General features: G+C 62.3%; 104 protein-coding genes and 1 pseudogene (2 of these 105 only partly in view). 44 read left to right on the top strand and 61 right to left on the bottom strand.

All coding sequences use genetic code 11. The features are described 5' to 3' along the window. The 4 genes from R3175_RS05420 to gpmM all read right to left on the bottom strand — a co-directional run. Positions 1–80: the start of a divergent polysaccharide deacetylase family protein gene (locus R3175_RS05420; protein WP_413231732.1), read on the bottom strand. 751 nt of this gene lie to the left of the window's left edge; 80 of the gene's 831 nt are visible here — the first part of the coding sequence; it begins with the start codon at positions 78–80; its stop codon lies off the left edge, out of view. A gap of 4 nt (positions 81–84) precedes the next feature. Beyond that, positions 85–1470: a S41 family peptidase gene (locus R3175_RS05415; protein WP_318942852.1), complete on the bottom strand. Its 1386-nt coding sequence runs from the start codon at positions 1468–1470 to the stop codon at positions 85–87. 127 nt (positions 1471–1597) lie between these two features. Next, positions 1598–2761, bottom strand: coding sequence for a murein hydrolase activator EnvC family protein (locus R3175_RS05410; protein ID WP_318942867.1), 1164 nt, complete (start codon positions 2759–2761; stop codon positions 1598–1600). 33 nt (positions 2762–2794) lie between these two features. After that, a complete protein-coding gene (gpmM, locus tag R3175_RS05405) occupies positions 2795–4342 on the bottom strand; it encodes a 2,3-bisphosphoglycerate-independent phosphoglycerate mutase (protein ID WP_318942851.1) in 1548 nt (515 codons plus the stop codon). A 190-nt stretch (positions 4343–4532) separates the two neighbouring features. Between gpmM and R3175_RS05400 the strand changes: the two genes are divergently transcribed. After that, entirely contained in the window at positions 4533–4949 is a 417-nt protein-coding gene (locus R3175_RS05400; protein ID WP_318942866.1) for a rhodanese-like domain-containing protein, read from the top strand. Positions 4950–5108: 159 nt separating this feature from the next. After that, entirely contained in the window at positions 5109–5612 is a 504-nt protein-coding gene (secB, locus tag R3175_RS05395) for a protein-export chaperone SecB (protein WP_318942850.1), read from the top strand. Between the two features lie 125 nt (positions 5613–5737). On the opposite strand, the gene R3175_RS05390 is transcribed toward secB, so the two are convergent. The 6 genes from R3175_RS05390 to traF all read right to left on the bottom strand — a co-directional run bounded on the left by R3175_RS05390 (position 5738) and on the right by traF (position 11597). Next, positions 5738–6430 (bottom strand): hypothetical protein, encoded by a 693-nt coding sequence (locus tag R3175_RS05390; protein ID WP_318942849.1) that lies wholly within the window; start codon positions 6428–6430, stop codon positions 5738–5740. A gap of 76 nt (positions 6431–6506) precedes the next feature. Further along, positions 6507–6971: a tRNA (uridine(34)/cytosine(34)/5-carboxymethylaminomethyluridine(34)-2'-O)-methyltransferase TrmL gene (gene trmL / locus R3175_RS05385; RefSeq protein WP_318942865.1), complete on the bottom strand. Its 465-nt coding sequence runs from the start codon at positions 6969–6971 to the stop codon at positions 6507–6509. Positions 6972–6991: 20 nt separating this feature from the next. Then, positions 6992–8170: an acetyl-CoA C-acetyltransferase gene (locus R3175_RS05380; RefSeq protein WP_318942848.1), complete on the bottom strand. Its 1179-nt coding sequence runs from the start codon at positions 8168–8170 to the stop codon at positions 6992–6994. A 170-nt stretch (positions 8171–8340) separates the two neighbouring features. Beyond that, entirely contained in the window at positions 8341–9084 is a 744-nt protein-coding gene (locus tag R3175_RS05375; protein ID WP_318942847.1) for a pteridine reductase, read from the bottom strand. Positions 9085–9094: 10 nt separating this feature from the next. After that, positions 9095–10210, bottom strand: coding sequence for a multifunctional CCA tRNA nucleotidyl transferase/2'3'-cyclic phosphodiesterase/2'nucleotidase/phosphatase (locus tag R3175_RS05370; RefSeq protein ID WP_318942846.1), 1116 nt, complete (start codon positions 10208–10210; stop codon positions 9095–9097). 139 nt (positions 10211–10349) lie between these two features. Next, positions 10350–11597: a conjugal transfer protein TraF gene (traF, locus tag R3175_RS05365; RefSeq protein WP_318942845.1), complete on the bottom strand. Its 1248-nt coding sequence runs from the start codon at positions 11595–11597 to the stop codon at positions 10350–10352. 338 nt (positions 11598–11935) lie between these two features. Here traF and R3175_RS05360 point away from each other — a divergent pair, with 338 nt between their 5' ends. Further along, positions 11936–12487, top strand: coding sequence for an LPP20 family lipoprotein (locus R3175_RS05360; protein WP_318942844.1), 552 nt, complete (start codon positions 11936–11938; stop codon positions 12485–12487). 7 nt (positions 12488–12494) lie between these two features. Beyond that, the gene (locus R3175_RS05355; RefSeq protein ID WP_318942843.1) at positions 12495–13733 is read left to right on the top strand and encodes a flagellar assembly protein T N-terminal domain-containing protein; all 1239 of its coding nucleotides are present in this window, start codon (positions 12495–12497) and stop codon (positions 13731–13733) included. A 51-nt stretch (positions 13734–13784) separates the two neighbouring features. On the opposite strand, the gene R3175_RS05350 is transcribed toward R3175_RS05355, so the two are convergent. From R3175_RS05350 to yegQ, 9 genes are all read right to left on the bottom strand, one after another. Then, the gene (locus tag R3175_RS05350; protein ID WP_318942842.1) at positions 13785–14243 is read right to left on the bottom strand and encodes a SufE family protein; all 459 of its coding nucleotides are present in this window, start codon (positions 14241–14243) and stop codon (positions 13785–13787) included. Further along, positions 14244–14786, bottom strand: coding sequence for a putative Fe-S cluster assembly protein SufT (gene sufT / locus R3175_RS05345; protein WP_318942841.1), 543 nt, complete (start codon positions 14784–14786; stop codon positions 14244–14246). 47 nt (positions 14787–14833) lie between these two features. Beyond that, on the bottom strand, positions 14834–15187 hold the full coding sequence (locus R3175_RS05340; protein WP_318942840.1) for a HesB/IscA family protein: 354 nt from the start codon (positions 15185–15187) through the stop codon (positions 14834–14836). Positions 15188–15200: 13 nt separating this feature from the next. Next, a complete protein-coding gene (locus R3175_RS05335; RefSeq protein ID WP_318942839.1) occupies positions 15201–16451 on the bottom strand; it encodes a cysteine desulfurase in 1251 nt (416 codons plus the stop codon). A 5-nt stretch (positions 16452–16456) separates the two neighbouring features. Continuing rightward, entirely contained in the window at positions 16457–17743 is a 1287-nt protein-coding gene (sufD, locus tag R3175_RS05330; RefSeq protein WP_318942838.1) for a Fe-S cluster assembly protein SufD, read from the bottom strand. A gap of 13 nt (positions 17744–17756) precedes the next feature. Beyond that, the gene (gene sufC / locus R3175_RS05325; protein ID WP_318942837.1) at positions 17757–18527 is read right to left on the bottom strand and encodes a Fe-S cluster assembly ATPase SufC; all 771 of its coding nucleotides are present in this window, start codon (positions 18525–18527) and stop codon (positions 17757–17759) included. Between the two features lie 73 nt (positions 18528–18600). Continuing rightward, complete coding sequence (sufB, locus tag R3175_RS05320) at positions 18601–20049, bottom strand: Fe-S cluster assembly protein SufB (RefSeq protein WP_318942836.1); 1449 nt, start codon at positions 20047–20049, stop codon at positions 18601–18603. A gap of 375 nt (positions 20050–20424) precedes the next feature. Further along, a complete protein-coding gene (locus tag R3175_RS05315; RefSeq protein ID WP_318942835.1) occupies positions 20425–20862 on the bottom strand; it encodes a hypothetical protein in 438 nt (145 codons plus the stop codon). Positions 20863–20865: 3 nt separating this feature from the next. Continuing rightward, positions 20866–22179, bottom strand: a complete 1314-nt coding sequence (gene yegQ, locus R3175_RS05310; protein ID WP_318942834.1) for a tRNA 5-hydroxyuridine modification protein YegQ — start codon at positions 22177–22179, stop codon at positions 20866–20868. Positions 22180–22331: 152 nt separating this feature from the next. Here yegQ and R3175_RS05305 point away from each other — a divergent pair, with 152 nt between their 5' ends. Continuing rightward, positions 22332–22853 carry a helix-turn-helix transcriptional regulator gene (locus R3175_RS05305; RefSeq protein WP_318942833.1) on the top strand — a complete coding sequence of 174 codons (522 nt, stop codon included), beginning with the start codon at positions 22332–22334 and terminating at the stop codon, positions 22851–22853. Positions 22854–22857: 4 nt separating this feature from the next. Here R3175_RS05305 and acpP read toward each other — a convergent pair whose 3' ends face one another. From acpP to fabA, 3 genes are read right to left on the bottom strand one after another with little or no spacing between them, the layout of a single operon-like run. Further along, on the bottom strand, positions 22858–23094 hold the full coding sequence (gene acpP / locus R3175_RS05300) for an acyl carrier protein (RefSeq protein WP_318942832.1): 237 nt from the start codon (positions 23092–23094) through the stop codon (positions 22858–22860). After that, entirely contained in the window at positions 23091–24314 is a 1224-nt protein-coding gene (gene fabB / locus R3175_RS05295; protein WP_318942831.1) for a beta-ketoacyl-ACP synthase I, read from the bottom strand. The genes acpP and fabB overlap by 4 nt, the downstream gene beginning before the upstream one ends. A 13-nt stretch (positions 24315–24327) precedes the next feature. Then, the gene (gene fabA / locus R3175_RS05290; protein ID WP_318942830.1) at positions 24328–24840 is read right to left on the bottom strand and encodes a bifunctional 3-hydroxydecanoyl-ACP dehydratase/trans-2-decenoyl-ACP isomerase; all 513 of its coding nucleotides are present in this window, start codon (positions 24838–24840) and stop codon (positions 24328–24330) included. Positions 24841–25028: 188 nt separating this feature from the next. Between fabA and R3175_RS05285 the strand changes: the two genes are divergently transcribed. Beyond that, positions 25029–25550 (top strand): SRPBCC domain-containing protein, encoded by a 522-nt coding sequence (locus R3175_RS05285; protein WP_318942829.1) that lies wholly within the window; start codon positions 25029–25031, stop codon positions 25548–25550. A gap of 42 nt (positions 25551–25592) precedes the next feature. On the opposite strand, the gene R3175_RS05280 is transcribed toward R3175_RS05285, so the two are convergent. Next, the gene (locus R3175_RS05280; protein ID WP_318942828.1) at positions 25593–26777 is read right to left on the bottom strand and encodes an NnrS family protein; all 1185 of its coding nucleotides are present in this window, start codon (positions 26775–26777) and stop codon (positions 25593–25595) included. 144 nt (positions 26778–26921) lie between these two features. Between R3175_RS05280 and R3175_RS05275 the strand changes: the two genes are divergently transcribed. Further along, on the top strand, positions 26922–27305 hold the full coding sequence (locus R3175_RS05275) for a SirB2 family protein (protein ID WP_318942827.1): 384 nt from the start codon (positions 26922–26924) through the stop codon (positions 27303–27305). 66 nt (positions 27306–27371) lie between these two features. On the opposite strand, the gene R3175_RS05270 is transcribed toward R3175_RS05275, so the two are convergent. From R3175_RS05270 to R3175_RS05255, 4 genes are all read right to left on the bottom strand, one after another. Next, positions 27372–29084 (bottom strand): protein kinase domain-containing protein, encoded by a 1713-nt coding sequence (locus R3175_RS05270; protein WP_318942826.1) that lies wholly within the window; start codon positions 29082–29084, stop codon positions 27372–27374. Further along, positions 29081–30550: a NarK family nitrate/nitrite MFS transporter gene (locus tag R3175_RS05265; RefSeq protein ID WP_318942825.1), complete on the bottom strand. Its 1470-nt coding sequence runs from the start codon at positions 30548–30550 to the stop codon at positions 29081–29083. Before R3175_RS05265 ends, R3175_RS05270 begins: the two co-directional genes overlap by 4 nt. A 403-nt stretch (positions 30551–30953) precedes the next feature. Next, positions 30954–31778 (bottom strand): ion transporter, encoded by an 825-nt coding sequence (locus R3175_RS05260; RefSeq protein ID WP_318942824.1) that lies wholly within the window; start codon positions 31776–31778, stop codon positions 30954–30956. A gap of 70 nt (positions 31779–31848) precedes the next feature. Next, positions 31849–32322, bottom strand: coding sequence for an EVE domain-containing protein (locus R3175_RS05255; protein ID WP_318942823.1), 474 nt, complete (start codon positions 32320–32322; stop codon positions 31849–31851). Positions 32323–32565: 243 nt separating this feature from the next. Here R3175_RS05255 and R3175_RS05250 point away from each other — a divergent pair, with 243 nt between their 5' ends. Beyond that, positions 32566–33204: a bacteriohemerythrin gene (locus tag R3175_RS05250; RefSeq protein WP_318942822.1), complete on the top strand. Its 639-nt coding sequence runs from the start codon at positions 32566–32568 to the stop codon at positions 33202–33204. A gap of 1 nt (position 33205) precedes the next feature. Here the strand turns inward: R3175_RS05250 and R3175_RS05245 are convergent, their stop codons facing one another. From R3175_RS05245 to R3175_RS05220, 6 genes are all read right to left on the bottom strand, one after another. Then, positions 33206–33652: a hypothetical protein gene (locus R3175_RS05245; RefSeq protein ID WP_318942821.1), complete on the bottom strand. Its 447-nt coding sequence runs from the start codon at positions 33650–33652 to the stop codon at positions 33206–33208. Between the two features lie 359 nt (positions 33653–34011). Then, on the bottom strand, positions 34012–34800 hold the full coding sequence (locus R3175_RS05240; protein WP_318942820.1) for a 4'-phosphopantetheinyl transferase family protein: 789 nt from the start codon (positions 34798–34800) through the stop codon (positions 34012–34014). Positions 34801–34916: 116 nt separating this feature from the next. Then, positions 34917–35576, bottom strand: coding sequence for an isoprenoid biosynthesis glyoxalase ElbB (gene elbB, locus R3175_RS05235; RefSeq protein ID WP_318942819.1), 660 nt, complete (start codon positions 35574–35576; stop codon positions 34917–34919). Between the two features lie 101 nt (positions 35577–35677). After that, positions 35678–36580: an AraC family transcriptional regulator gene (locus tag R3175_RS05230; protein ID WP_318942818.1), complete on the bottom strand. Its 903-nt coding sequence runs from the start codon at positions 36578–36580 to the stop codon at positions 35678–35680. Positions 36581–36729: 149 nt separating this feature from the next. Then, the gene (locus tag R3175_RS05225; RefSeq protein WP_318942817.1) at positions 36730–41100 is read right to left on the bottom strand and encodes an AMP-binding protein; all 4371 of its coding nucleotides are present in this window, start codon (positions 41098–41100) and stop codon (positions 36730–36732) included. Positions 41101–41438: 338 nt separating this feature from the next. Beyond that, positions 41439–41885: a YbhB/YbcL family Raf kinase inhibitor-like protein gene (locus R3175_RS05220; RefSeq protein WP_413231731.1), complete on the bottom strand. Its 447-nt coding sequence runs from the start codon at positions 41883–41885 to the stop codon at positions 41439–41441. A 457-nt stretch (positions 41886–42342) separates the two neighbouring features. Between R3175_RS05220 and R3175_RS05215 the strand changes: the two genes are divergently transcribed. Both R3175_RS05215 and R3175_RS05210 read left to right on the top strand, forming a co-directional pair. Next, entirely contained in the window at positions 42343–42735 is a 393-nt protein-coding gene (locus R3175_RS05215; RefSeq protein WP_318942815.1) for a hypothetical protein, read from the top strand. Positions 42736–43004: 269 nt separating this feature from the next. After that, on the top strand, positions 43005–43394 hold the full coding sequence (locus R3175_RS05210) for a hypothetical protein (RefSeq protein ID WP_318942814.1): 390 nt from the start codon (positions 43005–43007) through the stop codon (positions 43392–43394). 280 nt (positions 43395–43674) lie between these two features. Here the strand turns inward: R3175_RS05210 and R3175_RS05205 are convergent, their stop codons facing one another. Then, on the bottom strand, positions 43675–44757 hold the full coding sequence (locus R3175_RS05205) for an AraC family transcriptional regulator (protein WP_318942813.1): 1083 nt from the start codon (positions 44755–44757) through the stop codon (positions 43675–43677). Between the two features lie 169 nt (positions 44758–44926). On the opposite strand from R3175_RS05205, the gene R3175_RS05200 reads away from it, so the two are divergent. Beyond that, positions 44927–45247 carry a 2Fe-2S iron-sulfur cluster-binding protein gene (locus R3175_RS05200; protein WP_318942812.1) on the top strand — a complete coding sequence of 107 codons (321 nt, stop codon included), beginning with the start codon at positions 44927–44929 and terminating at the stop codon, positions 45245–45247. 12 nt (positions 45248–45259) lie between these two features. After that, positions 45260–46642, top strand: coding sequence for a cytochrome P450 (locus R3175_RS05195; RefSeq protein WP_318942811.1), 1383 nt, complete (start codon positions 45260–45262; stop codon positions 46640–46642). Between the two features lie 77 nt (positions 46643–46719). Here the strand turns inward: R3175_RS05195 and R3175_RS05190 are convergent, their stop codons facing one another. From R3175_RS05190 to R3175_RS05155, 8 genes are all read right to left on the bottom strand, one after another. Further along, complete coding sequence (locus R3175_RS05190) at positions 46720–47613, bottom strand: hydroxymethylglutaryl-CoA lyase (protein WP_318942810.1); 894 nt, start codon at positions 47611–47613, stop codon at positions 46720–46722. Continuing rightward, positions 47610–49625 (bottom strand): biotin carboxylase N-terminal domain-containing protein, encoded by a 2016-nt coding sequence (locus tag R3175_RS05185; RefSeq protein WP_318942809.1) that lies wholly within the window; start codon positions 49623–49625, stop codon positions 47610–47612. Before R3175_RS05185 ends, R3175_RS05190 begins: the two co-directional genes overlap by 4 nt. A gap of 4 nt (positions 49626–49629) precedes the next feature. After that, a complete protein-coding gene (locus R3175_RS05180) occupies positions 49630–50421 on the bottom strand; it encodes an enoyl-CoA hydratase/isomerase family protein (RefSeq protein ID WP_318942808.1) in 792 nt (263 codons plus the stop codon). A gap of 11 nt (positions 50422–50432) precedes the next feature. Beyond that, complete coding sequence (locus R3175_RS05175) at positions 50433–52040, bottom strand: carboxyl transferase domain-containing protein (protein ID WP_318942807.1); 1608 nt, start codon at positions 52038–52040, stop codon at positions 50433–50435. An 18-nt stretch (positions 52041–52058) separates the two neighbouring features. Continuing rightward, positions 52059–53228 (bottom strand): isovaleryl-CoA dehydrogenase, encoded by a 1170-nt coding sequence (locus R3175_RS05170; RefSeq protein ID WP_318942806.1) that lies wholly within the window; start codon positions 53226–53228, stop codon positions 52059–52061. Between the two features lie 47 nt (positions 53229–53275). Further along, complete coding sequence (locus tag R3175_RS05165) at positions 53276–54955, bottom strand: AMP-binding protein (protein WP_318942805.1); 1680 nt, start codon at positions 54953–54955, stop codon at positions 53276–53278. 91 nt (positions 54956–55046) lie between these two features. Next, positions 55047–55442, bottom strand: a complete 396-nt coding sequence (locus R3175_RS05160; RefSeq protein ID WP_318942804.1) for a MerR family DNA-binding transcriptional regulator — start codon at positions 55440–55442, stop codon at positions 55047–55049. A gap of 137 nt (positions 55443–55579) precedes the next feature. Next, the gene (locus R3175_RS05155; protein ID WP_318942803.1) at positions 55580–57649 is read right to left on the bottom strand and encodes a TonB-dependent receptor plug domain-containing protein; all 2070 of its coding nucleotides are present in this window, start codon (positions 57647–57649) and stop codon (positions 55580–55582) included. A 406-nt stretch (positions 57650–58055) separates the two neighbouring features. Between R3175_RS05155 and R3175_RS05150 the strand changes: the two genes are divergently transcribed. Beyond that, positions 58056–58973 carry an AEC family transporter gene (locus R3175_RS05150; RefSeq protein WP_318942802.1) on the top strand — a complete coding sequence of 306 codons (918 nt, stop codon included), beginning with the start codon at positions 58056–58058 and terminating at the stop codon, positions 58971–58973. On the opposite strand, the gene R3175_RS05145 is transcribed toward R3175_RS05150, so the two are convergent. The 3 genes from R3175_RS05145 to rrtA all read right to left on the bottom strand — a co-directional run bounded on the left by R3175_RS05145 (position 58970) and on the right by rrtA (position 60815). Then, entirely contained in the window at positions 58970–59602 is a 633-nt protein-coding gene (locus R3175_RS05145; RefSeq protein ID WP_318942801.1) for a cation diffusion facilitator family transporter, read from the bottom strand. The genes R3175_RS05150 and R3175_RS05145 overlap by 4 nt on opposite strands. Positions 59603–59721: 119 nt before the next feature. Continuing rightward, positions 59722–60165: a Cd(II)/Pb(II)-responsive transcriptional regulator gene (gene cadR / locus R3175_RS05140; protein ID WP_318942800.1), complete on the bottom strand. Its 444-nt coding sequence runs from the start codon at positions 60163–60165 to the stop codon at positions 59722–59724. Between the two features lie 50 nt (positions 60166–60215). Then, positions 60216–60815, bottom strand: coding sequence for a rhombosortase (gene rrtA, locus R3175_RS05135; RefSeq protein WP_318942799.1), 600 nt, complete (start codon positions 60813–60815; stop codon positions 60216–60218). Between the two features lie 150 nt (positions 60816–60965). Between rrtA and R3175_RS05130 the strand changes: the two genes are divergently transcribed. From R3175_RS05130 to R3175_RS05090, 9 genes are all read left to right on the top strand, one after another. Beyond that, positions 60966–63083: a M12 family metallo-peptidase gene (locus R3175_RS05130; RefSeq protein WP_318942798.1), complete on the top strand. Its 2118-nt coding sequence runs from the start codon at positions 60966–60968 to the stop codon at positions 63081–63083. Beyond that, a complete protein-coding gene (locus R3175_RS05125) occupies positions 63080–63556 on the top strand; it encodes a DUF6174 domain-containing protein (protein ID WP_318942797.1) in 477 nt (158 codons plus the stop codon). The genes R3175_RS05130 and R3175_RS05125 overlap by 4 nt, the downstream gene beginning before the upstream one ends. A gap of 93 nt (positions 63557–63649) precedes the next feature. Then, entirely contained in the window at positions 63650–64378 is a 729-nt protein-coding gene (locus R3175_RS05120) for a UTRA domain-containing protein (RefSeq protein WP_318942796.1), read from the top strand. Positions 64379–64685: 307 nt separating this feature from the next. Continuing rightward, entirely contained in the window at positions 64686–65837 is a 1152-nt protein-coding gene (locus R3175_RS05115) for a 2-aminoethylphosphonate--pyruvate transaminase (RefSeq protein WP_318942795.1), read from the top strand. Positions 65838–65856: 19 nt separating this feature from the next. Then, the gene (gene phnX / locus R3175_RS05110) at positions 65857–66684 is read left to right on the top strand and encodes a phosphonoacetaldehyde hydrolase (protein ID WP_318942794.1); all 828 of its coding nucleotides are present in this window, start codon (positions 65857–65859) and stop codon (positions 66682–66684) included. Positions 66685–66824: 140 nt separating this feature from the next. Further along, positions 66825–67829, top strand: a complete 1005-nt coding sequence (locus tag R3175_RS05105; protein WP_318942864.1) for a putative 2-aminoethylphosphonate ABC transporter substrate-binding protein — start codon at positions 66825–66827, stop codon at positions 67827–67829. A gap of 264 nt (positions 67830–68093) precedes the next feature. Next, the gene (locus R3175_RS05100; RefSeq protein WP_318942793.1) at positions 68094–69164 is read left to right on the top strand and encodes a putative 2-aminoethylphosphonate ABC transporter ATP-binding protein; all 1071 of its coding nucleotides are present in this window, start codon (positions 68094–68096) and stop codon (positions 69162–69164) included. A 50-nt stretch (positions 69165–69214) separates the two neighbouring features. Next, positions 69215–70945, top strand: a complete 1731-nt coding sequence (locus R3175_RS05095; RefSeq protein WP_318942792.1) for a putative 2-aminoethylphosphonate ABC transporter permease subunit — start codon at positions 69215–69217, stop codon at positions 70943–70945. A gap of 22 nt (positions 70946–70967) precedes the next feature. Then, on the top strand, positions 70968–71873 hold the full coding sequence (locus tag R3175_RS05090; protein WP_318942791.1) for an EamA family transporter: 906 nt from the start codon (positions 70968–70970) through the stop codon (positions 71871–71873). A 134-nt stretch (positions 71874–72007) separates the two neighbouring features. On the opposite strand, the gene R3175_RS05085 is transcribed toward R3175_RS05090, so the two are convergent. Continuing rightward, positions 72008–72670 carry an HAD family hydrolase gene (locus R3175_RS05085; RefSeq protein ID WP_318942790.1) on the bottom strand — a complete coding sequence of 221 codons (663 nt, stop codon included), beginning with the start codon at positions 72668–72670 and terminating at the stop codon, positions 72008–72010. A gap of 143 nt (positions 72671–72813) precedes the next feature. On the opposite strand from R3175_RS05085, the gene R3175_RS05080 reads away from it, so the two are divergent. The 4 genes from R3175_RS05080 to trhA all read left to right on the top strand — a co-directional run bounded on the left by R3175_RS05080 (position 72814) and on the right by trhA (position 76627). Further along, on the top strand, positions 72814–73719 hold the full coding sequence (locus R3175_RS05080) for a DMT family transporter (RefSeq protein ID WP_318942789.1): 906 nt from the start codon (positions 72814–72816) through the stop codon (positions 73717–73719). Positions 73720–73871: 152 nt separating this feature from the next. Then, positions 73872–74738, top strand: a complete 867-nt coding sequence (locus R3175_RS05075; RefSeq protein WP_318942788.1) for an NAD-dependent protein deacetylase — start codon at positions 73872–73874, stop codon at positions 74736–74738. Positions 74739–74825: 87 nt separating this feature from the next. Continuing rightward, complete coding sequence (locus R3175_RS05070) at positions 74826–75761, top strand: hypothetical protein (protein WP_318942787.1); 936 nt, start codon at positions 74826–74828, stop codon at positions 75759–75761. A 206-nt stretch (positions 75762–75967) separates the two neighbouring features. Continuing rightward, entirely contained in the window at positions 75968–76627 is a 660-nt protein-coding gene (gene trhA, locus R3175_RS05065) for a PAQR family membrane homeostasis protein TrhA (protein WP_318942786.1), read from the top strand. Positions 76628–76703: 76 nt separating this feature from the next. On the opposite strand, the gene R3175_RS05060 is transcribed toward trhA, so the two are convergent. From R3175_RS05060 to R3175_RS05040, 5 genes and pseudogenes are all read right to left on the bottom strand, one after another. Next, entirely contained in the window at positions 76704–77306 is a 603-nt protein-coding gene (locus tag R3175_RS05060) for a hypothetical protein (RefSeq protein ID WP_318942785.1), read from the bottom strand. Between the two features lie 103 nt (positions 77307–77409). Then, positions 77410–77661, bottom strand: a complete 252-nt coding sequence (locus R3175_RS05055) for a hypothetical protein (RefSeq protein WP_318942784.1) — start codon at positions 77659–77661, stop codon at positions 77410–77412. A gap of 89 nt (positions 77662–77750) precedes the next feature. Continuing rightward, positions 77751–78941, bottom strand: coding sequence for an RtcB family protein (locus R3175_RS05050; protein ID WP_318942783.1), 1191 nt, complete (start codon positions 78939–78941; stop codon positions 77751–77753). A 377-nt stretch (positions 78942–79318) separates the two neighbouring features. Next, positions 79319–80803 (bottom strand): ATP-binding protein, encoded by a 1485-nt coding sequence (locus R3175_RS05045; RefSeq protein ID WP_318942782.1) that lies wholly within the window; start codon positions 80801–80803, stop codon positions 79319–79321. Between the two features lie 35 nt (positions 80804–80838). After that, positions 80839–81873: pseudogene (locus R3175_RS05040) on the bottom strand (NAD-dependent epimerase/dehydratase family protein). Between the two features lie 257 nt (positions 81874–82130). Here R3175_RS05040 and R3175_RS05035 point away from each other — a divergent pair. From R3175_RS05035 to R3175_RS05020, 4 genes are all read left to right on the top strand, one after another. Continuing rightward, positions 82131–82964: a CPBP family intramembrane glutamic endopeptidase gene (locus R3175_RS05035; protein WP_318942781.1), complete on the top strand. Its 834-nt coding sequence runs from the start codon at positions 82131–82133 to the stop codon at positions 82962–82964. Positions 82965–83016: 52 nt separating this feature from the next. Continuing rightward, positions 83017–83340: an antibiotic biosynthesis monooxygenase family protein gene (locus R3175_RS05030; RefSeq protein WP_318942780.1), complete on the top strand. Its 324-nt coding sequence runs from the start codon at positions 83017–83019 to the stop codon at positions 83338–83340. A gap of 129 nt (positions 83341–83469) precedes the next feature. Next, the gene (locus R3175_RS05025) at positions 83470–83928 is read left to right on the top strand and encodes an ATPase (RefSeq protein WP_318942779.1); all 459 of its coding nucleotides are present in this window, start codon (positions 83470–83472) and stop codon (positions 83926–83928) included. Positions 83929–84107: 179 nt separating this feature from the next. After that, positions 84108–85133 carry a hypothetical protein gene (locus R3175_RS05020; RefSeq protein WP_318942778.1) on the top strand — a complete coding sequence of 342 codons (1026 nt, stop codon included), beginning with the start codon at positions 84108–84110 and terminating at the stop codon, positions 85131–85133. Between the two features lie 83 nt (positions 85134–85216). Here the strand turns inward: R3175_RS05020 and R3175_RS05015 are convergent, their stop codons facing one another. After that, a complete protein-coding gene (locus tag R3175_RS05015) occupies positions 85217–85636 on the bottom strand; it encodes a universal stress protein (RefSeq protein ID WP_318942777.1) in 420 nt (139 codons plus the stop codon). A 332-nt stretch (positions 85637–85968) separates the two neighbouring features. Between R3175_RS05015 and R3175_RS05010 the strand changes: the two genes are divergently transcribed. From R3175_RS05010 to R3175_RS04995, 4 genes are all read left to right on the top strand, one after another. Continuing rightward, complete coding sequence (locus R3175_RS05010) at positions 85969–86244, top strand: hypothetical protein (RefSeq protein ID WP_318942776.1); 276 nt, start codon at positions 85969–85971, stop codon at positions 86242–86244. Between the two features lie 68 nt (positions 86245–86312). Then, positions 86313–86462 carry a hypothetical protein gene (locus R3175_RS05005; RefSeq protein ID WP_318942775.1) on the top strand — a complete coding sequence of 50 codons (150 nt, stop codon included), beginning with the start codon at positions 86313–86315 and terminating at the stop codon, positions 86460–86462. Positions 86463–86591: 129 nt separating this feature from the next. Beyond that, positions 86592–88283, top strand: a complete 1692-nt coding sequence (locus tag R3175_RS05000; protein WP_318942774.1) for an HAD-IA family hydrolase — start codon at positions 86592–86594, stop codon at positions 88281–88283. A gap of 84 nt (positions 88284–88367) precedes the next feature. Next, complete coding sequence (locus R3175_RS04995) at positions 88368–88952, top strand: DUF2845 domain-containing protein (RefSeq protein ID WP_318942773.1); 585 nt, start codon at positions 88368–88370, stop codon at positions 88950–88952. A 43-nt stretch (positions 88953–88995) separates the two neighbouring features. Here R3175_RS04995 and R3175_RS04990 read toward each other — a convergent pair whose 3' ends face one another. Continuing rightward, entirely contained in the window at positions 88996–90261 is a 1266-nt protein-coding gene (locus tag R3175_RS04990) for a DUF2235 domain-containing protein (RefSeq protein WP_318942772.1), read from the bottom strand. A 261-nt stretch (positions 90262–90522) separates the two neighbouring features. On the opposite strand from R3175_RS04990, the gene hemN reads away from it, so the two are divergent. The 3 genes from hemN to R3175_RS04975 all read left to right on the top strand — a co-directional run bounded on the left by hemN (position 90523) and on the right by R3175_RS04975 (position 93938). Beyond that, on the top strand, positions 90523–91941 hold the full coding sequence (gene hemN / locus R3175_RS04985) for an oxygen-independent coproporphyrinogen III oxidase (protein WP_318942771.1): 1419 nt from the start codon (positions 90523–90525) through the stop codon (positions 91939–91941). Between the two features lie 102 nt (positions 91942–92043). Continuing rightward, a complete protein-coding gene (gene ubiU, locus R3175_RS04980) occupies positions 92044–93039 on the top strand; it encodes a ubiquinone anaerobic biosynthesis protein UbiU (protein WP_318942770.1) in 996 nt (331 codons plus the stop codon). A gap of 11 nt (positions 93040–93050) precedes the next feature. Continuing rightward, on the top strand, positions 93051–93938 hold the full coding sequence (locus R3175_RS04975) for a U32 family peptidase (protein WP_318942769.1): 888 nt from the start codon (positions 93051–93053) through the stop codon (positions 93936–93938). Here R3175_RS04975 and ubiT read toward each other — a convergent pair. From ubiT to R3175_RS04960, 3 genes are all read right to left on the bottom strand, one after another. Further along, positions 93935–94441, bottom strand: coding sequence for a ubiquinone anaerobic biosynthesis accessory factor UbiT (gene ubiT / locus R3175_RS04970; protein WP_318942768.1), 507 nt, complete (start codon positions 94439–94441; stop codon positions 93935–93937). The two genes, R3175_RS04975 and ubiT, sit on opposite strands and share 4 nt — an antisense overlap. A 70-nt stretch (positions 94442–94511) precedes the next feature. Continuing rightward, positions 94512–95174: a two-component system response regulator NarL gene (narL, locus tag R3175_RS04965; RefSeq protein WP_318942767.1), complete on the bottom strand. Its 663-nt coding sequence runs from the start codon at positions 95172–95174 to the stop codon at positions 94512–94514. 20 nt (positions 95175–95194) lie between these two features. Continuing rightward, positions 95195–97015 carry a histidine kinase gene (locus R3175_RS04960; protein ID WP_318942766.1) on the bottom strand — a complete coding sequence of 607 codons (1821 nt, stop codon included), beginning with the start codon at positions 97013–97015 and terminating at the stop codon, positions 95195–95197. Between the two features lie 260 nt (positions 97016–97275). On the opposite strand from R3175_RS04960, the gene R3175_RS04955 reads away from it, so the two are divergent. From R3175_RS04955 to R3175_RS04925, 7 genes are all read left to right on the top strand, one after another. Continuing rightward, positions 97276–98535 (top strand): MFS transporter, encoded by a 1260-nt coding sequence (locus tag R3175_RS04955; protein ID WP_318942765.1) that lies wholly within the window; start codon positions 97276–97278, stop codon positions 98533–98535. A gap of 164 nt (positions 98536–98699) precedes the next feature. After that, positions 98700–102449 (top strand): nitrate reductase subunit alpha, encoded by a 3750-nt coding sequence (locus tag R3175_RS04950; protein ID WP_318942764.1) that lies wholly within the window; start codon positions 98700–98702, stop codon positions 102447–102449. Further along, positions 102446–104005 (top strand): nitrate reductase subunit beta, encoded by a 1560-nt coding sequence (gene narH / locus R3175_RS04945; RefSeq protein ID WP_318942763.1) that lies wholly within the window; start codon positions 102446–102448, stop codon positions 104003–104005. Before R3175_RS04950 ends, narH begins: the two co-directional genes overlap by 4 nt. Positions 104006–104016: 11 nt before the next feature. Next, the gene (gene narJ, locus R3175_RS04940; RefSeq protein ID WP_318942762.1) at positions 104017–104757 is read left to right on the top strand and encodes a nitrate reductase molybdenum cofactor assembly chaperone; all 741 of its coding nucleotides are present in this window, start codon (positions 104017–104019) and stop codon (positions 104755–104757) included. Positions 104758–104777: 20 nt separating this feature from the next. Continuing rightward, positions 104778–105455, top strand: a complete 678-nt coding sequence (gene narI / locus R3175_RS04935) for a respiratory nitrate reductase subunit gamma (protein WP_318942761.1) — start codon at positions 104778–104780, stop codon at positions 105453–105455. 188 nt (positions 105456–105643) lie between these two features. Then, on the top strand, positions 105644–106447 hold the full coding sequence (locus tag R3175_RS04930) for a peptidylprolyl isomerase (RefSeq protein ID WP_318942760.1): 804 nt from the start codon (positions 105644–105646) through the stop codon (positions 106445–106447). Between the two features lie 165 nt (positions 106448–106612). After that, a complete protein-coding gene (locus R3175_RS04925) occupies positions 106613–107362 on the top strand; it encodes a Crp/Fnr family transcriptional regulator (RefSeq protein WP_318942759.1) in 750 nt (249 codons plus the stop codon). 133 nt (positions 107363–107495) lie between these two features. On the opposite strand, the gene R3175_RS04920 is transcribed toward R3175_RS04925, so the two are convergent. From R3175_RS04920 to R3175_RS04900, 5 genes are all read right to left on the bottom strand, one after another. Continuing rightward, positions 107496–107786: a putative quinol monooxygenase gene (locus R3175_RS04920; RefSeq protein ID WP_318942758.1), complete on the bottom strand. Its 291-nt coding sequence runs from the start codon at positions 107784–107786 to the stop codon at positions 107496–107498. Between the two features lie 96 nt (positions 107787–107882). Beyond that, complete coding sequence (locus R3175_RS04915) at positions 107883–109997, bottom strand: TonB-dependent receptor (RefSeq protein WP_318942757.1); 2115 nt, start codon at positions 109995–109997, stop codon at positions 107883–107885. A gap of 108 nt (positions 109998–110105) precedes the next feature. Next, complete coding sequence (locus R3175_RS04910) at positions 110106–112220, bottom strand: TonB-dependent receptor (protein ID WP_318942756.1); 2115 nt, start codon at positions 112218–112220, stop codon at positions 110106–110108. A 179-nt stretch (positions 112221–112399) separates the two neighbouring features. Continuing rightward, positions 112400–114004 carry an antiporter gene (locus tag R3175_RS04905; protein ID WP_318942755.1) on the bottom strand — a complete coding sequence of 535 codons (1605 nt, stop codon included), beginning with the start codon at positions 114002–114004 and terminating at the stop codon, positions 112400–112402. Next, positions 114001–114073 carry the 3' end of a nitrate/nitrite transporter gene (locus R3175_RS04900; RefSeq protein ID WP_318942754.1) on the bottom strand. Its footprint extends 1343 nt past the window's final position, so only the last 73 of its 1416 coding nucleotides appear in the window; its start codon lies off the right edge, out of view; its stop codon occupies positions 114001–114003. Before R3175_RS04900 ends, R3175_RS04905 begins: the two co-directional genes overlap by 4 nt.

Below are 114073 nucleotides of genomic sequence, written 5' to 3'. Positions count from 1 at the left end.
CTGGCGCTTGCAGGGTGGGTGCCCGCCATGGCCAGGATTGGCGCCAGCAGGGCGCCAATCAGCAGGGACAGTCGTAACATCCGTTTACTGGGCTCCGTTCTGTTGGCGATCGAGGATCTTCATGCCCTTGAGCAGGTTGAGAGCCGACCGGAGTTGGAAGTCACGGTCGATGGGGGAGCTGTCTTCCTCGTCGGCAGCGCGGGCCCGGGAGTCCAGGTCGTCTTCCTCGCCGTTCTCCAGGTGGCCGCTCAGGTCCGCTTCGGTGAAGAAGGGCCGTCCCTCCAGCTCGGTCAGCTGTGCCGGGCGTACCTCGATATCCGGGGTGATGCCGCGGGCCTGGATGGAGCGGCCGTCCGGGGTGAAGTAGCGGGCGGTGGTCATCTTGATGGCGTGGGTCTCGTCCAGGGGAATGACGGTCTGGACCGAGCCCTTGCCGAACGACTGGGTGCCCATCACGACGGCGCGCCGGTGGTCCTGCAGGGCGCCGGCGAGGATTTCCGAGGCCGAGGCGGAGCCGCCATTGATCAGCACCACGGTGGGGGTGCCGGAGGTGATGTCGCCGGGGGTTGCGCTGAAACGCAGACGGGAGCTCTGGATGCGGCCCTCGGTGTAGACAATCAGGCCCTCGTCGAGCAGGGAGTCGGCGGCCTCCACGGCGGTCTGCAGGATGCCGCCGGGATTGTTGCGCACATCGATGATCAGGCCGTCGAGGGTGCCTTCGTTGTCGGCCATCAGGTCCTCGATGGCGGCCCGGAAGTCGGCCCCGGTTTCAGACTGGAACTGGGTGATGCGGACATAGCCGTAGCCATTCTCCAGCATGCGCGATTTCACGCTGTTCACCCGGATGATGTCGCGCTCGACGTCGATCTCGATGGGCGCACTCTCGCTCTCGCGCATGATGGTGAGCGTCAGGATGGTGCCGGGCTTGCCGCGCATCAGGGTGACCGCCTCCTCCAGTGACAGCCCTTTGACCGGCTGGTCGCCCAGCTTGATGATCAGGTCACCGGCCTGTACGCCGGCCTTCTGCGCGGGGGTGTCATCGATGGGGGCGATCACCTTGACGAAGCCGTCCTCCATGCCCACTTCGATGCCCAGGCCGCCAAACTCGCCGGTGGTGCTTTCCTCCAGCTCTTCGTAGTCCTGCGGGGCCAGGTAGGTGGAGTGGGGGTCGAGGTCGGCCAGCATGCCCTTGATGGCGCTTTCCAGCAGTTGCCGGTCGTCCACTTCCTCAACGTAGGCATCCTTGATCCGGCTGAAGACTTCGGTGAACTTGCGCAGGTCGTCCAGTGGCAGTTGCTCTTCCGGGTCCGGCAGGCGGATCTGTACCGGTTGGCCGCTGTTGATTTCCTCGAGCAGCCGTTCCTGCTCCTCGCGGTTGTCCTCGGCCAGGGTGGGAAGGGCTATCAAACAGGCGGCGCCGATCAGCACGTGAAAACCTGGTAGGTACCGTTTACTTCTTGCCTTTCCCATTCACCTGTCCTGTTCTGTTCCAGTCAAATAATGAAAAGTTTTCTTAGAGTTATAACAGTATGGCGTTCCGGGCTGGCTTTGTCAGCCCACCCCGTGGGTGAGTGCCCCAGCTGTGTGCTGTGCCGGATCAGCGTTGGCTGAGCCAGCGCCGGGGGTTCTGGGGCGTGCCCTGGTGGCGAACCTCAAAATACACGGCTGGCTGCTCCGTGCCCCCGGTCTGACCGGCAATGGCAATGGCCTGGCCGGCGGCCACCCAGTCGCCGGGACTGGTCAGCAGGCTGCTGCTGTGACCATACAGGCTCATGAAGCCGTCGCCATGGTCGACGATGGTCATCAGGCCAAACCCCCGCAGCCAGTTGGCAAACACCACCCGGCCATAATGCACCGCTTTGACCTCGGCGTCACTGTCTGTGGTGATCAGCAGGCCGTTATGACGAAGCCGGCCCTGAGCCAGGCTCTCGCCAAAATTGCGGATCACCTGACCCTGTACCGGCCACGGCAGTTTGGCCCGCAGTGAGCGGAAGGGTTGCGATTCGTTGGGGGCGGGAATGCTGGCGATGGCCGCCTGAACTTCCTTCAGCAGTTTCTCCAGCCGTACCCGGTCGGCTTCCAGGCTTTCCCGGCGATCCTGGCGGTTACCAATCTCCGCTTTCAGGGCCGCCAGAGTCTGCTCCCGTTGGGCCCGGCTGTCCCTTAGTTGCTGCTGGCGCTGGGCCACGTCCTGCTCCAGCTTGGCCAGTCGGGTCTGGGTGGCGTTGGCTTCGTGCTGGGTGCTGCGCAACTGGCGCAGGTTGGTATTGAAGGCCTCCAGCCGGCGCACCGTGTCCTGGCTGAGGTATTCATAGTAAGTCATGGTGCGGGCGAGGTTCTGCGGGTCCACCTCGTTGAGCAGCACCTTGATGGCGGGGGTGTCCCCTTCCATCCAGGCGGCGCGGATCTGCTGCTTGAGCCCTTCCCGCTGGCGGTCCAGCACGTTGATCAGCTCGCGCTCCCGCTGGCGCAGTTCCGCCAGGTGGTCACGCTGCTGTGCCAGCTGCTGGCGCAGTTCCCGGCGTTGCCGGGTCAGCCGGCTGATCTGCTGTTCGGCCCGGACCAGAGCCTGTTCCAGGTCGGACCGTTCGTCCTCGGCGTCTGCCAGCCATTCGTCGATGTCGGCGATCTGCTCCTTGAGCGCCTCGATCTGCTGGGGCGACACATCCTCGTCCGCCAGGGTGGGGGCGCACAGGAGCAGCAGGCCCAGGCACAGGCCCAGGACTGCAGATCCCGTGAATCGAAGGGGCAGGTCGCGCATGGTCAAGCCGACCGGTCCGCCGGACCGGCCCGCTTACAGGGGGTCAACCAGGCTGTGCCCGGTCATTTCCGCCGGCTGCTCCAGGTCCATCAGGCTCAGCAGCGACGGCGCGACGTCGCTCAGGCTGCCGTCGTCCTTCAGCCGCAGCTTGCGTGGGCCGACGTAGACCAGGGGCACCGGGCCGATGGTGTGGGAGGTGTGCACCTGGCCGGAGTTGGGGTCGGTCATCTGCTCACAGTTGCCGTGGTCGGCGGTAATCAGGGCCTGGCCGCCCACTTCCTCCAGCGCCTCGGCAACCCGCTGGACGCACTGGTCGAGGCATTCGGCGGCCTTGACGGCAGCCTCCAGCTTACCGGTGTGGCCAACCATGTCGCCGTTGGCGTAGTTGCACACCACCAGGTCGTACTTGCCGCTCTTGATGGCCTCCACCAGTTTGTCGGTGACTTCCGGCGCGCTCATCTCCGGCTGCAGGTCGTAGGTGGCCACTTTCGGGGATGGCACCAGGATGCGGTCCTCGCCTTCGAACGGGGTTTCCAGGCCACCGTTGAAGAAGAAGGTGACGTGGGCGTATTTCTCGGTTTCGGAGATGCGCAGCTGGGTCTTGCCCAGCTTGGCCATGATTTCGCCCAGACCATTGGTCAGCTGCTCCGGCGGGTAGGCGCAGGCGGTCTTGATGTCGGCCGCGTACTCGGTGAGCATGACGAAATCCGCCAGTTGGGGATGCTTGCGACGCTCGAAGCCATCGAATTCCGGCTCCACGAATGCCCGGGTCATTTCACGGGCGCGGTCGGCGCGGAAGTTCATGAACAGCACCGCGTCGCCTTCGTTGATGGTGCCTTCGCTGTCACCCTGGGTGCGGATGCGGGTCGGTTTGACGAACTCGTCGTTCTCGCCGCGCTCGTAGGCCATAGCCAGCGCTTCCTGGGGATCATTGGCGGTGAATTCGGCTTCGCCCAGGGTCATCAGATCGTAGGCCGCCTCGACCCGGTCCCAGCGGTTGTCCCGGTCCATGGCGTAGTAGCGGCCAACGATGGAGGCCACCCGGCCAACGCCAAGGGATTTCAGCTTGGCGGCGGCTTTCTCCAGGGATGGCTGGGCGCTGCGCGGCGGCATGTCGCGGCCGTCGAGGAAGGCGTGAACGTAGACTTCCTTGGCACCCCGTTGGGCGGCCACTTCCGCAGCGGCGAGGATGTGCTTCTCATGGCTGTGCACGCCACCCGGAGAGAGCAGACCCATCAAGTGAACCGCGCGGCCGTTCTCGACGGCCTTGTCGATGGCCTGGCAGATGACCGGGTTGCTGGCAAAGGCGCCGTCTTCCAGGTCCTTGTCGATGCGGGTCAGGCTCTGGTACACCACCCGGCCGGCGCCAAGGTTCATGTGGCCGACCTCGGAGTTGCCCATCTGGCCCTGGGGCAGTCCGACAAACATTCCGGAAGTGTTGATCAGCGTTTTCGGTTGCTGCTGCCAGAGTTTGTCCCAGAACGGGGTCTGGGCATTGCTGATGGCGTTGTCTTCCGCTGGGTCACGGTGGCCCCAGCCATCCAGAATAATCAGTGCAGTCGGCTTGCGCGTCACAGTCATCACTTCATCCGGTGTGTTTGGCGAAATTGGGAAATGGGAGCGCTGATTCTACCCGTTTTGCCGGTTTCAGGCTATGCGACTTCTGATCTACGCCGGCAAGTTGTTTGTCGAGGCCGGGGCCCGGGCCTGCCTTCTGTCGCCGGGAGAGGGTGTGTATAATCGCGCCAAAATCAATCAACAGGGTTTGTTCATGGACAGGTTGTTCGAGTTTATAGTCAATCACTACATTCTGGTGTCGATTTTCGTTGCGTTGCTGGCGGCCCTGTTTGTGCTGGAATCCCGCCGTGGTGGCCAGAAGATCTCCGCCCAGGCGGCGGTCAACCTGATCAACCGGGACGAGGCCATCGTGCTCGATATCCGCGACCGCAAGGACTACGCCGAGGGGCACATCACCGGCGCCCTGCACATTCCGCTCAACAGCCTGAAGGAGCGGATGGCCGAGTTGAACAAGCACAAGGGCAAGCAGATCGTGGTGGCGGACAAGATGGGGCAGCACGCAGCCATGGCCGTCAAGCAGCTGACCGCGGAAGGCTTTGAGAATGTGGTGCGGCTCAATGGCGGTATCGCCGACTGGAAGGCCAGCAATCTGCCCCTGGTCAAGAAGTAGTGTGGTGACTGCCGGGGCTCGGGGCCGGGCCCTTGAATTGATGGCCAATCTGCCGCACTGTTTCACATCAGCACGCGGAGCCAGTGGGTACACTGTCGCGGTCGCGCTAATAACCGAACAGGGCACCTGGTGCCCCCTCAGAGATCGAAAGGATTGAACATGGCTGATAACCAGCAGGCCGCAGCAGGCAGCGAGAACGCAAATCAACCCCAATTTGCCCTTCAGCGTATTTACGTGAAGGACCTGTCCTTTGAATCACCGAACGCACCGTCGGTGTTCCAGGAACAGTGGAAGCCCCAGGTGAACCTGGACCTCAACACCAGCCACACCAAGATCAGTGACAACCAGTACGAAGTAGTGCTGGCCCTGACGGTGACCGCCAAGGTGGGCGAGAAGGTGGCCTACATCGTGGAAATCCAGCAGGGCGGGGTGTTCCTGGTGCAGAACATCGAGGGTCCGCAGCTGGGGCAGATGCTCGGTGCCTACTGCCCGAGCATCCTGTTCCCCTACGCCCGTGAAGCCATCGACGGTATGGTCAACAAGGGCAGCTTCCCGGCCCTGATGCTGGCCCCGGTGAACTTCGACGCCATCTACGCCCAGGCCCTCAAGCGCAAGCAGGAGGAAGCCCAGGCGGAAGCGGGTCAGGAAGGCCAGACCCACTAACGGCTCAAGCCATAACCGGCCGGCCCCGGCCGGTTATGGCGGCTGTCCTCCCGTCCTCTCCATCCCGCCAGTGCGTCGCCAGTCCGGCCCCGCGCCGTGTCTTCCTGTCGGTACGCGGTGCCCGCTCAGGGCGGGCTCGATAGCTGTTCGGAGACGATTGAGTCCAACACCCTGTCCACATGTCCTTCCTCCTTGAGTCTCTGCAAGCTCTTGGACAGGCAGGGCATATCATCGATCCGGGAACGGTGGATAAAGTGGTACACCGGTTCCTGCAGTACCGGGTTCCCGGCCATCAGACCCTCGTGCTCGAGCAAGGCTTTTTCGGCGTCCAAGCCCAGTGTCAGCCCGACATCGATGCGATCCCGTTCCAGCAAAAGCACCAAGTGCTCGGTATTGTGGGCCAGCAGCGTGGAGACGCCCCGGGGTAGCAGTGGCGGAACCATGCGGTAGCCATTGATGTAGCCGACGCGCTTGACCGACGCCAGGGTATTGCTGGCGGGAATGTCCGGGTTGACGTAGATCGGGACGACTTGCAGGACCGTGATGGGCGGCTCCAGGGCAACCAGCGGGCCATTGGCGTCGATCGAGGTGCGCAGCCGGGCCAGCTCTCCGTCGGCCCGGCCTTCCTCCGCCAGGCTGAGCGAGCGCGCCGGCGGGGCTTCCAGGAAGTTCACCTGCAGACCGCAGTTCTCATACACGGCGGTGATCAGTTGCTGGCCGGCGTGAACGGAGGCTTCGGAGGACTCTTCCAGGGAGGTGATCAGCCGAACCTGACCGGCCTCGCCGCCGGCCGTCGTCGAGGCTGTCCAGCAAAGCATCCCGCTCGCAACGGCAAGCCGCCACAGCCATGCAACACGGTGTCGGGGCAGGACAGGCGGATTCTTGATTGACACCCTAGACGCCTCCGCTGAAATCCAGCTGGCGCCACGCCTCGTAAACCACCAGCGCTGCAGTATTAGACAGGTTCAGGCTGCGGGAATTGGGTTGCATGGGTACCCGTAACAGCTGGTTAGTGGGTATTTTATCCCGGACTTCGCCGGGCAGTCCACGGGTCTCCGGGCCGAACATCAGGTAGTCCCCGGCCTGGAACCGGGCCTGGTGATAGCCCTGCCGGCCCTTGGTGGAGAGGCCAAACAGCCGCTCGGGCTGCTCGGCCTGCAGGAAAGCCGAGTAGCTTGCGTGGACTTTCACAGTGGCGTACTCGCTGTAGTCCAGCCCGGCGCGACGCATCTGTTTGTCCTCCAGGCTGAAGCCCAGGGGTTCGATCAGGTGCAGTTGGCAGCCGGTGTTGGCGCAGAGCCGGATAATGTTCCCGGTGTTGGGGGGGATCTCCGGCTCGTACAGCACCACGTTCAGCAGGGGCGCCGAGGGGGTGGTCATCAGCGCTCGACGGCCAGCGCCACACCCATGCCACCACCGATGCAGAGGGTTGCCAGGCCCTTGTGGGCCTCCCGACGCACCATCTCATGGATCAGGGTCACCAGGATGCGGCAGCCGGAAGCGCCGATGGGGTGGCCGAGGGCAATGGCGCCGCCGTTAACGTTGACCTTGTCGGTATCCCAGCCCAGGTCGCGGTTGACGGAAATGGCCTGGGCGGCGAAGGCCTCGTTGGCTTCCACCAGGTCCAGCTCATCCACGCTCCAGCCGGCCCGCTTCAGGCAGCGCTGGCTGGCGGGAATCGGACCGGTGCCCATGATGGTGGGGTCCACCCCGGCATTGGCGTGGGCGCGGATGGTCACCAGCGGGGTCAACCCGAGTTGCTCGGCCTTCTCGGCGCTGCACACCAGCACCGCCGCGGCGCCGTCGTTCAGGGAGGAGGCGTTGCCGGCGGTCACCGTGCCGTCTTTCTTGAACGCCGGGCGCAGCTTGGCCAGGCCATCGGCGGTGACGCCGTCCCGCGGGTTCTCGTCCTTGTCCACCACTATGGGATCGCCCTTGCGCTGGGGGATGCTCACCGGCACGATCTGGCTGTCAAAATACCCGGCGGCCTGGGCGGCAACCGCTTTCTGCTGGGAGGCGGCGGCAAAGGCGTCCTGCTCCTCGCGGCTGATGCCGTACTTGTCGACGATGTTCTCGGCGGTGATGCCCATGTGGTAGTCGTTGAAGGCGTCCCACAGGCCGTCGTTGATCATGGTGTCGATCATGGTCCAGTTGCCCATGCGCTGGCCATTGCGGCTGTTGGGCACCACATGGGGGGCCTGGCTCATGCTTTCCTGGCCACCGGCGATCATCATCTCGGCGTCGCCCTCGCGGATGGCCTGCACCGCCATGTGTACCGCCTTGAGACCGGAGCCGCATACCTTGTTGATGGTCATGGCCGGTACCGAGGTGGGTAGACCGGCGTTAATGGCGGCCTGGCGGGCCGGGTTCTGGCCGCAACCGGCGGTGAGTACCTGGCCCAGCACCACTTCGTTGATCTGGTCGGCAGCGACGCCGGTCTCTTCCAGCAGCGCCTTGATTACGGCACTGCCCAGCTGGTCGGCACGCAGGCTGGACAGACCGCCCCCGAAGGTGCCAACGGCGGTCCGCTTGGCGGCTACAATTACTACATCACGCATGGTTAGTCTCCAATAGCGGCTAGGGTCCCGTCGGATCAGCTCGATCACCCGCTGAGCCACGGCGGGCCTTGAGGACAGGCCGCGGTGGCGACGGTTTGGTGGTTTCATATCGGTGTGGCCTGCATTGTAGCCCAAAGGCGGTGGCCGACCAACGAGCGTGGCCGGCGCGGCTACATGTTCAGGCTGCGACCGCCGTCGACGGCGAGGATCTGTCCGGTGATGAACGGGGCGTCACACAGCAGGAAGGCCACCGCCCCGGCGATGTCCTCCGGCGTACCGGTACGGCCCAGCGGGGTCTTGTCGAGAATGGCCTGTTGATGTGCCTGGTCTGCTTCAATGCCGCTCTCGGGCCAGAGGATGGCGCCGGGGGAGACACCGTTGACCCGCACCGCCGGCGCCAGGTCCTTGGCCCAGGCCCGGGTCAGGGTGGCGAGGCCGGACTTGCTGGCGCAGTAAAGGGGGTGATCGGCCAGGGGGCGCTGGTGATAGATGTCGATCAGATTGACGATGCCGCCGCTGGCCCGTTGCAGGGCAGGCAGGCAGCCCTGCACCAGCAGGAAGGGCGCCCGCAGGTTGGTGTGCAGCAGGGTGTCCCAATCGTCGCCGGTGGCCGAGGCCGTCGGGGTTGGGTAGAACACCGAGGCGTTATTGACCAGGCCGTCCAGCCGTCCCCAGTGCGCGACCGCCTGCCGGGCCAGGCGGTCCACCTCGGCCGGCTGGCTCAAGTCCGCGGCCAGGGCGATGGCGGACTCCGCTCGCTGCCGGTTGAGGGCCGCCACCAGGTCCTCGGCCTGTTGCTGGCGGCTGCGGTAATGCACGATCACCCGCCAGCCGCGCTGGTGCAGGTGACGGGCGGTGGCTGCGCCGAGACGGTGGGCGGCTCCGGTGATCAGGACAACGGGGGATTCGGTCACGATTACCTTCCTAGTGGGTGGGCAACAACGCCTGTATACGCCGGAGACGTTCCTGCCGGATCGCCTGGCCCAGCGCCTTGCCCTTGTGGCCCTGGGCCATCAGTTCCCGGGCGTTGACCTGGGCGGTGGTGTTTGCGGCCTGTTGAAGTTGTTCCAGAATGGGCGCCTGGCGGCGTTCCACCACGCAACCAAGTACCCCGATCAGTCGGTCGAAGCGCTCGGGTTTGCGCCAGGCGTCCGTCAGTTCCAGCAGTTGCAGCAGGTCTTCGGCGCAGGCCCCGGTATCGGCGGGCAGGGTGCCGAGCTGCTCGCGGCAGCGGGTGGTCAGTCGCACCAGTTGCTGGCATTCGTTGGGGGCCTTCATGGCCTGGGCCCGATGCTCGGCCTGCCGGGCCGGCAGGGGCGATAGCAGTGCCGCCAGCCGGGTGTCGGTGGCGTCAGCCTTGGCGCTGATGCAACGTAGCGCCGCCAGGGCGGTGGCCAGCCGGCTTTCGTCCAGCTCCGGTATCAGCACCGCAAGGGCGTTGCAGGCCTGCAGCACCTCGAAGAAGACTGTCGGCGCCTGCTCCTGTAACGCCCGTTGAACCTCCTGCCAGACCCGTTCGGGCACCAGGTGGTTCACCTCGCCGTCCGCCACCATCTGCCGCATCAGGGCCATGGTCTCGTCGGCGACCCGGAAACCCTTGGGCGCAAAGCGGGCGGCAAAGCGGGCGGTGCGCAGGATGCGCAGGGGGTCTTCGGCAAAGGCGGGCGAGACATGGCGCAGCCAGCGATCCGTCAGGTCCTGATGGCCGTTAAACGGGTCCACCAGCTGGTTGTCGGCGTCCCGGGCCATGGCGTTGATGGTCAGGTCCCGCCGCCTGAGATCTTCCTCCAGAGTGACATCCGGCGCACTGTAGACCACGAACCCGTGGTAGCCATGGCCCTGCTTGCGCTCGGTGCGGGCCAGGGCGTATTCCTCATTGGTCTGCGGGTGCAGGAACACCGGGAAGTCCGCGCCTACCTGGCGGTAGCCCTGGGCCAGCATGTCTTCGGGGGAGGCACCAACCACCACCCAGTCCCGGTCCTTGACCGGAATACCCAGCAGTTCGTCACGGACTGCGCCGCCAACAAGATAGGTGTCCATTCCAGGGCCTCGGTGAATAACTGGGGCCGATTATCCGGGCTAAGGCAGGGGTAGGGCAAATGTGAAACAGTGATAAGTCGCGGGGGGGATGAAAAGGCGCCTCCACCGTGACCGATGGAGGCGCCTGTTACCGGCTGGGTCAGAAGGCGGCGCCGAGTTCGATGGCGGCACCCACCTCCGAGTCGCTGATCAGGCCGCCGATGTCCAGGCGTGCCCCGAACGGGCTCAGGCCGATGCCGGCGGTGAACTGGGTCTCTTCCTCCACGCCGCGATGGTCGTCGTTGCTGGCCAGGTTGTGGCGCAGGCCCACCCGCAGCTGGGCGTAGCGCAGGGCGTCGAACTCGGCCCCCACCGCCAGCCACTGGGTGTCGTCGCTGAAGCCGAAGCCTTTCTGTTCGGTCAGGTCCAGCTCGGCGGTGGTGACATGGTATTCACCGTTGTGGGCGATACCGGCCGTGATGCGGGGGTCGATCTCCAGTTCGGCACCGCTGGTGGACTCCAGGTCCATGGGCAGCAGGTTGCGGACCGACAGGCCGGCGTTCCACTCACCGTCCTCACCGAAACGGTAGGCGGCGCCCAGGTCAACGTTGAACTGGCTGTCGTCTGTCTCGTTCTCGTCGGAATCGAAGTCGTCATCGTCGAAGTCGCCGACCCGCTGGACGTACTCGAAGGTGCGCAGCTGGACATATTTCGGGGACAGGCCCAGGGACAGGCTGTGGCCGTTAGCCAGCTCGAAGCCCCGGGCGAAGCTGACGCCGATCTCCGCGGTGGAGGCGGCGATGACGGTGCCGTCGGAGGTCAGCTCCGATTCAACATCTCGAACGCCAGTGGCTACTTCCGAGGCGGCGATGACGTCCTCCTCTATCTCCCTGAGTATCTCCAGGTCATTGTCGGTGACGTTGCCACGGGTGGTAACCCGCAGGCTGCCGTCGGTGAAGACCCCGACAGAGAGCGTCTCCAGGGGGATCGACAGGCTGAGGCCGGCGCCCACATCGACTCGGGCGGTATCGCGGTCCAGCTCGTCGAGCTGCCGGCGTAAGACTCCGGCATTTTCCTGAGCTTCAACGGGGGTATCGCTGTTCGCGAGCCGGTCGATGGTGTCCTGGATGTCGTCAATCTGGTCGACCACCTCCTCCTCATCGGCGAAGCGGGCGTTGACGGACGGCAGGATCAGGCCAAAGTCGTCGGCCCAGTCGTGGTGGTCATCCGCCAGCATTGCCGGGTTGGCAATATTGGCGGTGGCCGGATGGGCCACGGCAACGCCGGTGCCGCCCATGGCGAAGGAGCGGGCGGTCTGGAAGGTCTGGGGGGCCGCCATCACGGTGGTGGTGGTGGAAGCCGTCAGCCCGATGGCCAGGGCCAGGCGGGAAACTCGGATACCGGTCATAAGGTCAAGTACTCCTATCTATGTGGCCGGTGCATGGTAAATTCTCAGTGGTAAGGACGAAATACGTCCGGCCAGGGTTCCGGATCATGGCTACCGGAATGTCAGGGTAAGGCAGTTATCATGGCGCATCAGCGAGATTGCGGTTACCGAATGTTTACCGTCTGTTAAAACAGGCCTGGGGTGTTCCGGCCCGCTCCGGGGTAACCGGCGAATCTTTGCCGCATCGCAGGCCGGAAATGGCCGTGACGAGCCGGCGTTTCATGGTAAAACAGGGGGTTGGCCGGGTTGGCTCGTTTTTTTCATGGCCCGGCAATAGATGAATGTTTGGGAGAGATTGCATGGCTTCTCGATGGGCGGTTCTGACGCTAACGACGGGATTGCTGGTGGGCCTGTTGACGGCTTGTGCCCCGACCGGCCTGTACTCGCAGCGCGGCGCCACGGATCAACCTCAGCCACAGGCGATTGTGGTGCGGGAGAGCGGGTTTGGCACCTATGAGGATGCCGTCGAGGGCCGCCTGAACACCCGCAAGCGTCTGCTGGCCCGCCGGGCCTCGAAGTTGGACGCCTATCGCAACCTGGCCGAGCGGGTCTATGGCACGGTGATTTTCGGCAGCTCCACGGTGAGCGACTTCGTTCTGCATAACGACAACTTCCGCAGCTATGTGGACAGTTACATTCGCGGTGCCAAGGTGGTGGCGGTCAACGAGCACAGTGACGGGGTGGTGGAGACGGTGATGGAGTTGAAGTTGGAGCCCCGTTTCCGGGAGTGTGTTTCCCAGGTGTCGGATGACCAGGTTCAGGCTAGCTGCCCGATACCGATGCCAATAGGCAACGACAGTGCCGGCGACGTCCACAGCCAGTCGGTCGACGCCCTCTACTATCTGGACTGATCAGACGATGACGCGATATTTCCCAGTGGCAGATCTGTGTACCCATGCTCTCCGAGGTCTGAGTCGGCTCGCCCTGACGGCATTGCTAGCCGTTTCCGTGCCGGCGTGGGCGGTGGTGCTGGAGGGTACCGGACACGGGGTCATTCATGGCGACAACCTGGAGCAGGCCCGTGAGGAGGCCCGGCGGGCGGCGTTGCGGGACGTGGCGTTGCAGTATGAGGCGCGGATCGACAGCCGAGACACCCTGGCCAACGGGGTGATCACGGAGTCTGAGCTGGTGGTCTCTGCCTCGGCCAGGGCCCGTGACATTGAGATTCTCAGCGAGGGCCGGGTGGGCAACCTGATGCGGGTCACCCTGCGGGCGGACATGTCGGAAAGCGCCAGTTGTGACGCAGGAGCCGCGGCTCGGCTGAAGAAGCGCGTGGCCGTGGCCGGCTTCCCGCTGCTGTACCCGGACCAGGCGACGCTGGGGCGCATTGGCGATGCCGGTGAAGGGTTGCCGTACCGGCTGCGGGTCAAGTTGCAGGAGCAGGGGCAGTTGGAGGTGTTGAACGCCTCAACCACCCGTTTGTTCCAGGACCCATTGAACGCCCCCACCTCCCGTGCCTTCGACAACCGATTGACCAATGTAGTGGACCTGGCCCGGGAGCTGGATGCCCAGTTTGTGGTGGCCGGCGTGATCCGCAGTGTGGCGGTGGAAGACCCGGAAGCCTGGGGCTCCTCGGTGCTGAACCGGATGCAGCGGGGACTGGGCATGGCCAACCGGCAGCGTCGGTTCGTCGCCGACCTGATGGTGTTTGACGGCTTCAGTGGCTCTTTGGTGTACCAGCAGCAGTTTGTCACCACGGGCACCTGGGACGCCGCGCCGGCCAGTTCGGACGGCTTCGGTTCCGCCGGCTTCTGGCAAACCGGCTACGGCGAGGCGGTGGCCGGGGAGGTCGACAAGATGACTGCCGCGGTGGGGGATGCGGTGCGCTGCCAGCCCTTCATCACCCGCGTGACCCGGGTCGACGGGCGGCGGGTGACCCTGGCGTCGGGGTCCACGGCGGGGTTGCGGCCGGGAGACGAGCTGCACCTGTACCGCAGCTACAGCCACTTCGACACGCCGGACGCGGCACCGGAGCTGCGGGATGGTCGCGCCACGGTGACCCTCAATAGCGTGCACCCGCAATTCAGTAACGGCGAGATGCCGATGACCGGTGGGCTGGTGAACATCCAGCGCGGCGACATGGCCATCGTGTGGTAGAGATGCCGATTTCACAGGTGTTGTGAAGGCCTCGCAAAACCTGTGGTGGCTTCAGGCCGCTTCCTTGGCGGCGATGTCGCGGATCTTGCCCACCATCGCCCGCAGGCCGTTGCCCCGGGTGGGAGATATGTGGCGGAACAGGTCCAGACGCTCGAACAGCTCGTCGATGTCGGTGGTCAGCAGGTCGCGGGGGCTCTTGCCGTTCAGCGCAACCAGGATGATGGCGGCCAGGCCGCGGACGATCATGGCGTCCGAGTCGATCATCAGGTACAGCTTGCCGTCGTTCTCGTCCTGGTGGTGGATCAGCCAGACCTGGCTCTGGCAGCCGTGAACGTAGTTTTCCTCGGTTCTTTCGTCATCGGGAAATGCCGGCAGCTGCTTGCCCAGGTCGATGATGTAGGCGTAGCGCTCTTCCCAGTCGTCCAGGAACTCGAAGGCGTCCAGCACGTCCTCAAGGGTAACGTCCTTGCCCAACGGGTTGTCGCGAAACTGTTGTTCGGTGGCGGTCATTTACAGCATTCCCAGTTCAAGCTTGGCTTCATCACTCAGCATATCGTTGTTCCAGGGCGGATCAAAGGTCAGCTCCACGGTGACCTTGTCGACATTGGGCACATGCTCCACCTTGCGCTTGACGTCGTCGGTGATCACCGGGCCCATGCCACAGCCGGCGGCGGTGAGGGTCATCTTGATGTAGACGTGATTGCCTTCCGGGGTGCCGTTCATCACCTGGCACTCGTAGATCAGGCCCAGTTCCACCACGTTGACGGGAATTTCCGGGTCGTAACAGTTACGCAGGGCTTCCCACACCTGGTTTTCGTTGACGGTGCCGTCTTCCGGGGTGTCGAAGCTGCTTTCCAGCGGCTGCTTGCCCAGCGCATCGGCGTCGTGGCCCTCGATACGGGCCAGGTTGCCGTTGACGGCCACGGTAAAGCTGCCACCCAGTGACTGGGTGATCGTCACAAAGGTATCCGCCGGAATCATGATCTCGGTGCCGGCGGGCACCAGCCGGGCTTCCACTTCACGCTTGGTGAGCACCACTTCCCGTTCTGGCATGGGCTGGCTGACCTCGTTTATCTCTCGCAGGGTTGCCGAGCGCGGGCTCAGGCAACCGTGAAACTTTCGCCGCAACCGCATTCCGCCGTGGCGTTGGGGTTACGGAACTGAAACAGGGAGTTGACGCCCTGGGTGATGAAGTCGATCTCGGTGCCGTTCACCATCGGTAGGTGCTCGTGCTTGACGTAGATATCGACACCATCAACGGTAAAGACGTCGTCATCCGCCTCGGGGGTTTCCACCCACTGGGTCTCGTACTTGAATCCGGAGCAGCCACTCTTCTTGATGGCCAGCCGGATCCCCTTGGCCTCCGGCTTCTTCGCCAGTTGCTTGCGCACATGGGATACCGCACTGGGCGTCATGGTAACGCCAACGGTGGGGGTAAAAGTCTCGGCTGTCATGCATCCACCTTCATCAAACAAACAGACGCTGAACTTTCTGCAAGGCGGAGAACAATTGCTCCACCTCCTCGAGGGTATTGTAAAACGCAAACGACGCCCTGGCTGTACCGGGAACCCCATAGAAGTCCATCAGCGGCATGGCGCAGTGATGGCCGGTGCGGATGGCAATGCCCTGCTGGTCCAGCAAGGTGCCGATGTCGCTGGGGTGCAACCCGTCCACCTTGAACGACATCACCGGCACCTTGTGGGCGGCGGTGCCGATCACCGACATGCCGGGGACCGAGTCCACCAGGGTGTTGGCCTTCTCCAGCAAGGCCTGCTCCGCTGCCTCGATGGCCTGGCGGTCGAGGCCGTTCAGGTAGTCGATGGCCGCGCCCAGGCCTACCGCTTCGGCGATCGGCGGTGTGCCGGCCTCGAACTTGTAGGGCAGGGTGTTCCAGGTGGTTTTCTCGAAGGTCACCCGCTCGATCATCTCGCCGCCAAACTGGTAGGGTGGCAGATCCTCGAGCAGTTGCTCGCGGCCGTAGAGCACGCCAATGCCGGTGGGCCCGAAGATTTTGTGGGAGGAGAACACGTAGAAGTCACAGCCCAGCGCCTGCACGTCCGGCCGGTAATGGGGCACCGCCTGGGCGCCGTCCAGCAGGGTCAGGGCACCCGCGGCCTTGGCCTTGGCCACCAGCTCGGCCACCGGGTTGACGGTGCCAAGCACGTTGGACACGTGGGTCAGTGCCAGGATCCGGGTGCGCTCGCTGAGCTGCTGTCCGAAGCTTTCCAGGTCCAGCTCGCCCTGGGGCGTCACCGCAATGACTTTCAGGGTGGCGCCGGTGCGTTCGGCCAGCATCTGCCAGGGCACGATGTTGGCGTGGTGCTCCATGTGGCTGATCAGGATCTCGTCGCCGGCACCGAGCCGGCCGGTGAGGCCGTTGGCCACCATGTTGATGGCCTCGGTGGTGCCGCGGGTCCAGACGATCTCCCGGGTGCTGGCGGCGTTGAGGAACTCGCGCACGGTTTCCCGGGCCCCTTCGAACGCTGTGGTGGCCCGGTCGCCCAGGGTGTGGGCGCCCCGGTGCACGTTGGAGTGCATTTCGCGGTAGTAGCGGTCCATGGCCTCCAGCACGGCCTGGGGTTTCTGGGCCGAAGCGCCGTTGTCCAGGTACACCAGGGACTTGCCATTCACTTTCTGGTCGAGAATGGGGAAGTCCCGGCGAATGGCCGCCACATCCAGGGTGGCTTGTGCTGCTTTTGCCATGGAAAGATCAGTCATACCGCTCAGGCCTCCTCGAACGTCTGGTCGATAAAGTGATTGAGCCGCGCCTGGGCCGTTTCCCGTACTGATTCGACAGGAATCTGCGCAATCAATTCATTGATAAACGCCATGGTGAGCAAAGTGCGAGCGTTACGACGGTCGATACCGCGGGACACCAGGTAGAAGATGGAGGTTTCGTCGAGCTGGCCGACGGTGGCGCCGTGGGCGCACTTGACGTCGTCGGCGTAGATTTCCAGCTCCGGCTTGGTGTCGATCTCTGCGCCGGTGTCCAGCAACAGGTTCTTGTTGCTCATGTTGGCGTTGGATTTCTGGGCATCCTGGTGAATGTGGATGCGGCCGTTGAACACCGCATGGGACTGACCGGCGGCGATGTTGCGGTAGGTCTCCTCACTGTCACAGTGCGGGGCGACGTGCTCGATCACCGTGTGGTTGTCGTAGTGCTGCTTGCCCTGGGTGACCACCACGCCGTTGAGGCGGCAGTTGGCGCCGGACTGCTCCAGTCGCACCTGCAGGTCGTGACGACGCATGGGGCCGCCGAAGCCGACGCAGTGGCTGTCGAAACGCGAATGGGCTTGCTGGCGGACGCCGGTGGCGCCGACGTGCTGGACGTTCTCGCCCTCGGCGGACAGGCGTACGTTGGTCACCTGGGCGCCTTCGGCCAGGGTGAATTCGGTGACGGCATTGACCATCACCGGCTCGCTGCCGTTGGAGATGTACTCTTCCACCAGGGTGATCTGGCTGTGACGGCCGGCGTCCACATAGATGCGCGGGTAGGCGGAGCCGCTGGTGTGGGCGTCTGTCTCGCTGATGATGAACAGCGGCTGGTCCAGGACGGCTTCCGGCGCCAGGCGGATCAGCAGGCCGTCCTCGAAACGGGCGGAGTTCAGCCGGGCCAGCTGGACGGCCTTGGCGTCCAGGGTGTTGTCCAGGCGCTCGGCCAGCTCGCGGGCCTCGTCATCGTCCAGGTCGGCGAAGCGCTTGATTGCGATACCGTCCACATCCGGATAGTCGCTGGCTTCCGGAACCATCGCGCCGTTGTGGAACACCACGTGATAGCCGGGTACCGCCAGGGCGGTACCGCTCTTGCCGCCGGCGGGCAGGCTGCCGGCCAGGGCGTCGTTCAGCTGCAGGTAGCGGCTGGAGTACTTCCAGTTCTCGGTCTTGCGGGTCGGCAGCGGCATGTCCGCGAGGGCGGTGCCCCGCTGCCGGCGCAGCTCAAGCAGCGGCTGCGGCAGGGACTGGCCCGCCGGCTTCAGGAACGCGCTGGAAAGCGTGGGTGCTGGTTTCATTCCTGCGGTCTCCTTAGCTGGCTGCGGTGGCTTCGTCTTCGTCTTTGATGCCGAGCCAGCCGTAGCCCTTGTCTTCCAGTTCCAGGGCCAGTTCACGGCCGCCGGACTTGATGATGCGGCCACCGGCCAGGACGTGGACGTGGTCCGGCACGATGTGGTTCAGCAGGCGCTGGTAGTGGGTCACCATCAAAATGGCGCGATCGTCTGAGCGCAGGGCGTTGACGCCGTCGGAGACAACTTTCAGGGCGTCGATGTCGAGGCCGGAGTCGGTCTCGTCCAGAATCGCCAGCTTCGGCTGCAGCAGCAGCGCCTGCATGATCTCGTTACGCTTCTTCTCGCCACCGGAGAAGCCCTCGTTCACCCCCCGCTTGAGGAAGGACGGGTCCAGGTCGACCTGCTTCGACACCTGCTTGGCCAGCTTCATGAACTCGGCGGCGTTCAGTTCTTCCTCGCCGCGATGCGTGCGCATGGCGTTCACCGCGGTACGCAGGAACTGCAGGTTGCTGACCCCGGGGATCTCCACCGGGTACTGGAAGGCCAGGAAGATGCCTTCCCGGGCGCGGTCTTCGGTTTCCTGCTCCAGCAGGTTCTCGCCGTTGAGCAGAACCTCGCCCTTGGTGACTTCAAACGCCTCGTTGCCTGCCAGCACCTGGGACAGGGTGCTCTTGCCGGAGCCGTTGGGGCCCATGATGGCGTGGACTTCCCCGGCCTTGATCTCCAGGTTGATGCCCTTGAGGATTTCTTTGCCCTCAACGGAAGCGTGCAGGTTCTTGATGCTCAGCATGCGTCGGATTCTCTCTCGTTAATCTGTCTGAATTCTGTCTGGCCGGTGGTGACTGCCGGCCCGTCTCGCCCTGTTAACCTACGGAGCCTTCCAGGCTTACCTCGAGCAGCTTGCCGGCCTCGACCGCAAACTCCATCGGCAGCTCCTTGAACACTTCCTTGCAGAAGCCGTTCACGATCATGGAGACCGCCTGCTCCGGGTCGATGCCGCGCTGACGGCAGAGGAACATCTGCTCGTCACTGACCTTGGAGGTGGTGGCCTCGTGCTCCACGATGGCGGACTTGTTCTGGCTCTCGATGTACGGGAAGGTGTGGGCCGCACAGCGGTCGCCAATCAGCAGCGAATCGCACTGGGTGAAGTTGCGGGCGCCCTCGGCCCCGGGGCTGAACTTGACCAGGCCGCGATAGGCGTTGCTGCTGCGGCCGGCGGAAATGCCCTTGGAGATGATGGTGCTGGTGGTGTTCTTGCCCAGGTGGACCATCTTGGTGCCGGTGTCCGCCTGCTGGTAGTTGTGGGTCAGGGCCACGGAGTAGAACTCGCCGACACTGTTGTCGCCACGGAGCACGCAGCTGGGGTACTTCCAGGTGATGGCGGAGCCGGTTTCCACCTGGGTCCAGGATACCTTGGAGTTCTTGCCGATGCAGGCGGCGCGCTTGGTGACGAAGTTGTAGATGCCGCCCTTGCCGTTTTCATCGCCCGGGTACCAGTTCTGCACAGTGGAGTACTTGATCTGGGCGTTGTCCAGCGCCACCAGCTCGACCACGGCGGCGTGCAGCTGGTTCTCGTCCCGCATGGGCGCGGTGCAGCCTTCCAGGTAGCTGACGTAGCTGTCGTCGTCGGCGACGATCAGGGTGCGCTCGAACTGCCCGGTGTTGGCGGCGTTGATGCGGAAATAGGTGGACAGCTCCAGCGGGCAGCGAACCCCTTTCGGGATGTAGACGAAGGAGCCGTCGGAGAACACCGCCGAGTTGAGGGCGGCGAAGTAGTTGTCACCGGCTGGCACCACGCTGCCCAGGTATTTCTGCACCAGTTCCGGGTATTTCTGCACCGCTTCGGAGATCGGGCAGAAGATCACCCCGGCCTCGGCCAGCTGATCCTTGAAGGTGGTGGCCACGGACACCGAGTCGAACACCGCATCCACCGCCACGCCGGCCAGCTTGGCGCGCTCGTGCAGGGGGATGCCCAGCTTCTCGTAGGTCTTCAGCAGCTCCGGATCCACCTCGTCCAGGCTCTGGGGCATGTCCTCTTTCTTCTTGGGCGCGGAATAGTAGGAAATGTCGTTGTAGTTGACTTTCGGAAAGTCCACGTGGGCCCAGTTCGGCTCGTCCATCTCCAGCCAGCGACGGTAGGCTTTCAGGCGCCACTCCAGCATGAACTCCGGCTCGTTTTTGATCGCCGACAGCCGGCGGATGACATCTTCATTGAGACCGGGCTCGAAGGTGTCGGCTTCAATCTCGGTTACGAACCCGTGTTCGTATTCCCGTTTGATCAGCTCGTTCACCTGTCTGTCGGTGTTCGCCATGATCGTCGCTCCGTATTCTTTCTCATCAGGGGTCTTGCGACCCGGGTAGCGGATACCGGACCTGGAATCGGTATCGGCGGATATCAGTTTGGGTGTCGCAGCGGTCGTTCGGCCGGTGATGTAGGGCCGGTTTCGCCGCGCGATCGATTATTGGATAACGGATTCCCTGTCGTCGTTGCAGCTGCGCTAAGCCTGCTTGGCTGTTGAAAAAAGCAGGGAAACCCAATCCTCTGGCGAGTGATTGTACAATATCAGACCAAAATAGTCAGGTATTATTGTCCAACGGGTTGCGGGGCCTCGGCGCCGGGCGATTATACCGTAATGCGGGGGGTGGGCACCAAGGGTGCTGATCAGCGATTGGTGGGAGAGAATCGGCTATTGGTCGCGGCGGTAGAGTGGTTCAATGTCCGTGGAATAACTGACGCCCACCAGCTTCCAGGCGTCCCGGGGCCGGTAGAAGGTGAAGGTCCAGGCAATGGCGGCGGTCTCGAACTTCTGCAGCCAGGTTTCGCGATGGAAATCGTCGCCGATGGTTTCCGTCCGGACATGGCTGGCGGCAAGCGGGGCGCCGACCCGCTCATTGACCCGCTCGAAGTAGTCGGCCGCCTCGGTGGCGGACTGGTCGTAGGGCTCGGCAGCCACCCCCAGGTGGGGGCGCAGTTGCCGGTAGGCGGCCTGGATCTCGTTGTCGATCACCTGGGCCATGAAGGCCTCGGTGTGCCGGTGAACGCCGGTTTTGTCCGACAGGGTGCCGTCCGCCACGGCAGCGTTGGGCACGAACAGGGCAAGCAACACGATCAGAAACAGGCGCACGAATCAGTTCTCCGGTGTCAGGTGTCGGGTCAAAAAACTGTGGACCAGTGGTTCGGGGGTGCCTTCGGGCCGGGGCAGTCGCACCGTATAGCCACTGCCTGGGGCATAGTCTAGCGCCTGGCCATCGAGGGTTTCCATGGCGTCTGTCGCAAAGCGGAGGTTGCCCCCCGGTGTGATCAGTTCCAGGGGATCAGCCACCGCAAAGCGGTTCTTCACCTCCACCGTCAGGGTGCGGTCACAGGCTCCAATGATGCGCCCCACCACCTGTTGACTGCCCTGCAGGGACGAGCCCTGCTCGTAGAGCTGGTATTCCTGGGGTAGGTGGCGACGCAGGAAGCCCTCGGTGTAGCCCCGGTGGGACAGCGCTTCCAGCTCATCCATTTGGCCCATGTCGAAGGGAAGCCCCGCCACCGCGCGGTCGATGGCCCGCCGATAGACCTGGGTGGTGCGGGCCACGTAGTAGGGACTCTTGGTGCGACCCTCGATCTTCAGCGAGTGGACCCCCATCCGGCACAGGGCCTCGACGTGCTGGACCGCCCGCAGGTCCCGGGAGTTCATGATGTAGCTGCCGTGTTCATCCTCGTAGGCGGGGATGAAGCTGCCGGGGCGGTTGGGTTCCTCCAGCAGGATGGCCGGATCGTTGGTGGAGGTCTCCTCCCCATGAACCGGAATCAGGTCGCCGGTGTCGTCCCGCTGGTGCTTCACCTCGCGATAGTTCCAGCGGCAGGCATTGGTGCAGGTGCCCTGGTTGGCGTCCCGGTGGTTCATGTAGCCGGACAGCAGGCAGCGGCTGGAGTAGGCCATGCACAGGGCGCCGTGGACAAACACCTCCAGTTCCATCTGTGGCACCCGCTCGCGGATCTCGGCCATTTCCTCCAGGGCCAGCTCCCGCGACAGGATCACCCGGCGGATGCCCTGGCGACGCCAGAACTCCACCGTGGCCCAGTTTACCGCGTTGGCCTGTACCGACAGGTGGATGGGCTGGCCCGGCCAGCGTTCCCGCACCAGCATGATCAGGCCCGGGTCGGACATGATCAGGGCGTCCGGGGCCAGTTCGATCGCCGGCGCCAGGTCATCCAGGAAGGTGCGGACCTTGGCGTTGTGGGGCGCGATGTTGGAGACCAGGTAGAACTGGCGGTTGAGCCGGTGGGCCCGGTCGATGCCTTCAGCCAGGGAGGCCACGGATTTGAAGCTGTTGTTGCGGGCCCGCAGCGAGTAGCGGGGCTGGCCGGCATAGACGGCGTCGGCGCCGTAAGCCAGGGCGGTGTCGAGGTGGTCGAGGGTGCCGGCGGGGGCCAGCAGTTCTGGGCGGAACATGGGGTCTCCGGGGGTTGCCGAAAAGAAGGTGTCAGTAAAAGGCGGCCAGTTTGCCTGTACCGACCGCGGGATGGTTTGACGAGGCTCAAGGTTGCCCGGGATATGTTCGGCTAACATCTGTACGCTGAAGTTCGGGTGCGGAGGAGGAATCCATGGCGAGCGAGGCGCTTGGGGCAATGGTGTTGGCGATGCTGGAATTCTTGCGCAGCACCGGGTACAGCCATGACGAGGTGGCGAGAATGGCGGCCTTGCCCCGGGACCAGTTGCAACACAACGGAGCCGGGCTGTCGCCGTCCCAGCTGCAGCAGCTGTGGTGGCTGATCCAGCAACGCCTGGCGACCTCCCTGAGTCTGGGATTGAGGGTGCGCCCGTTGATCCTGGCGGAACTGGAGCGTGGGCGAGTGCGTGTGGAGGCCATTGCCGCCCAGCTGCACATGAGCCGGCACACGCTCTACAAGCGCCTGAAGGCCGAGAACCTCACATTCGCCGGGATCCTGGAAGAGGTCCGCCGGGAACAGGCACTGGTTTACCTACAGGATTCCCGGCGGCCGATGGCGGAGATTGCCGACCGCCTGGGCTTCTCGGAACTGAGCGCCTTCAGCCGGGCCTTCAAGCGCTGGATGGGCTGCTCGCCGGCGGAGTTCCGGGCTGGGGCTCTGGCCACCCAGGGTTAGCCTTTTAAGCAGGCTGTTCCGCCACAAAACGGATCACGTCCGCCACCGTGGCCAGCCGCTCTGCCTGTTCGTCGGTTACCTCCAGCCCAAACCGCTCCTCCAGCGTCATGGTCAGCTCCACCAGGTCCAGCGAATCCGCACCCAGGTCATCCACCAGCCTGGAAGTGGGGCATAGGGAATCCGGGGTTACCGCCAAGTGTTCTGCGATCATCTCGATGACCTGCTGCTGGCTATCGCTCATTGGTTTTCTCCATAGTTTTCAAAGATCAGGGTGGCGTTGGTGCCGCCAAAACCGAAGCTGTTGCTCATCACTCGCCGTAAAGGCCGGGTCTTCAGACCGTCGCGAATGATGGGATAGCCTTCGGCATCGGGGTCCAGGTGTTCGATGTGGGCCGACGGGGTGATGAAGCCGTGCTGCAGCATCACCAGGCTGTAGATGGCCTCGTGCACCCCGGCCGCCCCCAGGGCATGGCCGCTGAGTGGCTTGGTGGAGCTCAGCGCCGGCATGTCCGGGCCAAAGACTTCGCGGATGGCGGCCAGCTCGGTGATGTCGCCGGCGGGGGTGCTGGTGCCGTGGGTGTTGATGTAGTCGACGGGGCCCCGCACGTTGGTCAGGGCCTGCCGCATGCAGCGCATGGCACCTTCGCCGCTGGGGGCCACCATATCGACGCCGTCGGAGGTGGCGCCGAAGCCCACCAGCTCGGCAAGGATGGGGGCGCCGCGGGCCTGGGCGTGCTCCAGGGCTTCCAGTACCAGTACACCGCCGCCGCCGGAGATGACAAACCCGTCCCGGTCCCGGTCGTAGGTTCGGGAGGCGGTGGCCGGGGTGTCGTTATAGCGGGTGGACAGGGCGCCCATGGCGTCGAACAGCAGGCTGAGGGTCCAGTGGATATCCTCGCCACCGCCGGCAAACATCACATCCTGTTCGCCGGAGGCAATCAGGGCACGGCTGTGGCCGATGCAATGGGCAGTGGTGGCGCAGGCCGAGGTAATGCTGTAGTTGACCCCGCGAATGCCATAGGCGGTGGCGAGAGAGGCGTTGATGGCACTGCCCATGGTGCGGGGCACCCGGTAGGGCCCGACGCGCCGCAGCCCCTTGCTGCGGTGGGTGTCGATGGCGTCCATCAGTTCCACCGTGGAGGCGCCGCCGGTGCCCATCACCAGTCCGGTGCGATCGGACGCCAGTATCTGGTCGGGCACCCTGGCCTGCGCGATCGCTTCCTGCATCGCAAGATAGGCGTAGCCTGCGGCGGGGCACATGAATCGCCACAGCTTGCGTTCGATCCGTTCACTCGGGTCCAGGTGGATCTGGCCGCTGATCTGACTGCGCAGGCCGGCATCCTGGGCCTGCTGACTAAACCCTATGCCCGAGCGAACTTCGCGAAGTGACTGGGTGACCTGGTAGAGGTTATTCCCCAGGCTTGAGACGATGCCCATCCCGGTGACAACAACACGACGCATGGCGTTTGCTCCCTTAAAAGTCATCCGTTGAAGTGAACAGTCCGACCCGCAGATCTCTGGCGGTGTAGATGTCGCGACCATCCACCTGCACCCGGCCATCGGCAATGGCCATGGTGAGCTTGCGACAGATAATGCGTTTGATGTCGAGCCGGTAGCGAACCGTATGGTTCTCCGGCAGCACCTGACCGAAGAACTTGACCTCGCCGGCCCCCAGGGCCCGCCCCTTGCCATCGCCCCCGCTCCAGGCCAGGTAGAACCCCAGTAACTGCCACAGGGCATCCAGGCCCAGACAGCCGGGCATCACCGGATCGTCCTGAAAGTGGCAGTCGAAGAACCAGAGATCCGGTGTGATCTCCAGTTCCGCGTCCAGTACGCCGCGGTCGTAACAGCCGCCGCTGGCGTCTATCCGGTTGATCCGGTCAACCATCAGCATGGGCTCCTTGGGCAGGCGCATGGCGCCGGGGAACAGCGCGCCCTGGCTGCAGGCCACGAGGTCGGGTTTGTCATACTGGTTCATCGGCATCATGGTCGATCTCCGTGGGTAAGTAGGTGGTTTGACTGTAACCCGGCTGATGCTCAACCCCGTTGACCGGTGGTTGTCGAAGATTGACCGATGGTTGAACAAGCTCGCGGTTTGACGGTCATCAATGCCCGGCACCGAGGGCCGGCGTAACTTGGACACATGAATTCTGATGACGTGGGGAGGATCGTCTGATGCAAGTGCAGAACGAGTGGGGCGAGATGAGATGGAAAGGTAGACGCCTGCGAGTCACCTTGCGACGTCACCTGGAGCACCCCGTGTGGAAGGTCTGGGGGATGCTGACGGATTCGGCCTGCTTGCCACTCTGGCTGGCGCCTGGGCAGATGGAGCCGAGATTCGGCGGGCGGGTGCAGATCGCCTTTGCCAACAGTGGCACGCCGATCGACTCGGTACTGACCGCCTACGACCCCGGTCGCGAGCTGGCCTATTCCTGGAGCAACGGGGACGGTTCGCTCCGACCGCTGTGCTGGACCCTCACCGCCCTGCCGGAAGGCTGCACCGACCTGCGCCTGGAGCTCAACCTACCGGAGGGTGACCGGCTGGCCACCTCCTGCGCGGGGTGGGACGCCCACCTGGAAATGCTGGTCGCCGCCCTGGAAGGGATTGCCATTCACTTTCCTCGATCCCGCTTTCGGGAGGCCCGGGTTGCCTTCGCCGGCATGGCATCGTTGTTGGGGGCTTGTGAGGTGGCCTGAAGGCGCCCCGGGCACAGCGAGCACCGGGGAGGAACGCCCGCCTTATCCCGGCCGTCCGTCCGGCCGGGGGCTGGCCAGGATGCCGGTGTAACGGATCAGGAAGAGGATAAAGGCCAGTTCCCACAGCAGGGTGGCGGTGCCGATGCCCGGGGGCCAGGGGAGCAGCCCGAGGGCCGTCGCCACGCGGATGACGGCAGCCAGGTGAAGGGCCAGGAAGGCGGTGACCATGCCGCGGGGCAAGCTCAGGGGACGACCGGTATGGCCCAGGGCAACCCGGGCGATGACGCCGAGGATCATGCAGGCAATGGCGCCGGTGCCGGCGGCGTGGAGCCAGGCATTGGCGGGCCAGTTCAGCCACAGGTGGGCGGCGAACAGTCCCAGGGCAACCGGTACCCAGGCCATGGACAGGTGCAGCATCCACACCAGTGGTTCCCAACGGCTTCTCCAGCCCTGCCAGACGGCCAGTCTGGTCAGCGCCAGTAACGCGGCGAGGGTGGCGACCGGTGCCGCAAGCGCGGGCAGTTCCAGCACCCCGGCGAACAGCAGCAACAGCAGGGCCAGCACACTGGCCAGGTCAAGGGCGGGGAGGGTCCGCACCGAGTCCGGGTTCCCGCCAGTTTGCCGTAGCCAGTTACGGGTGAAGGCCGGTGTGATGCGTCCACCGATAATGGTAATCAGCGCCAGCGCCATGATCACCGCACCCTGAAGATACTCCGCGTCGAAGGTGGTCACGAAACCGGTCTGCATCGCCCACATCAGGCCCAGTACCAGCAGGATCATGAACTGCCGCTTCTGCCGCGCCTGCCAGATGCGCCAGCCGGCGTCCACCATTACCAGGGGCAGGAACGACAGGTTCACTCCCTGCACCAGCCAGAACGGCAGGTCACCGCCGAACGCCAGTAACAGCCGCCCTGCCAGCCATACGCCCCACAACAGCGCCAGTCTGGGGCCGTGGGTGCGGGTGGTCTGGGTCCAGACACACACCGCCGTCAGCAGGAAGCCGGCGATGGCGGCGGACAGGAAGCCAAACAGCATCTCATGCTGATGCCAGAACAGGCCGGGCCGCGCGGTGGGAAATGACAGGGAACCGGTTACCACCAGGACCCAGGCCGGAATGGCGAGCACGGCCAGCAGGGCCATGGACAGGAAGAATATCCGGAAGGGGTAGGCAAACAACTGCGCTATGGACGGCGACACTGTCGCTTGGGCGGTGGGTATTGCCTGCATTGACGATCTCCCTTCATTCGCTCGAGGGCCATGGCGGCGGTGTTATAAGTAATACGGTAAATGAATCTTTTTCCGGGTGATATACCCGAGAGGGGGTAGATAGGCATACAATGCGGGCCCCAGTCACCGGTTACGGAGTGCCCGATGAGCCTTTACCTGGTTATCAAGTCCATCCACATGCTCACCGCTTACCTCACCGTCACCCTGTTTGCGTTGCGCCTGCTGCTGGATGCGGTGGGCCGGCCGGGCTGGCGGCAGGGACCACTGCGTTGGCTGCCCCATGCCAACGACACGGTGCTGTTGCTGGCGGCCATCGGCCTGGTGGTGGTCACCGGCTGGATGCCGTTCGTCCATCACTGGCTGACGGCCAAGGTGCTGTTGCTGGTGGGGTACATCGTGGCCGGGGTGTTCGCGCTGAAACCGACGGTCCGCACACCGGTGCGAGTGTTGGCCGCGGTGCTGGCGCTGGGGCAGGTATCGCTGATCCTGCACCTGGCAATGACCAAGCCGCTGTTGTTTGCTGCCTAGTGTCCCCCGCGATCAGGAGGGGTGTCCCGTCTGGTTAACGAGTCCAGACGGGCGTGCGGGCTGGTGTCAGCTCGGGGAGAACAGAATCCACAACACCAGCAGCAGGTTACCCAGCAGCGACAGCGTGGCCAGGAACCGCCAGCGGTCATTGGGAATCCGGTCCACCAGGGGTTCGGCGCCGGCCGGTAGCAGCTTGGGGTTGGGGTGTTCCAGGTCGTGCAGGAACTCGGACAGGGCCGGGTACCGGTCCTGGGGTTTCAGGGCCACGGCCTTCTCCAGGCAGGCGTCCAGCCACTTGGGCAGGTCCGGGTTGACCAGCCGGGCACTGCGGTACTTCAGCCGGTTGCGCACCGAGGGCTTGGGCTCCCTGGCGTAAGGCAACTGGCCGGTGAGCATCTCGTAGGCGATCACCCCGAGCGCATAGCGGTCGGAGGCCGGTGTGGACAGGTCCCCCTCCAGACATTCCGGCGCCGCATAGCTGGCCGTACCCAGGTAGTTGTCCCGATCCCAGGGTACATCGATTTCCTCAATGCCGCGAATCCGCACCGACCCCAGGTCGATGATCTTCACCGTGCCATCGCCGTCAATCACAATGTTCTCCGGTTTCAGGTCTTGGTGGATCATCTCCAGGCGGTGCAGGGCGCGCAGACCGGAGGCGATCTGGCGGACGATGTTGCGCACCTCCGCCGGCTTGGGCAGCGGGTGATCGTTCATCCACTCCCGCAAAGTGGGACCGCTGACGAACTCGGTCAGGCAATACAGGCATTGGCGGTTCTGGGGCGGGTCGATGGACTTGACCACATGGGCATTGTTGATGCGCTTGGCGACCCAGGCCTCGGTCATGAAGCGGTCGATGTAGCCGGGATCGTCGAGATAGTTGGGGGATGGTGTCTTGAGAATCACCGGGTCGCCACCGTCCACCGGGTTGGCCATGTAGACCTGGGTGCGACTGCTGGCGTGGATCTCGCGCACGATGCGGTAGCCATCCAGGACCTGGCCGGGCTCCAGCGGCGGCGGGAAGGGCAGGGCCGACAGGCGCTCGTAATGGGATTCCAGGTCCTCCGCCGGCAGGTGGTCCACGGCAATCACCTGGGCGCTGAGGTTGTCGATGCTGCCCTGGTCATAGGCGGTGGTCACCAGCAGCTCCGCTGCGGTTTCCGGGTCGTCCTCCTGCAGGCACTGCCGCAGGGTCTGGGGGGAGAGGGTGCCGTGCACGCCGTCGGTGGTCAGCACCAGCCGGTCGCCGGATTCCAGCCGCACCCGACAGACATCGATCTCCACGTTCAGCTCCACCCCCATGGCGCGGGCCAGGGCCTCTTTGTCGGCGCCGACCAGGATGTGGTGGTCGCGGGTCAGGCAGTCCAGGTCGTTGTTGCGCAGCAGGTACACCCGGCTGTCGCCCACGTGGAAGATGTAGGCGCGGTTGTTCTTGATCACCACGCCGCTGAAGGTGCACACCATGCCCCGGGCGTCGCCGTGGCTGGCGTGGCCGCGGCCATGCAACCAGCGGTTGAGCGCTCCCAGGACCCGGCTGGCGGCGGTTTCCACCGTCCAGGAATCCGGGGTGCTGTAATAATCGTGAAGGAAGCCCTTCACGCAGGTTTCTGCCGCCTCCCGACCAGCCTGGGAGGCGCTGACGCCGTCGGCGATAACGGCGCACACGCCCTTGAGGGCCAGCGCTTCCCCTTCGGGATAGCGGGCCCCCAGGCTGTCCTGGTTTTCAGGCTTGCGGCCAGCAATGCTGTGCTGGCCGAGCCGAAGCAACAGGCTTTCGCTCATGAGACCTCAATCATCCGTACGGAACCGTCCGGCATGACTTCGCTGGTTTGCGGGCTGGGTTCATCCATAAAGATACCCACCAGGGCGAGAATCGCGAGCGCGAAGATGCCCAGCACCACGAAGAACATGGCCGGAGACACCAGCGACAGCACCAGCAGGAACACCACGCCCCCCACGTTGCCATAGGCACCGGCCATACCCGCGACCTGACCGGTGAGACGACGCTTGACCAGCGGGACCGAGGCATAGACCGCACCACAACCGGCCTGGACGAACACGGAGCAGAACAGCACCAGCAGCACCGCCAGGGCCAGCGGCCATTCGCTGTTGATCTGGCTCATCAGCAGGTAGCCAGCGGCGATGCCCGCCAGGGTGATCAGGGTGGTCAGCTTACGGCCGATCTTGTCTGCCACGTAACCGCCGCCGGGGCGGCCGAACAGGTTCATCAGGGCGAAGCTGCCGCCCAGCATGCCGGCCAGCACCGGCGAGATCTCGAAGGTGTCCAGGAAGTACAGCGGCAGCATGGAGACCACCGCCAGCTCGGAGCCAAAGGCCGCCATGTAGGTCAGGTTGAGCAGGGCCACCTGCTTGAACGAGTAACGGTCAAATTCCGGCACCGGCTTGCTGAAGATGTGGCCGTTGACCTGCCAGATGCGCAGCAGCTGGAACGCCAGCATCAGGAAGACCACGCCGTAGAGAATGTAGGTGGTGGTCTCGCCCAGCATGCCCAGCTTGGTTGGGCCCAGTTTCCAGACGATCAGCGCCAGGGCGATGGACAGCGGCAGGTTCATCAGCACGTACAGAAAGAAGTCGCCCTTGCTGGTGACCTCCATGGCGCCGCCCTTCTTGGGCTTGAAGTAGGTGGAGCCCTTCGGGGTGTCGCGCACCATGGCGTAGAACACCGCGGCGTAGGCAATGGCGATCAGGCCGGTGGTGCCCACGGCACAGCGCCAGCCGTCGTCACCGCCAAAGAACAGTGCCAGGGTGGGCAGGGACAGGCCGGCAAAGGCCGCCCCAAAGTTACCCCAGCCGCCGTAGATGCCTTCGGCGAAACCCACTTCGCGGGCCGGGTACCATTCGCTGATCAGGCGGATGCCGACCACGAAACCGGCGCCGACAAAGCCCAGCAGGAAGCGGCTGATGGCCAGCTGTTCAAAGGTATCTGCCATGGCGAAGCCCAGACAGATGACCCCGGAGACCACCAGTACAATCGAATAAACCTTGCGCGGCCCAAGGGCGTCGACCAGCATCCCGATCAGGATGCGCGCGGGAATGGTCAGGGCCACGTTCAGCAGCAACAGGGTGTTCACCTCGGAATCGCTGAGGCCGAACTGTTCCCGGATGGCGACCATCAGAGGCGCGTGGTTGAACCACACCAGGAAGGTGATGAAGAAAGCCATCCAGCTTAGGTGGAGAATCCGGGTTTTCCCCTCAAACGAGAAAAACCGGAAGGATTGTTCGTTCATAGCTCAGCCCTACCTTAAAGTTGAACATCCGGTCGGTTGCAGGGTGCCGAGGGAAAGCAGGCTGGGGCGGCAATGCCTCACTATGGGGCGGAAGGCTCGTCAGGGGTTCTGACGACCGGGCGCTGGCCAGCGTCTCCTTTCCTTCAGCAGTGACGCCTTTGCCAGCAGCCGTATTCGGACATGGAAATTCTGTAGGGAGGCAAAGCAATTGCTGTACCAGAGTGCAGGAAGGCGCGTAAATAAAGGGCGAGAGGCTCATTTGGGGGCGCAGGGCGAAGAGAGTGGCGCACCAGGGACAGGCAAATCGGGTGCGTTGTGCTCGCCAATGGTGCGCGTGTTTCAGGGTGGAACAGGGATGCCCCAGGCCGGTGATTGCGACCCGGGGTGGTGCATGGGTCGGGAATCAGCGTTTCTGGTCCCGCACCATTTCGGTCAGTTCCCGCAGCTGGTCCTGCACCTCCACCAGTCGCCGGGCCATCTCGTCCCGCTCGGCGTGGGCCTTCTGGGCCTGCTTGGCGTTCTGCTCCTCGCTCATCACCTCTAGAATGGCCCCCACCATCATGTTCAGGAACACGAAGGCGGTCAGGAAGATAAAGGTCAGGTAGTACAGCCAGCTCAGGGGGTAGCTCTCCATGGTGGCGTACATGACGTCGGTCCAGTCCTCAAAGGTGGCCACCCGGAACAGGGTGAGCATGGCCACCGCCACGTCTCCCCAGAGGGTCTTGTCGACCTCGGCAAAGAACATGGCGCCCATGGCGGCATAGATATAGAAGATGATGAACATCAGCAGGGCGATGTAGCCCATGCGGGGTATCGCCTTGAGCAGGGAGTTGATCAGGAACCGCAGCTCCGGCACCACCGACACCAGGCGCAGCACCCGGAATACCCGTAACAGCCGTCCCAGCAGCACGGCTTCGGAATTGTCCAGCGGGATCAGGCTGCCGATCACCACCAGCGTATCGAACAGGTTCCAGCCATCCAGCAGAAAGCGTTTCTTATCCTGGTGGACGCCGAAGCGGAACAGGATCTCCACCAGGAAGAACAGGGTAATGCCGCTGTCCAGCACCGCCAGCGCATCGGCGAACAGCGGCGGGATGTCGTAGGTTTTGGCGCCGATAGTGAGGGCCGACAGAATGATGATGGCGATCACCGTGCCCTGGAACACCTTGCTCGCCTCAATGCGGCGCAACTGCTCCAGTGCCGAGTAACGGGTCAATTCTGAGGACATGGGGGATTGATGCTCCTGTCGCGTGTCCGGAACGGGGAATAGGTTTTCTTCGGGAGCCCGATTCTAATCCTCAATCACCGGCGAGGGTAGCGCTCAGGGTCAGGATGGCCTGCCATTCGGATTCACTGACCGGCATTACCGAGAGCCGGTTGCCCTTGCGCACCAGGGGCAGTTCCGCCAACTCCGGCAGCGCCTTGAGCCGGTCGAGAGAAATCAGGGTCGGCAGCTTCTTTACGAACTGCATGTCCACCGCCTGCCAGCGGGGACTGTCCGGTGAACTCCTGGCATCGAAGTAGCTGGAGTCCGGGTCGAACTGCAGCGGATCGGGGTAGGCCGCCTTTGCCACCTTGACGATACCGGCGATGCCGATGTGTTTGCAGCTGGAGTGATAGAGGAGGACCTCGTCGCCTTCGCGCATCTGCGCCAGGAAGTTGCGGGCCTGGTAGTTACGGACGCCGTCCCAGGGGATCACGGTGGCCGGGTCACGGGCAAAGTCGTCGATCCCGCATTCCGAGGGCTCGGACTTGATCAGCCATTTCGCCATGGTGGTGCTCCCCATCAAGTTGTCCTTGCGTTGCGCAACGACCTTTCATTGTAACCAAAAGGCCCCTGCGGCGAAGTGTCACTGCGAATTCGGCGTTTCTTACTGGGTGACTGCCGAGAGTGGCCGGAAGTTGATCTCGGTCAGCCGCCGTCGGGGCGGGCTTGGGTAGTATGGTGGCAGGATAGGGAGAGATCCAGGCTAAATGGCGGGACGCGTTCAGATATAAGAAGAGATGCAGTTTTTATGTCCACGCCCGAACAATCCAGCCAGGGCTTTGAGATGTTTCCCTGGAACAGCCATTTCGAGACCGGCATTGAGCTGATCGATCAGCAACACCGCAAGCTGGTGGCGATCCTCAATCGTCTGGGACGGCGGTTCACCGGTGCTGACGACATCCAGTTCCATGCCCTGTTGCAGGACTTGCTGGATTATACCCACTACCACTTCAGTGCCGAGGAACAGATCTGGCAGAAGCATTTCCGGGGCCAGCCCCTGTTTCAGGGGCATCATCAGGCCCACGAACTGTTCTTTCAGCAGGTTCAGGCCTATTGGCGCGCCGAAGAGGGCGGTGAGCAGGATATCGAGGGCCTGCTGGATTTCCTGACCCGGTGGCTGGCCTTCCATATCCTCGAATCGGATCGTCGAATGGCACTAATGGTCAAGGGCCTGGAGAACGGGCTGGATATCGAGCAGGCCAGGAGCCAGGCCGATGACCAGCTCAGCGGGCCGGTGGCGGTGATGGTCCAGGCCCTGCTGGAGACCTACGGCAAGCTCTCCAGCAATGCCGTGGAACTGATCCGGGAAAAGGCCGCTCGACAGCGGGCCGAGGCGGAAGTGCGGGTGCTCAGGAAGCAGCTTGACCACAGGGGCGCTCCCGACTGACTCACCCCCATACAGTGAGCAGGGCACCAACCCCCAGTACCGCCGCGCCGCCAACTTCCGCCACAATCAGGCTCGCCATGAACACCGGCGTCACCCAGGACGGCAGGGCGCGTTTGCCCAGACGGTGAGGCTTGCGCAGCTGGTTGCTGGTGTCATCCAGCAGGCCGTGGATGATGTAGGTGGTGATGGCAAAGGCGAAGAACGCCAACGCGGCGATCGCCGCCAGGGTATCGACCAGGTCCGTGAACACGCTGAGGCGGGCAAAGAAGGCCAGCAGCAGGGCGGCAAAGGCGTACATCAACGAACTGCGGTGGGCGACGTTGACGTAGACCGGGGCACTGGCATTGGCACTGGTGGCCATGCAACGGTACTTCAAGATGCCGGTCAGCAGACCGGTCATGAAGAACACAAAGGCGGCGGTGATGCAGAGTTTCTCGGCCAGGCCCATGACGAATTTTCCTTGTTGGCTAGGGACTGGCCGATGCTAACCGATTCATTGCGGAAGGTCTTTCTCACTCGTGACGGGTTGTCACGGTCAGATTGGTAAGGCGGGTTTTGCTATGCCTGCTTCATTCTGACTAGTGACCCGTCACCAGGGGCGGCTAGGCTGGCGCAGGGCCTCCTGACACTCCGGGGTGTTGTCGAAGGGGCAGCCAAACTGCATTGGTTCCGAGCTGTCTACGCCGAGCGCTTTGGACTTCCCGGAACCACTCGACAACAGTGACTTTTTGGCCGCACCAGCGGCCAACCGAAAAGCCATGAGCGAGGGCTCCTCCTTCGTCAGCCTCGGCGGGCTGTCAGGCACTCTCAGCCGTATCGGCGCTTACCAAGCACCCGCGGAGTGCAAAGCTGGCTGCTGATCATGGGAAGGGCGTCTCTGATTACTAACTCGTGGTTTTGGTGGGAGGGATTTGATCTGATGGCTAAGGCGCCGGCGTAGTTATCCGCGGGCTTAAATTGCCGGAATGACCATTCACCAGGGACGCCCCCCTGTTGCGGAGTCCACCGAACTGCCGTCCGCTCCTGTCCGGCAAGCTGCAAGCTGAAGCTGTTCAGGGGAATGGTCAGGCCCATTCCGCGGGCCTTGAGATAGGCTTCCTTCAGGGTCCAGAACTCAAAGAATCGTTCACAGAAGCGAGCCGGTGCTGCCGCTTGCAGCTGTAGGTACTCTCGCTCGGAAAGCACGCGCTGGGCCAGTTGGTGTGTGGCAATCTCTGGGTTGAGCCGCTCGATATCGAGGCCGATGTCCTGGCCATGGGCGATTGCCAGCCCGATCAAATCCCCTGAGTGAGAGATGTTGAAGGTCAGTGGGTAGGGAAGCTGTTCCGGTGCGATGGCAGGTTTGCCGTGGGCATTCTGCGTAAATTGCAGACTGGCTGGGGTAACAGGCTTGATGTAGTCAGAGAGTACCGTACGGGCCAGTGCTCGGGTGATCAGGAATCGCTGACGGTCTTGCTCAAGCGCCAACCGTAAATATCTTTCGATCTCGCTTTTGCTCAGTAGATCCAGCAATCGAATTGGCTTGTGGTGGCTTTTGAATTCGTTGATCGAAACAAGCCAGATATGCAGCTGATTGGGGGAGATTCGGGGCGTCATCGTTCTTTTAGGCTGCCTTGCCCTGGGGCAGAGTCCGGTTTGGCGGGTGGATGGAAGCGATTCAGATAAGGCACACCCACTCCCCGCTGCATGGCAGAGTGGGTGTGCCTTGGTGCCTAGGCGAGCCTAATGACGTGGCCAACCAGTTTGGAGATGCCTGAAAAGACGTCTGCCAGGCTGGCATCGTCATCCATATAGGCCGGTGTTGAGACGACTTTATTACTCTCGTCGACCACGCACTCCGAGGTTGCGCAGACCTCGTGTTTGGCACCCAGTTTTTCGAGCTCGCCGGCGATGCCTTCTTCGTTGCCGATGGTGAGGGTTGGGTGGTCATCGCCAATGGAAAGGGCGACCAGGGCTGGGGCGATACAGACTGCGCCGATGGGCTTGCCCGCCGCCTTAAAGTCCCGGATTCTTGTGACAACTTGCTCATCCACCGAAGCGCCGCTGCCATGGAAAAGGAACGAACACATATTCTTGGCGACGCCCAGACCGCCGGGAATCACCAGGGCGTCGAAGTCGTTTTCGTTCAGGTTGACCAGATCTTCGATTTTGCCACGGGCAATCCGTGCTGATTCTTCAAGAACGTTTCTCGTGGCTCCTGTGACCTCGTCACCTTTGAGATGATCAACCACATGGTATTGGGTTTTATTGGGGGCAAAGATTTTATACTGTGCACCTTCGGAATCCAGGGCCAGCAGGGTAAGCACGGATTCCCTGATTTCGGCCCCGTCCAGGTAACCACAACCGGATAAGATAACGGCGACATTCTTCATATTATGGTCCTTCCAAGCTTCGTTGCGTCCAATGTTCAAGCGGTTCCATGCTAGTTGGGTGAAGCTCTTCCGGAAACGTGGAATACCGTCAACTTTTTGCCTTAATCATGCATTCGTGTTTTTCGGAGTTCGGTTGGCGTAATGCCAAACAGCTGCTTGAACCGGCTGGTAAACTGCGATTGGGAATAATATCCGCACTTTTCTGATATCAGCCCGATAGGGTCCATGGTGGTTTGCACCAAGTGAAGTCCACGCCCGAGTTTGACCCGGTCCTTGATCGCCTGAATGCTGGTTCCTTCTGCTTTCAATCGTCGTCGCAGGGTCGATTCGCTGACCGCCAGTTCTGCGGCCAGGCGATCGACACCAACATCATCGGGAAGGTTCTCACTGATCAGGTCATATATCCGGTGGCCGAGACTGGGAGGCTCTGCAATCGTCAGTATGTCCTCGTATCCCGACTGGTAGATAATCTGGAGCAGTTCCCGTTTCCGGAAATGCCAGGCCTCCGGTGGTGCGAACGTTGACCATTCCATGTATTGAAGCAACGTTCTTTCCAACACCGAATCGATGTCCCCCAGGAAGTACTGTTTGGAAATGTGCTTGCTTCTCTTGAACTGGTCGAAGTCGTTGTAATCAAACTCGATCAAGACGGCGAAATACTCCTCGTTTTCAGGAATATTTCTCATATCGATGGTGGGGCTGTTGGACAGGAAAATGAAGTTGCCCATTGGGCAGGTGACGCCATTTCCCTTGCCCAGGCGCTTGGTTCCACTCAGGACGAAGATCAAGAGGGGCTTCATGACAGGCACGTTTAGAATGCGCTGCTCTTTGAACGACGAATACACTGAAAACGGTAATTGGTTGTTTTCACCCAGCGTAGTCTTGGCTGAACTGATTAAGTGTTGCATAGGTCTACTGATATTCGGGCGTTTTTCAGGCTGCAGGCGGACAACCGCACCGTGCTTATTCTGCCTTGGGGTCCCCTGGAATGAAATGCCGGACAAGGGGTAAGGCGCACCTGTTGGGCCCATTTTTCAAACACTGTGAACTCTATGCTGTTACGAACACCTCCACGGTAAAGCCTTGGCCAAGTCACGGGGTTATTCCCAGCACTGTGGCCAAGGCTGTTCACGCCGGCCGAGCGGGCGTCCGCTTACGAAGCGGGTAGCGCCTCGGACCCGGCGGGCGACTGTGGCGCTTCCGCGTCCCGCCTCGCAACGTCCACAATGGCCGCAATTTCCTGAATGTTTTGAGCGGCCACGATGTCCGGCACCGGCAACCTGATTTTATGGTCAGGGGTTGAGAACTCGCTCTCCAGCGTATTGGTAAACTGGACGATGCCCAGCGACGCCAGACCGCACTCAGCGAGGCTCCACTCAGGTTGCGCTTCCAGGCCGGTCACCCGCTGGACGATGAGCAGAATCTCGGTGGTCGTGTCCTTTGCCAACGGTTTGCCAGTCGCTGTTCCCTTGATGGTGTTCGCCACCAAGTTAAAGCCGCGTCTTAGTGAGGGTTCCAGAGGCTGGACCAGCTTCGAGAACAGGACAACCAAGCCAACCACATAGAAGTACTCATACCATTCCACCGGAACCGGTTGCGGGCTGAACCAGTAGAACGCCTTTTGATCGCTCCACCAGTTCCACCACTCGCCGTTGCGGGTGATGGCGTAGTACCACTGACCGACCATTTGGTGGAACAGGAAGCAGGCATAGGCGGTGGGCGCGAGCACTTGAGACAACGGGCTGAATCGCAGCATTCTCGCCGTCACCCCCTGTCCGGTGCTAAGCGCAAAGATCCAGAGCAGGGTGATGGGCGCAAACAAGCGCGCGTAGATGTTGTCCCAGATCCGGTTGACGGTTGCCGGGTCTGCGAAAGTATCTGCGGCCTCGGGACGCATAAAGAACGGCTCGAGGGATACGCCAGATGCCTCGGTGCCTTGCGGGAAGTACCCCTGAGCGACATGGGCCACACTCACCAGGATCATGAGCACAGTGATGGTGTCCGCAACGTAGCCCCAGACGCGGGCCCGAAGTTGTTCCGCCGGACGGATGGCGTCGTACAGAAAGGCCGCGCACATTCCTGCGACGAAGTAGACCATCCAGAATGGGGCAAACAGGTAGAACCCGAGAATGACGGCATTGTCCTCGCCGGCCGCTTCCATCTGGGCATCGGCAGGCACCGCCGGATCACCGGTTAACGGATCGAAGAAGCCATACCCTGTGGCATCTATCGCATAGCCGTACCAGAACGCCAATACGATGAGCACGTTGAGCCCGAGCCCTGCCACCGTCCAGAGCAGTAAACGCTTGGTCTGGCCCCGATTCTTGTAGAGCGCATTGTAAAGGTACGGAAAGACGATCAGGCACTGGAAATACATCGAGATGAACCAGAGATAGAATCCGAGCCACCAGGAGGCCCCCCAGAGCGGCGTGGCTTGCAGCCCGGCCAGGTGGATTGCCAGGGTTGAGAAGATGTTGGCGATCCAGGAGTCCTGAAGCAGAGGCGTGCCCTGACACAAGCCCCCTTCAACCCCTCCCAGCTGAGCCCATTGAAAGGCGGAGGAGAAGGTGGAAGGTTGGCAGGTTACCAGGATATGGGCTAGCCCGATAAACACCGCCAAAGCATACAGTGGGTACATGCCCCAGATTCGGGCTGAGATGAAGGACAGTTTGTTCTTGATCAGCGATGGCATGAATACCACCAATGTGAATCCTGCCAGTGCGAAAAAGCTGTGCACATGCCAGGGAAACTGCCGCAGGTTCGAGAAGGCATCCCAGGATTCATTCGAGCCGATGTGCATAAACATCACGTAACAGGCAAGCACAAACCGGAAACCGGCCAGGGCCGACCAATCCACTTTCGGCTTATCCCCCAGATCCGCCGAGGCAACTGCGGCTGAGCCATGGAAGTCCGCGGGCGCGGTCGAGGGAGTATCGTCGAACCCTCCGGACCTCCCGGAGGGGCGGGGGGCAGGCGGGACCGATGTCGTTACCGGCTGCTCGGCGTCGCGAGATGTCACTCCCAAGGCGTCCGCCAATCCGTTACGGATAATCTTTCGGCTGGCGGTTCTTGGCAGATCCTCGTTCGCCACGAGTTTCCAGTACGCAGGGAATTTGAAGGGAGCAAGCCCTTTTTGCCGGAGTAGCGTTCTCAGTTCGTTGACGACTTTCTGCTGGGTCACCTGTCCGGAAAAGGACGGTTCCAGGACCAGTGCACAACCCACTTCTTCCCCATAGATGTCAGACGGCACCGAGAAGCACACCGCGGTGGCAATGCCGGGGTGCTGGGTCAGCAGCTCTTCCACTTCCGCCGGCGCAATCTGCTCGCCGCCTCGTTTGATGAGCTCCTTGATTCGCCCGCTGAGGGTGAGTGTGCCATTGGCATCCATCCTGCCCAGGTCGCCCGTCAGGAACCAGGTGTGCAGTTGTCCGTCCTGATGGGATCTCATCAAAAAGCGAGACTGCTGGTTCGCTAGCGGGTTGTCCCTGTAGCCTTCGAAAACGGTGGGCCCTGAAATGGCAATTTCGCCCTCGGCACCGAAGGGGAGGGGGCGCAGCGTGACCGGATCAACCACGGCCATCGAGGCCGCCACTGGCACACCGACCGAACCCGGTTGTTGCTGCCAGCCGGCTCCGTCTCTGGGAGGCTGCGAGATCGGCATCTGCTCCGACATGCTGTAGGTGGTCACCACGTCGCATCCGTAAACCGTCTCCAGCACCTGGCGATCCGGCTCCTTGAGGGCGGCCGCACCGGACCGGATCAGGCGAAGGCTGTGGTGCTGCCACTTGCCGTCCTGGTCCAGATAGGTCTCGGCGTTGTCGCGGAGGTATCGGGCGGTGGCGGTGTGGATGGTCGGTACCGCCGAGTACCAGGTGGGTCGGGGCACCGAGTTCGTCAGCGCTTCCACCATGCCCTGCGGGGTGTAGGCGCCATCGCAGGTGACCGAAGCGCCCGCGGCGACACTGCACAGGATGGACGCACTGAGCCCGCCAATATGGTCCAGGGGCATGACGCTGTAGGTCACATCGCTGGCGCTAAGCCCGATACCATCCGCCAGGATGGCGCCGTTCAGCACCAGGTCTCGTTGTCGCAGCGGCACCACCTTGGGAACGGAGGTGGTGCCGGAGGTGCGCAGTAACAGGCAGGTGGCGGTTGGCGGGTTCGTCAGCGCCGGCAGCTTCTGAAAGTCTTCCAGCGAGTCCCGATAGTGGAATAGTCCGGGGGAGGACGCCGGAGTATGGAAGGCATGATGGAGGCGGGCATTCCCACCACTCACGTAACGTTCAATCGCGGCCTGCACCCCCGGAGCGGAAACGCCGTCGAACAGCACCATGTGTTTTACCCCAAACTGCTCGAGCGCCAGCAGCGCCTCGGCTTCGGTCATGGTGGGGGCGAACGGAACCGCGCAGGTCTGGGCCGCAATCGAAAGAAACGCGGCCGCGGCGACGGCACTCCCGCCGGGAGGGGCGAGGTAGGCGACCACCTCTCCATCCTGCACGCCGAGCCGACGGAGGTCGCCGTCGCCTCCGGGTTGGCAGAACGCGAGCATCTGACCGTAAGTGGTCCGCACATCGGGGTCCTGTTCGCGGGCCAACCGGAACAGGGGGGCATCGGCGGGCTGAGCCGCCAGCATGTCGACGATGGTGTCCGGTACCTGCTCCGTCTCCAGCCTGACGGCTGCGACCTGAACGTCCGGTGCCACAGCGCGTGCGCTGAGGCTGCTGGATTGCTTCCACTTTATCTGGTTGGGTGTAGCCGGAAACTCTTCGAGTTCGATCGGGGCCCCGAGAAAGCAAGCGCGTACACGATCGGCTATTGCTGAGTCGTCGGGCTGGAGTCGGTTGATTTCATGGCCATCTGCCAGGTAGTGGACGTGGGTGCTTGCCGAGTTCAGGGAGAGTGCGAGGGATTCGGACCACGGTTTGAAGTCGTCCTGGCGACCAATGAGGTGAATGCTCTGAAACCCAGGGGCTGAATCGGAAGTTGGCTTCAGGCCTGCGTTCGCACGCAGCTGGGACAGGGAGAGAGGGGCGCCGGCACAGGCAATGATGGCCACCCGAAACAGCGGTCCCTCCTGAAGGGCCGGAACCAGGGCACCATCCATCCGGGCCTGCAGGGCGGAGCTCAACGCCTCGTCCTGGGGGAGGCCATTGATGAGGCTGGCAATCACGCCGCCCTGGCTGAAGCCGAAGACGCCATCAAATGGGCCTTCGTTCTGCACAATCGTAAGCACATTCTGAATCGCCTCACAGACAGCCTGGAGCAAACTGTCGCCGCCGGATTCAGCTCCGCCTGCTCCCCGCGGGAGCCACGAATACCAGGGTCCGGAGACCAGCCCTTCGATTGCTGCCAGTCCGGGCCCTGGACTGGCGACCGGGAACGGCCCGTTGGCGTAAACGATGTCATACTCAGAGGCTGATAACCCCAGGTTCTCCAGTTGTAATTTCGTGACATTGGCATTACTGCCGCTTCCATGAAGTGCCAGAATTCTGGGTCTGGCACCAGATCCTTCTAATACGCTCACGTCCCTTTTCCTCTAAACAGGAGTTCAATTTAACTTGGTCTTAAGTACTGGTCTTCGTTAAGCACATTCAGCTCCCCCATTTCCAGGCAATAGGTCGCCCTGAAATAAGCGACATCGCCCGAAAATGAAAAAAGGTATTAGTATTGTTGTGTAAACTGCGATAGTGCACGTTGTGGAGGCGACGCTGTCATTTGCAGCTCAAATAACAATGTCTTGCGTCGTGCACTATGTTGTCGCTCTGACTTTCCCGGTTTGGCACTCACCAAAGCACGTTAGCTGGTGAGTGGGGTTGTATGCGGTGCGGATAGCTTGAGAAAGTCAAAAGGGGAAGGTCAGGATTAATCTCGCTTATAGAGCGCTTCAATGGTGCTGGAAGCCAGCGAATGAGCGCGCACCATATAACCCGTCAGGGCACCGGAGGCATCTTCAGGCAACTCCAGCTTTTGTGACAGGGCATGCACGGTGAACTGATAGCGGTGTACCCCATGCCCCTTGGGCGGACAGGCTCCCCCGAATCCCGGGACGCCGTAATCGTTCTTGATGTTGATGCTGCCAGAGGGCGTGAGATCCTTGCTGAGATCCCCTGCGCCAGCGGCCAAGGTGGTCACGTCCTTCGGGATGTTGACCAGCTGCCAGTGCCACCAGCCACTACCCGTGGGGGCATCGGGGTCATAGACCTGGATCGCAAACGCTTCCGTCCCTTCGGGCGCGCCAGTCCAGGACAGTTGTGGTGACAAGTTGCCGCCGTTGCATCCAAATCCCTGGAATTCCTGGGTATCGGCCATGAAATCCCCATGGGAGATATCGGTGCTTGTCAGCTGAAGTGAGTCTGCCAGGGCGGAGCCCGACAGGGCTACGGATAGGGTTAAAGCTGAATTTATTAATAACTTGCGCATAGTTACCTCCGAGTCCATTGGTTTGACGCAGGTGTATGCTAAGTCTTTCGTTCCAGAAAAATAGTTGGATATCCGTCAACTTTTAGCCGGAATCAATCACCAAGCGGTCTCAGGCTGCGCGGGGTCATGCTTGTTGGCGCACCACTCTTCAGGAAGGCACTCTCAGTAAATGCCTGGGCAAGAGCTGGGGTATAGGGGGGGAGGGGCATCGGTGTTGGGGCATTGCGGCTTGGTGTGCGCCGCAGAGTCTTGCATCGAATCGCGTCCTGGCGGGCGTTGGCTGCTATTCTGTCAGTGTCTTGCGAGCCCAACGATCACTCCCTATTCAATCCTGCGAGGAGGCTTTATGGTTACCTACCTGTATTGGTTGATTGTTATTGCCCTGGTGTGTGGCGCCCTGTTCGGTATCGGCATGCGGCTGGGACAGTGGAAACCCGCGCTGATCCTGGCCGCCGTCATCGCTCTGGTCGGCACCACGGCCTATTACTTCTGGTTGCAGCAGATCTTCGTAAAGCGCTACGGCGGCGTGATGAGCATTACTATTCCGCAAGGGCTACAGCACATTGGCTCCACCTGGAAAGGAGACAACCTGTGGATTGAGGACTACAACCCGGAAACCAACGAATGCATTTTCCGGGAATACTCCCGGGGCGATCTGCTGCAAGGCCGTGTGGTGCTGAAGAACTGCCATCCCCTGGGCGCCCGAAGCACAGCTCCTGCAGCCACCACCGCCGAGTAGACCCCATGATCCAGAGCCAGGCGTTAGAGATAGAGGAACGATCATGACAGTCAAGCGTATGGATAATGTGGGTATCGTTGTTGAGGACATCGACACCGCTGGACTTCCCCCAGTTTAGTGGACACGCATCGATAACTCCGCAGGACTTCCAATAAAGAGCCCCTATGCCAATCCCATCCCCAGTCCCGGAACACTCCTATCTAGGCGCCTACCAATCCTCCGGAGCCTTCACCGATTGCTACACGTTGACGGTACAAGGAACCATCACCTTGTCTGAATTGGTAGAGGCCTTCTACACGACACCTCTTTTCAAAGTCGAGCGGTGGCTATTGGCAAAGGCGTTAGGGTTTCCATCTACTGACGATCAGGCCCGGCAACTTGCACGTAACGAAGCCGGCCACTTTTCGGCCTGGGAAGTCGAGCAACGGTCGGATTCAGAGATCCTCCTAAGGGTTGGCCAGACCCGCTCCTGGCTCAGTGTTGCATCTCCAACCACAGCCCCGGCGTCGACCATGCTCTACTTTGGCTCGGCGGTGGTGCCCAAGCGCGCAGATGGCAAGTTCGGTTTGGCCTTTCATGCGCTCGGCGGTTTCCACCGTCTCTATTCCAAGCTGCTGTTGGCGTCGGCATCCAAGCGAATCGCAAAGGTTAAGCGTTAGGCCTGTCGAGCAGGAGGGCGCAGTTCTTGTTGCCCGTCAGGCCTTTCGCACGGAAACGAAACGCAGGCTCAGCGAATTGGACATCCAACACGTGCTCGCCGGGTTCGCCATGCTGCCTGCCTTCGACGATGCCGCGCTGGCTCGGGTTTCCGTGCACGCCTGGGACTGTCATGGTGCCAAGCGGGCCGGTGCGCGCGCCTTGAAGGCAAGCGCGGTGGCGTATTGCTGCCCGCTGACGTCACCGGCGACAACCTTGTCGAGCTGGCGGCTGGTTTCACCATTACCCCGTTTGTGTTACGGCTGGCTCGGGAAGTGTCGGGGCGCCCCGGCTTAAGGCGCAGTCATGTTGTCGGAATTCGCTGGGGGACATTCCGTGCCATCGTTTGAACGCTCGGCGAAAATTCGCACTGTCGTGGTAGCCCAACAACGAGGCAATGGCCTCGACGGAGAGCTGTCCGTCGCGAAGATGCCTTTGGGCCTGCCAGGACCGAATTTCATCGCGGATCTGCCTGAAGCTGGTGCCCTCCGCTTTGAGATGTCGCGCCAAGGTACGCTTGCTAATGAACAAGGCTGAGGCCGCACTGTCCTCCGTCAGGCTTACTGTGGGCTGCGTCAGCAGCATGGTTTCAATCCGCCGACGGTAACTGTCTGGATGCGTCTGCAAGTTCGCCAGAATGGCTTCGCACTGTGCACGGGCCAAGACGTAGCTTTCATGATTGGCCGACGCATTGGGAATCTGGCACAGCCCTATGGGCAGCCTTACATAGGTTTCTGGGCTGGAGAAGCTAACGGGGCCCGGCAAATGTTCGCGATAACTCGCCCCGCCACCGGGATCAGGGTGCGCGAAATAAGTTTCGGCTTCGCTGGCCGGCCGACCAATGATGAACTGTGCTGTGGCAAAGAACGTCATCACGCAGATCTCGGCAAGGCACCGGCTAACATCTGCCGGCATCTCGACGTCGAAAAAGAAGCGCAGCAACAGATGCTCTCCTTGCTCCTCAAGCGCCAGGCGCACGAAACTCATCCGTGTCGGCACGAACGCGTGAACGGCTTGCAAGGCTTCCAGCAGATTTTGACTAGTGCTGACCAGATAGCCCACTGGACCATGGGCGGCGGGCGTCAGTCGGCGACCAAGTCGTAAGCCAAAATCAACCGCGGTGTTAAGTCGCAGGGCGTTGGCAAGAATCTGAATTTGCTGACGGGGTGTCAGCCGGGTGTCCTCACTCAGCAGATCGTCGACGCTCAGCGACGTTGATACCAGCAATTTGGGCAGGTGGGGGGTGTGCAGGCCCAGTTCCTGAGCCACGAGCCGCGAGTAGCTGGCCGGGATGCTGGCTTCAGTCAGACGGCTCTCGTGTGTCACCTGATATTCACCTTCGCGCTCGCTCTAAGTCGCTTGATTGTCTTGAAATGACCCCCTGATGTCAATTGATGACCTGTTGGAGCAGCCGTCAAGCTGACAACTTAAGGGTCATGAATACCTGTGGCCATCCTGGTCTCAGGCTAGCGACCAAGCAGGCGAGGAGGATGCCATGGGAAACATTACCTTTATCGAACACGACGGTACGCTGCATGACGTTGAACTCGAGGCTGATAAGTCACTAATGCAACATGCGGTAGACAACCTCGTCCCCGGTATTGATGCCGACTGTGGCGGTGGCTGTGCCTGCGGGACTTGTCATGTGATCGTGGACGATGGCTGGTATGCCAAGACTGGTGCCATTAACTGTGACGAACAGCAGATGCTGGACATGACCCCCGAAGGTGCGGCCACTTCACGTCTGGCCTGTCAGATTCAGGTGACCGAGGCCATGGATGGTCTAGTCGTGCGTCTGCCTGAATTTCAAATGTAATCGGAGGTGGTCATGAGTCTTGTCCGTTATGTCATGAACCAAAGCGCCGCGCTGGTGCCGATGCATCTGCAGATCAAGGCGTCACACCGCATTCACAAAGGACTGGATAAAGCCGGCCTCACGCGCAAACAGCCGAGTTTTGCGGAAACCGAATTGCCGGATGTGTCCACACTCAGGATCGAAGATATCGACGTCAGCAATCCATTTTTATGGCGCCAGGGCTTGTGGGGCTCCTATTTCAAGCGCCTGCGCGATGAACGGCCGGTCCATTTTCAGAAACGCAGCGCCTTCGGTCCCTTCTGGTCAATTACCCGCTTTGAGGACATTCTCTTCGTCGACAAGCATCACGAGCTTTTTTCCGCCGAGCCGCAGATTTTCCTGGGTGATCCGCCGCCAGGACTGCCGGGCGAAACTTTTATCGCCATGGACCCGCCCAAACACGACAAACAGCGCAAAGCGGTACAGGGCGTGGTCGCACCGCAGAACCTGAAGGAAATGGAAGGATTGATCCGGCAACGCACGCAAGAGGTGCTGGATCACCTGCCCATCGACCAGCCATTTGACTGGGTCGACAAAGTCTCCATTGAACTCACGGCGCGGATGCTGGCCACGCTGTTTGACTTTCCCTACGAGGACCGACGCAAGCTGGTCGCCTGGTCGGACGCGGCAGCCGCCAGCCCGGAAACCACGGGCGGCCTGGTAGAGCGCGATGAATGGTTTGCCGCCGCCTCGGAAGCGGCCAAGGCCTTCTCGGCGCTCTGGCACGATAAAGCAGCCAGGCTGGCCGCGGGTGAAGCGCCGGGGTTTGATCTGATCAGTCTGATGCAGACCAATGACGACACCAAGGACATGATCCACCGGCCGATGGAATTCATCGGCAACATGGCGTTGTTGATCGTGGGCGGCAACGACACCACCCGCAATTCCATGACTGGCGGGGTGCTGGCGCTGAACCGATTCCCCGATGAGTTCGACAAGCTCAAAGCCAGCCCCGACCTGATTCCCAACATGGTGTCGGAAATAATCCGCTGGCAAACCCCTCTGGCCTATATGCGACGAATCGCCAAACAGGATGTTGAGCTGAACGGCCAGACCGTTCGCAAGGGCGACAAGGTGGTGATGTGGTACGCCTCCGGCAATCGCGACGAGCGGGCGATTGCAAACCCGGATGCGTTCATCATCGATCGCAAAGGGGCACGCAACCATCTCTCTTTTGGTTTTGGCATCCATCGCTGCATGGGCAATCGTCTCGCAGAGTTGCAGCTCAAAATTCTGTGGGAAGAGTTGCTGACACGTTTCGATACGATCGAGATTCAGGGTGAGCCAGAGTACGTCCAATCCAACTTCGTGCGCGGTTACTCGCGGATGATAGTGAAGCTGGGCAGGAAAGCCTGAGCTGGTTTGCGGGTGGCAACAAATTGCTGGTAGAGCCCCCAGGAGGGGGCTGCCCATCACGTCTAAATCCCGATTCCCTAAACCCTAAACGTCTTCCCAACCCGCGACGGGTTATCCCTTTCCAGGAAATCGCAGATCTCATTGCCCACCGCCGCCAGGGCTTCCAGGTCGATGCCAGTGTCGAATCCTTCGCCGTCGAGCAGGTACAGCACATCTTCGGTGGCGACGTTGCCGGTGGCGCCGTTGGCGTAGGGGCAGCCGCCGAGGCCGGCGACGGCGCTGTCGAAGATGCGGACGCCGCGTTCCAGGGAGGCGTAGATGTTGGCCACCGCCTGGCCGCGGGTGTCGTGGCAGTGCAGGGCCAGTTTCTCCACCGGTAGCAACGGCAGCACGGCATCCAGCAGGGCGTGGATTTCCTTCGGGCGGGCAACGCCGATGGTGTCGCCCAGGGAGATCTCGTCGGCGCCCAGTGCCAGCAACTGTTCCACCACCGGGGCCACCTGCGACGGCTTGATGGCGCCCTCGTAGGGGCAGCCCACCACGCAGGACACGTAGGCCCGCAGGCGTTTGCCCGCGGCCTTGGTGCCTTCGGCCACTGGGCGAAAGCGTTCGATGCTCTCGGCGATGGAGCAGTTGATATTGCGCTGGGTGAAGCTTTCCGAGGCGGCGGTGAACACCGCGCAGACATCGGCGTCCGCCGCCAGGGCGCCGTCCAGGCCTTTCTGGTTGGGGGTCAGCACTTCGATGGACAGCCCAGGCCGACGCTCGATGGCGGCAATGACCTGATCGGTGTTGGCCATCTGCGGCACCCACTTGGGCGACACGAAGCTGCCGGCCTCGATGCGGTTCAGGCCGGTGCGGGCCAGGGCGTTGAACCAGCGGGCGCGGACGTCCGCCGGCACCGGGGTGGCCTCGTTCTGCAGGCCGTCCCGCAGGCCCATTTCCACCAGGGTGACGAACTCCCGACTCATTCCGCCACCTCCGCCTCGAACTCAATCAGCACCTGGCCGGAGCCCACGTTGTCACCTTCGGCGCAGTGAATGGCGGCCACCGTGCCTTTGACGGGGGCTCGCAAGGTGTGTTCCATCTTCATGGCTTCCAGCGCCACCAGGGCGGTGCCGGCGTCCACGGCGTCTCCGGCCTGGCAGGTGAGGGCGGTGATGCGGCCGTGCATCGGGGCCTTCAGTTGGCCATCACCGGCGGCATCGGCAGCCTGTTCCTCGGGATGGTTGACCAGCGCCTCCCAGTGCGCGGCGTTGGCGAAGACGCCCAGGCGCTCACCGTGGGCCGCCCAGCCGAGCTTGACCGTCTGGCCGTTGAGGCGCACCAGCAGCCCCTTGCCATCGGTGGCCCCCGGGTCCGGTTGCCATTTGAGGGTGACGGTCTGGTCTTCGGCGTCCAGCTTGATGCGCCCTTGTCCGGCGGCATCGACCCAATAGTGCAGGGTGTCGTCCTCATGGCCGATGCGCAGTTCGCAGCGCTGGCCGCCCGGGCCGCCGATGCGGAAGCTGTCACCCGCCCCCCATGGCGAGATTGAATCGGCGGGCAGCTCGGCGGCGGTGGCCTGGTACCAGGCCAGCCAGCTCAGGGCCATCTGCTCCCGGTGGCTGAAGGGGTGCTTCCCCAGGCTCTCAGCCTGCTGCTCGATGAAGTGGGTGGTCAGCCGGGCCTTGACGAACTCCGGGTGCTCGAGGATGCGGCAGACGTAATCGATGTTCAGGGTCACCCCCAGGGCGCGGTAGTGCGCCAGGGCGTTGACCAGCCGCTGGCGGGCCTCGTCACGGGTGTGGCCATAGGCAATCACCTTGGCCAGCATGGGGTCGTACCAGGGGGTAATCTCCTGGCCCTGGCGGACACCGGAATCCACCCGTATACCGGGCAGGCCATCCGGCTCGCTCAGGCTGAACAGGGTGCCGGTAACCGGCAGGAAGTCGTTGTCCGGATCTTCTGCGTAGACCCGGGCTTCCATGGCGTGGCCGCTGTAGTGCAGGGACTCCTGGGTCCAGGGCAGGGATTCCCCCTGGGCCACCTTCAGCTGCCACTCCACCAGGTCGAGACCGGTGATCAGTTCGGTGACCGGGTGCTCGACCTGCAGGCGGGTGTTCATTTCCATGAAGTAGAAGCCCGCCCCCGGCTCGTAGAGGAACTCCACGGTGCCGGCGCCGACGTAGCCGATGGCCTCGCCGCAGCGCACAGCGGCTTCGCCCATCTCCTTTCGGACCTCGTCCGGGATGTTGGGGGCCGGGGCCTCCTCGATGATCTTCTGGTGACGACGCTGCACCGAGCAGTCCCGGTCAAACAGGTAGCGGCCGTTGCCCTGCTTGTCGAACATCACCTGCACCTCCACGTGGCGCGGGTTCTCCAGGTAGCGCTCGATCAGCAGGTGCGGGTCGCCGAAGCTGGAGCTGGCCTCCCGCTGGGCGGCGGCGACGGCGTCGTCCACCTCGGCCAGGCTGCGGACCACCCGCATGCCCTTGCCACCGCCACCGGCGCTGGCCTTGATCAACAAGGGGAAGCCGGTTTTCTCCGCTTCCTGGCGGAACCTGTCGGCGCTCTGGTCGTCGCCGTGGTAGCCGGGCACCAGTGGCACACCGGCCCGCTCCATCAGGGCCTTGGCGGCGCTCTTGGAGCCCATGGCAGCGATCGAGGAGGCTGGCGGGCCAACGAAATGGATGCCTTCGGCCTCGCAGCGCTCCGCCAGGTCGGTGTTTTCGGACAGGAAGCCGTAGCCGGGATGGATGGCGTTGGTGCCGGTCTGGCGGGCGGCATCCAGGATGTGGTCCACCTTCAGGTAGCTCTCGGCGGCTGCGGCGGGGCCGATGCAGACGGCTTCATCGGCCTGGCCCACAAAGGGCGCCCCGGCGTCGGCCTCGGAGTACACGGCCACGCAGCGGATGCCCATGGCCTGGGCGGTCTTCATGATCCGCAGGGCGATTTCCCCCCGGTTGGCCACCAGCAGGGTATGGATTGGGTTCATCATCATCGGGTTACTCCTGAATCCAGCTCGGCGACCGCTTTTCCAGGAAGGCGTTGAGCCCTTCCTGGCCTTCTTCGCTGGTGCGCAGGTGGGCGATCAGGTCCGCGGTGTAGCGGATCAGTTCTTCATCCGGCTGGTTGTGGCCGGTACGGGCAATCAGTTCCTTGCAGGCACCGAGCGCCTGGGGGCTGTTCTTCAGCAGCCGTTCCACCAGCCGGTCGACGGTGGCATCCAGGGACTCGCCGGGCACGATCTCATGCACCAGGCCCAGTTCGGCGGCGCGATTGGCGGAGATCTCCTCGGTGGTGAGGAAGTAGCGCCGGGCCTGGCGGGCGCCGATCACCCGGATCACGTAGGGGCCGATGGCGGCGGGGGCCAGGCCCAGTCGCGCCTCACTGAGGCAGAAGCGGGCGTCGTCGGTGGCAATGGCCATGTCGCAGGCACTCACCAGCCCCACCGCGCCACCAAAGGCGGCGCCCTGCACCCGCGCGATGGTGGGCTTGGACGACAGGTCGATGGCCTTGAGCATGCCGGCCAGGGCCCGGGCATCCTCCCGGTTCTCTTCCGCGCTGAGGGTGGCGGTGTGCTTCATCCAGTTGAGGTCGGCCCCGGCGGAGAAGTGCTTGCCGTCTCCGGCCAGCACGATCACCCGGCAGGCCGGATCGTCCGAGGCCCGTTTCACCGCCTCGGTGAGGGCGTGGATGATGTCGGCGTCGAAGGCGTTGCGCTTGTCCGGCCGGTTCAGGGTGATGCGGGTCACGCCCCGGGCATCGGTGTCGTAACGTACGGCGTTCTCAGTCATCTCAGCCTCCATCACATTCTGAAGATGCCGAAGCGGGTGTCTTCGGGCGGTGCATTGAGGGCGGCGGACAGGCTCAGGCCCAGTACCCGGCGGGTATCGGCCGGATCGATGATGCCATCGTCCCACAGCCGCGCGCTGGCGTAGTAGGGACTGGACTGGCGCTCGAACTGGTCGATCACCGGCTGCTTGAAGGCTTGCTCGTCTTCCTCGGACCAGGTCTCGCCCCGGCGCTCGATGCCGGCGCGCTTGACGTCCGCCAGTACGCCGGCAGCCTGCTCGCCGCCCATCACCGCGATGCGGGCATTGGGCCACATGAACATGAAGCGGGGCTTGTAGGCGCGGCCGCACATGCCGTAGTTGCCGGCACCGAAGCTGCCACCGATGACCACGGTGAGCTTGGGCACCCGGGCGCAGGCCACGGCGGTCACCATCTTGGCGCCGTGCTTGGCGATGCCCTCGTGCTCGGCGTCCTTGCCCACCATGAAGCCGGTGATGTTCTGCAGGAAGATCAGCGGAATGCCCCGCTGGCTGCACAGCTCGATGAAGTGGGCGCCTTTCTGGGCGGATTCGGAGAACAGGATGCCGTTGTTGGCGACGATGCCCACCGGCATGCCGTACAGGTGGCCGAAACCGCAGATCAGGGTCTTGCCGTAGTTGGCCTTGAACTCGTCAAACTCGGAGCCGTCCACCAGCCGGGCGATCACTTCCTTGACGTCGTAGGGCGTGCGCAGGTCGCTGGGGATCAGGCCGTACAGGTCCTCGGCCGGGTACAGCGGTTCCACCGGCTGCCGCAGGGCCATGTGGTCCGGGCGCTTGTAGTTGAGGTTGGCGATGCAGCGACGGGCCCGCTCCAGGGCCTCGGCCTCGGTGCTGGCGTAGTGGTCCGCCACCCCGGAGATGCCGGTGTGGACGTCGGCGCCCCCCAGTTCCTCGGCGCTGACGGTCTCGCCAGTGGCGGCCTTCACCAGCGGCGGGCCGGCCAGGAAGATGGAACTCTGCTCCTTGACCATGATGCTCTCGTCCGCCATGGCGGGCACGTAGGCGCCGCCGGCGGTGCACAGGCCCAGCACCACCGCGATCTGGGCGATGCCCTTGGCGGACATGTTGGCCTGGCGGTAGAAGATGTGGCCGAAGTGCTCGGCGTCCGGGAACACCTCGTCCTGCTGGGGCAGGTTGGCGCCACCGGAATCCACCAGATAGATGCAGGGCAGGTGATTCTCTTCGGCGATGGTCTGGGCGCGGATGTGCTTCTTCACCGTCAGCGGGTAGTAGGTGCCGCCCTTCACGGTGGAGTCGTTGGCCACGATCATGCACTCGACGCCGTGGACCCGGCCGATGCCGGCGACCACGCCGGCAGAGGGCACGTGGTCGTCGTAGACGCCTTCCGCGGCGAAGGTGCCGATCTCCAGGAACGGCGAACCGGGGTCCAGGATCCGCTGGATACGGTCCCGCGGCAGCAGTTTGCCGCGGTCGGTGTGACGCTTCTGGGCCTTCTCACCACCGCCCTGGGCGATGACATCGAAGCGGGTGCGAAGCTCGTCCACCAGCCCCAGCATGTGCTCGCGGCGCTGGCGGAACTCCTCGGAGTTGGGTTGAACCTGGGTATGGAGAATTGCCATGTTAAAACGCCTCAACCCTCAACGGGATTCCTTGAACAGTTCGCGGCCGATCAGCATGCGGCGGATTTCCTGGGTGCCGGCGCCGATCTCGTAGAGCTTGGCGTCCCGCAGCAGGCGGCCGGTGGCGAACTCGTTGATGTAGCCGTTACCGCCGAGGATCTGGATCGCTTCCAGGGCCATCTTGGTGGCGCGCTCGGAGGTGTAGAGGATGGCGCCGGCGGCGTCCTTGCGGGTGGTCTCACCACGGTCGCAGGCCTGGGCCACGGCGTAGAGGTAGGAACGGGAGGCGGCCAGTTCGGTGTACATGTCCGCCAGCTTGCCCTGGATCAGCTGGAACTCGCCGATGGGCTGGTCGAACTGCTTGCGCTCGTGAACGTAGGGCACCACGATGTCCAGGCAGGCCTGCATGATGCCGACGGGTCCACCGGACAGCACCACCCGCTCGTAGTCGAGGCCGGACATCAGCACCTTCACGCCCTGGTTCTCGCCGCCCAGCACGTTCTCTTCCGGAATCTCCACGTCTTCAAAGATCAGTTCACAGGTGTTGGAGCCGCGCATGCCCAGCTTGTCCAGCTTGGGTCCGCGGGAAAAGCCGGCCCAGTCCCGCTCGACGATGAACGCGGTGATGCCGTGGGGGCCCTTGTTGACGTCGGTCTTGGCGTAGATCACGTAGGTGTTGGCGTCGGGGCCGTTGGTGATCCACATCTTGCTGCCGTTGAGAATGTAGCGGTCGCCCTTCTTGTCGGCCCGCAGCTTCATGCTCACCACGTCGGAGCCGGCGTTGGGCTCGCTCATGGCGAGGGCCCCGATGTGCTCGCCGGTCACCAGCTTGGGCAGGTACTTGGCCTTCTGCTCGGCGGTGCCGTTGCGGTGGATCTGGTTAACGCACAGGTTGGAGTGGGCACCGTAGCTCAGGCCGATGCTGGCGGAGGCGCGGCTGATTTCTTCCATGGCAATCACGTGGGCCAGGTAGCCCATGTTGCTGCCGCCATACTCCTCGCTCACGGTCATGCCCAGCAGGCCCATCTCGCCCAGGCGCGGCCACAGCTCGTTGGGGAACTGGTTGTCCTTGTCGGTCTTCTCCGCCAGCGGCGCGATCTGGTCGGCGGCAAACTGGTTGACCTGGTCCCGCAGCATGTCGGTGGTTTCGCCCAGGGCAAAGTTCAGGGAGGTGTATTGGCTTTTCATCTGTGTGCTCCGTTTACCGCCCCAAGGGCGGGAATCTTGTTTTGTGGTTACAGGTTGAGTTCTTCGATGCTGATCTCGCGCATCTTGAACTTCTGGATCTTGCCGGTGACGGTCATCGGGAACTCGTCCACCAGGCGGAAATACTTCGGCACCTTGAAGTGGGCGATGTTGGCCTTGCAGAAGTCCCGCAGGTCGTCCTCGTTGGCCTGCTGGCCTTCCACCAGCTTCACCCAGGCCATCACTTCCTCGCCGAACTTCTCGTCCGGCACGCCAATCACCTGGGCGTCGGAGACGGCGGGGTGGGTGTAGAGGAACTCCTCGATCTCCCGCGGGTAGATGTTCTCGCCGCCGCGAATGATCATGTCCTTGATGCGGCCGACAATGGCGACGTAGCCCTCGTCGTCCAAGGTGGCCAGGTCCCCGGTGTGCATCCAGCGGGTAGCGTCGATGGCCTTGGCGGTGGCCTCGTCGTTGTTCCAGTAGCCCAGCATCACGCTGTAGCCGCGGGTGCACAGTTCGCCTTTCTCGCCCCGGGGCACGATGGCGCCGGTGGCCGGGTCGACGATCTTCACCTCCAGGTGGGCGTGGATGGTGCCCACGGTGGTCACCCGCTTCTCCAGTGGTGCGGTGGGCTCGGTCTGCAGGCTCACCGGGCTGGTCTCGGTCATGCCGTAGCAGATGGTGACGTCGGTCATGTGCATCTTGTCGATGACCTGCTTCATCACTTCCACCGGGCAGTTGGAGCCGGCCATGATGCCGGTGCGCAGGGTGGACAGGTCGAAGCTGGTAAAGTCCGGGTGCTCCAGCTCGGCGATGAACATGGTGGGCACGCCATAGAGGGCGGTGGCCTTCTCGCGGACGACCGCCTCCAGGGTGGCCTCCGGCTCGAAGCCTGCGGATGGGTAGATCATCGCGGCCCCGTGGGTGATGCAGCCCAGATTGCCCATCACCATGCCGAAGCAGTGGTACAGCGGAACGGGAATGACCAGCCGGTCCCGTTCGGTGAAGTTCATCCGCCGCGCCACAAACAGCCCGTTATTGAGGATGTTGTGGTGGGACAGGGTGGCGCCCTTGGGCGCGCCGGTGGTGCCGGAGGTGTACTGGATGTTGATCGGATCGTCGAACTGCAGGCCCTGCTGGCGGGCCTGGTAATCGGCCTCGCTGGTGGCTTCGGCCTTGGCCAGCAGATCGTTCCAGTGCAGCATGCCCGGCGCCTGGTGGCCGGCGTCCAGGCAGATCACGCGCTTCAGCTCCGGCAGCTTGTCGCTGTTCAGTTCGCCATCCAGTTTCGATTTCAACTCGGGGGCCAGCTCACAGGTCATCGCCACATAGTCGGAGGTCTTGAACTGCCCCTGCAGGATCAGCGTGGAAGTGCCGGAGTGCTTGAGGGCATACTCCACTTCGTGCAGGCGGTAGCTGGGGTTGATGTTGACCAGGATGGCGCCGATCTTGGCGGTGGCGAACTGGGTGATGCACCACTCGGCGCAGTTGGGGGACCAGATGCCCACCCGGTCGCCCTTGGCCACGCCCAGGGCCATCAGGGCCTTGGCGCACTGGTCCACGGCCGCCTGTAGCTCGTGGTAGCTGTAACGCAGGTCCTGGTGATGGACGATGAGGGCGTCGCTGTCGGGCACCCGCTCGACGGTCTGGTCAAAGGCCTCGCCGATGGTCATCCCCAGCAGGGGCGTTTCGCTGATACCGCTGATGTAGCTGTGCTGTGTTGCCATAACCCACCTATTGTCTTGTGCTTGTGTTGGTAAGTTGGAACTGCCTGCCGTCGTTGCTGGCTGATTATTGTGGTTGCTGTCTCTGTGTCGCTCAGGACTCCAGCTCGCGCAGCGCCTCCAGGCACCGCTCTTCCGCCGCGTCCAGCTCGTTCTGCATGACCTGGATATCCGCCAGTTGCTGCTCCAGCGCCGCCCGGCTCTGCTGGATCTTGCTGCGCAGGGCATGCAGCTGCTTGGCGTTGTCCGAGGTCGGGTCGTACATCTCGATCAACTCCCGGGATTCCGCCAGGCTGAACCCCAACCGCTTGCCCCGCAGGATCAGCTTGAGCTTCACCCGGTCTTCGTCGTTGTAGATCCGGGTCTGACCGTTACGCTCCGGCTCCAGCATGCCCGCCTCCTCGTAAAACCGGATGGTGCGGGTGGTGATGTCGAACTCCCTGGCGAGGTCGCTGATGGAGTAGGTGCGGTGCTTGGCCATATCGTTCATGGGTGGTTGCTCAAGTTGACGTTAACGTAAAGGTAACTCTGTGGTGCTCAGAGCGTCAATAACTTTTGTCTACGGATTAATCAAAAGTCGTAAGGGGGCGCTGGGCCGGGGCCGCTGCCCTGGTAAAGGCGCGCCCCCTAAAACAGCGTGCCCTTGATGGTCAGCCAGGCGGTTGGGGATTCCAGAGAGGGGGTGCCTTCATCATCCTTTGGTTGGTTCGGGTAGGTGGTCATGGGCTGCGGGTTGTCGCTGTCCAGCAGGTTCTTGCCCACCAGCCTGAGTTGCCAGTTGGGAGATATCTGCCAGTTCAGGGCCAGGTTCAGAACGTGGTTGCCGTCGTTTCGGTCGCCACTGCGCGCGTACCAGTGATAGTCATAGCGCCAGGTGGCGGTGGCACTGAGGACATTTTCCAGGATCGGGAATCCCACCTGGAGCCGGCTGACGTTCGGGGGAAAGGTCTGAATATGCTTGTTGCCGGTCACGTACAGGCTGCCTTCGAAATCCTCCGCACTGACGAGGTTGACCAGGGAATGGCTCAAGGTCATGAAGTAGTCATTGTGATACCAGTTGAGGGTGGCCTCGAGGCCGTTCATGTCGATGGAGCCCGGATTGTTCTTGTAGAACCAGTAGCCACACCAGTCTCCCGGCACGTCGGTCCCGATGTCCGGCAGGTTGCAATCCGGATTGAAAAAGGCGCTCAGGTCGATCACGTGACGAATCCGGTTGTAGAAAACCACCAGGTTCCCCCGCCACTGCGGATTGAACTGGTAATCCACTTCCAGTTCCAGGCTTTGCATCTCCTCGGGTTCGACCTCATCGAGGTTCTGCGCCAGGGTGCCGTCATCCAGCTCCACCATGGCTGCTTCAATCCTGTCGAAATTCTTCTCTTCCAGAAAGCCATCGCGGCGATGACCGCCGCTGTAGTGAAGACCGACCGGACCGCGAAACCCGGTGCTGTAGCTGAGTCGCCAGTTGAGGTTGTCGCTTTGACGGTACAGCCCGCCGAGCCGGGGGGAGATATTGGAACCCCAGTGCGGGTGTTCGGTAAGACGTGCGGCGGCGAAGAGTGTCACCTGATCGTTCAGCTCGTAAAAGTCCTCGATGAACAGACCGTGGCTCAGCGTGGTATCCGGATACACACAGGTGAACTGTTGATTGGCGTCTGGCAACTGGGCCAGATTCTCGGGGGTGAGACTGGTGACCAGATAGTTGGCACCTTTGTAGTTGCGTTTACCCGATTCGAAGTAACGGGCGTCATAGCCAAATGCCAAGCGATTGCCGGGGGTTAGCCAGTCGTCGATATTGAACGTCAGGCTGACATCGTAGCGGTCCTCCCGCGTGCCGCCTGTGGTGATGCCGTCCACGGAGGCCAGGGTAAAGTCGTCCCGGGCATAGCCCAGACGGGTCTTGAGGGTTGTCCTCGAAGTGATGTCCATAAGGTGGCTCAGCGACAGGTTCAGCAACCGTTCGCCATAGACGTTGCGATCCGTATCGAACTCAAATAGGTCCCGGGTCTGATCGGCAAACAGCAGGTCGATGCCAAAGCCGGTGGCTTCACTTTGGGCATTGGCAATCACCAGCTGGTTTTCGCTGCGAAACAGGTGATTGCGGTCGGCGATGATCACATCGGGGTTGCCGCGGAACTCGCGAAGCCCGACACCTTCCGGCCTCAGTTCCTGGCCATCGTAGGAGCGTCTCGAAGCGTACACATAGCTCGTGAAGGTGTCCTGTCGGGCGATCTGCTCCGCCGCTATGCCGGTATAGGCATCCAGCCCCGCCGCCAGTTCAATACTGGTTTGCAGGTCACTGTTCCCCGTCGGGGACTGGCGGGTAACAATATTGATCACCCCCAACAGCGCCCCCTGTCCGTATTTGACCGAGCCGGGCCCCCGGATGACCTCGACGTGCTTGATGGCGCCCATGTCCAGGCTGTTGAGTAGCACATCCGGCGCGCCCCAGAACCACTCGATATTGAGGTTTCGCCCGTTGAGCAGCAGCAGGATCTTGGCGTTGTTGTCAGAGGCCAGGCCACGAAAGCCGGCGATGGCGTCATCCTGGTCGCCCACCATGAAGTAGCCGGGCACCAGCATGGACAACGCTTCTGAGAGGGTCCGGCCGCCACTCTCCTGAAGCTGTTTGCCACTGACGACGGAGACCGTGGCGGGCTGCAGGTGGCGTTGCGTGGCGACGTTCGAGGCAACCTCCACTGGGATCTCCAGCAGTTCCTTTAACGAGAAGCTATCGATGCTGCGCCCGTCGGCTAGGACAGATTGCAGTCCGCCTGAAAATGCCAGGCCGGTTGAAAGCAGCCAGATAAATCCCTTGAATACAGCCCTAAGGTTTGAGGCGGTATCCGGGAAGCGTCCGCTGCCTGAGGATAGGGGAGAGGAAAGTGGCAAAGTCGCATGATGCTGCCGCTTTGCGCACTCACGAGTGGGCATTTCAGTGCGCTCTGATGCATTCGGTTTGGTTGATTTGATTAAATTGTAGACGATACTCTGCTGGGTTGCCCATGCTCAGATGCTGCCAGCAACTGCGAATGCGGATATCCCTCATTATTCTGCCCTCCGGTTTCGCTACACTCTTCGCTGTCCTTAATCGACCGGAGTCCCCATGGCCGCCGCACTGGCTTTGCTGTACAAGATGCTGCCCCTCTACCTCACGGTGGCGCTGGGCTGGATTGCCGGTCGCTATCTGGAGGCGAGCGGTCGCCATATCGCCGGTATCATGCTGTACATCGTCACGCCGTCGGTGGTGTTCTCCGGGGTGATGAGCGCGCCGTTGTCGGCGGAAGTGATCCTGCTGCCGTTGCTGACCTTCAGCTTCAGTACCTGTATTGCGCTGGTTCATCGGGCCCTTGGCAGACGCTGGGTCCAGGACGACAGCCTCAACATCATCCCGTTGTCCACGGGTACCGGGAATACCGGCTACTTCGGGATTCCGGTGGCCCTGCTGCTGTTCGGCCAGGAGGGGCTGGGGCTGTACATTGTCGCCATGCTGGGGACCACCCTGTTCGAGAACTCGGTCGGCTTCTACCTGGCGGCCCGGGGGCGGGAAGGGGTGCGGGAATGCCTGTTGCGGGTGGCCAGATTGCCGTCGGTCTACGCCTTTGCCCTGGCGGTGGCGCTGAACCTTGGCGGCATGAAGATTCCGCTGGTGTTCGAGCCGCTGTTCGACAACCTGCGCGGCGCCTACAGCATCCTCGGTATGATGATCATCGGCATGGGCATCGTCAGCTTCCGGGGGCTGGCCGGCAACTGGCGGTTCACCGGTCTGTCGTTTGTTGGCAAGTTTGTGAGCTGGCCGGTGCTGGCGCTTTCGTTCTGGTGGCTGGACCGCCAGTTCCTGGGGCTGTATGAGGAAGCGGTACACCAGGCGCTGCTGCTGATCTCCATCACGCCCATCGCCGCCAATACGGTGGTGATTGCCACCCTGCTGGACACCGCGCCCAGACAGGCCGCCGGCACGGCCTTGCTGAGCACGCTGTTTGCCCTGGTTTACATTCCCATCATGGTGTCGGTCTTCCTTTAAGTCACGCAGGCCTTGGCCTCGGCGATGTCACTGCGGGCATGACCGACGATGCTCAGGCCGGAGTGGAGCGCCAGCCCTCCCATGATGGCGGCCACCGCCAGATCCGGCCAGGCAGTACCTGTCCCGAACACACCCACCGCCGCCAGCATCACCGCGACGTTACCGAGCGCGTCGTTGCGGCTGCACAGCCAGACTGAACGCATGTTGGCATCGCCGCTGCGGTGGGCAAACAGCAGCAGGGCGACCCCAACGTTCGCCACCAGTGCCAGCGCGCCCACGACGCCCATGGTCAGCGGTTCCGGGGTGGCGCCCGTGTGCAGGTTCCAGCCGGCTTTGCTGAGTACCGCCAGGCCGAAGATCAACATGGTTACGCCCTTGATCAGGGCGGCCCGCCCCCGCCACAGCAGGCCCATCGACAGTACGTACAGCGACAGGATGTAGTTGGCGGAATCGGCAAAGAAATCCACCGCGTCCGCGAGCAGGGCGACGGACCCCGAGGCGAGACTGGCGGCAAACTCCACCAGGAACATGCCCAGATTGACCCAGAGCGCAATCCACAACGCCCGGCGAAAGCGCGGGTCCACCGACTGCGGGCCATGGGTCTCGGAAGCGCAGCACTGACCTGACATAAATAACTCCTTGTTTGGCATTTTCCCCGTTATGGGCAGGGGCGGTGTTGTCGTTAGGGTTATTTAAAAGCCTGTAGCTGCTACAGGGTCAAGCCTCGTTCCAATCGTTTGTCCCTGCCTCAATGAGACCCCGGAACATGGTTGTCCGGGTCCAAGGCGCGTTCGCTCCTGTCGCCCTGTTTCAGGGTGTTGAGGATGCCGCACTCGCTGACCTGGCCTTCGCTGGCGCAGGCGGCGCGCAGGGCCTGCATCTCCTGCTGCAGGGCCTGTAGTTCGGCGATGCGTTGGCGAATATGATCCAGGTGATGTTCCAACAGGTTGTCCACCTCTTGGCAGCCGGCCTCCGGTTGGTTCATCACTCCAATGAGCTGGCGGATCTCCTCCTGGGTCATGTCCAGGTTGCGGCAGCGCTTGATGAATTGGAGGCGACGGACATGTTCCTCGCCATAGCGGCGGTACCCGCTGGCTTCCCGGCCGGGCGCCGGCAGCAGGTCGATCTTCTCGTAATAGCGGATGGTCTCCACCGGCACGCCGGTCTGTTTTGATACCTGGCCGATTTTCATGGCTTGCGTCCTACTGGGGTGTTGTCATCGAATAACCGTTGAACTACAGGTTAGCTGTTTGGCGGTGTCGAGGTCACCCGGTGGTATCCCAGGGCCGTGGCGCCGGCCAGCAGGCCACCAGCCGCACCCAACTGATGGGCGGACACGATCACCGGGCCGCCAATGGCGGCGCTGACCCCCGGGGTGGCGCCGCCGACGTGCTCGAGGAACAGCTTGGCGGCCACCAGCGTGAGGATGGCCAGGCTCCAGACCGGCGTTTCCGTGATACGTAGCACCGACCCGTAGACAACCAGGCCGTGAAGGCAGCCGGAGAAACCCCGGTACCAGACCAGCTCCGGGGTGAGCCAGTACAGTCCGGCGCTGACCACCAGGGCAATCATCAGCAGGGCCAGGCTGGCGGCCAGCCGGTGGCCGGTTTGCGGGTAAAGTAGGGCGACCACCGTCAGACCGCCCAGGTTCAGGCCAAGGTGGGTGAGGTTCAGGTGGGTCCAGTGGCCGGTGATCGACCGCCACAGCTCACCCTCAGCCAGGGCGGGGCGGGACCATTGCAACAGGTCCGCCGGTAGGGCGGCTGCAAGAGCCAGTGACAACGCCACCCCCCAGTACCAGATGTCGACCGGTGCACGGTTTCTGTTTGCGGTGTCACTCATAAATACACTCTTTAACGCAATCTGTCTGGAGTGGGCCTGCCGTGTGCGGTATTGGTGCCCATGTTAATCGAAATTCTACTGGAGTGGTTGTACATGCCTGGTTTCGTTGTACGCGCGGTGCTTGCGTGTTTTATGTTGGGTGTCGCGTGGATGGGCCCGGCCCATGGGAAGGAATCAACGACGCTGGCCGTCTGGGTGGGGGGCTACGAATACCAGGCGGAGATTACCCCCAATACCCGGCTGAATGGTTCCATGGGCGATCATGCCAACCTGGTTCGGGAAGCTCATTACCAGGGGTACATTCCGGAGGATACTGACAGTTGGGTCCGGGTGAGCCGCGGGGACGACGGCTGGACCGGGATGGCGTTCCTCCACGGCCAGCTCCACATGCTGGACGGTCAGGCCACCTCCAATCAGGTGGCGGTCATGAGTTTCAGCCACGACGAGATGCCCACCTGTGGGGCCGACCACGTGCACAGCGAGTACACCATCACCACCGAATCCATGGCCAGCGCCATGATGGTGGAGCAGATCAGCGCCAACTTCGACACCCTGTGCGCCGATACAGTCAATGGCGACTGCCTGATGATGGAGTTGGAACTGGCGTTTGACCTGGCCTTCCAGAACGATTATCCGGACGACTTCCAGGACCGGGCCGTCAGTATCCTGAACATGGTGGAAGGCTTCTACCAGAACCAGTTCGGCATCGTCTTCGACGCCCTGTCGGTGGAGTTTCTGGACAGCGAACTGTTCACCACTTCCACGGATTCCGGCACCCTGCTGAGCGATATCCAGGACAAGCTCCAGAACGACCAGGTGCCGTTTATCCAGAACGACCAGGCCATCTTTCATTTGATCAGCGGCCGGGATTTCGACGGTTCCGTGGCGGGTCTGGCCTATGTGGGTACGACCTGCAACGGTAACGGCTATGCCTCGGGCATTACCAACACCCTGAGTTCAGACTCACTCACTGCAATCGTGGTGGCCCACGAAATTGGTCACAACCTCGGTGCCCAGCATGACGACCCCAACACCAATGGTTGCAGCAGCGGTTACATCATGGCGCCCTATGTGGATGCCGACGCCAGCACCTTTTCCTCCTGCTCTGAAACCTACATCAAGGACACCATCAGCGCCCTGTCGTCGGTGGAGCAGTGCTTCAATTTTCCCGCCGACATCGGCCTGAGTGCGTCGTTGAGCAACGCCACCGAGGTTAACCACAATCAGTCGTTCCAGGCCTATTTCGACGTGCACTATGACCAGGCCTACGCGGCGGCGGATCGCTTTGCCCTGTCGGGCTCCGTCCCGGCTAATGAGGGGCAGTTACAATCGGTGAGCGTGGACGGCCAGCCCTGTACCGTGAACGGCGAGGGCACCGCGTACGATTGCGGCGAAGTGGCCTCTCCGACCGACGGCATGCAGGTGAGTGTCCAGGCCGTGGGTACCGGGACCCAGTTCAATCTTTCCCAAGCCGTTAATCTGATCAGCGATTCGGGAGAGGTAAAGGATGTGGTTGCCGGCAATGACGCGTTGGTCACCAGCTTCGAGGTGATTTCCAAGGCTCCCAGCGAGCTAACCGTCGCCCTGGAGAATCAGCACTTGCGACTGACCTGGGTGGACAACACCGCCGATGAAACGGGCTTTCGGGTCGAGCGCAAACGGACCGGCGAATCCAGCTTCAGCGAGCTGACCTCAGCGCTGGCGGCGGACAGCGAAACCTACCTGGACACCACGGTGGAAGCGAACGTCATCTACACCTACCGGGTGCTGCCGATAGGGGGTGAGTGGGACGGAGCGCCCAGCAACACCGTGGATGGCGTCTACTACACCCAGCCTGCCACACCGGACAATCTGGCCGCCGTGGTCGAAGACGACGCCGTTCGTCTGAGCTGGCACGACCTGGCCGACAACGAGACCCACTACCTGGTGGAGCGGCTGCGCACCGGCAGCGAGGAGTGGCTCGAGCTCAACTCGCTGGTCGCCGGCAGTGAAAGTTTCCTCGATACCACCGTCGTCGCCGAGCAGGAATACCAGTACCGGGTGTTCGCCGCCAATACCCTGCTTTCTGAGGCGAGCAACGTGGTGGCAGCCGAGGTGGCGTTGCCCGAAGAGAGCACCCAGGATGGCGAAGACTCTGGCAGCCAGGCCCATGGCCGGAGTGGCGAAGACGATTCCTCCGGTGGGGGCGGTGGCGCAGTGGGATGGGCCTGGGCACTGGTGCTGTGCCTCGCCCTGTTCCGCCGTTATTCCGGGAGGGTTGCCCCATGACGCCGATCTGGAAATGGCTGGTGTGCATGACCTTTGCTGGCCTGCTGGGATGCAGCGGAGCCCTGTCCTCGGCCACTGGCGGTCGTGAGGCAAAACCGCCAGCCGGCCTGGAGGAAGCCATGGCCCTGTGGGCCGCCAGTGGCATCGAGAACTACCAGATCACCGTTCAGCAGAGCTGCTTCTGTCTGCGGGAATTCACCCAGCCTTTGCGGGTCACCGTGTATGGGGACCAAGTGGCGAACGTCACCGGGCTGGAACAACCCCTGAGCCAGCGCGAGCAGTTGGACACCTCGCGACTGACTGTAGCGGGCCTGTTCGCTTTTATTGGCGATGCCCAGCGCCGGGACGTGGAACGGCTCGAGGTGCGTTACCATCCGGACCTAGGCTATCCCGTCGAGATCGCCTACGATGGTCATGCCATGATTGCGGACGACGAATGGCATGTCAGCCTGTCGGAGCTGACCCCGGAGTAAACCACGACTTCCAGACCCTGACCGCTTCTTGTCATACTGACGTCACCTACCGGGGGTAGGGTGATGCATTTTGTCATGGTCGGGAAACAGAAAATGGAAGACCGGGTAAACGGGGAAGGTTCTGCGCCGCTCTATTTGCGGGTACGGGATCGTTTGGCCAACCAGATCCAGGACGGGCTCTTGCCCCCCAACACCCGCTTGCCCTCCGAGCGTATCCTGGCGGAAGAACATGGCACTACCCGGGTGACGACCCGGCTGGCCCTGGCGCAACTGGAAGCCGAAGGCCGCATCTACCGTTCCAACCGTCGTGGTTGGTTCGTGTCACCGCCCCGCCTCGTCTACAACCCCACCCGGGATTACAGCTTCTCCGACAACGTCTCCGCCCAGGGGCGGGTACCGGTGACGGAAACCCTGCGAGTAACCCCCACCGAGGTCGATGCCTGGCTGGCGACCATGACCGGTCTGGCCATTGGTGATCCCATCGTCCGGCTGCGCCGCCGGCGGCAGATCGATGGCCGTCCGGTGATGGTGGAAAACATCTACCTCAACCCCAAACGCCTGCCCGGTATCGACACTTTCGATTTCAACCGGTCCCTATGGAAGCTGCTGCGGGAACACTACAGCGTCGAGCTGGAACGCAAGCAGATCGAGATGTTCCCCACGGCACTGGTGGATCCCCAGGCCGAAGCACTGGGCGTCACTGCCGGTACCGCAGGCCTCTATGTGACTCGGTGCTGCCGGGATGCGCAAGACTGCTTTGTGGAGCTCGATGAAGAGTTCTGGTTGCACGACACCCTGAGTATCCAGGTATCGGTGGGTTGAGCTCGTCGGACCGGCTCGCTCCGATCTCTCTTGCAGCATGTTATCAGGCAAGGGCCGGCTTTGGGGCGTCAGGTGGGGATACCTTGCGCAGCAGGGACCGGGAAGTCCCGGTAGCTTTGCAGGTACAGGACGTACCTTCAAAGCGGCGAAGCAAGGTATCCCCACCTCATGCCATGCGCCAAGGTTTCCGACTCTCACTCCTAACACTCAGCGTTCAACTGTCACAACAAGGTCATTAAACCGTCACACTGCCCCGTCATTCTGGTCTATACCAGATGAGCGGCGCACCAGACGACGGAGACCCCCAATGAGTTCGAACGATCCCTATCTGCTAACCCCCGGACCCCTGACCACCAGCGCCACCGTCAAGCAGGCCATGCTTCATGACTGGGGCTCCTGGGACGGCGACTTTAACGCCATGACGGCGGGTGTGTGTGAGCGCTTACTAAAAGTTGCTGGCGGCGAAGACAGTCACGTCTGCATACCCATGCAGGGCAGTGGCACCTTTGTGGTGGAAGCCACCCTGGGGACGGTGATTCGTCCCAGCAGCCGAACCCTGGTGCTGATGAACGGCGCTTACGGCCAGCGTATTGGCAAGATCCTCACTACCCTGGGCCGACCCTACCTCGCCATCGACAAGGGGGACTACCGCCCGCCCCGTGGCAGCGAAGTGGCGGAGGCGCTGGCAGCCAATCCGGATATTGAACAGGTGGTGGTGGTTCACTGTGAAACCAGCTCCGGCATCCTCAATCCCATTGAGGAGATTGCAGCGGTCTGCAGCAAGGCCGGCCGCCGCCTGATCATCGACAGCATGAGCGCCTTTGGTGCCCTGCCGGTGAACGTCGCCCAATTGCCGTGTGCGGCCCTGGTGTCTTCCGCCAACAAGTGCTTTGAAGGTGTGCCCGGTTTCAGCTTTGCCATCGTCGATCGCGAGCTGCTGACGGCGTCTGCCGGTCAGTGCCACAGCCTGTCCCTGGATCTGCACGACCAGTGGCAATACCTGGAAAAGACCGGACAGTGGCGTTACACCCCGCCCACCCATGTGGTGGCCGCCTTTCTTCAGGCCATGAATGAGCACGAGATCGAGGGCGGAGTCGCCGGCCGCCTGGCCCGCTACACCCGCAACCGGGACCGGCTGGTGGCGGGCTTGAGGGACCTTGGTTTCCAGACCCTGCTGGTGGACGAGTGGCTGTCGCCCATTATCACCACCTTCCTGTCGCCGGACAGTCCGGCCTTTGAGTTCCGGCGTTTCTACGACGCCATTAAACAGCGGGGGTTTGTGATCTACCCCGGCAAGCTCACCATTGCGGACAGCTTTCGTGTGGGCTGTATTGGCCAGCTCCATGATGCGCAGATTGATGCGGTCATCGAGGCGGTGGCGGATGCCTGCCTGGAGCTGGGCCTGACCCTGCCGGTACCGGCCCCCGCCGACGCTCCCGATAACCTTCGAACAGCCTGATTCCGGAAAGGAGAACAACATGTACAGCTACACCCGTCGTTACACGGGGCCGCTGCAGGCGGTCATCATGGACCTGGCCGGCACCTGCGTGGATTTCGGTTCGCTGGCGCCAATACGGGCCTTCCTCGATTTGTTTGAGGCCGAAGGCATTGAGCTGACCGAGGCCGAAGCCCGCGAGCCCATGGGCACCGAGAAACGCGAGCACATCCGCCGCCTGCTGGCGATGCCGCGCATCCGCAGCCAGTGGCAGACCCGGTTCAGTCAGTTGCCCGACGATGACGACATCGACCGTCTCTATCGGGCGTTCCTGCCCCTGCAAACCCGTGCCATCGTCGAACGCGCCGCCCTGATTCCCGGAGCACTGGAGCTGCAGGCGCTGCTGCAGGAGAGAGGGATCGCACTGGGCGTGAACACCGGCTACAGCCGGGAGATGGTGGAGGTGATGTTGCCCCACCTCAAGGAGCAGGGCTTTGATCCCCGGAGTGTCGTGGTGGCCACGGAAGTACCCCAGGGCCGTCCGGCGCCCCACATGAGTCTGAAAAATGCCATCGAGCTGGGGGTCTCCACGGTGCAGGCCTGCGTAAAAGTGGACGACACCGCCACCGGTATTGAAGAAGGGCTGAACGCGGGGATGTGGACGGTGGCGGTGGTGGCTTCCGGGAACGCTGTTGGGCTCAGTGAGCCGCATCTGGAGGCCCTGGACAAGGCGGAACGGGCGCAGCGGATCGCGCAGGGATATCGCGCCATGGCGCCCTCCGGCGCGCATTATCTGATTGATACGATTGCTGATTTGCCGGATGTGCTGGCGGAAATCAATCGTCGGCTGGCGACCGGGGAGCGACCCTGAGGCGGCTCCATACAAACGTCACGACGTTGTCACGTTCTTGCAATCAAATACCCCTAATGTGGTGCTGACAACTGGTATAGACCAAGGAAAACCAACTCGTCCCACTTGCAGAGCTGTGAAAGGAGATCTCCATGAAACTGATGAACAAAGCGCTTGCCCTGACCACCCTGGCTGCCGCCATGAGCGCCAGCGCCCAGACCGAACTGACCGTCTACACCGCCGTGGAGGCGGAGGACCTGCAGAAGTACGCCGAGCGTTTCAACCAAGACCATCCGGACATCAAGATCAACTGGGTGCGTGATTCCACCGGCGTGATCACCGCCCGTTTGTTGGCCGAGAAGGAGAATCCCCAGGCAGACGTGGTCTGGGGCCTGGCCGGCACCAGCCTGTTGCTGCTGAAGAATGAAGACATGCTGATGCCCTATGCACCGGAAGGTCTGGAGGCACTCTCTCCGAAGTTCCGTGATAGCGACGAGACGCCGTCCTGGGTGGGCATGGACGCCTGGATGGCGGCCATCTGTGTCAACACCGTGGAGGCCGAGAAGAACGAGCTGCCGATGCCCGGCAGCTGGCAGGATCTGACCAATCCGGTGTACCAGGGCCACGTGGTTATGCCGAACCCGAACTCTTCCGGAACCGGTTTCCTGGACGTGTCCGCCTGGTTGCAGATGATGGGCGAGGACGATGGCTGGAACTTCATGGACGGCCTGCACCAGAACATCAGCCGCTACACTCACTCCGGGTCCAAGCCCTGCAAGATGGCGGCTTCCGGTGAGACGCCGATCGGGGTGTCGTTTGCGTTCCGTGGCGCCCGCCTGAAGGAGCAGGGTGCCCCGTTGGAGCTGGTGTTCCCGGAAGAAGGTCTGGGGTGGGAAGTGGAGGCCACCGCCATCGTGAACGGCACGGACAAGCTGGATGCCGCGCAGACCCTGGTGGACTGGTCGATCACCCGCCAGGCGATGGAGATGTACAACGAGGGCTACGCCATCGTTGGCATGCCGGGCGTGGCCCAGCCGATCCAGCACTTTCCGGCCAATGCCGAGGAGCTGATCATCGACAACGACTTTGGCTGGGCGGCCAGCAACCGGGAGGCCATCCTGGCCGAGTGGGCGCGTCGGTACGACACCAAGTCTGAGGCTGAGTGATTCGAGCCTTAGCTCGCTAGCCTGAAAGGCCGTGCCAGTGGCCGATGGGCTCTTCCTTCGCCGCCCCTCAAGGTACGTCCATGTACCTGTCGGGGCACCGCGGCGAGTCCGGCCAGCAATCACAGATTGCTGTCGTTCGGCGGCACATGAAGCTGCGCTTCAAAAAGCGTTTGCCTCACCCATGGCGCTGCTACGGAAGAGCCACCATCGGCCACCGTTGGATTTCTAGATATATCAAATTACTTACGCGGTGAGGTTTTTACCATGACCCAACAAACCCAGGGAAGTCGCCTGGAAATCCAGGGAGTTCACAAGAATTTCGGCGATTTTACTGCCCTCAAGGATATCAATCTCACCATTGAGCCCGGTGAGCTGGTGTGCTTTCTCGGGCCGTCCGGGTGTGGCAAAACCACCTTGCTGCGGATCATTGCCGGGCTGGAGCAGCAGAGCGCTGGCCAGCTGTTCCAGGGCAGTGACGACATTTCCCACAAGCCGCCCAAGGATCGGGATTTCGGCATTGTGTTCCAGTCCTACGCCCTGTTCCCCAACATGACAGTGACCGACAACATTGCCTACGGCCTGCGCAGCATTGGTATGGCAAAGGCGCGGATCAAGGCGCGGGTGGCGGAGTTGCTGGCGCTGATTGGGCTGGCGGAGCATGCCAGCAAGTATCCGGCCCAGCTGTCCGGCGGTCAGCAGCAACGGGTGGCCCTGGCCCGGGCCTTGGCTCCGTCGCCGGGGTTACTGCTGCTGGACGAACCGCTGTCGGCGCTGGACGCCAAGGTTCGCCACCACCTGCGCAGCGAGATCCGCTGCCTGCAGAAGCAACTGGGGGTGACCACCATCATGGTGACCCACGACCAGGAAGAAGCCCTGGCCATGGCCGATCGCGTGGTGGTGATGAACGACGGCGTGATCGAGCAGGTGGGCACGCCGCTGGAGATTTACCAACAGCCTGGTTCTGCGTTCGTGGCCGAGTTCATCGGTGCCATGAATTTCATCGACACTGCCCCGGTCAATGGCCGGCGGGTGAAGGTGGGCGACCGGGAGCTGGATCTGGTGCGGCCCTTGCCCGACGCCCAAGGGCGCGTGCGACTGGCGATCCGCCCGGAGGATGTGCACCTGTTGCCGATTGGTGAAGGGGATTGGGAGGGGCAGGTGGAGGCCATGGATTATCTGGGAGCCTTCATCCGTACCCATATTCGTCTGAGCGACGTTGGGCCGGATCTGGTGGTGGATGTCGATCCGCGGTCCGCCCGTCAGCTCGATCTGAGCGTGGGTGCCCGTGTCTGTCTGCACCTCCCATCCGATGCCCTGCACTGTTTCGCAGCCTGACCGGCTGCGAAGTTCCAAATTCTCAAGTTTGACCCTGGTACGTTTTCGTCATGATTGATTCTGCCGCGCTTTCAAGACCCTCAACCCGGACCTGGCCAACCCTGAGCGGGATGCGCCAGCGTCTCGCCGGACGTTGGCTGTTTGCCCTGTTACTGGTGGCCGGTTGTGCGGTTCTGGCGTTGCTGGTGCTGGCGCCGCTGTACGCCCTGTTGTCCAAGAGCGTTGAGAGCAAGGCCGGGGAGTTTGTTGGGCTGGACAATTTCGTCCTCTACCTCAACTCCGGCGGTATCGAATCCGCGTTCTTTAACTCCTTGTGGGTGGCCGGGCTGAGTACGGTCATCGTGGTCGGCCTGGCCTTTATGGCGGCCTGGGCGCTGACCCGCACCCGGCTGCCGCTGACGGGCTGGCTGCGGGGCATCCTGGTACTGCCGATCCTGGCGCCGTCGCTGCTGCCGGCGATCAGTCTGGTGTATCTGTTTGGCAACCAGGGCGTGCTGAAAGAATGGCTGTTCGGAGCCGAGATCTATGGGCCCATCGGCATCATCATGGGGTCCTGCTTCTGGACCTTTCCCCATGCGCTGATGATTCTGCTGACCGCCATGGATAACGCCGATGGTCGCCACTACGAGGCCGCGACGGCGCTCAAAGCCGGTCCCTGGCGGACTTTCTGGACGGTCACCGTGCCGGGTGCCCGCTATGGCCTGGTCAGTGCGGCCTTTGTGGTGTTCACGCTGGTGATCACCGACTTCGGCGTGCCCAAGGTAATTGGCGGTCAATTCGACGTGCTGGCCACAGACATCTACAAGCAGGTCATCGGCCAGCAGCGTTTCGAGATGGGGGCAGTGGTGAGCGTGCTGTTGCTGCTGCCGGCCCTGCTGGCGTTTGGGGCGGACCGTTACGTCCAGCGCAAGCAGTCCGCCAGTTTTACCGCCCGTTCCGTGCCCTACACACCGAACAGGAATCGCAGGCGTGATGCCTTGGGGGCGCTGATGCTGACACCGACGGTGCTGTTTATCTTCGCCATCATCGGCATGGCGGTTTACGCCTCCTTCGTGACGTTCTGGCCCTATAACCTGGACCTGAGCCTCAACAACTATCAGTTCGGCCGTATGGACGGCGGCGGTTGGGGCGCCTACACCAACAGCCTGCAGATGGCCCTGGGAACGATGGTGCTGGGCACGACACTGGTGTTCCTCAATGCCTGGCTGATGGAGCGCACGCCGCAGCCGAAGTTTCTGGCCGGCGCGTTCCAGTTCCTGTCGCTCCTGCCCCTGGCGGTGCCCGGGCTGGTATTGGGGCTGTCGTACATCTTCTTTTTCAATCATCCGGACAATCCGCTGAATGCGATCTACGGCACCCTGCTGATTCTGGTGCTGTGCACGGTTGGCCATTTCTATGCGGTGTCCCATTTGACCGCAGTGACGGCGCTGAAGCAGCTGGACCAGGAGTTTGAGGCGGTGGGGGAGTCCCTCAAGGCCTCCCGTTGGCGGGTTCTGTTTACCGTCACCGTGCCCCTGTGCCTGCCGGCCATTCTCGACGTGGCGCTGTACCTGTTCGTCAATGCCATGACCACGGTGTCGGCGGTAGTGTTCCTGTACAGCTATGACTCCCAGTTGGCCTCGGTGGCGGTGCTGAGCATGGACGAAGCGGGGGATATCGCGCCGGCTGCGGCCATGGCGGTGCTGATAACGGTGACCTGTGCCGGTGCCAAGCTGATCCAGGGCGGTCTGCGGCTTTGGGTCGACCGCTCCACGCGCCCCTGGCGTCAGGGGGTGGTGTGAGCCAACGGTCTGAGCTGCTGGCATGACCCTCTCTGCGGTCCTGATCGTCCTGCTCTCCGCCCTGGCCCATGCCGGCTGGAACCTGTTCGGCAAGAAGGTGAGCCCCAGTGGCGCCTTCTTCTGGTACAGCACGCTGTGGAGCGGCGTACTGACGCTGCCGGTATTGATCGGGACCGCTGACCTTCTTGCCCACCTGGATGCCCGGGTCTGGTTGCTGGTCATCCTGACCGGCTTCTTCCAGGCCACCTACCTGAGTGCGCTGGCAGCCGCCTACCGTCATGGCGAACTGTCCGTGGTCTATCCCCTGGCCCGTTCCTCCCCGTTGTTGATCCTGCTGGTGGGGACGCTGTTCCTGGGCACGGCTGAGCGGATTACCACTGCCGCCGTGGTGGGTATCGTGCTGATCGTGGGTGGTTGTATGGTGCTACCGATGCAGCGATTCCGGGATTTTCGCCTGGCCAACTACCGCAACCTGGCCACTCTGTTTGCGTTGATCGCCGCTGCGAGTACTGCCGGCTATTCCCTGGTGGATGACGCCGCCACCGCGTGGATGCGGAACCTGCTGGCGGGGCTCGCACTGGACGCGGAGGTGGCGCTGGTGTTCGTCATTCTCCAGGCCTGGTCGGCCCTGGCCTGGTTGACCCTGGGGCTGCTGATGCAGGCGAAGGAGCGGGAGCAACTGACGGTGCTGATGGGTAGCTGGCGCAGCACCATGGCGGCGGGAGCGCTGATCCTGGGCACCTATGCCCTGGTGGTTTGGGCCATGGCCTATGCCGAGGATGTCAGCTACGTGGTGGCGTTTCGTCAGATTAGCATTCCCATGGGGGTGGCCCTGGGTTGGTACTTTCTGGGGGAGTCGCTATACCCGCCGAAGGTGCTGGGGGTGGCGATTATACTTGCGGGCTTGTTGTTGGTGGTGCTGGGTTAGGGCAGTGCAGCAGACTACCCGGTTGGCCACCCCGCAGCGGGACAGAATTCAATTCCGTCCCCCTGTCCGGGGATGGATTCGCCGGAAGCCACCGCTACGCAGGTTGGTGCGGGCCAGGTTGAGAAATCGCAGGGTCACATTGCCACCGGGTCATCGATGTACACGGGCCAGTGGCGCTCCCGGGCATAGGCCAGCAGACTCGGATCCGGGTTAACCGCCACCGGGTGGTCCACGTAGTTCAGCAGCGGCAGGTCGTTGTGGGAGTCCGAATAGAACCAAAGCCGTTCTGGCACCGTAGGTTGTGAGGCCAGCCACTGATTCAGGGCCTGTATCTTGCCTTCGCGGAAGGGACGGCATCTGCCAATAGAGCCGGTGAGGGTGCCATTGTGCCACTCGACTTCCACACCAATCCCCTGGTCAATGCCCAGGTGGCGGGCAATCGGGGACACCAGGTGCTCCCCGGTCGCGGAAATGATCAGTACGTCATGGCCCTGGTCTTTATGCCAGGCCACCCGTTCGATTCCCGTGGGCAGGGTGCGGGGTTCGATCACCTCGGTGACAAACTCCGCCACTAACGCTGACAGTTCAGCTCGTCCCCACCCTTTCAGCGGTGCCAGGCTGAACGTCATGTAGTCTTCCAGATCCAGTTCTCCGGCCCGATAGGCGGCCATGAAGGCACGGTCGCGGGTCTCGGTATCGGGGGTGGTATCAATACCCCGGTTGCGGAGAAAGCGGGTAAACAGCTGCGAACTGTCGCCACGAATCAGTGTTTCATCCAGGTCAAAAACGGCAAGCATCGGTCGCTCCTTTGGTATAGACCAGATTTTGGTGCCGCCGTGTTACATGGTTGTGACAGAGTGAACTAGGCTTGTGAATGGACCAACCCACTTCGGCTTGGGTTCAAAGGAACTGACTCGTTTGCTGGCCGTGGTACTCCGTTATGACTGCTTCTGCTGCCCTGATCGTGTTTTTCTCCGCCCTGACCCATGCGGGCCTGAACCTGTTTGGCAAGAAGGTCAGTCCCAGTGGCGCCTTCTTTTGGCACACCACGTTCTGGAGCGCGGTATTGACCCTACCGCTGCTGGTCTGGCTGGCGGACCTGCTGCCCCGACTGGATAGCCAGATCTGGCAACTGGTGATTGTCACCGGCTTGTTCCAGGCGACGTACTTGCGGGCCCTGGCGGCGGCCTATCGACATGGCGAGCTTTCGATCGTGTACCCCCTGGCGCGGTCGTCACCGCTGCTGATCCTGCTGACCGTCGCCCTGCTCCTGGGGCGGACCGAGCACGTCAGCGGATGGCTGGTGCTTGGCCTGGTGCTGATTGTGGCCGGCTGCATCGTGTTGCCGATGCGCGCGTTCCGGGACTTCCATCTCGCCAACTACGGCAACCTGGCCACGCTGTTCTCGTTGCTGGCGGCCGTCAGTACCGCCGGTTACTCCCTCGTGGATGACACCGCGGTCATGCTCATGCGTGACCTGCTGACCGGCGTCGCCCTGGACGTGGAAACGGCGCTGCTGTTCGTCATGCTGCAGGCCTGGTCCGCGCTGATCTGGTTGTCGCTGGGCCTGTTCCTGCAGGCCTCGGAGCGCCGCCTGCTGCTGGAGCTGGCGTGTCACTGGCGCAGCACCATGGTGGGCGGCGCGCTGATTATCGGTACCTACGGGCTGGTGGTCTGGGCCATGGCTTACGTCGAGGACGTCAGCTACATCGTGGCATTCCGCCAGATCAGCATTCCGATGGGGGTGGGGCTGGGCTGGTACTTCCTGGGCGAACGGATGTACGCTCCCAAACTGGTGGGGGTGGGGGCCATCTTGGCGGGGTTGATGCTGCTGGTGCTGGGTTAGGGGGGAACAGATTTCCCGCACAACCTGGCGCCAATACGGCACAATGTTCGTAACACTCTGGGAAGGTCGTACCGGTCAGGGCGACATCGCATGGCATATCGCCATCGCCCTCAACGGAAAACATTCATCTGGCCAGCAGGTTTGTTTTGAACATGTCCCACACAGCCCCTGACTCCCCATTCAACGAGCCCCGGGTTCGTCAGGCCAGCTTGGATCTGGTGACCTTCGTGGAAGCACATCCCAGGCTGTTGGTGCTCACTGGAGCCGGCGTCAGCACCGATTCCGGCATTCCGGACTATCGGGACGACAAGGGTGACTGGAAGCGTCGGCCCCCCGTTCAGCACCAGGCCTTCATGGAAGATGCGTCGGTACGGCAACGTTACTGGGCCCGCAGTCTGCTGGGGTGGCCGGTGATTCGCAATGCCCGCCCCAACGGGGCTCACCATGCCCTGGCGGAACTGGAACGGCTGGGGGGGATCTCCCAACTGGTGACCCAGAATGTCGATCGCCTGCACCAGCGGGCCGGCAGCGCCCGCGTCATCGACCTCCATGGCCGCGCCGACCGGGTGTTGTGCATGGAATGCGGGTACTACTGCACCCGGGACGAAGTGCATGATCGCTGTGCCGAGATGAACCCGCAGTTCCTGGCCCTGTCGGCTGCACCGGCCCCAGACGGCGATGCGGACCTCGAACGCCACACCAGCGATTTTCGTATCGCCGACTGCCCGGCCTGCGGCGGTGTCCTCAAGCCGGATGTGGTGTTCTTTGGCGACTTTGTGCCGGGAGAGCGGGTGTCGGGGGCCCTGGAAACCTTGCGGAACAGCGATGGACTGCTGGTGATCGGGTCGTCGTTGATGGTGTATTCCGGCTTCCGCTTTTGTCGCTATGCCCGGGAGTGGGGGCTGCCGCTGGCCACGTTGACCCTGGGCCTGACCCGAGCCGACCACCTGGCGACCCTCAGCCTCAAGGCCCCCATCCGACCAACCCTGTCACTGGCGCTGGACCGGTTAACGCCCTGAGCCGGGGCATGCTGGCGTTTTCGGCACTGGCGCAAGCCTACTGAGGCGATACACTGTACCCAGACTCTGTAGAAACAGGAGACGGCGTTGAGCGACAGCGGAATGGAGAGCACTCCTACCCCTACCCACACCCTGCAGCACCTGGAACAAAGCCGGCAGATCCTGCAGCGGCTGATCCGGGTTGCCCGGCTGATCGAGGGGCTCAAGCACAGCCTGGAGCACATGCTGGCCCAGGATTCGGTCACGACAGGGGAAGATCCCCAGATGGCCCGGCTGATCGAGGGCCTTGGGGACAAGATATTGAGCCTGTCGGACGGCGACGTCACGCTGCGGCTCGAGAGGCTTGACCAGCGTCTTCGAACCCTGTTCAACAAGCTGTCCCCACTGATCGACCAGATCCAGGTCGCGGACACCCCGGTTTCGGAGCTACCGCTGAGCGAAGCCGTTCAGGACATTGGCGACCTCAAACGCTCGGCGCGAACCGCGCTGGCCATGCGGGGCCTGCTCGCCCGGCGGGGGGTGGCGGTCCCTGATTTCCGTCTGCCGCTGGATCGGAACCGTCTTCAGCAACAGCTCCAGAGCGTAACCCACGAGGAGCGGTCCGCTCGTCGGCAGGTGATCGAACATGTCCTCGATGTGGACGGTGAGATCCGCCGCCTGCTCAAGCACGGAAACCTGCCAGAGGCCATGCGCGATCTGTTGCAACGGATGCTCGATGGCCTGCAGGAAAACCTGGACCATCTGGAAGCTGGCCAGAGTGTCGGTGAGCTTCCTCTGCCGATTGAGGACGTATCCTTCATCGAGCCTCAGCGGAGCGAGGCAGCCAAGCCATCTGCCTTGTCCCCTGCCGACTCCGGGGGCGATGAGCGTGATGCCCAACCCCGCGAACCTTCGCAGGACCCTGCCCGGGGCACCACTGAAGCTCCGCCACCCCCGGGCCTGTTTCGGTCCATCCGGTTGTGGATTCTGTCACCCTGGAATGTCAGCTGGCGTGATATCCGCTCCGGGCGTTATCGGGCCTGACATGGACATTAAATTTTCTTACACCTGGGGGCAGGTGGCGGACCAGACTCACTGAAATGGGTATAGTGATAGTTGTAATGTGGTTAGCTGTGGGCGATCAGACCCAATCACAGAACTGACATTTGGTCAGGGTATAAAGGATTCATCAGCGTCGAATCATGGCACGTCGACATCAGCCAATGAGCGATACCCAAGGAGCAGAATCTGTGTCTGAATCAGCCATGGTGCAAACCGAAGCGAGAGAGCAAACGTTCGCAGAGGAACTGATCAACGCCATCACCCACGGCATTGGCGCAGTGGTGGCAGTGGCGGCAGCCACCTTGCTGATTACCCTGGCGAGCCTGGATGGCGATCCGTGGAAAATTGTGGGCGTTTCGATTTACGGTGCCTGCCTGTTTCTGCTCTATACCGCGTCCACGCTGTATCACGGCATCCAGCACGAAAAAGCCAAACCGGTGCTGAACATCATTGACCATTGCTCCATCTATCTGCTGATTGCCGGCACCTACACACCGTTCCTGCTGGTTAACCTGCGCGGGCCCTGGGGCTGGGGGCTGTTTGGCGTCATCTGGGCATTGGCCATCGGGGGCATACTATTAAAGGCGTTTAGATCCCGACAGTACGAGTCCGCCCACCTGCTCAACTACCTGGTGATGGGCTGGTTGATTGTCGTCGCCGCCGGCGAACTGGTGGCCAGCTTCTCCGAGTTTGGCCTGATCATGATCGTGGCGGGCGGCCTGTCCTATTCGGTGGGCGTACTCTTCTTCATCCTCGATCGATTCCCCTTCATGCACGCCGTCTGGCACCTGTTCGTGCTGGGAGGCAGTACCTGCCATTACATTGCGGTGTTCGCCGACGTTCTCTAGTGTCCCGTCTGGTTAGTTCGTTGACCTTCAAGGGCTCGGGAGATCAGCGAATTAACCAGACGGGACACTAGCGCGCTCAGACCTGCAGGCCCCGGCTCAGCAACTTGATGCCTTCGTCCAGGGTCCGCTTGCCGGTCAGTTCGTCGTACCCGCTACAGATCTCCAGCAGCACGGCACCGTGAATGCCGGCCCACAGGGTTCGCACGGTGGCCCCGGGATCGGCGGTGATCCGGAAACGGCGCTGGGCCATGCCGTTCTCGATAAAGTTGGCGAACAGCTCGAACGCGGAGGACCGGGACAGCATGCCGAACAGATCTGCCTCGATGGCAATCGGGGTGCTGGCGGCCAGGAACAGGGCGCGGTCGGAGTTGGCCAGTTCGCGATAAATGTAGGCGGCCTGTCGCAGCAGGGCGTCCGGAGGGGTCTCGGGGAGGGCGGCCATTAGCCGTCGTTGCCACTCCTCCACCCAGGCTTCGTAGAGCGCATGGATCAGGCCGGGCGTATCGCTGAACAGGGTCTCGACGGTTTGTAGTGGCGTATCGGCCTTCTCGGCGAGGGCCTGCAGGGTCAGGGCCGCCATGCCGTCGCTGCGGACAATGTCGCGGGCAAGGCTGACCAGCTGTCTACGTTGGGCCTGGTCGTCGGAATTGGTCTGTACATCCGTTGACTTGTGGGTCATTCAACCATTCCTGTGTTGCTATTTTTTTAGACAGTTTCAGGGGCTTGTCTTTGTTTCCTGAACCTTCTTGCATAGTAGCACTATAGTTTTGATTGCACAGTCTTCAGCTCCGTTCAGATATTGGGGAAGGAGAGGCTGGTGGCGGGACAAAAAAAGAAGGGCCATCCGGCCCTTCGTAGGTTTCTTTGGTTCGATGTTCCGGCAGTTCATCCCGCCAGTTCTCGAATTCGTCCAGCGCCTGGCGCCAATCCAGCCGTGGCCGAAGGGTGAGCTTGGCCTCCTGGTGGGGGCCGCCCTTGCGCATCAGCGGGTCGCGTGCCACCCAGTTGCGCCTGGGTTTGGGTGCTTTCGCCATGATGGTCTCCACAAACAGTGTTTTCGTTGGGCAGGTTGGTTTTCATAAGCTCCCTGAAGGTCCGTGACCTTGGAAAGCCAGGGCGGCCGTTACCCTTTGACGCATACCACCTGCTTTAAGGTATGCACCACCTCCACCAGATCGCTCTGGTTGGCCATCACTTCGTCGATATCCTTGTAGGCACCGGGAATTTCGTCCAACACCCCCTTGTCCTTGCGGCATTCCACGCCCTGGGTCTGGGCCTCCATGTCCGCCCGGCTGAATTGCCGTTTGGCCTGGCTCCGGCTCATGGTACGGCCGGCGCCGTGGGCGCAGGAGCAGAACGACTCGGGATTGCCCTTGCCGCGCACGATGAACGACTTGGCGCCCATGCTGCCGGGGATGATGCCGAGCTGATCCCTGGCCGCGGCGATGGCGCCCTTGCGGGTCAGGAAGACCTGCTTGCCGAAGTGCTCTTCCCGCGCCACGTAATTGTGGTGGCAGTTGATGGCCTCCTTGCTGACGCTGAAGTCCGGCAGGTGAGGGCGGATGGCCTGGACGATCAGCCGCATCATCTCCCGGCGATTTGTCAGGGCGTATTCCTGGGCCCACTCCACCGCCTGCACATAGTCGTCAAAATGCGCGGCCCCTTCGGAGAAGTAGGCCAGATCCCTGTCCGGCAAGTGCAGTTGATGGCGTTCGGCATCCTTCTTCGCCAGGCTGATGAAGTAGCGGCCGATCACGTTGCCGATGCCGCGACTGCCGGAGTGCAGCATGACCCACACCTGCTGGTTTTCATCGACACACAGTTCGATGAAGTGGTTGCCGCCACCGAGGGTGCCCAGTTGGCGGGTCCAGGTGTGGGGTTTCTGCATTTTGGTCAGCCCCGGGTGCTTGCCCAAGATCTCGTCCAGCACCGCATCCAGCTGGCTCACCGCCTTGCGCTGGACGGTGGGCCGGTTGTGCATGTCGAAGCCCACCGGCACCGCCGCCTCGATGGCACTGCGGATCCTGCGCAGGCTGTCCGGCAGCTGGCTGGCCGTGAGCGTCAGCCTTACCGCATTCATGCCACAGCCAATATCCACCCCCACCGCCGCCGGGATGACGGCGCCGAGGGTGGGAATCACCGAACCGACGGTGGCGCCAATGCCCAGATGCACATCCGGCATGGCGGCGATGTGACTGTGCACAATCGGCAACTGGGCAATGTTGGCCAGCTGGTTCAGGGCGCCGGGCTCTACCTGGTCGGTGTAGATTTTCACCGGAACCCGGCCTTTGTTGATCGTTGTCCGAATCGGCATAACGAATTCCTTCGCACGTACTTCTATGGCCGACACGGCGGGTGGCATCGCCGGACATCCCCTTGCCGGGACCCTATACGAAAAAACCCTGGCAGACGGGGTCTACCAGGGTTTGCAATGCGGCGAACACGCACCGTGCCGGAAGACCTTTACGCCTTCCAGTCTGTCAGGAGGAAGGCAATATCAGTAACTGTTGACCTGTTTGAGGTGTGACATGAGTTGCTCCTCGTTAGTTGCACCATGGGGCATGGCGCGTGCGTGAATTCTGGGACGAAACTATACGCCGCGTTGGCGTGATTGGCCAGCCTCCGATCACAGGTTTTGGACTCGGCAAGGACAACTCAGGAGGGCTGGCGGAGCGGTACTGAGGCTCGGATTCAATCCGCCTCGCTATTGCTCGGTATGGGGAGCGTGAATTCGAACAGGCTGCCGTTGCCTGTGTTTCGCTGGGCAATGGAACCACCGTGCCGGTCCAAAATGAGTTTGCTGATATGCAGGCCCAATCCGGAGCCGGAAATGGGGCCGGTGGGCTGGCGGTCGTCCTGGGAAAAGCGCTCAAACAGGTAGGGGCGGAACTGTTCCGATACGCCCGGGCCGTTGTCTTCCACGGTGACTCTGAAACAGTGTTCGTCGCGGCTCAGCGCCACGGTCACTGGCTGATTGCGAGGTGAGTGCTTGATGGCGTTGGACAGCAGGTTGGTGATGACCTGGGATACCCTGAAACTGTCGGCAAGGACCTGCGCCGGTTCCGCCCTGCAACGGAAGCGGAGGGAGACCGCGTGCATCTCTGCAAACGCTCGAATATCGTCGATGCCGTCCCGGATTAGCCGGGCGAGATCGACCGTGGTTATCCGCAGCGGCACATCCGTGCTGGCCAGCTTGTCGACACTGAGAATGTCGTCCACCAGGTGGCGCAACTTTTCACAATTGCGATGGGCCATGTCCAGCAATGTAACGACTTCAGCTGGCAGGTCGCTGTAGCGGTCGCTGCGGATCAGCCCAATGGCCCCCACGATAGCGGTGAGGGGAGTACGTAACTCGTGGTTGACCAGTGAGATCAGGTTGGCCTTGGAGGCCTCCACCTGTTTGCGGACAGTCAGGTCCACCAGGGACATCAACAACATCCACTGGTTCTCGAACTTGATGGGCTTTATGTTGACCTGCATTTCCAGCTCGGCCCCCCCCAGCGTCCTCACTGTGATGTCCGACTGGGACTCCAGGGAGGTAGGGTCGTTGGCCACAGGGAGTTGGTGCAGCGTGTCCAGCGCCGAACGGGCGCTGTCTTCGTTCAGCAGTTGGTGAATGCTGAGGCCGGACAGCTCACCCGGGAGCGAAAGCCAGCGGCGGGCCACGCTGTTGGCCTTGGCGAGCGCGCCCCGATGATCGATCACTATCAAGCCGTTAGGGCTGTTCTCAAACAGCGATTCGTACTGCTCGGAGAGTTGCATGATCTGGGTGACGTTGGTGTGCGCCCCCAGCATCCGAATCGGTTGGCCCCGGTCGTCCCGGATTGCCAGGCCGCGGCAGCGTACCCAGACGGTGGAGCCGTCCTTGTGTTGGTAGCGGACGATCTGATCGTAGGGGTGGCTGGGGTCCTGGCAGTGTTTATCGAAGTTATCCAGGGCCACCGCCAGGTCGTCCTGGTTGATCATGTTCTGCCATTCACTGGCCACATGCCGCTTATCACCGGGATCGTAGCCAAACGTGGTCCAGAAGCGATCGCTCATCCATTCCTGTTCCGGGTTTTCCAGATCCCAGTACCACAGCCCGTCCAGCGAACCGCTCTGGATGAACTCGAAGATGCGATCATCCGCTTTGAGCAGGGCGTTCAGTTCCCGCTTGAGATAATGATCGTCGTTCATTGAGGTCTCCTCTCCCTGGAATGGTCCGGTTGCGATTATTTGCCCGGGCTGGGCAGGAGCTGGTTGTCGATCAACTGTTGGAACCACTCCTCCATCGACTCCTTCAGCGGCCGATAGCTCAGTCCAAGCTCGTTGATGGCCTTGCGATTGTCGCAGCTCCAGGAAAAGTTGACGTTGCGGCTGACCATCTTCCGGGTCATGGAGGGGTTGATGACCGGACCCACCAACCAAACCACCCATTTGGGCAGGGTGCGCCCGGGAAGTGGATAGCGGCCAAACCGGTCCCGCAGGACGGCGGCCATCTCGGCGAAATCGGTATCATGGGCGGAGACGATGTATCGGCCCTGGGCCTCGGGAGTGAAACCGGCCCGGAAGTGAGCCTCGGCCACATCCCGCACATCCACGGCGCCAATGCCCCAGTTGGGCACCCCGGCTTTCATGGTGCCGTCACCCATCTGCTTGATGATATTGAAGCTTTCTGAGGTGGCGTAGGGGTTTAGGCCGGGGCCGATGACCAGTGACGGATTGATGGTGACCAGGTCCCAGCGCGACTGGTTGCCGGCGACCCGCCAGGCCTCACGCTCGGCCATGGTCTTGGAATAGGAGTAAGGCTGGTGCTGGAGTGAGGAGCTGGTATTCCAGACGTCTTCGGTAAACACGCCCCCAGGGGTCTGTGCCATGTCGGCGTTATCGCCGTAGATGGCTGCACAGCTGCTGGTTACCACCACCCGCCGCACGGTGTCGGTCTGATTGGCCTGCTCCAGTACATTGCGCGTGCCCTGCAGCGCGGGATCCACCAGTTCTTTCTGCGGATCGCTCACGTTGACGGTAAACGGGGACGCGGTGTGGTAGACCAGTTGGCATCCCTACATGGCTTCGGCGTAGGAGCCCGCTTCGAGCAGGTCGGCCTTGAAGTAGCGAATACCTCCCGGGCTCTCGGCCGCTGCCTGGTCCAGGTGGCGCAACTTTTCCGCCTGGTCGGGATTCCGTACGGCGGCGTGGACGGTGAGCCCTTCGTCAAGCAGACGCTTGACCAGCCAGCCGGCGACATAGCCTGATGCCCCGGTCACCAGAACCGGCGCACTCTTGTCGATGGATTTCACCACGGTCTCCTTTTCCTGTTGGACAGTAGCCTAAGCTTAGTGAATTAGCCTGACGAAAGCTGTTTTTTAGAGGGCATGGGGCAAAAGAAAGCAGCGAAAAGCTCCCCAATTCCGAACATTACGTGTTTGCACGTCCATAATGGCAGTATGGTTGATACGTTTTAAACGGACTTTGCTGTGTTAATCAACGCACCCTTAACTTCCTCGACTGCATGCGGAGTGTCATGCTGTTTTTTGGCCTCTTTTACTCATTCGCGCTGATCGCCTTCGGACTCAGTCCCGATGCTCGCCTGCGTTTCGGCGGTGCCCTGGCCCTATTGCTGGTGGCTCCGGTGGCTGGTTACACCTCCTGGGAGTTTGCCGGCTATGCCTTCGGTTACTTGCTGCTGACCGCCTGGATGGTGGCGCAGCCGTTGCCGCTGTGGTTTCGCAATATGCGTTACGGGTGCTGGTTCCTGGCCAGTGCCGTTCTGCTGGTGCATGCGGTTCCGGGGGATCGGGGGCTGCTGCTGGCCGAGCAGGTGGTCCTGAAACCCGGCGGTATCGCCACAGACCTGTACCTGAACCACGACAAGGTCTGGGTGGCGTGGTCGTTACTGAGCTGGCTGCCGCTGGTCCGATTGAGCATGGCCCTGCGCCGGCCGTTTCCCCGCTGGTTGGTGCCGATACTGTTGAGCGCCGGTCTGGCGCTGGTCATGGTGCTGGCTGTTGCCCTGGGCCTGGTGAGTTGGCAGCCGGCGTTGACGCCCTGGTTCTGGGTGTTCGCGGTCTCCAACCTGCTCAACACCTGCATGGCCGAAGAATTGCTGTTCCGCGGTCTGCTACAACGCCAGTTGGCCATACGCTTTGGGTGGATGACGGCCCTGGCCCTGGCCAGCGCTGCCTTTGGCCTGGCTCATATGGCCGGTGGTTGGAGCTTTGTGACGGTGGCCGGCCTGGCGGGACTGCTGTATGGCCTGGCTTACATGTGGACCGGACGGTTGATCTGGGCGGTGCTGGTTCACTGGTTGCTGAATGTGTCGCACTTTCTGTTCTTCACCTACCCTGTAAAGGGATAACCGATGCCAGGGAGTCATTCCGAGGCTCCCTGGTTCAGTATGAGAGGGGCAAATGAAGTACATATTCGAGGTTCGGGTCAAGGAAGGCTATAGCGCCGAAGATTATGCCGAGGCCTGGGTACGGGCCTCCGAATTGATTCAGCAGGCACCGGGAGCCCGTGGCACCGAGCTGCATCGCAAGATTGGTGATCCGAATACTTTGATTGCCATTGCCCACTGGGACAGCAAAGACGACCGGGATGCCATGGAGGCACAGCACGATCCGGAGATCGCGGAGATCATTCGCAGCGCCGCTCCGTTTGTCGAAATCCGGCGGGTGGGTGAGTTCGAAGAACCGGAGTGGGTGGTCTTGCCGCCGAAGCGAACACAAGGCTGAGCTGGACCAAAGCCTGCGCCGTTCAGGCGGGCGACGATGCCGGGGCTGGCGGTTGGGGGAATCCAAACTGCCTGCGTGGCCGGGGGCCGAGAGTGGCGCAGCCGAACCTATCGGCAGGGGAGGGAAATCATGCAGATTCGAACCTTTGGAGAACTGATCGAGTGGACGCGGGATCTCCATCACCAGTTGTCGGAACGGCTTGCCGACAGTTCCCAGCAACACCAGCAGGAGCGTACCAGGGCGCTCCTGCAGTATCTGGCCGACCACGAGGCCATGCTGGATCGGGCAATTGCAGAATTCGAACGGCAGGGCGACCAGAAAGCCATGCAGACCCGGTTCTACGATTACCTGAATCACAATCCGGTTGAGACGCGCCGGCTCAGCGACTTGCCCTACGCCAACATGAGCTTTGACGAAATCTGTCGGGAGCTGTTCGATGTTCACGACCAGATCATGGCTTTGTACAACACGCTGATCGGGAAGGCGGAAATTCCCGAGGTTATATCGATGTTGGAGGACCTGCTGGCCCTGGAAGAGCACGAAGCCATGCGTCTGGCCCTTCAGATCGGTCGCATGTCCGATGTCTGAGGCCTCCCGACCGATAACGAAATAAAACGATTTTTCCGCAGATTTGCGCCCTTTTTTGACTCGCTGTCCGTCAATTAACGCTAAGATGTCTTGCGCGTTACGCAGACTCTCTGTGTTAAAGGACTGGGCGTCGTTTGGCGCCCAATAATCATAAACCTAAGGACGTTAAAGGTTACTTCATGACTAAGAATACGTTATCTCTGGTAGCTGGCGGAGCGGCCGCTGTTTTGCTGACGGGCTGCCAGCTGGCCCCCTCGTCCATGGGCTCCGCCGCCCCCGGTGACACCGTCAAGGAAATCTCACTGGGCGAACGCGTCCGCGGCGAGCTCACTACCCAGAGCGGCCTCAACCGCAAGGATGGCAGCCGTTATCAGACCTTTGCGATGACGTTGTCGGCAGATACGCTGCTGGAGATTGACCTGGAAGGCAGTCTTGATGGCGTATTGACCCTCTATAATGAGCAGGACGAACTGCTCGCCGTGGCCTCGCCCCTGCGCTACAAAGTGACCGAGCCCGGAGACTACAAGGTGGTGGTCAGTGGCATTGACGAGAGCAGTTACGGCCCCTTCAACGTGGTGTCCCGGACCATCGATCTCGAACTGGTCAGTTCCCTGACGGCGCCGGGTTCGGCCTCTGGCTGGCTGCAGGGTGAACCGGTGGAGTTCACCGTGACCATTCCGGAATCCGGTGCCTACCAGATCGACATGCGTTCTGACGATTTTGACGCGTTGATGGTCATGACCGGCCCGAACGGCTACGAGGTTGAAAATGACGACGGTGGTGAGGAGTACAACGCCCGCATCGGCGACATCCTCAACGCCGGCGAATACCGAATCCAGGCGGGCTCCTACGAGCAGAACGCGGGTCTGTTCACCATTGAAGTCTCCTCCCTGAATGTCGATATCGACGAGGAGCGGGAGATTTCCGCCCCTGCCGACATTGCCGGCTGGATGCGCAACGGCCCGGATGTGTACACCCTGACGATCGAACAGGAAGGTGTGTACCAGATCGACATGCGTTCCGACGGTCTTGACCCGATGCTGACGCTGGAAGGGCCGGCAGGCTATGTGGCCGAGGATGACGACGGCGGTGACAACTACAATGCCCGTCTCACCGAGCGTCTGGCACCGGGGGTCTATACCCTGACTGCACGCTGCTACGAAGAAAACCGCGGACTGTACAGCCTGACTGTGGCACCGCTATAAGCCAACCTGTCGCTTGACAGGCTCTGAAGGGCAGGCTGGCCGCACGTCGCCTGCCCTTTCCGATTAGTGGGCTTGTGAATGCATCAGCGAACCACAAACATGGACACATCGCTATGGCGCAGGATTTTGGCGCCATTGGATCGCAGGATATGAAGCTTGTCCGCGGTCCCCGGTGGATGGGAGGCCATCACCACCAGGTCTGCGCCGGTTTCCTCAATGGCGGTCAGCAGGTCCTCATCGAGTTCCGCCGCAGTATCCGGCGATTCGATCACCTTGTAGTCCGTCTTGATGCCATGCTCCTCCCCCTGTTCCTTCGCGAATACTTTCAGTTTTTCGGTGAGTTCGCGGGTGTTATGGGCAGCCGGTGAGGGTGTGCTGTTGGTCACGGTGACGTAGCACAGGGTGGCATTGTAGTGCCTGGCCATGTCGATGGCGGTATTCAGTGCTTTGAAGAGTTTGTCCAGATGTGCCAGCTCTACCGGCACCAGAATCTTGTGGTACATCTTGAGCCTCCAACTTGAATTGCCCCCCCACTTAGGCCCCTCGAACACAACGAACCAGGAGCCAACTGTGTGGGCGGTTTCCCATTGGGCTATCTCCTATTGAAGTATAGGCAAGCCGTGGACGAGAAGTTCCCCACATCCGGTGGAACTGACCTGAGTCAAGGCGATGGCAGGCTGATACTGCCAAATTGAAATAGTCAGGTTGAATTCAGTTTTGGCTGTTGTGATGACCAATGAATGGGGGCTTCTCCCGAATTGGACGGATCCCGGTAGGGGGAGTCAGCTTTCCAGGTCTATGGAATGAAGTTCAGGTTAATTGGAGGAACGGAGCGATGAATCAATTGGCAAAATCCGTGGTGCTGTTAATAGCCACGGCCATGCCTTGGGTGGCAGGCGCGCATTACGGGCATGAGAACTGGGCAGCTGGCGACATGCCGATGATGAATCCGGACGAAATGAATGAACATATGGAACAGATGAGTCAGCTGATGGGCCAGATTCAGAACGAATCGTCCCCCGAAAAACGGCAGGCACTCATGCAGGAGCATATGAACCTTATGCAGCGTTACATGTATAGGATGCATGGCGCTATGGGGGGGCAGGCATGATGATGGGGCCGGGAATGATGGGCGGGCCCGGTATGATGCAGCGGGGACAGGCCGATCAGGGACCTGGCATGAATAACAATGGGCCTGATGGTCGGCAGCGTTCAACTCCCATGGACCCGGGCCATCGGATGGACCGGCTGGAACAACGCATGAACCAGATGCAACTGATGATGGAGCAGATGCTGAGGCATCAGGAGCGAATGCAGGAAGCCCCCTGAACCCTGGGTGGGGCAGGGCGCTCGGATGGCAGGGGAGCGTGATTCCAAGCGGGGCTTTTTGTTGTCGGGCGAGAAATAGGTTTTACTGATATAAGACGCTCGCACCGTCCAACTTCAGGAGACCTGCGCATGTCACGCTTTGCTGATGAACTCCAGCCCCCCAAGGTGCTGATGTTCGACTGGCACGGCACCCTGGTGGATACCAGTGATGCCATGTTCAGCGCCATGGAGGAGATGCTCCCGCAACTGGAAGAGTTGGGGCTGGTGGAGCGGTTGTTGCCGGAAGAAAAGTGCATGACGGCGGACGACGCCCGCCTCGTCCGCTATATTCGTGTCTATCGCAAGCTGCACCCCCGCATCCTGGCCGAGCGCCGGGTATCCCGTACCGATATCTTCAACGCCATTTTCGGGGACGACCGGGATGCACGGTTGATTGCCCACGAAGCCTACAACCACTGCTACCGCAAATATTTTGGCCAGGTTAAGCCGTTCCAGCAGGGCGTCTATGAGTACCTCATGGCCTGCAAGCGGTTGGGCATCAGACTGGCCGTGTCGACCAACCGGAACCGGGAGTTCCTGGACACGGAAATTCAGACGGTGGATGGCGGTCGCTGGCGCGACCTGTTTGACGTCACCGTCTGCGCCGACGATGTGGTGCACTACAAGCCTGACCCGGAAGTCATGCTCAAGGCCCTCGAGAAACTGCGGCTACCGGCGGACGAAACCGCCTGGTACGTGGGCGACAGTTATGTTGACATGATCACCGCGGCCCGGGCCGGCATTATCCGAATCTTCTACAACGGCGCCTGCTGGGAACAGGACCGGGTTGAGAGCTGGTTCAGTTTCCGGGATAAGCCCCATGCCATCCTGGACAGCTTCGAAGACCTGATGACCCAGCTCGGGGACACCGCTCACAGCGACCAGCCAGCCTTTCGGGCAAGGGTGGATGCGGTGCGTCCGCCGGCCTACCCGCCCCCGACGCCACCAGCGCCCCGGATTGAGGCGGACTGGCACCCGGCCGTGGCCAAACTGATTCGGCCCTCGGTGATCCTGTTCGACTGGCACGCGACCCTGGTGGACACCCTGGATGCCATGTACCACGCGGTGGATGACATGCTGCCGGAGTTCCACGAGCTGGACCTGATGGACCGGATGGTCATGCCGGAAGACAGCAAAACGCCGGAGGACGCCCGGCTGGTGGCCTATGTCCGTGAGTTTGCGGCGCTCCACCCAAAGGTCAAGGCCGACCGCAAGATCTCCCGTACCGATATTTTCGAGGTGCTGTTCGGCGAGGATCAGGAGGCCAAGCAGATTGCCCACCAGGCATTCAATCGCCACTACCGCACTCACTTCGGCACGGTGAAGCCCTTCGAACCGAAGGTGCGGGAGATGCTGGCGGCCCTTCGTCGTCACGATATCCAGGTGGGCCTGATCACCAACCGGGACCGGGAGTTCTTCGAGCAGGAACTGGCGGCGGTGGAGGGAACCGGATGGGCCCATCTGTTCGATACCCACGTCTGTGGCGACGATACCCCGTTGCGCAAACCCCACCCGGATCAGTTACTGCGGGCGGCGGCGAACCTGGGGTACCCGCCCGACCCCAGTGTCTGGTACGTGGGTGACAGCACCACGGACATCATTGCCGCCAAGCGCGCCTGCATGACCGCGGTCTTCTTCAACGGTGCGCAATGGGATTTGCCCTGGCTGAACAAGATCTTTCCCGGCACCCACAAGCACCCGGACAAGCCCGATGTGGTGGTCAACGACTTCTCCGAGCTCTGGGCCCTGGTGCTGGCCTGTGAGATTGGCCCGGCCGGTTGAACTTTTGACCGGGTTCCGATTCACACCCCTGTAGTGGCCAATGCCAGGCACGGGGCCTGCCTGTGTCTCAATGGGGGCGTCGTGATGACACGTTCAGCAGCAAACAGGGCCTTGCGTGCGGTTGGGCTGGTGGTCCTGGTCCTGATGGTCGGATCGGCCGGGGCGGCCTTTCGCTGCGGTAACTCGCTGGTGGATATCGGCGACTGGCCGGTGGAAGTGGTGGAGCGTTGCGGCGAGCCCGATTATGTCGCTGTCTATCCTGCTCAGAGCGTGCCGGGACTGGGCATTACCGAAACCATCGAGCACTGGTACTACAACCCCGGCCCCCAGGGTCTGATCCGGCGGCTGGAATTCCGCAACGGCGAGCTGCGCCGGGAGCGCTCCCTTGGCTATGGCTTTTACCCCAGCACGGCCCGAGGGTGTAACAGCCGGTTCCTGAGGGAGGGGCTGAGTGAGTTCGAGGTGGTCCGCCGGTGCGGGGAACCGCTGTCCGAACGAATCTACTGGCGGGCGTTTGGCCATTCCCGATATCGCGGCACTGGCTCCAGCGTCACAGTGATTCCGGTGAAGGAGTGGCTGTTCGAGTTTGGCTCCAACGAATTCCGGCGCGTGGTCATTCTGAAAAACGGTCTGGTGACGGAGGTGCGCTCCGACGACAAGCCCCGCTGACCGGCGTATCCCTCCCCGGTTCATCCCTGAACCGGGGGGATCGTTAGGCCACCTTGGAGAACGACAGGCCGTGATCCTGGCCCTTCTTCCAGACGCACACGGCCTCGGTGGGTTCGAAGAAGTCGCTGGCAATCTGCACGGTCGCCCCTTCCTCGATGGGCTGGTTGGTCTGGATGTGGGCGCCGCCCTGACGGCTGAAATCCAGCAGGCGACAGGACAATGGCTGGGCATCCTTGGCCAGCGCCAGCTCGGCCTCGCCATGGGTGACGGTGTGCCGCTCGGTGGCGCGCCGCTCCTGCATACCCGCAGTGTGCGGGAAATCCGGGTTCTGTGGCGTATACAGGCCGCTCTTGATGCTCTCGGTCACCGACTCGTGAATGCTGATATTGAGGGGCGGATCGTCCGGGTTACCAAATACCTGCCGCATGCCCCGTTCGACCCGCAGCAGCTCAAGTGCACGATAGCCCGTATTGAAGGAATCGTGGGCGGTCATCCGGGGGTTGGGGTGGGTGAGCTGCTCCAGGTAGTGGCTGTCCATATCCAACCCCAGGTGCTGCGCCTTGTCGGTCATCCAGCGCAGGGCGATGTCGGACAGACCGGTTTCCTTGTAGCCCCCCCCGATGTCGGAATGAACGCCGCGGAACCAGCACTGCTCCACGGTCTGGCCGGGTTCGACGTGACCGGTCCAGAGGTCCGGGAGGAAGGGGCCCCGTTGTTCATCCAGCGCCAGGGCCTGGTAGGCGTGCTCGATGATCGGACTCAGGTGGGTGTTGAAGAAACCGATCCAGTACCGGGTCAGCTTGCCAAGCAGCGGGGTGGGCGCCCCGAGGGCACCGACGGTATCCCAGACCCCGACCATTTTGATCTGGGGCCTGATGTTCTCATCGTAGCTGGCATTGGGCCGCTTTTCCGGCTCGGTACGGTAGTAGTGCCAGGCCTTGGGCAGCTCTTCCAGCTCACTCTTTTCCATCAGCCCGACGGCATAGACAAAGCCGGCAAAGGCGCGGGCGGTGTAGGCTCCCCGACTGAAGCCGAAGGCATAGATCTCGTCTCCCGCCTGGTAGTTGTGTACCAGAAAGCGGTAACAGTCGAGTACGTTCTTGGCCACACCCTTACCGAAAGCGCCGCCCAGCAGACGGTCGGTACGGCTGCCGGTGCCGACGCCCTGATCGTAGAACACGACCTGTTGGGTACCGTCGGAAGCGGTTGGTGTGATGCTGCGAACCACCTTGACGACATTGGTCGGGTCAATGTCCGGTTGGTTCCAGGTACCGTCACAGCATATGACGATGCGTTTGCTGGTCTGCATGGTACAGCCTCCTGTTGCGCCGAAGAGCGCATTACCAAGAAGGCATATCGCGAGGCGATAACAACGCCGCTGTATGTTCACTGGGATCTGCGGATGAGACCCCGGAAGTCACTCCCGGACAGGTGGTTCGGGGTTGGTTAAATTATAGCCGATTTGGCGCGATTGCGGATTGTCTCGTCGGGTTGATGTTGATCAAGTGGCGGCCTATCTGTACCCGATAAAATGGGGCCCTTTTCGAGTCGGTAAAAAAAGGGGCGGATTATGGCGCAGGCAGCAACAGCGTTGACGGCGAAGACGGGTCGCCAGGGGCCGCTCTGGGACAGTACGTTGATCCGCCGTTACGACCTGAGTGGTCCCCGGTACACCTCCTACCCCACGGCGGTTGAGTTCTCATCGACGTTCGGCGCCGATGACACGGCCGAGGCGGCCCTGCGGAGCCAGGAGCGCGGGGGGCCGCTGTCCCTGTACACCCACCTGCCGTTCTGCGCCCACCTTTGTTACTACTGCGCCTGCAACAAGGTCATCACCAAGAAATACGACAAGGCCATGCCGTATGTTGAGCGACTGCTGAAGGACGCGGCCATGCAGGCGCGCCTGTTCGGCGGAAATCGCCCGGTGCGCCAGCTCCACTGGGGCGGGGGCACACCGACCTTCCTGCCGCCGGATGCCATGCGCCAACTGATGGACGGTTACGGCGAGCTGTTCAACCTGCAGGACGATGACGCGCGGGACTACAGCGTCGAGATCGATCCCCGGGAAGTGGACGATCGCACCCTGGTCACCCTGTGGGAACTGGGCTTCAACCGCCTCAGCCTGGGGGTGCAGGATGTCGATCCCAAGGTCCAGAAGGCGGTCAACCGGATTCAGCCGCTGCGGCTGACCGAGGAAGTGCTGTGCGAGTCCCGCAAGCTCGGCTTCCGCTCCATCAACCTGGACCTGATCTATGGGCTGCCCTATCAGACCCCGGACAGCTTTGCGGAAACCCTGGACCGGGTGCTCGAGCTGTCGCCGGACCGGCTGTCCATTTTCAGCTACGCCCACCTGCCGGACCGCTTCTATCCGCAGTCCCGGATTCAGTCTGATACCCTGCCGACGGCGCAGGAGAAACTGACCATCCTCCACAACACCATCAACCGGCTGTTGGCGGCGGGGTACGAATACATCGGCATGGACCACTTTGCCAAGCCGGGTGACAGCCTCGCCGTTGCCCAGCGGGAAGGACGGCTGCACCGGAACTTTCAGGGCTACACCACCCACGACGACTGTGAGCTGGTGTCCCTCGGGGTCTCGGCCATCGGCCAGACCGAGGACGCCTACTTCCAGAGCACCCACGAGCTAACGGCCTGGGAGGCGGCCATCGATGCCGGCGAACTGGCCATCACCCGGGGCGTGGCTCTGAGCCGGGATGACCGGATCCGCCGTTGGGCCATCGGTCAGTTGATTTGCCAGTTCCGCCTGGACCGGGCCCGATTCCAGGCTACCTGGGGCGAGACACTGGACCGCTACTTCCACGATGAGCTGTGTCGGCTCAAGCCCATGGTGGCCGACGGCCTGATCGGCGACGACGGTGATGGTCTGCAGGTGCTGCCTGCTGGCCGACTGCTGATCCGGGCCATCTGCCAGGTGTTCGATGCCTACCGCAAGGCCGACGCCAGTCAGCGGTTCTCCCGCATAATCTAACCCTCCGTTCGCGTTGCAAACCGGGATGCGCTGATAATCGTCAAGGCTCCGTGCTTGTCCACGGGATATGGTACGGACCTATTCCATCTGGAGAGCTTTGCCATGGAGCTTGTGTGTCCCGCTGGCAGTTTGCCCGCTTTGAGGCAGGCGGTCGATCAGGGGGCCAATGCGGTCTATTTCGGCTTTCGCGACAGCACCAATGCCCGTCAGTTCGCCGGTCTGAACTTCAATGACCAGCGGGCGGCTGAGGGCATTGCCTATGCCCATGCCCATGGTTGTCGGGTGTTCTGTGCGATCAATACCTATCCCCAGCCGGCGGGGTGGACCAAGTGGACCGCCGCGGTGGACCGGGCCGCAGCCTTGGGGGTGGACGCCCTGATCCTGGCGGACATGGGGCTGCTGGATTACGCCGCCAACCGCTATCCCGACCTGTCCCGCCACCTGTCGGTGCAGGGCTCCGCCACCAGCTACGAGGCCCTGCGGTTTTACCACGAGACGTTCGCCATCCGGCGCGCGGTGTTGCCCAGGGTGCTGTCAGTGGATCAGGTGCGGGCGGTGGCCGGGCACAGCCCGGTGGAGCTGGAAGTGTTCGGCTTCGGCAGCCTCTGCATCATGGCGGAAGGCCGCTGTTACCTGTCGTCCTACCTTACCGACGAATCCCCCAATACCCGTGGCGCCTGCTCGCCCGCCAAGGACGTGCGCTGGCGGGAAACCGGGACCGAACTGGAATCACGGCTGAACGACGTCCTGATCGACCGTTACACCGCCGGCGAGCCGGCGGGTTATCCAACCCTGTGCAAGGGACGGTTCGACGTGGAGGGGCAGGTGTACCACGCCATCGAGGAGCCGGTGAGCCTGAACACCCTGGAACTGTTGCCGGAACTGCAAGCGCTGGGGATCCGGGCGGTGAAGATCGAGGGGCGCCAGCGCAGTCCGGCCTACATCGCCCAGGTGGTGCGAACCTGGCGGCAGGCCTTGGAAGCACTGAAGCAACGTGGAAGCGACTTTACCGTCTCTAAAGAGTGGCAGGACAGCCTGGCAGGCGTCTCCGAAGGCGGAATGACCACTCTCGGGGCCTACCACCGGCAATGGAAATGAAGGAGCATACGATGCTGAAACTGAGTCTGGGACCGATTCTCTGGTTCTGGTCAAAGTCGTCGGTGTACCAGTTTTACAGCCATGTGGCCGAGTGGCCGGTGGACCGGGTCTTCCTGGGGGAGACGGTCTGCGCCCGTCGTCGCGAGCTGAAACCGGAGGACTGGCTGGCCCTGGCCCGGGACCTGAAGGCCTGTGGCAAGGAGGTGGTGCTCTCAACGCAGACCCTGATCGAATCGGAAGCGGACTTGCGTCGACTCCGCCGGGTCTGTGAACAGCACGAATTCCTGGTGGAAGCCAACGACCAGAGCGCCCTGTATCTGTTATCCCGCGAACAGCTGCCGTTTGTCACCGGTCCGGCGGTGAACGTTTACAACACCGGGACCCTCCGCCTGCTGGCGGACAAGGGCCTGCGGGGCTGGTCTCTGCCGGTGGAGCTGTCCCGGGAGGCCCTGGCGGATATGTTGGTGGAGCTGCGTCAGCAGGACCTGGATCTCCCGGTGGAGGTGTTTGGCTGGGGCTTCCTACCGCTGGCCTGGTCGTCTCGCTGCTTCATTGCCCGGCACTACAACCTGCCTAAGGATCGGTGCGATTTTCGCTGCCTGCAGCATCCCGATGGCCTTGAGCTCCGTTCCCGGGAATCCCGCGAGCTGTTCCGGCTCAATGGCATCGCCACGATGTCTGGCGCCCGCTACGACCTGATGCGTCAGCTGCCGGAGATGGCCGATATGGGCGTCAGTACGGTCCGCCTGAGCCCGGAATGGCAGGGCATGGCCCAGGTGGTGGCGCGTTTTGATGCCGCCAGGCGGGGCCAGTGGACGGAAGGTGATCCCCTACAACTGATCGAAGCCCCGCCCTGCAATGGCTACTGGTACGGACGGCCCGGCATGGAGCGGGTTTAGGGCCGGAACGGGCTGGGCGACCAGTCCAGGCTGTCCAGCAGGTTCTTGATGGCCAGGCCAAGCTCGGTCTCCCCCTCGATGACCAGGCGGCGCTGGAAAAACAGCTGGTCCGGGTCCACCGAGCGCTCTGCCAAAGCCTTGAAGGCCGCCAGCGAGCCACGGATGGTCGCCTCCCCGGGGCCCTCCACCAGCCGCAGCCGCCCGCACCAGAACCCCAGGGTAAGCCCGCCTGCACCGCCATCCAGTTCCAGGCGCAGGCGGCGGCCTTCGAACTCATCGAACTCCCCCAGGGTCATGGCCTCGGCGAACAGCCGGTTGAGCGGCACCTCCACCAGCAGCTGCCGGCAGGGGAAGGGCAGTGCCCGGTCAATGGCAGTCAGCAGCGGGGTGGGGGAAGGCCGGTAATCCCGGGCCACCGTCAGGGCCTGGGTCAACAGTTCCGGTGGTGACCACCGGGGCAGCGAGGGCAGTCGGGGAAATCGGGTAGGGGCGGCTGGGGTCATGGCGTGCTCCGCTGGCAGGGAATGGTCCCGCCAGCATAGGGCAAAGCATTCGCCAGCGAATTGATATTACTCAGCCTTTATGGAGGCCTTCCTCGACGGCCCAGACCGCCACTTCCACCCGGGAGCGAAGGTTCAGTTTCTTCAGCAGGTGCTTGACGTGAACCTTCACCGTGCCGTCGCTGATATCGAGCTTGCGCCCGATCATCTTGTTGGAAAGCCCCTCGGCGATCAGCTTGAGAATGTCTTTCTCCCTGGGCGTGAGGCTGTCGTAGCTGGCGCCGGTGGCTTCGGGTTTCTGGGAGCGCAGGGCTTCGGCCAGCAGCGTGGTGAGCCGGTCGCTGATGACCATCCGGCCCACGGCCGCCTGACGCAGTTGGGGGACCAGGTCCTCCGGCTCCATGTCCTTGAGCAGATAGCCATCGGCGCCGGCCCTCAGGGCGGCGACTACATCGTCCTCATGGTCGGAGACCGTGAAGATGACGATGCGGGAGCCGACGTTCTCCGCCCGCAGCCGTTTCAGGGTCTCGATGCCGTTGATCTCCGGCATGTTCAGGTCCAGCAGGATCAGGTCCGGCTCGCTGTCCAGTGCCAGGGTGATGCCGTCGTGGGCGTTACTGGCCTCGCCAATCACCTCCATGTCCTCTTCCATTTCCACCAGTTGTTTGATGCCCTGTCGCAGCAGGGGATGGTCATCAATCAGTAGTACGCTGGCTGGGGCGTCCGTTTCTGACATGTTCTGCCTCTCGTCTGTGTTTATTGGTTTGCAGCACTCTGGGTGGGGATAAGGTGCCTGCTTTTGGGCACGAATGACAGCTTCACTTCCACTCCTCCTGATGCCCGGTTACCGACGGTCAACTTGCCGCCGAGGGTCCGGGCCCGATCTTGCATGATGACCAGGCCATAATGCTGGGCCGGCTGGTCCCCGCCGGGCAGGCCCACACCGTTATCGCTAATGGTGACCTTGACCTGGGGCGATTTGAAACTCACCGAGGTGGTCACCTCGGTGGCATTGGCATGCTTGACGGTATTGGCCAGGGCCTCCCGCACCACCTGCAACACATGGATCTCCTCGTTGGCCGAAAGCGCCTGCGGCGGCAGGTGGTAATCCAGCGTGATGGGCTGCGCCAGGCGTTCGCTGAATTCGTTGATGGTTTCCCGCAGCGCGGTGCCCAAATCCGGAGTATCCAGTTTCAGGCGGAAGGTGGTCAGCAGTTCCCGCAGCTGGCGATAGGCGCTGTTGAGGCCGGTGCTCAGCTCGTTGAGGATGTCCTGGTGCAGGGGTTCATTGTCCTGGATCAGCTCCACCCGGCGCAGCCGCGCTACCTGCATTTTCAGGTAGGACAGGGATTGAGCCAGGGAATCGTGGAGCTCCCGGGCAATCACCGCCCGCTCTTCGGCCAGGGTGAGCTGCTGCTGCTCGGTGATCTGGTTCTGCAGGAAGATGGCGGTGGCCAGCTGGTCGCACAGGGTCTCCAGCAGGCGACGGGAGGTAGAGGGCAGGCCCTGGTCCTTGCGATACCAGACCTCCAGGGTGCCCAGCAGATTGTTGGCGGTCTGGATGGGCAGCAGCAGGCGACCACCGTCCTGGCTGGAAGGCATGCCGTCATAGGCAGCGGGGGTGACCAGGCAGGCATTGCAGTGATGGTCCTTGCAGTAATAGGGGCGCTCGGTGGTGGCTGTGGTGACGGCCTCCACCATCTCAGGCGCATAGCGATCGTGCAGGAACAGACGGATCGGGCCGATGCACAACAACTCCTCCAGGCTCTGCAGCAGGGGAATGGCACCGCCACACAGGTCATTGCTGGCATACAGCGAGCGGCTGGCCTTGTGCAGCAGTTCCAGGGCAGCATGGCTCTTTTCCAGCTCACGGGTTTTCTCGCTGGCTTCTGACTCCAGATGGCTGTAACTCTCCGCCAGGGCGCTGGTCATCTGGTCAAAGGCGCGGCCCAGTTGGCTGAGTTCGTCGCGGCCTTCCAGGTGGGCACGCTGGCTGAAGTCCTGACGGCCCACCGCGTAGGCCACATCCAGCAGGCGACCGAGTGGCTTCACCACCCGGTTCTTGATATCGAACATCATCAGGAAAATCACCAGGGCAGCGAAGATCAGGCTGATGGTCTGCACCAGGTTCATCAATTTGACACGGGCCTCGGTGCGCTGTTCCAGCAGGGACACCAGACCGTCAATGTGTTCCACCAGCCGGTTGATCTGGGGACGCAGCTGGCTGACAGACTGGCTGGACGTCTCTGCCAGCAGGGTGGGGCGGACCTCCTGCTGCCAGACTGACATGATGCGCTGGTGCTGAACCACCAACGGATGATCGGTGGATTCGGGCAGGGCCCTGACCAGACCCGGGTGGTTGAGACGCTGGGTAAAGGACTCGATACGTTCATGGCGGAAGGCCGGGCTCAAGCTGTCGGGCTGGCCGGAGACCTGAATCCAGTCGCCAAGCAGCCTGTAACTCTGCATCCGCAGTGAACCGGAAAGGTTGATGGCGGTGGCGCTGCCCTGGATGCTGGCAGAGATTGTCAGGGAAAGGGCGATATTGATCAGCGCCACAATGCAGATCGCGGCCACGACAGCCCCTACCCGGTGTACCAGAGAATTGCCCAACATAGCTGCCCGTTGTTCACGCCTTTGTGACTGGTCCGTTGGAAAGCATAGCATTTCAGGCCCTTGCCTTTGATCGCCTATGGTACGGGGATGTGGTAGCCGCCAGGATACCTCTTTGGGGGTAGACGATTACCCCCGGCGGGGATCCCTCCAATAACCTTTTGCCGCCAGGAGGCCGGGGCGGTCACACTGATGGGGCATTTCCCCTCCTGGAGACCGGCGCCATGTCCGACCGTACCGCACCGGTATCGGTGGATCATACATCGCTGATCATCGTCCTGCCGCTCACGCTGGCTGCCTTCTTCACGGCATTCGCGTGCTGGACGCTGTTTGCGGTTGTGGGCGTGGAACTCAAGAACACCTACTGGTTCAGTGATACCCAGTTCGCCCTGCTGCTCTCGGTCCCCTTCCTCACCGGCGGACTGCTGGCCCCACCCCTGGGGATGTTGACCCAGCGTTGGGGCGGGCGACGGGTGATCCTGGTTTGCCTGCCGGCATTGGGGCTGGCCTTGCTGTTGTTGATGTGGGTCGACAGCTATGCAGGCTTCCTGCTTGCCGGAGCCGGGTTGGGCACGGCGGGTGGTCTGTTCAGTGCGGGTCTGCACTATCTGGTGACCTATATGCCCCCATCCCGTGCCGGCATGGTGCTGGGCATGTTCGGTATCGGCACCGGCGGAGCCGGGTTTTCCTATCTGGTGGTACCGGTGGTGCAGACCGCCTACAGTTGGGAACTGGCTCCGCTGGCCTATCTTTCCGTCATCCTGCTGGTCTGGCTGTTGCTGTTGATCCTGACCGACCCGGAGCCGTCGCCGCGGCAGCGGTCAGAGACTTCCTGGCTGAGGGCGGTCAAATCCCTGGTCTCGCCATCCGTCTGGCCGTTCTGCCTGTACTTCAGCTTCCTGTTTGGTGGCTCGATCGCATTGATCCTGTGGTTGCCGGACTACCTGTCCTCGGTCTACCAGCTGTCGCTGGCAGAAGGGGCCCGTTGGTCGCTGCTGTGTGCGTTACCCATGCTGGCCTGTCAGGTACCCGGAGGCCTGGTGTCCGATCGCTACGGTGCGGTGATGGTGCTGCGGTTGGCCCTGCTGGGTGGCCTTGGAACCTTGTTCCTGCTGTCCTACCCGGATACCGACCTGATCATCCATGGCATACGACAGCCCATTCACTGGCACATTGGCGTGTCCCTGCCGTGGTTGCTGTTGTTGCTGAGTGGACTCAGCGCCTTAATGGGCAGCGGCATGGGCGCACTGCTGCGGCTGTTGTTCGACGAGTACCCGCAGCAGGTGGGCACCGTCGGTGGCCTGATGCTCGCGTGCGCCTGCGCTAGCGCCTTCCTGCTGCCGCTGCTGTTCGGTCTGGCGAACGACTTTCTCAGTGTGCGCAGTTCAGTCTTCATGCTGCTGTTCCTGTTGTGCCTGGTGGCCTGGCTGACCCTGGAGTGCAGTCGTCATCCCACCGCGGACCGGAAGGCCCCGCTGCCCTGACAGCGTTACCCCCGGTCTACCCCCAACGGGATAGAACCCGGTTATCTCGGGGTAACCACGCAGATTTCCAGCCTTTGCTCTCGCACAATGACTCTCAAATGGCGCTGACCCCGGTAGGGGGCATTCGTGTCTGCCGACTGACCCACCGTGTCTGGAGAGAGACCATGAGTCACTTGATCGATAAGCTGAACTATTTCAGGAAGAAACGGGAACCGTTTGCCAATGGCCACGGCGAAACCCACGACGTCAACCGGGACTGGGAGGACGGCTACCGCAAGCGCTGGCAGCACGACAAGATCGTCCGCTCCACCCACGGTGTGAACTGCACCGGCTCCTGCAGCTGGAAGATCTACGTCAAGAACGGCCTGGTGACCTGGGAAACCCAGCAAACGGATTACCCCCGCACCCGTCCGGACCTGCCCAACCACGAGCCCCGCGGCTGCCCCCGGGGCGCCAGTTACTCCTGGTACATGTACAGCGCCAACCGGCTGAAATACCCCTTGGCCCGCAAGCACCTGCTGAAACTGTGGCGCGCGGCCAAAGCCCAGCACCCGGACCCGGTACAGGCCTGGGCGTCGATCGTTGAGGACCCCAAGAAGAGCGCCGAGTACAAGACCCGCCGGGGCATGGGCGGCTTTGTCCGCTCCAGTTGGGACGAGCTCAACGAACTGATTGGTGCCGCCAACGTCTACACCGCCAAGAAGTACGGCCCGGACCGGGTCATCGGCTTCTCGCCGATCCCGGCCATGTCGATGGTGTCCTACGCCGCCGGCAGCCGTTACCTGTCGATGATCGGCGGTGTCTGCATGAGCTTCTACGACTGGTACTGCGACCTGCCGCCGGCCTCACCGCAGACCTGGGGCGAGCAGACCGACGTGCCGGAATCCGCCGACTGGTACAACTCCGGCTACATCATCGCCTGGGGTTCCAACGTGCCCCAGACCCGCACGCCGGACGCCCACTTCTTCACCGAGGTGCGTTACAAGGGCACCAAGACCGTGGCGATCACCCCGGACTACGCCGAGGTCTCCAAGCTCTCCGACGAATGGCTCAACCCCAAACAGGGCACCGACGCCGCCCTGGGCATGGCCATGGGCCACGTGATTCTGAAAGAGTTCCACATCGACAAGCCGAGCCCGTACTTCACCGACTACGTCCGACGCTACACCGACATGCCGTACCTGGTGATGCTGGACAAGGGCGACGACGGCCGCTACGTGCCGGGCCGCTTCCTGCGGGCCAGTGACCTGGTGGATGGCTTGGGTGAGGAAAACAACCCCGAGTGGAAAACCATTGCCATCGATGAGGACGGCGACGAGCTGACCGCTCCTAACGGTTCCATCGGTTACCGCTGGGGCGAGAAGGGCAAGTGGAACCTCAAGCAGGAACAGGGCAGGGACCAGAAAACCATTCAACTGCGGTTGTCCCTGGTGGAGAACCACGACGAGGTGGTGGATGTTGCCTTCCCGTACTTCGGCGGCATTGAGCACGAGCATTTCAACCACGTGGCAATCAGCGACACCCTGACCCACAAGCTGGGCAGCCGCAAGGTGACCCTGGCCAATGGCGAAGAGGCCCACGTGGCCACCGTGTTCGACCTTATGGTGGCCAACTACGGCATCAACCGCGGCCTGGGCGACGACGATGGCGCCACCGCCTACGATCAGGTCAAGCCCTATACCCCGGCCTGGCAGGAGCAGATCACCGGTGTACCGGCCGAGAAAGTCATCCGCATTGCCCGTGAGTTCGCCGACAACGCCGACAAGACCAAGGGCAAGTCCATGGTCATCGTCGGTGCCGGCATGAACCACTGGTACCACATGGACATGAACTACCGTGGCCTGATCAACATGCTGATTCTCTGCGGCTGCATCGGCCAGAGTGGCGGAGGCTGGTCCCACTACGTCGGCCAGGAGAAACTGCGCCCGCAGACCGGCTGGCAGCCGCTGGCGTTCGCCCTCGACTGGCAGCGCCCGCCCCGGCACATGAACTCCACCTCGTTCTTCTACGCCCACTCCGGCCAGTGGCGCTACGAGAAGGTGGGTGTGGACGAGATCCTGTCGCCGCTGGCGGACAAGGCCAAATTCTCCGGCAGCCTGATCGACTACAACGTCCGCGCCGAGCGCATGGGCTGGCTGCCGTCGGCGCCCCAGCTCAACCGCAACCCGCTGACCCTCGCTGCCGAGGCGGAGAAGGCTGGCATGGTAGTGGCGGACTACGTTGCCCAGTCCCTCAAGGACGGCAGCCTGGCCTTCGCCAGCGAAGACCCGGACGCGGAGCAGAACCACCCCCGCAACCTGTTCGTCTGGCGTTCCAACCTGCTGGGCTCCTCCGGCAAGGGCCACGAGTACATGCTCAAGTACCTGCTGGGCACCACCAACGGCCTGCAAGGCAAGGACCTGGGCCAGGAAGGGGGAGCCAAACCCCGGGAGGTCAAATGGCGCGACGAGGCCAAGCAGGGCAAGCTCGATCTGCTGGTAACCCTGGACTTCCGCATGTCCACCACCTGCCTGTATTCCGACATCGTGCTGCCGACGGCCACCTGGTACGAGAAGAACGACCTCAACACCTCGGACATGCACCCGTTCATCCACCCGCTGACCGCGGCCACCGATCCGGCCTGGGAAGCCCGCAGTGACTGGGAGATTTACAAGGGCATCGCCAAGGCGTTCTCCAGGGCCGCCGAAGGCCATCTGGGCGTGGAGAAGGACGTGGTCACCCTGCCGCTGCTGCACGATGCGCCAGCGGAGCTGGGCCAGCCGTTCGACGTCAAGGACTGGAAGAAGGGCGAGTGCGAGCTGATTCCCGGTAAGACCGCGCCCAACTTCATCACCGTGGAACGGGACTACCCCAACGTCTACGCCCGCTTCACGTCTCTCGGTCCGCTGATGGAAAAGCTGGGCAATGGCGGCAAGGGCATCAACTGGAACACCCAGAAGGAAGTGGACTTCCTGCGGGAACTCAATCATCGCCACAGCGAAGGGGCTAACGCCGGCCTGGCGAAGATCGAAACAGCCATCGACGCCGCCGAGGTGATCCTGTCGCTGGCGCCGGAAACCAACGGCCAGGTGGCGGTAAAAGCCTGGAAGGCGCTGTCGGAGATGACCGGGCTCGACCACAGCCACCTGGCCACCAACAAGGAAGAGGAGAAGATCCGCTTCCGCGACATTGTGGCCCAGCCCCGCAAGATCATCTCCAGCCCCACCTGGTCCGGCCTGGAAGACGAGCATGTGTCCTACAACGCCGGTTACACCAACGTCCACGAGCTGATCCCCTGGCGCACCCTCACCGGCCGTCAGCAGTTCTACCAGGACCATGAGTGGATGCGTGCCTTCGGCGAGAGCCTGCTGGTGTACCGCCCGCCCATCAACACCAAGGCGGCGGCACCGATGATCGGCAAGAAATCCAACGGCAACCCGGAGAAGGCGCTGAACTGGATCACCCCGCACCAGAAGTGGGGCATCCACAGCACCTACAGCGACAACCTGCTGATGCTGACCCTGTCCCGCGGTGGGCCCATCGTCTGGCTCAGTGAGGACGACGCCAGGGACCTTGGCGTCGAGGACAACGACTGGATCGAGCTGTTCAACAGCAACGGTGCTATTGCCGCCCGCGCGGTGGTCAGCCAGCGGGTGATGCCGGGCATGGCGATGATGTACCACGCGCAGGAGCGCATCGTGAACGTACCGGGCTCGGAAGTGACCGGTACCCGGGGCGGTATCCACAACTCGGTCACCCGGGTGTGCCCGAAGCCGACCCACATGATCGGCGGCTACGCCCAGTATTCCTACGGCTTCAACTACTACGGCACGGTCGGTTCCAACCGCGACGAATTCGTGGTGGTGCGCAAGATGCACCGGGTGGACTGGCTCGATGGCGAAGGCAATGACGATGTACAGGAGGCAGTGAAATGAAGATCCGTTCCCAAGTCGGCATGGTGCTGAACCTGGACAAGTGCATCGGTTGCCACACCTGTTCGGTCACCTGCAAGAACGTCTGGACCAGCCGCGAAGGCATGGAGTATGCCTGGTTCAACAACGTCGAGACCAAGCCGGGCGTCGGCTATCCCAGGGAGTGGGAGAATCAGGACAAGTGGAAGGGCGGCTGGCTGCGGGACAGCAATGGCCGCATCCGCCCCCGTATCGGCGGCAAGTTCCGGGTGCTGGCGAACATCTTCGCCAACCCGGACCTGCCCCAGATCGACGACTACTACGAGCCGTTCGACTTCGACTACCAGCACCTGCACAGCGCGCCGGACGGCAAGCATCAACCGGTGGCCCGGCCCCGGTCGCTGATCTCCGGTGAGCGCATGAAGAAAATCGAATGGGGCCCCAACTGGGAGGAAATCCTCGGCACCGAATTCGCCAAGCGCCGCAAGGACAAGAACTTCGACCAGGTCCAGGCGGACATCTACGGCCAGTTCGAGAACACCTTCATGATGTACCTGCCGCGGCTGTGCGAGCACTGCCTCAACCCGGCCTGTGTCGCCAGCTGCCCCAGTGGCGCCATCTACAAGCGGGAAGAGGATGGCATCGTGCTGATTGACCAGGACAAGTGCCGAGGCTGGCGGATGTGTGTCTCCGGCTGCCCGTACAAGAAGATCTACTTCAACTGGAAGACCGGCAAGTCCGAGAAGTGCATCTTCTGTTACCCAAGGATCGAGGCGGGCATGCCTACGGTCTGCTCCGAGACCTGTGTCGGCCGCATCCGCTACCTGGGTGTACTGCTCTACGACGCCGACCGCATCGAGGAAGTGGCCAGCGCCCCGGGTGAGCAGGATCTGTACGAGAAGCAACTGGAAATCTTCCTGGATCCGTTCGATCCCAAGGTGATCGAGCAGGCGAAGAAGGACGGCGTGCCCGAGAACGTGATCCAGGCTGCCCAGCAGAGCCCGGTTTACAAAATGGCGGTGGATTGGAAGCTGGCCCTGCCGTTGCACCCGGAATACCGCACCCTGCCCATGGTCTGGTACGTGCCACCGCTGTCGCCGATCCAGTCCGCCGCCGAGGCGGGCAAGGTGGAGTTCGACGGCGTGCTGCCGAAGATCGAAAGCCTGCGGATTCCAGTCAAGTACCTGGCCAACCTGCTCACCGCCGGCGACGAGAAGCCCATCGTCACCGCCCTCAAACGCATCCTCGCCATGCGCCTGTACAAGCGGGCCGAGACCGTGGAAGGCCGGGAGGACCTGCGGGCGCTGGAAGAGGCGGGCCTGAGCAAGACCCAGGCGGACGAGATGTACCGCTACCTGGCCATCGCCAACTACGAGGATCGCTTCGTCATCCCCACCAGCCACCGCGAGCTGGCCCGGGAAGCCTTCCCGGAACGCAATGGCTGCGGTTTCAGCTTCGGCGACGGCTGCAACGGCGGCGACAGCGAGTTCAGCCTATTTGGCGGCCGCAAGCAGACCACCAGCATGGTGCAGCAACTCTCCACCGTGAAGCAGGTGGACCCGAAGCAACTGCAGGACTGAGGAGAACCGCCATGACCATTCTTCGAGTGATTGCCCGGCTATTGGATTACCCGACCGCCGAGATGCAACAGGCCAGGGACGACCTGGCGATGGCGGTGCTGGAGGACTCCCAGCTCAAGGCCTACCACAAGCAGGCCCTGCTGCGCTGCATCGAGGTGTTCTGCGGAGACGACCTGATGGACCTGCAGGAAACCTACGTCGAAACCTTCGACCGGGGACGGGCACTGTCGTTGTTGCTGTTCGAACATGTCCACGGGGAATCCCGGGACCGTGGCCAGGCCATGGTGGACCTGCTGGCCCAGTACGAGGCCGCCGGCCTCGAGCTGGATGCCCGCGAGTTGCCGGACTACCTGCCGCTGTTCCTGGAGTACCTTTCCATCCGGCCCCAGGCCGAGGTGCAGAACTGGCTGGAAGACATCCACCACATCCTCGGATTGCTGGCGGAACGGCTGTACCAGCGCAACCGCCTGCATCACGTGCTGTTCGATGCCCTGCTGGCATTGGCTGGTTGTGAGCCCGACCGCCAGGAACTGGCGACCCTGGTGGCCTCTGAGGCGCGGGACGACACTCCTGAGGCCCTGGACCGGGTCTGGGAGGAGGAAATGGTGAAATTCGTGGATGACCAGGGCGGCTCCTGCGGCAGTTCGGGCGCCGTCGGCCAGCGCCGCCGGGAGCTGGAGCAGGTGCAGACCATCCACCTGAGTGATGAACTGATGCCGGGGGCCAAGCTGGCCCAGGCCGGGCGCGCCTGAGGGCGCAGGAGGGAATTCGAATGTCTTATCTCAACACCCTGATCTTCGGGATCTACCCCTACATCGCCCTGGCGGTGTTGTTCATTGGCAGTTGGGTGCGCTACGACCACGGCCAGTTCACCTGGAAGGCAGGCTCCAGCCAGATGCTGCGCAAGAAGAACATGGCCCTGGCAAGCGGCCTGTTTCATGCTGGTATCCTGGTGATCTTCTTCGGCCACTTCGTGGGCCTGCTGACACCGCACTGGGTCTATGAACCCTTCATCACCCCCGGCCAGAAACAGGTGATGGCCATCGTGGTGGGCGGCGTTGCTGGTGTGGCCTGCCTGATCGGCGCGCTGATGCTGCTGGTCCGCCGTCTCACCGACCCTCGTGTCCGGGCCTCCAGCAGCTTTGCCGACAACATGATCATCCTGCTGCTGACCCTGCAGGTGGCGCTGGGACTGCTGACCATCTTCCCAACCCTGGGACACCTGGACGGCGGCACCATGCTCAAGTTCTCGGCCTGGGCCCAGGGCATCCTGACCTTCCAGGGGGGCTCTGCCGCTCACATTGCCGATGTGCACTGGCTCTACAAACTGCACATCTTCCTGGGGCTAACCATCTTCGTGGTGTTCCCGTTCACCCGGTTGGTGCACATGTTCAGCGCGCCGCTGGAGTACCTGACAAGGCGCTACCAGGTGGTGCGCAAGCGGGCGTAATGGATGAGCCCCGTTGGGGACAGATTTGAAATCTGTCCCCAAGTCTTTCGGTAATTCAAGAGAACCGCACGGAGTTGGGGGCTTGTCAGGTACAGGGATGTACCTGCCAAGCGGTGGAACGAGTCTCCCCCTGCCAAGCTCTTGCACCAAATCCGACCAGCCTACCAAAAACAGTGGGAGCACAAACCATGCAACTGATCCCCACCGGAGATGCCGACAAACCCCGTAACCAGTTTCCGCCCGTCTATGTCGGCGATCACCTGATCCCGGAGTCCAGCATCGCCGCCGAACTCCAATACCACCCCTCGGACGAGGTGGTGAGAGCCTGGCACGAGGCCGCCCGCAGCCTGGTGGTCCGAGAGCTGTTGCTGCAACGCGCAACAGAGATCGGCGTCACCGGGGGCGACGAGGAACGGGTGATCGCCGCCGTCCTGGAACAGGAGCTGGAGGTGCCGGAACCTACCGAAGAAGACTGCCAACGATTCTACAATGCCAACCCCCAACGCCTCTGCAGCCCCACCCTGGTGTACGCCAGCCACATCCTGCTGGCGGCCGCGCCGGACGACGTGGAGGCCCGCTTTCAACAAGAGGGGCTCGGCAACCAGCTACTGGGTCAACTGTTGGACGGAAGAGCGCCCTTCGAGGCACTGGCCCGACAGCATTCCGCCTGCGAATCCAGACACCAGGGCGGGTCTCTGGGACAGCTCACCCGTGGCCAGACCGTGCCGGAGTTCGAGAACCGGGTGTGGGCGCTGCCGCCGGGGCTGGCAAACGAGCTGGTGGAATCCCGCTATGGCTGGCACATCGTCCGGGTGGACGATCGGCTGGAGGGGCAGCAACTGCCCTTTGAACAGGCCAAGCCGCTGGTCCGACACCAGCTCACCGAAAGCGTGACCCGCCGGGCCCTGCGGCAGTACGTACAGGTGCTGGCAAGCCAGACCGGTGTTTCAGGCGTCGATCTCGAACTGCCGAATTCCCCCCTGATGCAGTGATTTCGTCATTCTTTGGCTGCTGGCCGGGGCCTTGCGCCCCGGCTTTTTTCGGGGATACCCAATTTCCCCCTGCCAACTACCTCCAACGGGGGAGCGCCTTTCCCCGGCCCAGCACTTACCATGAAACCATCTCAAGTTAGCCAGGACCCTGCACAGGAGTAAATCATGGGAGTAGCACCGGCAGTGGAGCCGCACTTCCACAACCCCGTACTCGTTACCCGCACCCAGTCGCGGCCCCTGAGCGATGATATGCAGCGGCTCAGGGAGCACGCGCTTTTCCGGGCCTTTGACCGCAAGGACGTTGAGAGCCTCCTCGCCCAGTCACGCCAAATGGGGCTCGGGCACCATGAACTGCTTTACCGGCAGGATTCGCCGGCCCAGCACTTCTACTTTGTGATCAAGGGCCGCTTTCGACTGTACCGGTTGGACGCCTCCGGTGTGGACCGGACGCTGGACAGCATCGCGCCGGGCGAATGCTTTGCCGAAGTGATGATCTACGCCGATCCGGCCCGGTACGCCTGTTATGCCGAATCCCTGGGGCAGGGCAAGGTGTTGATGATTCCGGTGAAGGCCTACCGGCGACTGCTGGAGCGTCACCCGGAATATGCCGAGAGTGCGCTTCGCCATTACGCCAGCCGTGCGGTCTCCCGCTTCCACGAACTGGAGATCATGACCGTGCAGAACGCCCGGGACCGGTTGATCCGCTACCTTATCGACCTGCTGCCCGGTGGCGTGGAGGTTGGCGGCGAGGTTGAACTGCCATTGCCGAAGTGTCAGGTGGCCTCCCGTCTGGCCATGCAGCCGGAAACCTTCTCGCGCATCCTGGCGGATCTCAAGGCCCAGGGACTGGTTCGGGTCGACCGAAGCCGGCTCTCCATACCCAATCCCCATCGGTTGGTGGCGCTGAGCCAGTAACCATTGCGCAATCCACTCTCACCAGTGGCTGTTGGGGCAGCGATGCAAGGGACGCTGCCCCCTTTTTTCTTTCCCAGTGAAGCTGATCGAGGACTTGCCGGCGGTCGAGGGGGGTATCGGGAGTACCTGTACCTCAGATGTCCAGTTGCAGGTAGTAACCGATCTCAGGTGGGCCCTCCAGAAAGGCTGCCAGCTCCGCCAGTACCCCGTTCTCATCGATAAAGGCGAGATAGGCCTGGTGCGCCTCCTTCGTGGTCCAGAGTTCGTCGAACACCATTTGCCGGGTCTCGTCGTCGTAGAGCACAGTCACGTTGAGACAGCCGTTGAAGGAGCGGACATTGGGCAGGTTGGCTTCCAGGAAGGGCAGCAGGGCGGCTTTCTGGTCCGGTTTTACGGTAGAGGTCAGCAATACGCGATAACTCATCAGTCTTCCTTAACGTGATGTCGGGAACCCCAGTATAGGGCGGATGGGCGCACAATCTGTGATCGGGTTCCGAAAAGGCGTCCGTCGTGTGACTCGCTACCACTGCAGCCTGGCCTGCAATATCAGGCTGCGCCCGGGTTGTGGCAGATCGTTGGGCAGGCTGGGCGCGGTCTGCCCCCGCTCTGGCCCCCGGCTGGCCTCGCGGACGTCGTCGTCGAACAGATTGCGCGCCTGCAGGTTGACCGTGAACTGCTCATTCACCCGGCGGCGTACATTGAGGTCGAGGGTGGTGTAGCCGTCCAGGCTGGAGCGGTCATCGCCGGCGGCCCGTTGGCTGGAACCGACCCAGACCACCGACGGGGTCAACTGCCAATTGGCGGAAGGCCGCCAGTTCAGCCGCAGGCTGGCATCCGAATTGGGGGTGAGGCCCAACGGCTGATCGTTTTCATCCCGGGTACGTTGGTAGCTGTAGTTGACCAGCAGTTGGGCAGAGTCGGTCCATTGGTAGCGGAGTTCGGTCTCTACCCCCCGTCCCCGAACACGGCCGGTGTTTTGCGCGGTGAAGGTGCCACCGGGGTCCGCCACGAAATCGATCAGATCCTCAATGCGGTACTGGTATATGTTCAGGTCGAGTGCCCAGTCTTTGAACGGCGTCAGACTGAAAGCCAGCTCGGTACTCTTGATGGTCTCCGGCTCAAGGTCCGGGTTACCCAGCGCGACCGGGTTGGCCCGGGCGTAAAGCTCGAAGAAGGCGGGGGCGCGGAACGCTTCGCCGTACAGCAGCTTGCTGGTCAGCCAGGGCGTAGTCTCCCACACCAGGGCCAGTCTGGGATTCACCGTATCGCCGAAGTCTGAATAATGGTCGTAGCGCAAGCCGGCAGTCAGCTCCCAGTCTGGCGCGAACGCCCATTCGTCCTGCACGAAGGCATAGTGGCTGGTGCGCTGGTTTTCCGGCAGGAACTCCCCGGGGGTATCGCTGGTATCGGTCAGCGGGATAGGGGTCGGGAAGCCTGTTTCGCTGAGCATGAAGTTGGTGGCGTCGCGGGTTTGGAATATGTCCCCCCAGAAATAGCCGGCACCCAGCCGCAGCCGGTGCTCCTCCCAGCCACGATACAGCGTGGCCAGGTCCAGGCGGACGTTCTCTTCGGCCAGCTCCGGCGTCTGCAGCACCCCATCGGGAAAGGGGCCGCCTCCGCCCACCGGGGTGAAGTCCGCACCGGGAGGGAACTGTTGGAAGCGGGTCGGGTTCTCGAAGTCGTTATAGAGGTAGCTGAGCTGGGCTTCCAGGCCCCAATCCCGGCGAAACTCCGGGGCTTCCCAGGTCAGGTCCACGTTGCCCCGATGGTGCTCGAAGCGGCTCTCCGGGTCCAGGGTGTCATTGATGCCCTGGGCGGTTTCCACCCGGTCCTGCCGGTAGGCCAACCGCAGGCGGAACCGCTGCCAGAGCAGGTCGGTGCGCAGGTCGAAATTGCGGTAGCCCAGATTGGCCGGTCCCGGTGCCAACGAGGCATCGGTGCCCAATAGCGCGTCCAGGTTGGACTGCTGGTCTGACTCGATGATGGGATCGTCGCCGTTGCTTTGGTCGTAAGCAATTGAAAACACGCCCTTGACCGGGCCAGCCTCCATGGCCTGGCGCAGGAAGGAGTAACCGCTGTCGAAACTGCCGTAGCCAAGACTGGCCTCACCACCGTCCAGGTCCTCGGGGGCCTTGGTGATGATGTTGATGACGCCGGCAAAGGCATCGGCTCCGTATACCGCGGAGCCGGGCCCGCGGATGATCTCGATTCGCTCCACCATCTTCACCGGGAAGCCCGACCGGGCCATCATCCGTTGGCCCCGGTCTCCGAGGAAAAGGCTGGTTTGGGGAATGCCGTTGATCAGTACCAGGGTGTGGGGGTTGTAAGTGGACACGATGCCTCGGATGAAATACCGGGAGGCATAGATGAAACTGCCATGGGAGACGTGTACGCCCGGCACCAGCTCCAGGGCTTCGTCGATGTCCTGAACCCCCATGGCTTCCAGTTCCTCCGCGGTGATCACGCTGGCCACCGACGGCGCTTGGGCCAGGGGTTTGGGGGTGCCGGTGGCTATGCTGACCCGCAGCCCCATCAGCTCTTCCAGGCTCAGGGCGGAGAGGTCCTGGTTGCTGGCGGCACCGGCCTGAGAAGACAGCAGAAACAGGATTACTCCGGATAGACGCAGACGACGCATCAGGTCTCCTCAGTGCGGATTATCTGGGTAGTCCTTTGGGGGTGAAGCTCGTTCTTTGGTCCTCCTGAAAACTTAGGTCACTGTCGGGTCCGGCGCAATTGCAGTCCCTTACCAACGCAGGGTGGCCTGCAGGATCATGCTGCGCCCGGGCTGGGGCAGGTCATCAGGCAGGTTCGGAACGCTCTGGCCCTGTACCGGGCCTCGACTGGCTTCGCGAACATCGTCGTCGAATATGTTGCGGGCCTGCAGGTTGAGGATGAGGCCCTGGTTCACTCGTCGACGCACGTTGAGGTCCAGGGTGGTATAGCCGTCCAGTTCGGAGCGGGTGTCGCCGGCGGCCCGCTTGCTGGAGCCGACCCACACCACGGAAGGCGTTACCTGCCAGTTGGGTTCAGGGCGCCAGTTCAGACGCAGGCTGGCATCGGAACTGGGCGTGAGTCCCAGGGGCTGGTCGTTTTCATCACGGGTGCGCTGGTAGCTGTAGTTGAGCAACAGTTGCGCGGTATCGGTCAGCTGATAGCGCAGCTCGGTTTCCACCCCGCGTCCCCGGACCCGGCCGGAATTCTGCGCGGTAAAGGTACCACCGGGGTCTGCTTCAAAGTCGATCAGGTCCTCAATGCGGTACTGGTAGAGGTTCAGGTCCAGAGTCCAGTTGTTGGAAGGCGTCAGGGTGAAGGCGAGCTCGGTACTCCGGATCCTTTCAGGGTCCAGGTCGGGATTGCCGAGTGCGACCGGGTTGTTCCGGGTGAAGAGCTCAAAGAACGCGGGGGCACGGAAGGCTTCACCATACAGCAGTTTGGTGGTCAGCCAGGGGGTGGTGGTCCAGATCAGGGCCAGCCGCGGATTCACGGTGTCGCCGAAGTCCGAATAATGGTCATAGCGTACGCCTGCGGTCAGTTCCCAGTGTGGTGCAAAGGCCCATTCGTCCTGCACAAAGGCGTAGCGACTGGTACGTTGCCCTTCGGGCAGGAAGGCTCGATCAGTATCGCTAACATCTGTGAGAGGCGCGGGAGTGGGGAAACCCGATGGTGAGAAGGTATAATTGACTGCATCGTTGGTTCTGAAAATATCTCCCCAGTAAAATCCGCCCCCCAAGCGGAGGCGATGATTCTGCCAGCCCCGGTATAGGCTGGAGAGGTCCAGTCGGATGTTTTCTTCCGACAGTTCCGGAGTCTGCAGGACACCCTCGGTAAAGGGGCCGCCTCCACCAACGAGGGAAAAGTCCGCGCCAGGCGGGAACAGCTGGGTCCGCGTCGGATTTCGAAAGTCGTTGTAGAGATAGCTGACCTGGGCTTCTAGCCCCCAATCGGGGTGAAGATCATCCTGGCGCCAGGTCAGATCAGCCGTGCCGCGATGCTGTTCGTAGCGGCCATCCGGGTCCAGGGTTTCGTTGATCCCCTGGGCCGTTTCGACCCGGTCCTGGCGATAGGCCATCCGCAGGCGCAGTTGCTGCCAGAGTAGATCGGTACGGACGTCCAGTTGGCGATAGCCCAGATTGGCCGGGCCAGGTGCCAGGGACGCATTCGTGCCCAGCAAGGCATCCAGGTTGGATTGTTGGTCGGCTTCGATGATGGGATCGTCGCCGTTGCTCCGGTCGTAGGCGATGGATACCACCCCTTTCACGGGGCCAACGTCCATCGCCTGTCGTAAGAAGGAATAGCCGCTGTCGAAACTGCCGTAGCCCAGGCTCGCTTCTCCACCTTCCAGGTCCTCCGGTGCCTTGGTGATGATGTTGATGACACCGGCGAAAGCATCAGCGCCATAAACCGCCGACCCGGGCCCTCGGACAATTTCAATCCGCTCGACCATCTTCACCGGGATACCTGCCCGCCCGACCACCTGTTCGACCCGGTCACCCGTGAACAGGCTGGTCTGGGGAATGCCATTGATCATCAGCAAGGTGTGTGGGTTCTGGTTTGCCGTAATCCCGCGGATGAAATAACGGGAGGCGTAGAAAAACGTGCCGTGGGACACATGCAGACCCGGCACCAGCTCCAGGGCTTCGTCGATGTCCTGAACCCCCATGGCCTCAAGTTCGTCCGCCGTGATCACGCTGGCCACTGACGGCGCACGGGCCAGAGATTTCGGGGTGCCGGTGGCGATACTGACTTGTAACGCCATCAACTCTTTCAGGCTTAACGCGGAAAGGTCCTGCCCGGCAGCTGTGGTAATGTGACTGGAACCCAGTAGCAGGATCACTCCGGCCAGCCGAAGATGATGCATGAAGAGCCTCTTAGCTTGGGTTGTTTAACCAGTCCGTTGAAGTGTGTTGTTTGCGTTAGCCCCCTCCCTTAAAAACTTAGGCCAGCTATTGGCCTCGCGCAATTCCACTGCCGTCTGATGAGTCACAAAAAAGCCGGCCCGAAGGCCGGCAGGATCACAGACACAGTGCGATCAAAAAACTACGGATTCTTGAACTCGGCCTTGGGCCGCAGGTAGAACCACCAGTTCAACAGCAGGCAGCCGGCATAGAACAGGGCGAAACCATACAGGGCCATTTCCGGGGTGGCGGCCTTGATCTGCTCGCCAAACACCTGGGGAATCACAAAGGCGCCGTAGGCGGCCACCGCGGAGGTCCAGCCCAGGGCCGGGCCGGCCTGTTCCTTGTCGAACACCATGGCGATGGTGCGGAAGGTGGAACCGTTCCCGATGCCGGTGGCGGCGAACAGCACCAGGAACAGCAGCAGGAAGGGCAGGAAAAATTCCTGCGGGGTGGCGGAGTTGTAGGCCAGCTTGAGGTAGTAGGCCACGCCCAGGGAGCTGGCAATCATCACGACGGCAACGATGCCAGTGACCAGCGCACCCCCGACCTTGTCGGCAATCCAGCCACCCACCGGTCGAATCAGCGCACCGATGAAGGGGCCCATCCAGGCGTACATCAGCGCGGAGGGGCCATCCGGGTTGACGATATCGTGGGTCATCACGCCATCGACCATCACATGCTGGTAACCGAATACCACCTTGATCGCCAGGGCGAAACCGGCCGAGAAGCCAATGAAGCTGCCAAAGGTCATGGTGTAGATCACACTCATGATCCAGGTGTGCTTGTTGGAGAAGATCTTGAACTGACGCTGCAGGTTGGGCTTGATTTCGCCAGGAATGGCCTTCAACAGCAGCACAGTGCCCAGCAGAATGCCGCCGATCACCGGCCACTTGGCCCAGTCCGGCGCGCCCATGCCCACCGGTTGCGGCAGGATGATGTAGAGCCCTGCGGCGGCCGTCAGGAAACCCACTGCCAGCATGCCGCTGATCTTGCCGAAGGCGCCGGCCGGAGTGCCAATGTTGGGTGAGACTGCCTCGGTACGGATGTTGTTCATGCCGAACCACCCCGCCAGCGCGAGCGGTATCAGCAGCAGCAACCAGACAAAGCCGGCGTTGTGAATCCAGGTTTCGCTGCCGGCGGGAATCTTGCCGATCAGGGTGCCGGAGGTGTTCTCCAGGATCATCGGCTCGCCGCCGAAGATGCCGAAGGTCATCACCAGGGGGACCAGGATCTGCATGGTGGTGACCCCGGCGTTACCGAGGCCGGCATTCAGCCCCAGTGCCAGGCCCTGCTGGCGCTTGGGAAAGAAGAAGCTGATGTTGGACATGGAGGAGGCGAAGTTGCCCCCGCCAATGCCGGAGAGGAACGCCAGCAGCTGGAACACCCACAGCGGCGTGTCGATGTTCTGCAGGGCGAAGCCGGTGCCGACGGCCGGAACCATCAGCAGGGCGGTGGTGAAGAAGATGGTGTTGCGGCCACCGGCAATACGGATGAAGAAGCTGCTCGGAATGCGCAGCGTCGCCCCCGTGAGACCGGCGATGGCGGTCAGGGTGAACAGCTCGGCCTTTGGAATGGGAAAGCCGAGGTTCAGCATCTGTACGGTGATGATGCCCCAATACAGCCAGACGGCAAAGCCGCACAGCAGGCTGGGGATCGAGATCCACAGGTTGCGGTTGGCAACCTGGCGGCCGGTGGACGTCCAGAAGCGGTCGTCCTCCACATCCCAGGTTTTGATGTCAGTCATGACAGACCTCTCATAGTCAGGTTGCTAGCAGGTTCTTGTTGCGGAGCACGGTCGCCACGGCCGCGGTGA

The organism is Marinobacter sp. (assembly GCF_033722735.1).
In the GTDB taxonomy this organism is placed as follows: Bacteria; Pseudomonadota; Gammaproteobacteria; order Pseudomonadales; family Oleiphilaceae; genus Marinobacter.
This window is presented reverse-complemented; position numbering and strand designations above follow the sequence as displayed.

Bases quoted from the DNA above. Each gene is read 5' to 3' on its own strand.
- R3175_RS05415 (WP_318942852.1), bottom strand. From the start codon at position 1,470: ATGGGAAAGGCAAGAAGTAAACGGTACCTACCAGGTTTTCACGTGCTG.
- R3175_RS05410 (WP_318942867.1), bottom strand. From the start codon at position 2,761: ATGCGCGACCTGCCCCTTCGATTCACGGGATCTGCAGTCCTGGGCCTG.
- gpmM (WP_318942851.1), bottom strand. From the start codon at position 4,342: ATGACTGTGACGCGCAAGCCGACTGCACTGATTATTCTGGATGGCTGG.
- R3175_RS05400 (WP_318942866.1), top strand. From the start codon at position 4,533: ATGGACAGGTTGTTCGAGTTTATAGTCAATCACTACATTCTGGTGTCG.
- secB (WP_318942850.1), top strand. From the start codon at position 5,109: ATGGCTGATAACCAGCAGGCCGCAGCAGGCAGCGAGAACGCAAATCAA.
- R3175_RS05390 (WP_318942849.1), bottom strand. From the start codon at position 6,430: ATGCTTTGCTGGACAGCCTCGACGACGGCCGGCGGCGAGGCCGGTCAG.
- R3175_RS05380 (WP_318942848.1), bottom strand. From the start codon at position 8,170: ATGCGTGATGTAGTAATTGTAGCCGCCAAGCGGACCGCCGTTGGCACC.
- R3175_RS05370 (WP_318942846.1), bottom strand. From the start codon at position 10,210: ATGGACACCTATCTTGTTGGCGGCGCAGTCCGTGACGAACTGCTGGGT.
- traF (WP_318942845.1), bottom strand. From the start codon at position 11,597: ATGACCGGTATCCGAGTTTCCCGCCTGGCCCTGGCCATCGGGCTGACG.
- R3175_RS05360 (WP_318942844.1), top strand. From the start codon at position 11,936: ATGGCTTCTCGATGGGCGGTTCTGACGCTAACGACGGGATTGCTGGTG.
- R3175_RS05355 (WP_318942843.1), top strand. From the start codon at position 12,495: ATGACGCGATATTTCCCAGTGGCAGATCTGTGTACCCATGCTCTCCGA.
- R3175_RS05350 (WP_318942842.1), bottom strand. From the start codon at position 14,243: ATGACCGCCACCGAACAACAGTTTCGCGACAACCCGTTGGGCAAGGAC.
- sufT (WP_318942841.1), bottom strand. From the start codon at position 14,786: ATGCCAGAACGGGAAGTGGTGCTCACCAAGCGTGAAGTGGAAGCCCGG.
- R3175_RS05340 (WP_318942840.1), bottom strand. From the start codon at position 15,187: ATGACAGCCGAGACTTTTACCCCCACCGTTGGCGTTACCATGACGCCC.
- R3175_RS05335 (WP_318942839.1), bottom strand. From the start codon at position 16,451: ATGACTGATCTTTCCATGGCAAAAGCAGCACAAGCCACCCTGGATGTG.
- sufD (WP_318942838.1), bottom strand. From the start codon at position 17,743: ATGAAACCAGCACCCACGCTTTCCAGCGCGTTCCTGAAGCCGGCGGGC.
- sufC (WP_318942837.1), bottom strand. From the start codon at position 18,527: ATGCTGAGCATCAAGAACCTGCACGCTTCCGTTGAGGGCAAAGAAATC.
- sufB (WP_318942836.1), bottom strand. From the start codon at position 20,049: ATGGCGAACACCGACAGACAGGTGAACGAGCTGATCAAACGGGAATAC.
- yegQ (WP_318942834.1), bottom strand. From the start codon at position 22,179: ATGTTCCGCCCAGAACTGCTGGCCCCCGCCGGCACCCTCGACCACCTC.
- R3175_RS05305 (WP_318942833.1), top strand. From the start codon at position 22,332: ATGGCGAGCGAGGCGCTTGGGGCAATGGTGTTGGCGATGCTGGAATTC.
- acpP (WP_318942832.1), bottom strand. From the start codon at position 23,094: ATGAGCGATAGCCAGCAGCAGGTCATCGAGATGATCGCAGAACACTTG.
- fabB (WP_318942831.1), bottom strand. From the start codon at position 24,314: ATGCGTCGTGTTGTTGTCACCGGGATGGGCATCGTCTCAAGCCTGGGG.
- fabA (WP_318942830.1), bottom strand. From the start codon at position 24,840: ATGATGCCGATGAACCAGTATGACAAACCCGACCTCGTGGCCTGCAGC.
- R3175_RS05285 (WP_318942829.1), top strand. From the start codon at position 25,029: ATGCAAGTGCAGAACGAGTGGGGCGAGATGAGATGGAAAGGTAGACGC.
- R3175_RS05280 (WP_318942828.1), bottom strand. From the start codon at position 26,777: ATGCAGGCAATACCCACCGCCCAAGCGACAGTGTCGCCGTCCATAGCG.
- R3175_RS05275 (WP_318942827.1), top strand. From the start codon at position 26,922: ATGAGCCTTTACCTGGTTATCAAGTCCATCCACATGCTCACCGCTTAC.
- R3175_RS05270 (WP_318942826.1), bottom strand. From the start codon at position 29,084: ATGAGCGAAAGCCTGTTGCTTCGGCTCGGCCAGCACAGCATTGCTGGC.
- R3175_RS05265 (WP_318942825.1), bottom strand. From the start codon at position 30,550: ATGAACGAACAATCCTTCCGGTTTTTCTCGTTTGAGGGGAAAACCCGG.
- R3175_RS05260 (WP_318942824.1), bottom strand. From the start codon at position 31,778: ATGTCCTCAGAATTGACCCGTTACTCGGCACTGGAGCAGTTGCGCCGC.
- R3175_RS05255 (WP_318942823.1), bottom strand. From the start codon at position 32,322: ATGGCGAAATGGCTGATCAAGTCCGAGCCCTCGGAATGCGGGATCGAC.
- R3175_RS05250 (WP_318942822.1), top strand. From the start codon at position 32,566: ATGTCCACGCCCGAACAATCCAGCCAGGGCTTTGAGATGTTTCCCTGG.
- R3175_RS05245 (WP_318942821.1), bottom strand. From the start codon at position 33,652: ATGGGCCTGGCCGAGAAACTCTGCATCACCGCCGCCTTTGTGTTCTTC.
- R3175_RS05240 (WP_318942820.1), bottom strand. From the start codon at position 34,800: ATGACGCCCCGAATCTCCCCCAATCAGCTGCATATCTGGCTTGTTTCG.
- elbB (WP_318942819.1), bottom strand. From the start codon at position 35,576: ATGAAGAATGTCGCCGTTATCTTATCCGGTTGTGGTTACCTGGACGGG.
- R3175_RS05220 (WP_413231731.1), bottom strand. From the start codon at position 41,885: ATGGCCGATACCCAGGAATTCCAGGGATTTGGATGCAACGGCGGCAAC.
- R3175_RS05215 (WP_318942815.1), top strand. From the start codon at position 42,343: ATGGTTACCTACCTGTATTGGTTGATTGTTATTGCCCTGGTGTGTGGC.
- R3175_RS05200 (WP_318942812.1), top strand. From the start codon at position 44,927: ATGGGAAACATTACCTTTATCGAACACGACGGTACGCTGCATGACGTT.
- R3175_RS05195 (WP_318942811.1), top strand. From the start codon at position 45,260: ATGAGTCTTGTCCGTTATGTCATGAACCAAAGCGCCGCGCTGGTGCCG.
- R3175_RS05190 (WP_318942810.1), bottom strand. From the start codon at position 47,613: ATGAGTCGGGAGTTCGTCACCCTGGTGGAAATGGGCCTGCGGGACGGC.
- R3175_RS05185 (WP_318942809.1), bottom strand. From the start codon at position 49,625: ATGATGATGAACCCAATCCATACCCTGCTGGTGGCCAACCGGGGGGAA.
- R3175_RS05180 (WP_318942808.1), bottom strand. From the start codon at position 50,421: ATGACTGAGAACGCCGTACGTTACGACACCGATGCCCGGGGCGTGACC.
- R3175_RS05175 (WP_318942807.1), bottom strand. From the start codon at position 52,040: ATGGCAATTCTCCATACCCAGGTTCAACCCAACTCCGAGGAGTTCCGC.
- R3175_RS05170 (WP_318942806.1), bottom strand. From the start codon at position 53,228: ATGAAAAGCCAATACACCTCCCTGAACTTTGCCCTGGGCGAAACCACC.
- R3175_RS05165 (WP_318942805.1), bottom strand. From the start codon at position 54,955: ATGGCAACACAGCACAGCTACATCAGCGGTATCAGCGAAACGCCCCTG.
- R3175_RS05160 (WP_318942804.1), bottom strand. From the start codon at position 55,442: ATGAACGATATGGCCAAGCACCGCACCTACTCCATCAGCGACCTCGCC.
- R3175_RS05150 (WP_318942802.1), top strand. From the start codon at position 58,056: ATGGCCGCCGCACTGGCTTTGCTGTACAAGATGCTGCCCCTCTACCTC.
- R3175_RS05145 (WP_318942801.1), bottom strand. From the start codon at position 59,602: ATGTCAGGTCAGTGCTGCGCTTCCGAGACCCATGGCCCGCAGTCGGTG.
- cadR (WP_318942800.1), bottom strand. From the start codon at position 60,165: ATGAAAATCGGCCAGGTATCAAAACAGACCGGCGTGCCGGTGGAGACC.
- rrtA (WP_318942799.1), bottom strand. From the start codon at position 60,815: ATGAGTGACACCGCAAACAGAAACCGTGCACCGGTCGACATCTGGTAC.
- R3175_RS05130 (WP_318942798.1), top strand. From the start codon at position 60,966: ATGGGCCCGGCCCATGGGAAGGAATCAACGACGCTGGCCGTCTGGGTG.
- R3175_RS05125 (WP_318942797.1), top strand. From the start codon at position 63,080: ATGACGCCGATCTGGAAATGGCTGGTGTGCATGACCTTTGCTGGCCTG.
- R3175_RS05120 (WP_318942796.1), top strand. From the start codon at position 63,650: ATGGAAGACCGGGTAAACGGGGAAGGTTCTGCGCCGCTCTATTTGCGG.
- R3175_RS05115 (WP_318942795.1), top strand. From the start codon at position 64,686: ATGAGTTCGAACGATCCCTATCTGCTAACCCCCGGACCCCTGACCACC.
- phnX (WP_318942794.1), top strand. From the start codon at position 65,857: ATGTACAGCTACACCCGTCGTTACACGGGGCCGCTGCAGGCGGTCATC.
- R3175_RS05105 (WP_318942864.1), top strand. From the start codon at position 66,825: ATGAACAAAGCGCTTGCCCTGACCACCCTGGCTGCCGCCATGAGCGCC.
- R3175_RS05100 (WP_318942793.1), top strand. From the start codon at position 68,094: ATGACCCAACAAACCCAGGGAAGTCGCCTGGAAATCCAGGGAGTTCAC.
- R3175_RS05095 (WP_318942792.1), top strand. From the start codon at position 69,215: ATGATTGATTCTGCCGCGCTTTCAAGACCCTCAACCCGGACCTGGCCA.
- R3175_RS05090 (WP_318942791.1), top strand. From the start codon at position 70,968: ATGACCCTCTCTGCGGTCCTGATCGTCCTGCTCTCCGCCCTGGCCCAT.
- R3175_RS05085 (WP_318942790.1), bottom strand. From the start codon at position 72,670: ATGCTTGCCGTTTTTGACCTGGATGAAACACTGATTCGTGGCGACAGT.
- R3175_RS05080 (WP_318942789.1), top strand. From the start codon at position 72,814: ATGACTGCTTCTGCTGCCCTGATCGTGTTTTTCTCCGCCCTGACCCAT.
- R3175_RS05075 (WP_318942788.1), top strand. From the start codon at position 73,872: ATGTCCCACACAGCCCCTGACTCCCCATTCAACGAGCCCCGGGTTCGT.
- R3175_RS05060 (WP_318942785.1), bottom strand. From the start codon at position 77,306: ATGACCCACAAGTCAACGGATGTACAGACCAATTCCGACGACCAGGCC.
- R3175_RS05055 (WP_318942784.1), bottom strand. From the start codon at position 77,661: ATGGCGAAAGCACCCAAACCCAGGCGCAACTGGGTGGCACGCGACCCG.
- R3175_RS05050 (WP_318942783.1), bottom strand. From the start codon at position 78,941: ATGCCGATTCGGACAACGATCAACAAAGGCCGGGTTCCGGTGAAAATC.
- R3175_RS05045 (WP_318942782.1), bottom strand. From the start codon at position 80,803: ATGAACGACGATCATTATCTCAAGCGGGAACTGAACGCCCTGCTCAAA.
- R3175_RS05035 (WP_318942781.1), top strand. From the start codon at position 82,131: ATGCTGTTTTTTGGCCTCTTTTACTCATTCGCGCTGATCGCCTTCGGA.
- R3175_RS05030 (WP_318942780.1), top strand. From the start codon at position 83,017: ATGAAGTACATATTCGAGGTTCGGGTCAAGGAAGGCTATAGCGCCGAA.
- R3175_RS05025 (WP_318942779.1), top strand. From the start codon at position 83,470: ATGCAGATTCGAACCTTTGGAGAACTGATCGAGTGGACGCGGGATCTC.
- R3175_RS05020 (WP_318942778.1), top strand. From the start codon at position 84,108: ATGACTAAGAATACGTTATCTCTGGTAGCTGGCGGAGCGGCCGCTGTT.
- R3175_RS05015 (WP_318942777.1), bottom strand. From the start codon at position 85,636: ATGTACCACAAGATTCTGGTGCCGGTAGAGCTGGCACATCTGGACAAA.
- R3175_RS05010 (WP_318942776.1), top strand. From the start codon at position 85,969: ATGAATCAATTGGCAAAATCCGTGGTGCTGTTAATAGCCACGGCCATG.
- R3175_RS05005 (WP_318942775.1), top strand. From the start codon at position 86,313: ATGAATAACAATGGGCCTGATGGTCGGCAGCGTTCAACTCCCATGGAC.
- R3175_RS05000 (WP_318942774.1), top strand. From the start codon at position 86,592: ATGTCACGCTTTGCTGATGAACTCCAGCCCCCCAAGGTGCTGATGTTC.
- R3175_RS04995 (WP_318942773.1), top strand. From the start codon at position 88,368: ATGACACGTTCAGCAGCAAACAGGGCCTTGCGTGCGGTTGGGCTGGTG.
- R3175_RS04990 (WP_318942772.1), bottom strand. From the start codon at position 90,261: ATGCAGACCAGCAAACGCATCGTCATATGCTGTGACGGTACCTGGAAC.
- hemN (WP_318942771.1), top strand. From the start codon at position 90,523: ATGGCGCAGGCAGCAACAGCGTTGACGGCGAAGACGGGTCGCCAGGGG.
- ubiU (WP_318942770.1), top strand. From the start codon at position 92,044: ATGGAGCTTGTGTGTCCCGCTGGCAGTTTGCCCGCTTTGAGGCAGGCG.
- R3175_RS04975 (WP_318942769.1), top strand. From the start codon at position 93,051: ATGCTGAAACTGAGTCTGGGACCGATTCTCTGGTTCTGGTCAAAGTCG.
- ubiT (WP_318942768.1), bottom strand. From the start codon at position 94,441: ATGACCCCAGCCGCCCCTACCCGATTTCCCCGACTGCCCTCGCTGCCC.
- narL (WP_318942767.1), bottom strand. From the start codon at position 95,174: ATGTCAGAAACGGACGCCCCAGCCAGCGTACTACTGATTGATGACCAT.
- R3175_RS04955 (WP_318942765.1), top strand. From the start codon at position 97,276: ATGTCCGACCGTACCGCACCGGTATCGGTGGATCATACATCGCTGATC.
- R3175_RS04950 (WP_318942764.1), top strand. From the start codon at position 98,700: ATGAGTCACTTGATCGATAAGCTGAACTATTTCAGGAAGAAACGGGAA.
- narH (WP_318942763.1), top strand. From the start codon at position 102,446: ATGAAGATCCGTTCCCAAGTCGGCATGGTGCTGAACCTGGACAAGTGC.
- narJ (WP_318942762.1), top strand. From the start codon at position 104,017: ATGACCATTCTTCGAGTGATTGCCCGGCTATTGGATTACCCGACCGCC.
- narI (WP_318942761.1), top strand. From the start codon at position 104,778: ATGTCTTATCTCAACACCCTGATCTTCGGGATCTACCCCTACATCGCC.
- R3175_RS04930 (WP_318942760.1), top strand. From the start codon at position 105,644: ATGCAACTGATCCCCACCGGAGATGCCGACAAACCCCGTAACCAGTTT.
- R3175_RS04925 (WP_318942759.1), top strand. From the start codon at position 106,613: ATGGGAGTAGCACCGGCAGTGGAGCCGCACTTCCACAACCCCGTACTC.
- R3175_RS04920 (WP_318942758.1), bottom strand. From the start codon at position 107,786: ATGAGTTATCGCGTATTGCTGACCTCTACCGTAAAACCGGACCAGAAA.
- R3175_RS04915 (WP_318942757.1), bottom strand. From the start codon at position 109,997: ATGCGTCGTCTGCGTCTATCCGGAGTAATCCTGTTTCTGCTGTCTTCT.
- R3175_RS04910 (WP_318942756.1), bottom strand. From the start codon at position 112,220: ATGCATCATCTTCGGCTGGCCGGAGTGATCCTGCTACTGGGTTCCAGT.
- R3175_RS04905 (WP_318942755.1), bottom strand. From the start codon at position 114,004: ATGACTGACATCAAAACCTGGGATGTGGAGGACGACCGCTTCTGGACG.